The following is a 115,343-nucleotide window of genomic DNA, read 5'->3' as shown; positions in this document are numbered from 1 at the left end:
TACTCGAAGCGAAGCAGTGAGCAGTATTACAATATCGCTTCATATATCCACAATATTATTGAGGCGAGAGGGGGCAATTATCTCATATTCTTTCCGTCTCACAGCTTTTTGGACGAAGTTTATGACATTTATGAAAGAGAATTCTGTAATCCGGCAACGACGGAACTTCTTGTGCAAAAGAGCTTTATGACTGAGGAAGCCAGAGAGTCGTTTCTTGACAGATTCTCGGAAGGAAACAATGTGGATTTATCGGAATTTATCCACATGGACATAGAAGTCGAGGAAGACAGGAATATTCTCGGCTTTTGTGTCATGGGCGGAATATTCAGTGAGGGGATAGATCTTAAGAATGACAGCCTTATAGGGGTTATAGTTGTCGGAACGGGAATACCGCTTGTGTGCAATGAACGTGAGATACTGCGGAACTATTTCGAGGAACGCGGCGTTGACGGATTTGATTATGCGTATAGATATCCCGGAATGAACAAAGTTCTTCAGGCAGCCGGAAGAGTTATAAGAACCGAGGAAGATAAGGGAGTAGTGGCTCTTCTCGATGACAGATTCACGCAAGCCGGATATAGAGCGCTTTTTCCAAGAGAGTGGATAAAAACGGAGACTGTTTTGACTACTTCGGTCAGAAATGTATTATCTCAGTTCTGGAGCCGATTTAGCGATTAAAAAGTGGTGATTCTGACGTTAAGGTGGTAAAAAGTGAAGCACTTAGGTTACATAAACTTATAAAATAATGATTTATGTAAACCTGACATTATACTGAATTGTGTGAGTATTACATACAATTTCGTATAATGCCCGAAAAATCATACAAAAGTCATAATCAAATGACGTTAATGTCATGTGGATAACTCTGTGGAAATGGGGGATTAATCAAAAATGAATTATCAGAAACCGCTAAACGGTGGGGGTTAAATGGAATGACAAATCCGAGCGTAAAAAAGTGTAAAAGTATTCTTATGACCGAATAGGTCAAAAGGTATATGTAAACTATATTTTTTACCTGTCACTTGTGTCAGGTGCATTCATTTTTCTTGCGGTACTGAAAAGTATGATGTAAAATTAAGAAAAATTCAAAATAGCGTTATTATGCTGTTTTCATTTAATAGGTTTGACCTATTGTTTCGGCAGGGCAGGTTCATGAATATTCAAAACTATGATAGTGAAGTTCAAACATTAAATCTGGAAGTGATGACCGCTAGGACGAATATGTCCGAGGATTTGGTTGCGGTTTGTGATAAGTTGCTGACAAAGGCCAAGGAGGTTGATGATATTAATCTTCTTGGATATGCGTATTACTATCTTGCGGATGCTTATTATAAGATCAGCACGGAGTATAGCAAGTTCAATGAGAATCTTTTGAAAGCAATTGAGTATTTACAGATGTGTGGGGACAAAGAGCACATAATAAGATGTTACAATCTCTTGGGAATAGATGCTCTTAATCATGGTAATGTCGAACTTGCATTGGATTTCTTTATGACGGGAATCAGGGATTGCAATGAACAGGATAAGAATACCGCTGTCGGATTTATTGAGTGTAATATCGGACTTATCTATTATACGGTTGGTGAGATCAAGACTGCGCTTTCATATATACAGTCGGGTTATAAGCATATCAGAAGAGATAAAGAAGATAGTCTGTATTATCTGAATATTCTTTTATGTTATTGTAATGAAGCGGAATGTTATCTGCTTTTGGATAAGCTTGCCTCTGTAAAGAATTGTCTTCTTGCCATTAAGAGACTTGAGGCAGATCCCAGAGTTAAGAGTGAGTACTTTCATGATATCCTGGTTCTTGATGTCAGGATGAGAGGAAATTACGTCCTCGGAAACATGGAAGAATATGAGAAATATTCGGATATGCTCTTAAAGACAATCCAGACTGAATTTTTCTCTGTGGATAACATTGATGATATTTACGGAGCTTGTCGTTTTCTTATGAAGATAGGCAGGGTTGATGAAGTTGCGGATATAGTTAAGAATGTTGAGAGAACCATAAATGACATCAACATTGCATATTTGAGAAAGCAGTATGCAAAGATCAAATGTGAATTATATACCCTTCTTAATGATGATGAGAAGAAGAATAAGGCTTATGAAGAGTTTTACAAGTTCTCCATGATTCAGGAAAAAGAGGGTATTGCGAACTATAAGTTCTTTACTGATATAAGAACCAAGTTAAGTGATATGGAACGTGAGAATATGGCTCTTCTTAAGAAGGCGGAGACTGACTCGCTTACGGGACTTGGAAACAGATACGGTCTTAATGAATATGCGGATAAGGCTTTTGATGAAGCTTATAAGAATCAGAAGTCACTTGCGGTCGAAATTCTCGATGTGGATAATTTCAAGCAGTACAATGATACATTTGGACATCAGGCCGGAGATATCTGTCTTAAGACTATTGCAGAGGTAATTGTTGAAAACTGCAAGGGTAACAACAGAATCCATCCGTTCAGATACGGTGGAGACGAATTTGTTATAATATATGAAGATATGACTGATGAAGAAGTTATGGGGTATGCTTCGAACATCAGACAGGGGATAAAAGATCACAATCTTGAAGCTCCTTCATCTGAGAAGGGGAAGCTTGTGACCATTTCACAGGGAATATGCAATTCTGTTCCTGTGTCTACAAACAAATTATGGGATTACATGTATGCTGCGGATAATGCTCTTTATGAGGTAAAAGAGCACAGGAAGGGCGAAATAGTAATGCTGCACAAGGCACTTATTTCGCAGGAATCGCTTGATGAAGCAAAATACAGTTGATTATTTCTTTTATGGTATTAGTGTAGGGCATATGCTCCGAACATGTTTTACTGTTCGGAGCATTAGTTTAAGCAAGAAATTATAGGGTATTTTATCCTTATTGGGGAATAAGGACGGGGTATGAGAAAGATCAAATGGACAATGCGTCGTGCAATTCTCGGTATGGTCATAGGATGCACACTTTTTGCAGTCATCGCGCAGACGGTTGCATTTGAAGTGACATCCAGACAGCAGATCAGACGAGAGAGTCTTTTGAATAACGATGAGACGCTTCAGCGAATAGAAAACGAGCTCAATTCGTATATTCACGGACTGATTGTTAAGATGCAGACCATCTATACAGAAACTGAAATGATCTCAGCCATGGGAAGGGAGCATTCTGCACAAGGAGAGCTTCTGAATTATTACTGGACGGCGTGGCACCTTTCTGAGGCGCGCTTTGATTCTGCCGACCAGCTTCTTGCCATGTACATTTACAATAATGATGATAATCTTATAAGCTCTTGGAGAAAGCAACCGTATGCTTATCCGTACGATCTTTACAATGAGGAGCAGTATGTAAACGAATCGCATCTTCGAAGATATCTGGAATCTGATGACTATGCGGTCATGATCTCGGGGTATCATAATGAAGTTGCGAACAGTGATATTCTGCGGTTTTGTCTTAAACTTCACACATATGATGATAAGCGTGTGCAGTATGGCTATCTTGTCTGCGATTTCAATGCACTGAATATTTCCGATCTTATGAGCAAATATATTTCTTCAAGAGATGTGTATGTGTGGCTGCAACCGATGGGGGATCTGGCTATTGCGCAGGTTGGCAATATCACTAAGGAAGAAAGCAGGATTTTTTCCGATCTCACACAAAAGATTGCGACCACTTACAGTAAATTCCCCGAATTTGAAGACGAGTACGGCTCGTTTTATCTAAACAGCATAGCTTTGAGGAAGTATAACCTTCATATCGTTATGTTGACGCCGCAGTCACTGCTTCTTGAGACGCAGAGTGCGCTTGTGCGGACTCTTTTGGTGATAGCGGGAATTATAATATTGCTTATGCTTTTCCTTGGAACGTTTATTTCGGGATTTATATACAGGCCGGTGGAAGCGCTGAGCAGTACGATGATCAAGATCAAAAACGGTGATAAGGAGCTGAGAGTTAAGACAGACGGATGGAGCGACGAGCTCAAGGTCATGGGCGAAGAGTTCAACGAGATGCTTGACCGGATCCAGAAGATGGTCGAGGAAGAGTATGAGGCCAAAGTGCTTATGGAGCGCACGCAGTACAAAGTGCTTCAGGCGCAGATCAATCCGCACTTCCTTTATAATACGCTTGATACGATGAGCGGGATAGCGGCATCGCAGGATTGTATGCTTGTAAGTGGAATCTGTCAGTCACTGTCGGCTATATTCAGGTACAGTCTTGATATTTCCGATACACAGTCGACATTGCAGCAGGAGATGGCGCACGTTCGCAATTATCTGTATGTTATGGATGTTCGAAACGGAAATTCCGTGAAATACACTTATCATATTGATTCGGATACATTGCAGGACAGCATTCCGAGAATAACGCTGCAGCCGATTGTTGAGAATGCGTTGCAGCACGGTCTTAGGATGACCAGGAGAAAAGACAAAGAGCTTATCATAACGGCAAAGCATAATGACGGAAGGCTTTTTATCACGATAGAAGATAACGGCGCGGGGATGGATGCCGATGAAATGAATGAACAGCTTGAAAAGGCGGATATCAGCCGTATTGAGATGGGGCGGTCCATAGGTATAATGAATGTAAATGCCCGTATAAAGAATGTTTACGGAAATACATACGGTATACATTATGAGAGTGATCATGATACGGGAACGAGGGCAATTATAATTTTGCCTATTGTGAAACTTGTGGATATTGAGAATGAATGAAGAAAGAGTATTTCAGAGATTGTGTATTATGTAGCAGGAGGGAATGAGTGAAGGCAAAATATAGGGTATTGGCGGCGGACGATGAGCTTTGGAGCCGTGAGAATATAAGATGTATGTTACCGTGGGAAGATTATTCCATTGAATTTCTTGAGCCTGCATGCGATGGGGAAGAAGTGCTTGAGAGGATACCGAAAGAGAAGCCGGATATTTTGATCACAGATATCAACATGCCGTTTTTGAGCGGTCTTGAGCTTCTTAACAGGATAAAAGATGAATATCCCGACATTATAACGCTTGCTGTCAGTGGATATGACGATTTTAAAAAGGTAAAAGGCGTATTTATGTCAGGCGGTATCGACTATCTCCTTAAGCCTGTGAGCAGGGAACAACTTGTTGACTCGCTTAGAAAGGCACTTAAGACGCTTGAAGAAAGAGAAGCGGAGAAAGCGGTAAAAGAGGACAGTCGCCTACGGGAGAATTATGTTTCTTCTTTTCTTGAGGATGATGAATTTTCATCGCTTCTTAACGGCAAGCTTTTCAGACCGGGAAAAGAATTCCATGTGCCAAGCACAAAGGTCTTTTCCGAGATGTCAACGATACTTGTGAAGTTTCATGATGTTGAGATCCTTAAGCAGAGCTATGACAAAGATGTACTGAGGATGTCCTACAGTTTAAAAGAAAAGCTGCGTGAGATCGTTGGAAATGAAAGGACGATCGTTTTTAACTATACCGATAAGGTAAATGAATTCGTGATAGAGCTTAATGCGACACCGACGAGACTTCATTTTATTGCGGACAGAATCCTGGAAGCTTTTCCGATAGAACAGCAGGGACCGATAACTATCGTGATACATGATAAAGCAACATCTCTTGATGACATTGCGTCGGTTTACAGGGAAATGATCGCAAACCTCGTGACCAGGCCGTTCGGACGTGTGCACAGCACTGTTGTATGTACGGGAAGCAGGAAAGTGTCTGCGTTTAATGACAGGTATACAAATCGAATAGAATCGCTCCTTGTCGAAAGCCTGGGCAAAGGAGACATTGAGCGAGCTAAGACGATAATAATGGACACTGCGGGATTAAAGAAATGCTCAAGCCAGAAGTGGAGTCTTTTTGAAGTTACGCAGTTTACTACGGGAGCGCTCAATACTATAGCAGATTTTGACAAAAACAGTGACAATCTCGCTTATGAAGAAGTGCAGGATGCGATAAATTACGGGCTTAGATCTCTTAATAAGGACATAATCATCAGCAATATGGAACTTGCACTTTGCATAGCGGAGGGAGAGTCTGCAGGTGAGAATACTTCTATAAGCAGTCAGGTTGAGAATGTAAGGGATTATATTGAAAATCATTATATGGAGCACCTGTCACTGTCGGGCCTTGCGGAACAGTTTTTTGTGGAACCCAGTTATCTCTCGCGCAAGTTTTCGCAGAAATACAATGAGACCATTACGACTTATATTACGAGATGCCGTATGGACAGGGCAAAAAAGCTGATGGAGGATGAGAAGAATAAGCTTGAAGCAATCTCGTTTGAAGTCGGATATGATGATTATAACTATTTTAGCAGGGTATTTAGAAGGCTCGAGGGAATAAGCCCCAGTGAATACAGAAAAAATCATATTGAATAGTGAGGAGAAGATACGTATGAGGAGAGACGAAAGTAGTAAGTTCGGAACAAAACAGATTACGATAACAGCGGTTCTTTTGGCAATCTGTATCGTGAGCCAGGTGTTTAAGAACATTCACGTGCTTATAACAGGACCTATTGTGAATCTGTGCATATTACTGGCAGTGCTGATGGTCAATTTACCATGTGGGATTATTTTGAGCATTATAACTCCGGTGACGGCTTATATAATCGCTGCAAGTCCCGTTATGACGGCTGTTCCGGCTGTAATCGTATTCATAATGCTGGGAAATATAGTGCTTGCTGTTTCAGTGCAAGTTTTTTTCAAGAAGCCGTTTGTGAAGTCAAAATCAAGCGAGATCAAGGTTACTTATGTGGTAAGAGCAGTTTTTTGTGCTTTGGCAAAAAGCGTATTCATGGGAGTTACAATTTCGATGTGGCTATTACCCACGTTTATTCCTGAGGGCAGTCCGCTCAGAGGCAAAATGAAGACGTTTCAGATGATGTTTTCTGTTACACAATTTGCTACAGCGTGTATTGGATTCGTATATGTATTTGTTGTATATTTTGTGCTAAAGCAAGCATTTAAGCGGGATTTGGCACTTTTTCAAAAAAGTGATAGTTAGATTTTCTAAATTGTGCTAATGAAATAAAAATTAAATTGATAGAATAGCTTTGTAAACAGGAAATATTATTTCATTTTCGAGTTGCAAAGCTTTTTTATTTGTTTAAAAAAGTAATGAATAAAAATCTTTCGGGAGGGGATAATCGGTGTTTAGAGGAAATAGAGTTACAGCACTTGCGGCGGTAGGAATGAGCATAGTTATCGCATTGACCGGTTGCGGTGCGGATAAAAAAACACAGATAGATACAACCGACGGGATCACAAATATTCTTGATTATGTGACGGTTGACTTCGACGGCAAGAACGGAGAAGGAACGGCATTTGTGAATGTGGATTATGACGGAATGGAAACAGAGATGGTCGGAGGAAAAGAGAAGATAGAAGCTCTTGATGAATTCGGAGATCTTACGGAACTCACCAAATATATAAATGCTGTTTCATCCATTTCGGTAAGCATAGACAAGAATAAAGATCTTTCAAACGGGGATGAAGTGGTTGTTTCTGTTACATACGACGAGATGGCGGCGGAGTCCGCAGGCGTTGTGTTCGGAGATGAGAAGAGCAAGACTTTCGAAGTCAAAGGGCTCAAAAAGTAATTTGGTTCCAGATCGGATTCGTGGAGGCGCGAACCGATTGATATATTCATTTTTAATCTTCAAAAAGGAGGTAAATCTATGAAAAAGAAATTTAAAAGGTTGGGTGCGTTACTTCTTGCGGGAACAATGACAGCATCTATGTTGGTTGGATGCGGAGCGGGAGCTGCATCGGGGGCAGCACCTGCAGATGGCAGTTCGGCAGGAGGAGCAGCAGCTGCTGACGGAAATATCAAGATTGGTGTATCCATCTGGAGTTCTACCGACGTTCTCGGAAGCCAGTGTAAGAAGATCGTTGATAAAGCTGCAAAGGCTAACGGAGTAGAAGTACAGTACGTTGACCAGGGACACGTTTCAGAGCAGGTTACAGCATCGGTTGAGCAGCTTTGTGCAGCAGGATGTAAGGGAATCATCATTTGTAACTCAGCTGATTCAGAGATGACATCTGCGATCAATACATGTACAGAGCAGGGCGTTTACATCGCACAGTTCTTCCGTATCATTTCAAAGGAGAACAGCCCTGAAGTTTATCAGACAGCTTGCAATTCAAAGTATTATGTTGGTGCAGTTCATGAAGATGAGGAAACAAACGGATATACACTTGTAAATCTCCTTCTTAAGAAAGGTGACAGAAAAATCGGTCTTGAGGCATGGACAGTTGGTGATGCTACATTCCAGCTTAGATGGAAGGGATACCAGAGAGCAATTGAAGAGTGGAACGCAGCTAATCCTAACGATCAGGCAACTCTTACAGAGCCCGTATATGCTAATACTTCTTCAGAAGAAGGCGCTTCGGCAGCTTTGTCACTTTACAATTCAAATCCCGGAATGGATGCTCTTATCGTAGCAGGTGGCGGCGGAGATCCTCTTGTAGGTTCTATCGGTGCATATGCTAACGAAGGTCTCACAGGAAAGATCGATGTTGTATCAACAGACTTCCTTGATGACCTTGCTGATCAGCTCAAGTCAGGCGGTATGTTTGCAGAGTCAGGCGGACACTTCTGCGATCCTCTGTTCGCATTCTTCCTTGTACTTAATGCAGTTAAGGGCAACTATGTAAAAGAAGAAGGAACATTCGGTTACGAGATCCTCTTCCCTTACCTCTATGTATCATCACCTGATGATTACGCAAACTACGAGAAGTATTTCGTAAATGACGATCCTTACACAGAAGAAGAGATGGTTGAGATGGCAAGCTACAGCTTCGAAGACCTCAGCAAGGCTGCTTCAAATCTTTCAATCGACGATGTTATTTCTCGTCACAGCAACTAATGACTAATGATTATATACGCTTATAAAAGAATTACAGTATAAAGGGAAAACTAGGATATGCCGTATTTTCCGAAGTCTGGGAAATACGGCATATATCAAAAAGAACAGTATTTAATCCAACAACTCTTGCGGGAGGATTATATGAGTAAGTTTCAAAAATTTAAAGAGAGTCAGATATTCGGGCTTTTACTTTTAGTCTTTATCGCGTTTGTCTTTTGGGGAATCTTTAAGATACTTGCACCTCAGACATTCGGTGATTTTAACAGATTACAGACATATTTAAAAACAGCACTTATCTATGCGGTCGGAGGTTGTGGACTCTATTTTATCTGTGTAATGGGACCGTTTGATATGAGTGTGGGCGCAAACATCGTTCTTTCATCGGTGATTGCCGTAAAAGTGAGTGAGCAACTCGGATATGTGGGACTTATCGTTGCTCCGCTGATCAGCGGCGTGCTTATAGGTCTCCTTAACGGATTTGTATATATTAAACTTAGAATTTCGTCACTTATCGTTACTGCAGGATTATCTCTTGTGTATGAAGCTCTTTCCATTTTTGCTACCAATGAGAAAAATGTAATACTTTCTTCAGCTTACAGAGCTTTCGGTGATTATCCATGGAACCTTATCTTGGCACTTGCGGCATTTATGTTATGCGGATTTATCCTTAAGTATACCAAGATCGGAACTTATACCTATGCGATCGGATCCAATGAAGTCGTTGCAAAGAACATGGGTGTGAATATAGATAAATACAAGATTGTAGCATTTGTGCTCTGCGGATTTTTTGTAGGAGTTGAGGCAATCCTGACAATTTCATACGGAACCTCCATGACAAGTGAATCCAATCTTGCTTCTATGAGCCGTAACTTCCCACCTCTTATGGGAACGTTCTTCGGACTTGCATTTAAAAAGTATGGACATCCGGTAGTAGCCATTGTGATCGGCGAATTTATCATTCAGTTGTTGTTCCAGGGATTCGTTGCTCTCGGAGCACCTACAACAGTTCAGAACATCGTAACCGGCGTTGTTCTTCTTGCAATAGTAACTATGACCGTTAAGCCCGTTAAGGGTGCAGTTGTTAAGTAAAGGGGGCAGACATGAGCGAAGTATTATTACATGCCGAGCAGATCGACAAAAACTTTGGTGTTACACATGCCGTAGATCATGTCACTCTTGATTTCTTCAAAGGAGAGATCCATGCACTGATCGGCGAGAATGGTTCCGGTAAATCAACATTTACATCCTGTCTTACAGGAATTTATCATAAGGATTCCGGTACTTTTACATTAAACGGGAAAGAGGTTAATGCCAAAAATCAGGTAGACGGAAATTATCAGGGCGTTGCGGTTATCGTACAGGAAATCGGAACATTGTCAGGCCTTACCGTTGCTGAGAATATTTTTCTCGGAAAAGAAGATGAATTTACAAAATTTGGCGTAAAGAACACAAGCGCCATGAACAGGAAGGCACAGGAACTTCTTGATTCATACGGATTTAACTATATCAAAGCGACTGACCTTATCGATAATTACAATTTTGAGGACAGAAAGCTTATAGAGATCGTTAAGGCGACACATTTTAAACCACAGATTCTTGTTGTTGATGAGACTACAACGGCTCTGGGTGAAAAAGGAAGAATCGAACTTTTCAAGGTTATGAAGCAGACACGTGATGACGGAAGATGCGTTATCTTTATCTCGCACGATCTTGATGAAGTAATAGAACAGTCCGACAACATAAGCGTTCTTCGAGACGGTGTTTATATTGATACGGTTAAGAGCGCGGATGTTAATACAGACGATCTTAAGAGACTTATGGTAGGCCGTGAGATGAGTAATAACTACTATCGTACGGACTACAACGAAAAGGTATCGGATGAGGTTGTATTAAAAGGTGAACACCTCTCAGTGCCTGATGAGATTGAGGATTTTAGTATAGAACTTCATAAAGGTGAGATTATCGGTATAGGTGGTCTTTCTGAGTGTGGAATGCATGAAGTTGGAAAAGCTCTTTTCGGTGCATCTTATGAAAGGTCCGGAAGTGTGACACTTGCTGACGGAACTCAGATAAATGATATAACTACAGCAATCAAGCACAGTATTGCATATGCATCCAAGGACAGAGACAATGAATCTCTTGTTATAAATGACACTATTCAGGATAATATTTGTCTTCCTTCACTTGAAGAGATCAAGAGAAATCATATATTACATGCAAAGGATCAGAAGGATTTTGCAGAAAAGTTTGCTAAGCAGATGAGTACCAAGATGGAAGGCGTGCATCAGTTCATGTCGGCACTGTCTGGTGGTAACAAGCAGAAGGTTGTTCTTGCAAGATGGATCGGCAAAGACTCCGATATTATCATACTTGATTCACCTACACGTGGTATCGACGTAAAGGTTAAGGCAGATATCTATCAGATGATGGATACAATGAGAAAGAACGGTAAGTCGATCATCATGATCTCTGAGGAGATTTCAGAGCTGCTTGGTATGGCAGACCGCATCATTATTATGAAAGACGGTCGCCGGAACGGTGAATTTAAACGTTCAGAAGATCTGAAAGATACAGATCTTATTGCAAACATGGTATAAGGGAGGCCGATTATGGAAAATTTGAAAAAAATGAAAGCACCTTTCATGGAGCGGCCAATCGTACGAAACATAATACCTTTTTCGGGATTCATATTTATTGTGGTTTTATTTGCTGTACTTACGGGAGGCAGGCTTTATACTACAGGAAATCTTAAACTTCTTTTGTCACAGTCATATGTACTTTTGATCTCATGTGTCGGCGTATTTATGATAATGACAATGGGCGGACTGGATTTCTCCCAGGGCTCTATGCTGGGTATCTGTTCGGTAGTGGTATGTTTTTTGTCCAGATATAATATAGTTCTTGCGATTTTGTGTGGGGTACTTACGGGTGGATTTATCGGTCTTGTAAACGGATTCTTTAACGTAAAGCGCAAGATCACATCCTTCATCGTTACTATATGTAACATGTACCTTATAAGAGGTATCGTTAAGTATGCTACGACCAAAAAACCTGTAAACGGTGCTACAAATATTACTTCATACAATACACTTGGATTTAACCTGACATTTACGATAGTAATCCTTTTAATAGCATTTGTTGTATTCCAGTACACAGGTCTTGGAAACAGATTGAAAGCTATCGGCGCAGGTGAGACTGCTGCAAGATTTGCAGGTATAAGAGTTGAGAAGACCAAGATGCTTGTATATGCGGCAGCAGGAATGATAACAGGACTCGCAGCATTTATCAACAGTATCAAGGTTGGATCTGTTACAGCAACAGCCGGCGATCAGCTTGAGACACAGATAATGATCGCACTTGTTCTTGGCGGAATGCCCGTTAACGGCGGTGCTAAGGTTAAGTTCTACAACATCATCCTTGGCGCAATGACATACAAGATCCTCACAGCGGGACTTGTAATGCTCGGCATCGAGCCCAAGACACAGCAGCTCATCATGGGTATCGTTTTCCTTGTAATGGTAGCAGTATTTGCCGACAGAGAGACAGGTATGATCGTTAAGTAAGAAGTATGAGTCAGGTGCAGTATAGAAGCCTTTTGCGAATGGAAGGCTTTAGCGAATAGAAGCTTATGACAGATGAATAAAGAATCTTAAGATGATTATGCTTGTCAGATGAATTAGTTAAATGCTTTTATTTGGAATACAAATTATTCCAAATAATATAAAGATAACAGCCGGGGCCCGCGGGGGGCTTCGGCTGTTCTTAGTATTATATGAATTGAGTGAGGTGAAATTTGTATGCACAGCTTTGCAAAGAATTGCGTGTGTTTCTTTGTTCTGGCAGGAGATATTGCTTTGTAGTGGGGCAAAAACAAGCAAGCAGCACCGTATAGATAGAGTGTGAGGAACCTGTACGGTGCTAAAATGGCAAGCAGCACCGCATAGGCAGAGTATGAGGAGTCTGTACGGTGTGAAATTGGCAAGTGGCACCGCATAGGCAGAGTATGAGGAGCCTGTACGGTGCAAAATTATCAAGCAGCACGGCACAGATAGAGTGTGAGGAGGCTGTACGGTGTGAAAATGGCAAGCGGCACCGCATAGGCAGTGTATGAGGAGCCTGTACGGTGTGAAATTGGCAAGTGGCACCGCATAGGCAGAGTATGAGGAGGCTGTACGGTGCAAAAATATCAAGTAGCACCGCATAGGCAGAGTATGAGGAGGCTGTACGGTGCAAAAATATCAAGTGGCACCGCACAGACAGAGTATCAGGAGACTGTACGGTGCAAAATTATCAAGTAGCACCGCATAGACAGAGTATGAGGAATCTATATGGTGCCCAAAAAGCTGTGAACACAGTATTTCTCATGTGAAGCAGATATACAGAGATCTTATATTAACGAAGATCTATTCCCCTAATAGACAATGACTTAAATATCGTTTATGCTGAAATATATTTTGATCATGAGAATAATGCAGTTCGCTGAATCAATAGCGAATTGTACAACAATATCGAAAAAGCTAAAAAAGCAGCACTCGTTTTGTATAACGGCGACATAATAATAAAAAACATCAGAAAGGAAAAAGACAAAATGGAACTATTTAGCGGAAGACCTGAAAATACAGACGGAAGACTTCTGAGAGAAGTTCGTACATATGACTTTTTGGATGAGCTCGGAATTGAATATAAGAGGACGGATCACGAGCCGGCAAATACGATGGAGGCATGCAACGAGATCGATAAGGTGCTTGAAGTTCTGATATGTAAGAATCTTTTTCTTTGTAACAGACAGAAAACTCAGTATTATCTGTTGATGATGCCTGGAGATAAGAAGTTCAAGACAAAAGAGCTTTCGGCGCAGATCAATTCTGCAAGACTTTCTTTTGCGGACGCAGATGACATGCTCAAATTCCTTGATATCGAGCCCGGAGCGGTGAGTATAATGGGACTTATGAATGATAAGGAACATGCCGTACAGCTGCTTGTCGATGAGGATGTAAAGAAAGGCGAATATATCGGATGCCATCCCTGCGTTTGCACATCGAGCCTTAAGATAAAGACGGAGGATATATTCAATAAATTTCTTCCGAAAGTCGGACATGAGCCCGTGGTAGTGCATCTTGTCGGGGAAGACTGAAGCAGAAGGACTTACTAATTAGCTTTTTACATGATTTTGGGTGAAAAAATGTTTAATTACCGCGAGATAAAAGCAAAAGATAATAAAGATATAGCTTTGCTTATAAGAAAAAGCCTTAAGAACTTTGACCTGGATATACCGGGGACAGCGTACTTTGATGAAGGTCTGGATCATTTCAGCGATCTGTACGGAACAAAGAGTAGCAGATATTTTGTTGTGGTAGATGATTCCGACAATGTCTTGGGTGGTGTGGGATTCTCGGTGTTTGCTCCGATGGAAGATACGGCAGAGCTTCAGAAACTCTATCTTGATGATTCTGCAAAAGGTAACGGCCTTGGATATGAGATGATGGCACTTGCCGAAGAAAAAATGCGTGAAGCAGGTTACAAATGGTCGTATCTTGAAACACACAGTAATCTTAAGGCTGCAATCCATATCTATGAGAAGTGCGGCTATACAGAGATTGAGCGCCCTAAGGAAGTCGGACATAGCACAATGGATAGATTTTTTAGAAAGAGATTGGATTGATCATGTGGATAATAAAACAGATTTTTGACGGAGATTACGGCTGCGAGGAACTTCAGCCGGGGCAAAAGCCGAAAGTCTCGGTGACGCTTGAGAACGAGGCTGGTGAGGTGAGATATGTCACGGCTGAAGATGAGTGGCTTATAGAGAACGGGCTTGAAAAGGGCGAAGTTTGGCCGCTTGAAGTATAATCAAAAAGAATGTTACTAGTATGGCATAATATCTATTCTGCCCAATTGACGATATCGAGATTGGTTACTCTTGAGAATTCCTTTACGTTGTTTGTTACAACGGTATAGCTAAGTGATTGTGCGTGACCTGCAATCATCATATCAAGCGGACCTATTGGAGTGCCTTTTTTTTCAAGGCTGGCTCTGATTTTTCCGTAACAGTTTGCTGCGTTTACGTCAAAATTCATTATTTCAATGTTTGCAAGTAATAAAGCGAGCGCCAGTCTGTTTTTTTCTATAGCGGCGCTTTTTTCTACACCATGAATAAGCTCTGCATAGGTAACTGATGAAATGCAAACTTCGGAAGGATCGTGCTTTTGAAGCTCTTTAAAAACTTTCTCGGGTTTGTGCTTTATTATATAAATACAGATATTGGTGTCGAGCATATACCTCATAATTCTTCACGCTCCTGTAGAGTGTCGGATCTTCCGTCTGACATGAAATCATCTGAAAACATGTCTATTGCATGCATAAAAGAATCCCATTTATTATCTAAAGGAAGAAGTAGAACAATATCACCAATTTTATTTATCATTACTTCGTCAGAAGAGAAGCGGCAATCTTTGGGCAACCTTACAGCTTGACTTCTTCCGTTTTCAAAAACTTTTGCTGTCATCATAGAATAATCCTCCTTCTATAAATAATATATACCAAGATATATACCGTGTCAATTTAATACTCTCTGATTGATTGAATCCCCAGCGTTTACAGTATATTTTGAATGTCTCATAAGCATAGAGGGGATATTAAAGAGGCTTGTCTTTTGTGATTTCTATAGCACAGTCCAGTTTTCCGAGTGACTCTTCTGCATTTCGGATGGCTTCTTCGGGTGTCATTCCTGCAATGGTTGTGTCTGTGCTTAGAATTTGAATGTTTTTATAGCCTTGCATATACATAAGGTCCGTATATGTCTTCACATCAATAGAACTCATCGGTTCATGCAGATAGATGAGTGCTTTGCTCGAACGCTTAAAGATTCTCCTTTTTCCATTTTTTAAAATTTTAGCTGTCTTCATAGAATAAAACTCCTTTTATAATATATAACAAGATATATATTGTGTGAATGCAATGACATCTATCGATGGAAAAGATGATGTTATAAAATACATATAAAGAAAAAATATATGTGAGAGATAAAATGTTGTAATAAGGAAAAGGAAAATGGTAGCAAAATATAAGGATAATTACTATTCTTGTGTATTAAATTCTAAAGAGCAGATCTTATTAACCGGTATAAAAAGCAAAGCAGTTTTTGGGTTTGAAGAAGACGGTGATATTTTCTATAAGAATATTACTCAAGAAGAACTGTGCGATATTTTTGAGGTTCATTATTACGTTGAATATGATTCTAAGCTTGAACACACACCTCTTTGGTGGGAAGTGAATCAAGAAGATTTTTCAACAGAAGGGGTATATTTGTATTTTACAGAGGGCTTTCTTCCGGATTGGGAAATATGGGATAAAGGAATTTGCAGAAAATATATTACTTATGCAGATATACGTAATTGCAGGGTTTGTATTGAGTATAAAAGAAAAAACTTCGAAAGAACTAATTTTGTAGATGATAAAGGGATGATGGATACAGATAGTATGCTGAAATTGCTTGAAAAGTATTGCGAAAACAAGTTGTAGGCTTTTACAAATTGGGGTTGATATGAAATATGATATTGAAAAAGCTTTGAATATTAGTATTCCGGAAGAGATAAAGAAAATAATCGAAATAAAAAAAGAACTGAGTATCATGGTGGATGGCGAACTGAGCAAGTTTATCGTTCTTTCGCCGGATGAAGTAATGGAAGCTTACAAAGAACAGTGCGATTTGTTTGGATATGATTTTGTTCCATTTGCTTTTACTGATGATGATTATTTATGTTTGAACTATAAAAATTGTGATATCTCTGTTGTTTACTGGAGTACAGAAAGAGCGACAGAATCAAAAACGTTGGCAGTGTTCGAATTATATTCTTCTTATGAGGATTTTGCAAAAGACTGTTGATTTTAGCGATTGGCTAAGGCTGGTTGGAGATTGATGATGGGGTTGGAGTACTATTTTGAAAAAGCTGTAATAGGAATTAATGGAGGTTGGTTTTATTTTTCTTATTATGGTGGAGTGGGGCGGCAAAGTGTTTGGATGAGTGCCTTTATGATATGGCAGAGGGAATGACTACTGTCAGAGATATAGAAGAGATGATGGATTTATTGATTTATGAGATTGAGAAAGAAAAGGATCAAAGCGCAGAATTTGAGATGAATTCGCGTGAGATTTCCGCTGCTATGAGAAGAAATACGCAAGATAATGTGGAAAGTTATTTGCCACAAGTTTCAGATTTTTATGGATTCCAATGGGAGTTAAAGGAGAGAGCTAAAAGAATATGCGGGGATAGAATTTTGTGATTCTTTTCTGGAGATGGTGTTTTTTGATTGAATTTGAATAGAATGCAACAACACCAATCCCCCATCTCTCAAGTATGTTGACAAAGCCTAGTGTGATTTGATAAGCTAAGACACAAATAATACTTAAAGGTTATGAGAAAGAGGAGTACACGCAACTTGCGGTCTAAAGAGAATGCGTCTGCGATATTGTCGCGCTGAGAGGATGCAGGCTTGCAATGTGTGGAAGGTAGCTTTTGAACCGGGCACCCAGAAAGGAAACAGATTATATTCGGATGGTTTCCAATAAGTGTCCCCGTGTTGTCTACGTTATAAGACGAGCGCATTGAATGATGCGAAATGAGGCAGAAGAGTCTTTATGATCTTCTGTGAATTAAGGTGGTACCACGTTATTAACGTCCTTAACAGATTAATTCTGTTAGAGGGCGTTTATTTTTTGAAGAAGGAGAAGACTATGAACAAAGAACTTGCCAAGACCTATGATCCCAAGGGAATCGAAGGTCGACTCTACTCCAAATGGGAGGAAAAGAAATATTTCCATGCTGAGGTGGATAAAAGCAAAAAACCTTTTACCATCGTGATTCCGCCCCCAAATATCACAGGTAAGCTCCATATGGGACATGCCCTTGATAATACAATGCAGGATATCCTTATTCGTTATAAGAGAATGCAGGGATATAATGCACTTTGGCAGCCGGGAACCGACCATGCGAGTATTGCGACAGAGGTTAAGATCATCGATGCGCTCAAAGCTGAGGGAATCGACAAGAGAGATCTTGGCAGAGAGAAGTTCCTTGAGAGAGCTTGGCAGTGGAAAAAAGAGTACGGCGGAACCATCATTTCCCAGCTCAAAAAGCTCGGTTCTTCATGTGACTGGGACAGAGAGCGTTTCACAATGGATGATGGTTGTAATGAAGCTGTCAACGAAGTCTTCGTTAAGATGTACAACAAGGGCTACATTTATAAAGGAAGCCGTATCGTAAACTGGTGTCCTATCTGTAAGACATCTATTTCTGATGCAGAGGTAGAGTACGAGGAGCAGGCCGGACATCTTTGGCACATCAAATATCCTGTTATCGATGTTGACGGAACTGTTTCAAAGACAGAGTTTATCGAGTTTGCAACAACACGTCCCGAGACAATGCTCGGAGATACAGCTGTTGCAGTTAACCCTGATGATGACAGATACAAGAGCTTCAAGGGCAAGAAGGTACTTCTTCCTATCGTGAACAGAGAGCTTCCTATCGTAGAAGACTCTTATGTTGATATGGAATTCGGTACAGGTGTAGTTAAGATCACACCCGCACATGACCCTAACGACTTCGAAGTTGGAAAGCGTCATAACCTTGAAGTTATCAATATATTAAACGACGATGCCACAATCAATGCCAACGGCGGTAAGTTTGCCGGAATGGACAGATATGAGGCAAGAGAAGCTATTGTAAAAGAGCTTGATGAGATGGGACTTCTTGTTAAGATCGAGGAGTATTCTCACAACGTTGGAACACACGATCGTTGCCATACAACAGTTGAGCCTATGGTTAAGGCACAGTGGTTCGTTAAGATGGATGAGCTCATTAAGCCCGCTGTTAAGGCTGTAAAAGACGGCGATATCAAGCTTATTCCTCCGAGAATGGAGAAGACATATTTCAACTGGACAGACAATATCCGTGACTGGTGTATCTCAAGACAGCTCTGGTGGGGACACAGAATCCCTGCATACTACTGCGATGAGTGCGGAGAAGTTGTTGTATCAAAAGAGGCTCCTACAGTATGTCCTAAGTGCGGCAAGACTCACTTTACACAGGATCCCGACACTCTTGATACATGGTTCTCATCAGCTCTTTGGCCTTTTGAAACACTCGGATGGCCTAATGAGACTGAAGACCTTAAGTATTTCTTCCCTACAGACGTACTTGTAACAGGTTATGACATTATCTTTTTCTGGGTAATCAGAATGATCTTCTCAAGTTATGAGAATATGGGAACATTCCCGTTCAAGACAGTTCTTTTCCACGGTCTTGTAAGAGATTCTCAGGGAAGAAAGATGAGTAAATCACTTGGAAACGGTATCGATCCTCTTGATATTATCGAGAACTACGGTGCCGATGCGCTCAGACTCACACTTATCACAGGTAACGCACCAGGTAACGACATGCGTTTCTATAATGAGAGAGTTGAGAATAGCCGTAACTTTGCAAATAAGGTTTGGAATGCGTCAAGATTTATCATGATGAACATGGAGGATGGCGAAAAGAGTGCTATCCATCAGCCTGCACCTGCGGGACTTGAGCCTGTTGATAAGTGGATCATTTCAAAGCTCAACAATACTATTAAAGAAGTTACAGATAACATGGATCACTTCGAACTCGGAATCGCGGTTCAGAAGGTTTATGACTTCATCTGGGATGAATTCTGTGACTGGTATATCGAGATGGTTAAGCCCCGTCTCTACAATTCGGATGACAAGGAGTCACACAAGGCAGCACTTTGGACACTTCAGACAGTGCTTATAAATGCGCTCAAACTCCTTCATCCTTATATGCCTTTCATTACAGAAGAAATTTTCTGTACACTTCAGGACGAGGAAGAGTCAATCATGATCTCTGACTGGCCGGTTTACAAGGATGAGTGGAACTTTGCATCAGATGAGAAGGCTATCGAGACAATTAAGGAAGCTGTAAGAGGAATCCGTAACGTTCGTACACAGATGAACGTTGCTCCTTCAAGAAAGGCCAAAGTATTTGTTGTAAGCGACAATGACGAAGTGCTTGATATTTTCTCAACAGGTAAGCTTTTCTTTGAATCACTTGCGTATGCATCAGAGTCTGTATGCCAGAAGAATAAGGACGGCATTGCGGATGATGCTGTTTCCGTAGTACTTGCGGAAGCAACAGTATATATTCCTTTCTCTGACCTTGTTGACATCTCAGCAGAGATAGAGCGTCTTACCAAGGAGCAGAAGAAGCTTGAGGGCGAGCTTAAGCGTTCACAGAACATGCTCAGCAATGAGAAGTTCCTTGCGAAGGCTCCTGCAGATAAGATTGCAGAGGAAAAAGAAAAACAGCAGAAATATCAGCAGACTTACGACCAGATTACAGAAAGACTTAAACAGCTGACAAAATGATGACTTAAGGAAATACCGGCAGGATCGGTGTTTCATCGGCACTGTTTACATTCGGGGGGATGTAGACAGTGCCTGTCATTGATTTTTTTTGAATTTAATTGAGTACAGGCTTAGTGGTGTGATTATGCATGAAGAAATTATGAAAAAAGTGGAGGAGTTTATCAGACGCTCTGACAACGAAGAGAAACTTAGTGTCAGTGAGTGTGAGGAATTTCTTAATACCATTCCAAGTTTTACAGACAAACATACGATTGAAGATACAAAGGATTTCCTGGCTTTTTTGGGCAACCCCGAAAAGAACATGAAGATAATTCATGTGGCCGGTACAAACGGAAAAGGTTCTGTTTGCTGTTATCTGTCCAATATCCTTGTTAAAGCGGGATATAAAGTCGGAATGTTTACATCTCCCCATCTTATGAAGATCAACGAGAGATTTTGTATCGACGGTAAGATGGTAACCGACGGCATTTTTGCCGAAGTTTTTGTTGAATTGTTAAAGAGAATAATGGAATACAAAAAAGGTGAGTATTTCCCTACGTATTTCGAATTCCTGTTTTTTGAAGCAATGCTTCTTTATTATGTATATCCGGTAGATTATCTTATATTGGAGACGGGACTCGGAGGAAGGCTTGATGCGACTAATTCCGTGCAGTCACCGCTTCTTTGTGTTATTACCGAGATAGGTTACGATCATATGCAGTATCTGGGAGAAAGCCTTCCGGAGATTGCGGGAGAAAAGGCCGGTATCATCAAGAAAGGCGTGCCGGTAGTGTTTTTTGACAAAAGAAAAGAGTGCAGCGAGGTCATCAAGAGCAAGGCGCTCGAGATGGATTCCAGAGTCGTGTCCGTTGACGGAAAAAGCGTCACTGACGTGAAATCCGTTAAGGATGATGCAGGGAACAAATACGTTGCTTTTTCATATAATTCCTTATATGATAATTATGTTGAGTTAAAGGTAACTACCGAAGCCGTGTATCAGGCGGAAAATGCCGCATTGGCGATTGCTTCGGCTGAGATTTTGCGCGATAAAGGCGCTGAGATATCTGAACTTGACATAAGAGAAGGTCTTATGAGTGCCAAATGGGAAGCCAGAATGGAAGAAGTAAGACCGGGCATCTATGTGGATGGCGCTCACAATATGGATGGAATTGAAGCATTCATACAATGTGCGACAGCGATTCAGTCAGAAGGAAGAAAGATGCTGTTGTTTGGCATGGTTGCCGACAAACAGTATCAGGATATCATAGACAGGGTACTTACAAGCGGAACATTCGATGCGATATTCGTTACGGTGCTTGGAACAGAGCGATCGGTTTCCGTATCTGACCTTAAGAGTGCTTTCGAGGACAGCAAGGAAAAGCACGGAATAATCGGAGTTCCCATCAAATACTACAGTAATGTAAGAGACGCTGTGACAGATATAATAACTGTCCGTAAGTCAAAAGATCTTGTTTTTGCGGCAGGTTCTTTATATCTTGCGGGACAGCTTAAAGTAATGTTGTAAACGAGGAATATTAAATGATAAATTTTGAAGAAGAACTCAAAAAGTTCAAGCCAAGTTTAGAGATTGAAGATGCTGAGGATATTATCTATAATCAGGATCTTGATGATATGTCAGATGTGCTTATAAAGCTTCTTAAGGATGCTAAGCAAGAAACTGAGAGTACAAAAAGGAGTAAGTAATGGCTATCGCTACCAGCAAGAAGCTTGAGAGCTTTTCTAACTTTTTTTATAACGATGGTCTTGAAAAGGCGGGAGTCAGAGATTTAACGGGGGCAATAGAATCTTTGCAGCAGAGTCTTCGCATGGATAAGAACAATATAGATGCGAGGAATCTTTTGGGACTTGTTTATTATGAGACCGGTGAAGTTGTCGCAGCCCTTTCGGAATGGGTTATAAGTAAGAACTTAAGACCTGAAGATAATATTGCCGATGACTATATGGATATGGTCAGAAACAGTCCGTCAAAGCTTGAGGACATTAATCAGACTATTAAAAAGTTTAATATTGCATTTAACTACTGCCGTCAGGGCAGTCTGGACCTTGCGGTTATACAGTTAAAAAAGGTTCTTTCTTTGAACCCGAGTTTTATCAAGGCACATCTTCTTTTGGCGCTTCTTTATTTGAAAGCAGGTAATTTTGACAGAGCAAAGACGGAAGCTCAGAAGGTGTTAAAGCTTGATACCGGAAACCTTATGGCCAAGAGATATCTGAAGGAAGCAGACAACATGCTTCTTCCGGGTGATGGCGGAAAACTGGTATCTGATGTGGCTTCTTCGGGAAATGATGAGATCATCAGATATAACAGCGGAAACGAGATGATTATTCAGCCTCGTAAGCAGTCGGTTCTTACAAAGTCAGGATCGATTTGGGGAATCGTACTTGGTATGGTTCTCGGAATTGCCGCATCATGTTTTCTTATCCTGCCTCAGAGAATTGCAAGTATTACATCAAACAACGATCAGAAGATTGCTGATATAAGTGAAATATCTGATTCAAAGACCGCGCAGATCGGAGAAAATGAGCAGAAGATCAAGACTCTTGAGAAACAGGTAGATAATCTTAAGAAAGAAGCCGAAGGCTACAGCGGAAGCAAATCTGCTGCAGTTAACAGCCTTATGAAGGCCAGCAGCATCTACATGAACGATCCTTCCAATATAGAAGATATGAAGAATGCGCTTGAGGCAGTTGATCTAGATACTTTTGAGAACGGTTCTCCCGAGGTGGAACTTCGTGATTCACTTATGGAGAAAATAGGTCCTCAGCTTGCACAGCCTTATTACAAAAAAGGTGCTGAGGAGTACAAGAAGAAGGATTACGAGAATGCTGTAAAAGACCTTGCAAAGGCTTATCAATACAACAAAAAGGATGTAACAATTCTTTTTAACCTTGCAAATTCTTATAAAGAATTCGGTGATGTTGATAAGGCTAAGGAGAAATACGACATTATTATCAGAGAGTTCCCTACATCACAGAGTGCTGCATCTGCAAAGACAAAACTGGCGGAGATCAATAACACCGGCGGTTCGGATAATGCAGGAGACACCAATAATGCAGATATCGAAAGCAATGTCAACAATGCGGATAATACCAATAATGCAGGCAATACCGGTAATACCAAAAAGAAGAAAAACACGGAAAATACAAGTAATGCCAATAATGCAAGCAATAATGACAATGCAGAGAATGCAAATAATACCGATAACAATGCAGATAACGGTGAGAACGCTGATAATGCTGATAATGGCGGTAATCCTGAAGGCGATGATAACGCCAACAACGATGATAATAATGACAATGCCGACAATTAAATATTTTTGGGAAATGTGTTAAATGATAAGTTTTTCGGATCTGACTTTTATTTTTAGGTTTTTACCTGTTTTTTTAATAGTGTTTTATGTGACTCCCATTAAATACAGAACATGGACACTGCTCTTGGGCAGCCTGATCTTTTATGCTGTGGGAGATATCAAGATGTTTCCTGCTCTTTTGGGAGCTGTTGTTGTCAATTATCTGTTTGCTAAAGCAGTCAGAGGAGAAGAGGGCAAGAAAAAGAAAGCTCTCTTTGCATTCATTGTAGTTATTGATGCCCTGATGCTTGTCGAATTCAAACTTTTGGGACAGTTTGTTGATAATAGTCTCATGCCTATCGGAATCAGTTTCTATACTTTCAAGATGATTTCTTTTCAGGCAGACACATATAACGGAAAGCTTGATTCAAAGCCGCTCTTTAAAGATGTTGCGGCTTATTTTTGCATGTTTCCGCAGGTTGTATCGGGACCTATCATGCGTTTTACCGATTACAGCGACAATATTGAACTTATATCCGGAGCGACAAAGAGCTCCAAAGAAGAAGTCTTTGCCAATATCGAGGATGGACTTAGATATTTTGTTGTGGGACTTGCAATGAAGGTTATTATTGCAGACCATTTGGCTATGCTCTGGAAAGAGATTGCAACAATAGGATATGAGAGTATTTCTACTCCGTTTGCCTGGATAGGCGCGGTGGCTTATTCTCTCGAGCTTTTCTATGATTTCTGGGGATATTCACTTATGTCATCGGGAATTGCGGTAATGCTTGGATTTCCTTTTATTGTCAACTTCGATCATCCTTACGGAGCAGCCAGTGTTTCGGAGTTTTACAGAAGATGGCATGCAACACTTGGTTCATGGTTCAGAGATTATATTTATATTCCTCTTGGCGGAAGCAGAGTCGGCGCAATAAGGATTATTTTCAATCTTCTTGTTGTATGGCTCGTTACAGGTTTTTGGCACGGAGTAACGCTTAACTTTATTTTGTGGGGGCTTATACTTTTTGTGATAATAGTATGTGAGCGTTTTATTGTATTTAAACTTCCGGGAGTGCTTAAGAATATTTTTGGAAGATTTAACGTACTTGTTCTCATACCACTTACATGGGTTATCTTTGCTATATCTGACGTAGAAGGTCTTATAAATTACTTTAAGAGACTCTTCCCGTTCTTCGGCGCGGGCGTTGCGGTAAACAGCAATGATTATATTAAAAATCTCGGAATATACGGAGGTCTTTTGGTTGCGGGACTGGTTTTGCTTGTTCCTCATGTGTTTAAGTTCTTTGAAAAGCACAGAAAGAATTTTGTATTTACGATATTTTTATTTGTGTTGTTTTGGTTTTCGGTTTACAGTCTGTCAAATTCGGCAGGTAATCCGTTTATGTATTTCAAATTCTGAAGAAAGTGTTATGTAATGAACTGTTTTAAGACTTGTCCGTTGCTTGCGGGCGTCGTGATGTTTTCAATAATAGTATCCACCCTGTCCTTTATTTTGAAGGGCACTCTTTATAGTGAGTATGCGACGGATTTCGATCCTGCCGAATTGCCCTTTTTTGTCCTGATGGCCAAGGGAGTTTCAGATGGTGTTATGCCATGGGAAGCTCTTGATAAAGAGAAAATGGCTGCCAGGAACAAAGCAAATGAGGAAGCTGCAAATGCACTGCTTACAGATGTTTCGGGAAACGATGTGTCTGCAAATGATGTTCCGGAAGAGGAAGAAGAGGCTGAGAAGTATGAGCTTGTGGAAGTTACAGATGATTATTTTACAGATGCTCTTTTTATCGGAGATTCCAGAACCGTAGGTCTTTCGGAGTACTGCGAAGGGCTTGATGATAAAGCGAAGTTCTATGCAAAGGTGTCTCTCAGTATACATAAAGTGCTTGAAGAGGATTTCCTTAAGGATGAGGAAGGCAATAAGATGACCGTTGATGAGGCTCTTCAGAACGATGAGCCATACGGTAAGATATATATCATGCTGGGACTCAATGAGATCGGAACCGGCACGACAGAGACATTTGTTGCGAAGTATGCCGAAGTTGTTGCGAGAATAAGAGAGCTTCAGCCTGATGCTATCATTTATATTCAGGGTATCATGCATGTTACGCAGAATAAGAGTGATAATGACAAGATCTTTAATAATCCGACGATAAACGAGCGAAATGAGGCTCTTTCACATCTTGCCAATAATGTGGATATTTTTTATATAGACATGAATGAAGCTGTTGATGATGAGAACGGAAATCTTCTTGAGGAACTTTCTACGGATGATATACACTTGAAGGCTTCGGCTTATGAGAGGTGGCATCAGTACCTGCTTCATCATGCGATTGTAAAAGATTGATCAGGAGTGTTAAAATGTCTAGAGAAATGTCATTTAAAATGGAACGACCGGGACTTCTGAAAGAGGGAGATCATGTTACGGTTACGGAGGGAGTTCTTCCAAGTAACTATTATTATACGATTGATCCGTCTCTTGCGATGTCGGGAAATTTTCCTTTCCGCGAGCGCATGCTTGAGCGAGAGGGAGTTGTTACAAAAGTTGAAGAGAATGCAAGAGGATTCTATGTTACCGCGGTATTTGGTGATGAGAACTCTTAAATAAATAATATCAATATATGAGGAGGATTTATAAAGTGGAATATATTAAGACAGATAAGGCGCCGGCAGCTATCGGACCATATTCACAGGCAATAAAGGCAGGAGATTTTCTTTTTGCATCGGGACAGATTCCGATCAATCCCGAGAACGGTGAGATTGATACAACAACCATCACAGATCAGGCAGACAGAGTTTGCCGGAATATCGGTGAGATCTTAAAAGCTGCGGGAACAGATTATGAGCACGTTGTAAAGACAACATGCTTCCTTGCGGAGATGAGTGATTTTGCGGCATTCAATGCTGTTTATGAGAAGTACTTTACCGGAAAGCCCGCAAGAAGTTGTGTGGCTGTTAAGCAGCTTCCCAAAGATGTTCTTTGTGAAGTAGAGGTTACTGCATATTTGGGATAATAGGGGGTTCAATGTGAAGTACAGGATTATTGCAGCTGCAATATGTATTTCTGTTACGCTTGGCGGATGCGGATCTTTTGCCGGCAGAAGCGGAATAGACTCCGGTTTTGCCTTTATAGACAGTCACGAGTACACCAAGGCATTGGAAAGCTTTGCAAAGGCAGAAGAGAATGGCGAGGATCCTTGTCTCATCCACAGGGGAAAAGGAATTGTATATTTAAATATAACTGAATATGAGCAGGCGGCTCAGGAGCTGCTTGCTTCTCTTGCTGCGGATGACGGTGTCGTTGATGACATGGACTTTGACACAAACTATTATCTTGCAGAGACATATATGAAGCTCGGTGATTTTGACAGAGCAAAGGGAATCTATGATGCTATCCTGAGCCTTAGAGACAAAGATCCCAATGCTTACTTCTTAAGAGGTGTTTGTGAACTTGCTGCGGGGCCTGACAGCCAAGACGCGGCAGATGCGGATTTTACCAGTGCGATCCGCCTTAATCCCAAAGATTATTCTATGAGAATAATGATATTTAAGGCACTTTCTGATAATAACCTCCCCGACAAGGCCAATGCGATTCTTCAGTATGCACTTGATAACGATGAGGATTCTATGTCCAATTATGAAAAGGGACAGATTTATTTTTATCTCGGAAATGATACTGAAGCGCAGGATTATCTCAACAAGGCTAACGGCGAGGGCGGTCATGAGAAAGAGCCTGTTGTGCTTCTTTTGGGACAGTCATATGAGAGACAGCAGCAGTATGGCGCTGCGATTAAGGTTTATAAAGCTTATTTGACCAATAATCCGGGCAGTGCAAGAATATGCAATCAGCTCGGAATGTGCCAGATAAGCATGGGTAACTATGAAAAGGCTGCAGGAAACAATGATGAGGCAGATGCGGCTTATGAAGGTGCGAGATTGTCATTGGAGTCGGGAATTGCTCTTAATGACAAGTCGATGAATCAGGCACTTTTGTTTAATCAGGCATGTTTGTATGAGTATTGGGGCGATTTTGCTACCGCTTCAAAGCTTATGGCAGAGTATCTTGAAATCTATCCGGAAGACGGAACTGCGCAGAAAGAAGGCATATTCCTCTCAACGAGATAATATATGGAGAGTGGTGAAATTCATTGACACTCTATCGTTAATTCTGTAAAATGATAACGCATGCTTTTATATGAATCTATGCAGAATTATGTTGGGAGGGGATAGTATGTCCAGGAAAGCGACAATTACGCAAAAAGAGATTGTAAATGCAGCATTTAAGATTACCAAGAGAGAAGGTTTCGAGCAGATAACATCCAGAAAACTCGCAGCGGCGGCGGGATGCTCAACACAGCCGATTTTCCGTATTTATGATAGTATGGACGCGCTTAAGAAAGATGTCTACGATAAAGCAGCAGCATACTACGAAGATTATTATAACGATTGTTCCAAAAATCATGAGGTTCCTTTTGTGGACCTCGGTCTTGCCTATATTGGGTTCGCCCAGAAATTCCCCTATTTATTTAAACTTCTTTTTGTATCCGAGCAGGGTGATGAGAAGAAGAGTATGTATGATCTTGTAAACGGTTCAAAAGAGAATGTTGTAAAAGAGATTAAAAGAGCGTCTGATGATGGTATATCTAACGCACAGCAGCTGTTTATGAAGATGTGGATATATATCCACGGAGCAGGCTGCATGGCGGTGACGGGTGATTACGATCTTGATGAAGCAACTTCGGTTTCTATGCTTGAATCGGCGTATAAGGCATTCAGTCTATGAAATTTGAAAATGATGTTGATGTTATAACAAGAATAAATGAGTGTTACTCCAAGATGAGTAAGGGCAAAAAGTCTATTGCCACCTATATCTGCGATCATTATGAGCAGGCGGTTTTCATGACAGCCGCAGAGCTTGGTAAGATTGTAGGTATGAGCGAATCTACGGTTGTGAGATTTGCCATGAGTCTTGGATATGACGGATATCCTGATTTTCAGAAGGCACTTTCCGTGTGGGTCAGCGATAAGTTTGGTTCCGTTGATAAGGTCGGAAGAAAGTTTGGTAAGAGTACTGAGGGAGAGATACTATCAACTATCCTGATGTCCGACATGGCCAATATTGAGAGCACCATCAACAATATAGATGTCGCAGCTTTTAAGACGGCGGTTGATATAATCTTAAAGGCCAGGACGGTTTATATTGTCGGAATAAGAAGCTGTGAACCCTTAGCAGATTTTTTACATTTTTATCTCAACATGATCAGAGGTAATAATGTTATAATCAAAACTACAAGTGTCACGGAAATGTTCGAGCAGATGATCAGAATCGGAGACAAAGATGCCATCATAGGCATAAGTTTCCCAAGATATTCTATGAGAACGCTTAAATGTATGGAGTTTGCCAATGACAGAAATGCCAAGGTAATAACCATAACGGATTCTGTTCATTCACCGATGAATCTCTATTCTTCCTGCAATCTTCTTGCAAGAAGCGAGATGGCATCTATTGTAGATTCTCTTGTTGCGCCGCTTAGCGTAATAAATGCTCTTGTGGTTGCTCTATGTATGAGAAAGCCCAATGAGGTCAAGGCGGATCTTAAGATGCTTGAAGAGGCGTGGAATAACTATCAGGTTTATCTTAATGATGAAATTGATTTTGCTTCCGACGATCCTATGATGCTTGGACCGATCAAGTCCCTTATGGGAAAAGAGGAAAATTAGGAATTTATAGGTAATATGAAGAAAATAGCAGTGATCGGCTGCGGGGCAGCCGGAATGATGGCGGCGCTCGCTGCTGCACAGAGCAGCGCGAGCGTCACTGTTTTTGAAAAGAATGAGAAACCCGGAAAAAAGATATACATAACGGGAAAAGGGCGTTGTAACGTAACTAACGCCTGTGATGTCACGGATTTTTTTGGACATGTCAAAAGAAATCCCAGATTTTTGTACAGCGCGGTTTATGGATATGATAACAGCGCGGTTATGGACTTTTTTGAAAATAACGGATGTAAGCTGAAGGTTGAGCGCGGGGACAGAGTATTTCCCGTTTCGGACCATTCATCCGATATAATAAGGACTCTTTACAATGCCGTGAAAAAGGCGGGAGTAAAGGTCGTATTTGATACAGAGGTATTGTCGGTAGAAAGCTGCGAGGGTGTGGTATCGGCTATCACTTATGCAAAAAGCGGCGATCCGATCACAAGAGAAGAGTTTGACGGCGTTATAGTTTGCACGGGAGGTGTGTCTTATCCTTCGACGGGATCAACCGGAGACGGATATAAGTTTGCCAAGGAGCTCGGACATTCTCTTGTAAAGCCTGTGCCTTCACTTGTTCCTTTTGTAATAGAAGAAGAGTGGTGCAAAGATCTGCAGGGGCTTTCTCTTAAGAATGTCGGCCTCAAGCTCTTTTTATCAAAAGACGAGAATGACAAACCCTCTGTGAAAAAGAAAAAGGCGGATAAGCCGGTATATGACGGCTTTGGAGAGATGCTCTTTACTCACTTCGGAGTCAGCGGTCCTCTTGTTCTTACGGCAAGTTGCCATTATGAAGAAAATGCAAAGGGAAAGCTTCTTCTTGATCTAAAACCCGCTCTTACCGAAGAACAGCTTGATAAGAGGATATTGCGCGATTTTGAAGGGGCGATAAATAAGCAATTTAAAAATGCTTTGGGCGGACTGTTTCCAACAAAGCTTATTCCTGTTATGATAAAACTCTCAGGTATCGATCCTGAAAAAGCTGTTCATGATATTACCAAAGAGGAAAGGCAGGGGCTTGTTAAGCTCATAAAGAGTGTTCCGATGACAGTTGTGGGAACCCGCAACTTTAATGAAGCGATCATCACACGTGGAGGTATAAATGTAAAAGAAATAGATCCTTCCACGATGGAATCCAAGATGGTCAAGGGACTTTTCTTTGCGGGTGAGGTTCTGGACATCGATGCTGAGACCGGAGGATTTAATCTTCAGGTGGCGTGGTCTACCGGGTATCTGGCCGGAGAAAGCGCCGGAACGATCAGTTAATATATGGAGGAAACTAATACAATGGCTAAAAGTATTGCTATAGACGGACCTGCGGGAGCCGGAAAGAGTACGATTGCAAGACAGGTCGCACAGGAACTTGGCTTTATCTACGTTGATACAGGCGCTATGTACAGAGCTATGGCTCTTTATATGTTAAAAGAAGGAATTGGTGCAGATGAAAGTGAGAAAATCGTAAGCTCATGTAAAAAAGCCGATATTACCATCAGACATGAGAACAATGAGCAGGTTGTATATTTAAACGGTGACAATGTAAACGGGCTTATAAGAACAGAGGAAGTCGGAAACATGACTTCCGCGATCAGTGTAAATAAAGAAGTCAGAGAAAAACTCGTGGAACTTCAGCAAAAGCTCGCAGAGGCTACAGATGTTGTAATGGACGGAAGGGATATCGGAACGGTGGTACTTCCGAATGCAGACCTTAAAGTTTATCTTACCGCAAGCTCACGTGTGCGTGCGGAGAGAAGATACAAGGAGCTTGTAGCAAAAAAAGTTGAGTGTAATCTTGAAGAGATCGAGAAAGACATAATTGACAGAGATTACAGAGATATGAACAGGGATATATCACCTCTTAAGCAGGCTGATGATGCGATATTGCTGGATTCGTCCGACATGACGATCTTAGAAGTAAAAGATAAGATAATTGAGCTCTATAAGGGCATTTGAAAGGAAACAGTATGGAAGTAATCCTTGCTGAACATGCGGGTTTTTGCTTTGGAGTTACCAAGGCGGTAGATACCGTCTATGAACAGATAAAGAATAATCCCGGAATGAATATATATACATACGGTCCCATAATCCACAACGAGATAGTTGTAAAGGATATGGAAGAAAAGGGTGTAAAAGTTATAGAATCGGTTGATGAACTTGAGGGAATAAAGAGTGGTATAATAGTAATCAGATCCCACGGAGTTACCAGAGAAGTTCATGAAAAAATAGCTGCTACAGGCCTTGAGATAATCGATGCTACCTGTCCTTTTGTTAAGAGGATTCATAAGATAGTATCCGAAGAGAGCGCAAAGGGAAAATCAATAATCGTAGTCGGAAGTGCAAATCATCCCGAGGTTGAAGGAATAGTGAGTTATGCAGATGGTGAAGTTTTTGTTATCGATTCGCCCGAAAGTGCCGAAAACTTCCGCGGTGACCGAGATAAAGAGTATACCATTGTATCTCAGACAACATTTAACAAGAATAAATTTCAAGAAACCGTTGAAATCTTTGGGAATAACGGTTACAATATTAATATTGTGAATACTATATGTAACGCTACTGACGAGCGACAGTCCGAAGCTGAGAATATTGCATCACGAGCAGACGTGATGATAGTGATCGGAGGGGCACACAGTTCCAATTCAAGAAAACTGTACGAAATTTGCAATCAAAAATGTGCCAAAACATATTTTATTCAGACACTGGATGACTTACATCTGGAGAGAAATGAAGCGGTTAAACTAGTGGGGATTACCGCTGGGGCATCAACCCCAAAGAACATTATTGAGGAGGTTCAGAATTATGTCAGAAGAAACTTTTGAACAGTTGCTTAACGCATCTTTCAAAACAATTCACACGGGGGAGGTTGTTGAGGGAACTGTTATTGACGTTAAGCCTGACGAGATAATTCTTAACATTGGTTACAAGTCCGATGGTATCTTGACTAAGAACGAATATAGCAATGATAACAGTATTGACCTTACAACTGTAGTCAAAGTTGGGGACACAATGGATGTCAAAGTCCTTAAGACAAACGACGCAGACGGACAGGTTATTCTTTCATACAAGAGACTCGCTATCGACAGAGGAAACAAGAGAATCGAGGAGGCTTTCAACAACAAGGAAGTTCTCACAGCAAAAGTTGTACAGGTTCTCGAAGGTGGACTTACAGTCGTTGTAGACGAAGTAAGAATATTTATTCCTGCAAGCCTTGTTTCCGATAGTTATGAGAAAGATCTCTCTAAGTATCAGGATCAGGAGATTCAGTTTGTTGTTACTGAGTACAACCCTAAGAGGAGAAGATACATCGGTAACAGAAGAATGCTCGTTACAGCCGAGAAGGCAGAGCAGGCTAAGAAGCTCTTTGATTCTATTAAGGTTGGCGATGTTGTAGAAGGCGTTGTAAAGAACGTTACAGATTTCGGTGCATTTATCGATCTTGGCGGAGCAGACGGTCTTCTTCATATTTCAGAGATGAGCTGGGGACGTGTTGAGAGCCCTAAGAAAGCATTTAAGATCGGCGATACTGTTAAAGTTCTTGTTAAGAGCATTGACGGCAGTAAGATCGCGCTTTCAAGAAAGTTCGACAACGAGAATCCTTGGAAGGATGCTACAGTTAAGTATGCTGTTGGCAACGTTGTAAAGGGTAAAGTGGCAAGAATGACTGATTTCGGTGCATTCGTAGAGCTTGAGCCCGGTATCGACGCACTTCTTCATGTTTCACAGATTGCAAAAGAGCATGTAGAGAAGCCTGCTGATGTACTTAAGGTTGGACAGGAAGTTGAAGCTAAGATTGTTGACTTCAACGAGGAAGAGAAGAAGATCAGCCTTTCAATCAAGGCTATGTTCGCTCCTGAGAAGGAAGAAGATACAGAGAGCGGAGATGTTGTTTCTGTTGATATTGATAAGGTTATTGCCGAGCAGGAACAGGAAGAAAACTGATATTTCTAATCAACATATAAAAATAAAAATCGGCAGTGATGCCGGTTTTTATTTTTTTTTAATTTTACATACAATTCGCACTAATATAGAATGGTATTATAGTTAATGACCGATAAATCAGCTGTCTTTTATTGGAACATAGTTATTTATCATAAAATTTAATAATATATCAGGAGGAATTTCCATGGCATATGATTATGAGTGGTTTAAAAAAGCAGTCTATGATCTGACTAAGATTGACCTCAATTCATACAAAGAGAAACAGATGAAGAGGAGAATCGATACCCTCATAGGGAAGTATGATGTAAAAGGATATGACGGATTTGCCGAACTTATCAAAAAGGACAGGGAGGCACTTGATTCTTTTGTATCTTACCTTACCATCAATGTTTCTGAGTTTTTCAGAAATGCTGACCAATGGAATTTGATGGATAAAGAAATGGTTCCCGAACTTATGAGTAAGTTTGGGAAAAACCTTAAAATCTGGAGTGCTGCCTGTTCTACAGGTGATGAACCATATACTATTGTTATGATGCTTTCTAAGCATATGCCTTTGAATCAGATCAATGTTCTTGCAACAGACCTTGATGCTGTTGTACTTGCAAAGGCTAAAGCGGGAATCTATGACAAGAAAGAAGTTGCCGGTGTTCCTGCTGAATTTAAGAGCAAATATTTTGAAGAGACTCCTGATGGCAAGATGAAGGTATCGGAAGAAATAAAGTCTAGAGTTACCTTCAAACAGGCTGATCTTTTGCGTGATCCTTATCCGAAAGATTGCCACCTGCTTGTATGCAGAAACGTGCTTATCTATTTCACAGAGGAAGCAAAGGATGAAATATTCAGAAAATACTTTGATTCTCTTGCACCCGGTGGAATACTCTTTATCGGAAGCACGGAGCAGATAATAAATTATAAAGAAATGGGTTATGTAAGAAAGAATTCCTTCTATTACGAAAAACCTATGTGATAAGTGATATTACAAAAGGCTGTCGCTATTGATGCGGCAGCCTTTTATATTTCAAGAATGTGTGCGATTATGTGTGATGCATATACACTAAGAGCAAAGCGGCTCTGCTTGAGATTGGCATTGAGATCAAAGAATATTCTGTCATCCTTGTAATCTGATTTGAAGAACGGTGCAAAAACAAGATCCCATTCTCGTAGGTACTGGCCTGCTTTCTTGGTGTAGCAGGTCTCGGGTTTGGCTTTTACTCTGTAATTCCTGTCGACAAATGATGCGATTGATTTGTGAATCGCTGTATCTTCTTTGGGAAGATAGTAGTAGTCGTTGTAGTTTGAATAGAAATACTTGAGCTCTGCTTCAAATATGGGAACTCTGAGTATAGCTTCGTCTTTTTCTATTTTGAAATAGCAGTCATCCAAATGCCCTGTTAATGAAGATGGAAGAGCAAAAGGGAGTGACAGTCTCATAAATATCTCTTTTTTCTGATTTCCTTCGTAGTCATTGTAGCAATTGACCTGGACCTTTCTGGCTCTGACAGGAAGGAGTATATCATCTTCGGCGGCATTTGGATCCATATAGTCATCTTGCGAAACAGGCTCATCCGTCTTGATGGATATCTTGGGCATATTTATGAATAATGAGAAGAATTTCAGAAATTGCAGCATCGGTAAAAGAGAAAACATCCCTTTTACATCTTCATAATTATGCAAAAATAGTATTTCGAGCGGCTTTCTTGCCACGGCTTTTTTGTAGGAATTATAAATCGGTATAAGAGTTTTGCTGTCGTAATTACTCTTTCTTTCTATTCCGAGATACATCTCGATTGTTTTTTGCTTGCAATCTATAAGTCCCAATTGATCCTGATATGGACGCAATACTTTGTGAAGATCTATGGAAGTTGCGTTTTCAAGAGGATCGGATATGTTGTGCTTTGCAAGCTTATTTTTTAAAAAAGGAAGATCGAATTTATCTCCGTTGAAACTTAAAACTTTTGAATGATCGGAAAAATTCTGAGAGTAAATTTTCAGAATTTTGGATTCTTCAGAAGCATTTTCTGCAAAAAGTTGCAAAATATGCCAGAATCCGTCGTCATAATAACCCAGACCTATCATATAAATATCCGAGGTTCTTGGGGACAAGCCGGTGGTTTCTATATCTATAAATAATATGTCGTTATTACTGCAACCAAGCATTTTCGGCAACTTATGTATTATGTGATCTGCTGAAAATGTGATGCTCTTGACACTTTTCTTCATGTTGCGTTATACCTACTTTCAAAAATCACCTTATAAATAATTGTACCACAAAAACTAAAGCTTTTTTTTGCTAAAATAATATACTCATTTTTTTAGATTAATCATTAATTTTGATTAAAAATTTGATACAATTAAAGCAGTTGAAATATTTTCTAAAATATCGAAAGAAGGGTAGGAAATGGCAAGAGGTACTTTTAAGGGCGGTATACATCCTTACGAAGGCAAAGAATTATCTAAGGATAAGCCCATAAAATCAGTGCTACCAAAAGGAGATTTGGTATATCCTTTGTCACAGCACATAGGTGCACCGGCAAAGGCTATAGTTGCCGTAGGGGATCATGTTTTGACGGGACAGAAGATTGCGGAGGCGAATGGATTTGTTTCGGCTCCGATTTATTCGACTGTTTCCGGAACTGTTGTTGCGATTGAACCAAGACGACTTGCTACGGGAGCTATGTGTGAGAGCATCATCGTTGAGAACGATGAGCTTTATGATGAGGTGAGATTCAGACCACGTAAGCGTTACGAGGACATGACTGCTGAAGACAAGATCGAGGCTGTCAGAGAGGCCGGCGTTGTTGGTATGGGAGGAGCAGGATTTCCTACTGCTGTAAAATTTTCACCAAAGGAGCCGGATAAGATTGACTATGTAATCGCAAACTGTTCAGAGTGTGAACCGTATCTGACATCCGATTACAGACGTATGATCGAGGAGCCTGAACTGCTTTTGGAAGGACTGAAGATTGCCGTTAGCATTTTCCCTAATGCAAGAGGAATACTTGCGATTGAAGATAATAAGCCTGACGCGATCAAGAAGTTCAAGGAACTTACAAAAGACGAAGAAAAAATAAGCGTAAAGGCTGTTAAAACAAAATATCCCGAGGGTGCTGAGCGTATGCTCATTTATGCCGTTACGGGAAGAGAGATCAACTCATCTATGCTCCCTGCAGATGCAGGATGTATCGTAGATAATGTTGATACTCTTTGTGCTGTCTGCAGAGCCGTAAAAGAGGGCAGACCGTTGATGGAGCGAATTGTGACCATTACGGGCGATGCCGTTGCGGATCCCAGAAACTATAAAGTCAGAATCGGAACAAGCTATACAGAGCTTCTTGAAGATGCGGGCGGATTCCGTAAAGAGCCTGCAAAGATAATATCAGGTGGTCCCATGATGGGATTTGCCATATTCGATCTTGATGTTCCCACCACTAAGACTGCATCGGCTTTAACATGTCTTACAAAGGACGCTGTTTCGCAGTTTGAACCATCGGCATGTATCAACTGTGCAAGATGTGTCGAGGTGTGTCCTGAGAGACTTATTCCCAAGAATCTTGCTGATGCCGTAGAACATAATGATGAGAAGAAATTCCTTCATTTGTATGGAATGGAATGCTGCGAGTGCGGATGTTGCAGTTATATCTGCCCTGCGAGGAGACAGCTTACCCAGCTTATCAAGGGTATGAGAAAGATTCAGCTTGCAAATAGGAAAAAGTGAGGGGGCCATTTTAATGGGTAAATTAAGAAAAGTGTCATCCAATCCGCATGTCAGATCGAGCGTGACCACATCAAATATTATGATATGGGTACTTATTGCGCTTCTTCCGGCTACCGGATACGGAATATATAATTTTGGTATTTATACCATGTTTGTTATCGGAGTTTCTGTAGCAGCATGTGTTGTTTCAGAACTCGTATATGAGATATTGCTTCGTAAGCGCGTGACTATAGGCGATTTTACCGCGGTAGTTACAGGTTTATTGCTTGCACTTAACATGCCGCCTGAAGTACCGCTTTGGGTACCTGCTCTTGGCGGAGTATTCGCGATCATTATGGTTAAGCAGCTTTTTGGAGGTCTGGGACAGAATTTCATGAATCCCGCTCTTGGAGCAAGGTGCTTTCTTATGATCTCTTTTCCTGCGATAATGACTAATTTTACTACTGATACATATTCGGGAGCTACACCTCTTTTCAATCTGAAAAATGGTATCCAGGTCAACATAATGGATATGCTGATTGGAAGAACCGGCGGTACGATCGGAGAAACATCAACGATCGCCATTATTGCAGGTGCGATAATCCTTATCGCTGTTGGTGTAATTGATTATGCAATCCCGTTTAGCTATATCGTTTCATTTGTGGTTTTTGTAGGTCTGTTTGGAAAATACGGATTTAACTGGGGTTATATATCGGCGCAGCTTGCAGGTGGTGGACTTATGCTCGGTGCTTTTTTCATGGCAACCGATTATGTAACTTGCCCGATAACTCCGAAGGGAAGATATATATACGGAATCATACTCGGACTTTTGACGGGACTGTTCCGTACTTTCGGTGCAAATGCTGAGGGTGTTTCATATGCCATCATTATTGGAAATCTTCTGGTTCCTCTTATTGAAAAAGTGACTATTCCCAAGGCTTTCGGAATCAGGAAAAAAGCGAAAAAAGGAGGCGAATAAAGCATGAGCAATGTATTTCACATGATAAAAAACGCCTTTATCCTTTTCTTTATCACTTTGATAGCAGGAGCGCTTTTGGGACTTGTTTATCAGGTTACCAAGGATCCTATAGCTTATCAGGATAGTCAGGCACAGAATAAAGCAAATCAGGCGGTGTTCAGTGATGCCGTGACATTTAATGAGCTGGGAGTTAATCTCGATGCTTTTGAAGAAGCGCTCGGAGATAAAAAAGGTATCATGATCCTTAGCGTAAAGCAGGCTATAGACATGAACGGAACAGCAATAGGATATGTTATCCAGGTGAGATCCAAAGGCTATGGAGACAATATAGTCTTTACCGTGGGAATTAGTAATGATTCCAAAATTAATGGAATATCCATTATTTCAATAGCTGAGACACCGGGACTTGGCATGAATGCAGAGAAGGTCATTGTTCCTCAATTTGCAGGAAAAAATGCATTGCAGTTTACGGTTGTAAAAGAAGGTCAGCTTACAGATTCCGGTTCTCAGATTGAAGCGATATCCGGAGCAACAATAACATCCAGGGCAATTACAGATGGAGTAAGTGTTGCAAATGCATATTTTGATTATGCTTTGAAAGGAGCAAGGTGATGAGTGAAGAAGTAAAAAAAGGCGCGCTTGGATTGGTACAAGATTCTCCCGCCGAAAGATTTTTTAACGGTCTCATTGCCGAGAATCCTACACTGGTATTGATGATCGGCATGTGTCCCACACTTGCGGTTACATCATCCGCTATGAACGGACTTGGAATGGGACTTGCAACTACATTTGTTTTGGCGCTAAGTAATGCGGTAATTGCGGCGCTGAGAAAGATTATTCCTGCTACAGTCAGGATTCCTTCGTTTATAGTTGTAATAGCATCTTTTGTTACAATTGTTCAGCTTTTGATGCAGGCATATTTTCCTGCACTTAATAAAGCACTTGGAGTGTATATTCCGCTTATCGTTGTTAACTGTATTATCTTTGGAAGAGCGGAAGCATATGCAAGTAAGCATGGAATAGTTCCTTCATTCTACGATGGTGTGGGAATGGGAATAGGATTTACATGCGCGATAACCGTGATAGGTCTTTTCAGAGAGCTTATCGGTGCAGGTACGGCATTTAATATACAGATTCTTGGAATTGGTTCTGTTATTCCGGGAACAATAGGAGCATATCTTGCCAAATATCAGCCGGTCAGCATTTTTGTTCAGCAGGCAGGAGCTTTCTTTGTTCTTGCATTTCTTATTGCATTTATGAACAAGGTTAAAGCCAATTCGGCAAAAAAGAAGAAGGAGGCTAAATAATGATGACAGAGACAGTACTTGAATTTTTAGCACTTATGCTTTCTGCTTCGCTTATCAATAACGTTGTTTTGAGCCAGTTCCTCGGACTTTGCCCTTTCCTTGGAGTTTCCAAGAGGATAGATACCGCACTTGGTATGGGCGGCGCATGTATTTTTGTCATGACGCTTTCATCGCTCGTATGTAGCACGATCTACTGGTTTGTTTTAAAACCGTTCGATCTCGGATATTTGCAGACAATCGTATTTATCCTTGTTGTAGCGATGCTTGTTCAGTTTGTTGAGATGATATTAAAAAAATATATTGTTTCACTGTATAAAGCTCTTGGTGTTTACCTTCCGCTTATTACAACAAACTGTGCGGTTCTTGGTGTTGCGCTTACCAACGTTACAAACAATTACACCATAGAGGGTAGTACGGTCTGTGGCTTCTCCACAGCGGCCGGTTTTACAATCGCGATAGTTATTCTGGCAGGACTTCGCGAAAAGATGGAGTACAACGACATACCGGAGTCATTTAAGGGAATGCCTATTGTACTTCTTACTTCGGGGCTTATGGCAATCGCGTTTACGGGATTTTCGGCTTTGAAATAAACACAGCGCAGGAGTACGCTGTAAAAAGGAGAAAGACTTATGATCAGTGGAATAATCGTTGCAACGATTGTTGTTGCGGGCATTGGAATTGCCATAGGATTAATTCTGGGATTGGCTGATATGAAGCTTCATGTAGATGTCGATGAAAAAGAAGCGGCAATTCTTGAGGCGCTTCCCGGAAGTAACTGCGGAGGTTGCGGATACCCCGGATGTTCGGGCTGTGCGACGGCTATTGCAAAAGGTGAAGCGGCTGTAAATCAGTGTCCTGTAGGAGGTGCACCGGTTGCAGAAGTAATCTCGGGAATAATGGGAGTAAAAGCCGGAAAAACAAGGCGAATGGTCGCATTTGTGCATTGTAGCGGAGATTGCGAACAGGCTACCCAGAAGTATGAGTATAAAGGAGCAGATGATTGCAGATTCCAGGCACAGGCACCGGGCGGCGGTTCAAAGACCTGCGGATACGGATGCCTCGGAGGAGGAAGTTGCGTATCTGTATGTCAGTTTGATGCGATACACGTGCATAACGGCGTGGCGATGGTAGACATGGAGAAATGTAAAGCGTGTGGCAAGTGCGTGGATATATGTCCCAGAAATCTCATCAATCTTATACCTTATGAGTCAAGAGAGGTTGTTGCTTGCAAGTCACAGGACATGGGCAAATATGTCAATAAATACTGCAAGGTCGGATGTATCGGATGCCACATATGTGAGAGAGATTGTCCTACCGGAGCGATAGTGGTGGAAAACAATGTTGCAAGTATCGATCAGGATAAATGTGTACATTGTGACACTTGCGTTTCAAAGTGCCCGAAGAAGGCTATTGCTGCGATCTGAGGCTGGTATAAAGATTTAGTAAAAAAATAATTCATTTTTTGGTTGAATTACCTATTGCGAAAAACTCTGAAAAACTATACTATTGTACACGCTATCGTTGTTTGTCAAATGGAGGTACATTAGTATGGGCGAATGGAGACAAGCTTTTGATAGAATTATGGATCAATTATATAATCATCCTGAGGAGATGAGGGAACGTCTTCTTAAGAAGTACGATTATTCCGCTCAGGAATCAGGGCGACATAATACGACCGCTATCGAAATGCTAAAAAGTAGGAATTAATAATTGATTATCAGATCCCGGGGGTTATTGATACGGAATCGTCCGGCAAAACGATTGGGATTAAAGTTTTTGAAAAATTTGAAATTTATAATAGGACGTAAGGTCCAAAAGGACTGTACACTAAGCGATTAGTGCACAGTCCTTTTTTGTATCATAGGAAATTGCTTTCCTATGATACAAAAACGCTCCGCAGGGATGCGCAATTATGATTGACAAACGATCTCGGACTGATTAAAATGCGTTCAAATTTTAGAAAAAACAAAATGATTAACCAAACAGTTAATCAAAAGGAGCGCAGATGGATTTGAAAGTTTTGAGGGCGACGATCAAAAAAGAGTTTCAGATACGGCTACGGGCCTATCCGGTCGATTTTATGTTGGGATGCATTCTGACATCTTTTTATACTGTATTTGGTGCATGGATGATGTATCATTACTTTTTCGGAAAAAGACTGGCGACAGATTTTTCCAATCTTACAGGAACAAGCGATTACATGAGTTATGCGATAGTCGGAAGCCTGGTATACATGTTTGTGGTCCGGACATGTCTCAACGTTAGCAGAAGGCTTATTACAGAACTACGGGAAGGAACGCTTGAGAGCCTTATGCTTGCGCCGTTTAAGAGAACATCCTATTTTGTCGGGAATATGATATTGCAGACAATCATGACATTGGGAGAAACGGCCATAGCAATGGTAATTGGAGTGTTCTTTGGCCTTAAGATACATGATTTTTGTTTTTGGAAATTTGTGATCGCATTGATCCTGTCTATATACGGATTCTTTGGACTGTCACTTATTCTTGGCTGCGTGATGATCTATACAAGAGATACCTATATATCACAAAATACTTTGTTTACCGCGATATTTTTGGTATGTGGAATAACTTTTCCGAAAGAATATCTGCCTGGGATTCTTCAATTTGTGGGAAACATCATACCCGTTACCGATTGCCTGACACTTATGCGTGCGGATTTTCTGGGCGGACTTACAAACGGGCGGTTTATCTATATCGCAATGAGGATATTTCTGGTGGGGAGTGTGTACGTTTTTACAGGATTTCCGCTTTTGAAACAGCTTGAAAAGATAGCACTTGAAAAAATGGAGGGATAAGATCGACATGATAGAAGTTAATGGATTAAAGAAGATATATGAAGTAAAGAGAAGACAAAACTTTTTTTGCTCAGAAAAAGAAAAAATCGAGGCGGTTAAGGATATATCCATGAAGCTTGAGAAAGGACAGATCGTAGGGCTCTTGGGAATAAACGGAGCGGGAAAGACCACAACGATCAAGATGCTCACAACACTCATAGAGCCTACTGCAGGAACTTATTCTTTTGACGGTATCGATGCGATCGCACATCCTGACAAGGTAAAAAGACAGATCAATATGATCGCGGGCGGTGAGAGGATGATCTATTGGAAACTGACCGCGTATGAAAATCTCTGGTACTACGGCCAGCTGTACGGGATAGAGAATTCTCTTTTGAAAAAAAGAATTGAAGAGCTTCTTAAAATCGTAGGACTCGAGGAAAAGGCAAATCTTCCCGTTGAAACTTTTTCGAAGGGAATGAAACAGCGATTGCAGATAGCAAGAGGCATGATAAACGATCCTAAATATATATTCCTGGACGAACCCACGATAGGCTTAGATGCTATTGTTACGCAGGAACTCCATAAGGAGATAATAAGGCTTGCAAAAGAGGAAGAGAAAGGAATTTTGCTGACGTCACATTATCTATCGGAGGTAGAAGAACTCTGCGATTATATTTATCTGGTAAACGCAGGTGAATTGGTATTTGAGGGAACCAAGAAAAATCTGACTGATTATGTCTTTTCCAAGAACCGATATGTCTTTTCCGTAAAGGGGATGGACGAAGCGATAATTATAAAGCTGAGAGACCATCTAAGGAGCATCGACTTAGAATCTGAGGTTATGCATGAAAACGGAAATGCCGTGATAACTTCCAAAGCGGAGTTGTCGGCGAATATAGCGGAGTTTGCAGTAAATGAGAGTCTTATAATAAATGAGCTTCATAAACTGGAGCCGTCCCTTGAACAGGCGGTGATAAAGCTTTCCAAAAACATTGAAAGTAAGGGGGTTGATATTGCATGAAATATTTTTTTAAGGTAATGCTGGCAGAAAGCTGGAAGCAGCACAGGAATTATTTTAGCAACAAACTTATATATGTGTCTTTGTTTCTTTGGCCGTTTTTGAGCTTTATGGCAAGTTACTACAGCTACAAGGTTTTTGATATTGAAGGAAGCGTTGTTTCATATATAAGCGGCGGAAATATAATGGTATTTTTGCTCATCGGATATATGGGCATGAGCTTTTTTAGGTCGGTTGTCCAGTCTGCATGGCATTTTTCGTTTGAAAGGCAGAGCGGGACACTTGAGTATATCTATCTTTCTCCCGCAAGCCGAATGGCGGTGATCCTTGGAAATGCGCTGTCGTCAGTATTTGAGGGATCTGTGGCGATGGCGGTATTTGGGGCTCTTATAATCTTATACAATAAAGAGTCTTTGAGCATAAATGTGATCGGGCTTGTGACGGTAATACCGATCTTTTTATGTGTGGCTTTGCTCTGGGGAGCGTTTCTTAATGCCTGCTTTTTATATTCAAGAGACACGGATTTTTTGTTTACTGTTTTGGAGGAACCTATGGAGATTTTCTCGGGAGTAAAAGTTCCCGTAAGCATTTTTCCGGGGTGGGCAAGGGTAATAAGCTGCATTTTCCCTCTTACATACGCTCTTGAGGCTCTTAGGCAGGTGATGCTTAATTCGGCGGATATCAGTTCCGTGAAAAATGTTGTTATTATCAGTCTTGTAATAATTTTGGTGCTTTTGTCGGCTACATTGATTACAATACATATAGTTGAAAAACATATGAGAAAGACGGGAAATGTTATTCTTTTCTGATTAAGGTAATCAAATGAAGATTGGCGTATATACTGACAGAATTGAAAAGTCGTGGACATATGGTAAAAGTGGGGAGATATTTTTTTCTCCGCTCTTTGAGATGTTTGCTGCAATGCATGTTGTATGTAATCCTGAGCATCATACCGGCAGGCCCGGCTGGTTTGAAAGAGTCAGCAACATTGTCTGCAAGGAGCTGATCGACGATATAAGAGCGTTGTCTGATTGTACAAATGCATGGCTTGCTCCTCCCGATTTTGTCTATTACGACACCTGCACCGATCTGAGAGACATGGATATTGATGAGGCGCTTTGTGTACTGGATGGATTCGATATAAGGCGCTGGAAAAAGATATTTGAATTAAACGGCTGTGATGTGACTTTGTCTCAGAAGAAAAAGATAATTGAAGTCTCACGAAAGTTTTATGAAGAGTATTTCAGGAATGAAATCATCATTATCGAACCTCTTATGACCACAGCACTCAGGAAAGTTTTCAGAGAGTGGGAAAAAGAGGGAATAGCAAAGTCATTATTCTCTGTTCATGAAAGGCTGCAGCTTACGGAAAACGAAGTTATTTTTTATAAAAACAAAGAGTTCCGTTATGACTATGATGATATTGATAAAATATATCTGACAGGCAGTACTTTCTTAAGTCCGCATCTTATCATGGGATATTACAAGAAAGAACTTTTGACGGTCAAATATTTTAATAATAAAAATACTCAGATTTCTCCGCCAAAAGAACTGGTGGGCCTCTATAACGGACTGGCGGATGCGACAAGACTCAGCATCCTAAAGAGCCTTAAGCATATGCCGGATTCAACCCAGCATCTTGCTAAGAAGCTTAAAATATCCGAGGCCGCAGTATCAAAGCAGCTGAAGATACTTAGCGAAGGAGGGCTGGTTACCAAGACGAGAAAAGGAAATTATATGATATATTCCGTTGATGAGAAGGCACTGGATTTTTTGACCTATCGAATATATGAGTTCCTTATGTGAATATCTTTGTGGATAAAAAAGTACCCGCAGGCTATAATTGATAGCCTTAGCGGGTTCATTTTTTCTGGCTTTTTATCTGTCCATGAATGTTCTTACATTGATTCCGTTTACTTCAATGTGGTCATCAACAGCGATAACAAGGCATTGTCTGCCGTCGACAATCTTGGATTCAACAAGATCTGTTCTGTCGGGCTTAACCTTGATGACTACGTTAGGAGTTTCGATATCGAACTTCTTGGTATTTGCGATGTTGCTTGCAAGGAGAGGGTAGTCCTCGTCACCTGCACATTTTGAGTAGGTCTCATCGAAATAATCAAGACGCTCGTCAGATACTCCGCTGTCGTGAAGAAGCTGCTTAACGTCATCTTTCTTGAGCTCAAGAGGCTCGTAGTCGTCAGCGTGATCTTCAATCATGTCATTTAAGTTGTCATGAATGTTCTTCATGATGTCGTAGTCGGCGTTTTCTCCGATGGTATTCTGAACTACCGTATCAAAGATACCTTTCTGCTCCGGAGCAGCCAAAGGAGCTCTTCCGCCGAACATTGCCTCGATAAATTCAGGCTGAAGGTCGTCGGGCTTCTTGGTGAAGTAGAGCATGTTGTGGATATCGGTATCTCTTTCGATGAAAGCGGGGAAGAGGAAGCCTTTTGTAGGTCCGTCAACGATCCAGTCTCTGAATCTTTCCTCGATTACATTTGTTTTCTCATTGTAGCCGAGTCCTGCCTTTGAGAGCTTAACGGGACAGATGCTGCAAAGGATATAGTCATATACGTTCTCTGACGCATCCTCCATCTCGATTCCGTCGCTTGTAACACCAGGGATATCGTATGCTGCGTGAACTATGATGATGTAGTAATTTTCACCGTTAACGTAGTTGGCGATTATCTTGTCATAGAACTCATCAACAAGCTCGTCATCCTGCAACTGGGAATTTCTCAAGGTCAAAAGAAAGTCCTGAGTACCTCCCGGCTGTTCCTGGTCAAGAGGAAACTCAAGACTGATCAGATTCTTGCCAAATGTTCCTGCAAGAGTATGCTGGAAAATATCGAGATATTTGAACATCTCTTCCTCCGGTATCTGACCGAAGGCTTTTCTGAAAGTGAATAGTTTGTTTTTGTCGTGATCCACATAGCATCCGCAGATGTGGTCGATTGTACACCTGTCAGGTGTGAATTGTTTTTTGATCTCTAATGTTTCTGCTTTATTCATTGTTAGCTGCGTTTTCCTTTGTATAAAATTTGTTGCACATATCTTTTGCGAATCGTATCGGATATAATTGTACCATAACGGAATCAATTAAATCACCGATTGTCATCCTAAAAGCTATTTTAACAAATTTATCGTATGTAGTATCAAACATTTTCTCAAAAACTTTGATACTTTCAACATCAATTCTGTTTACGATCGGAGTGCTTATGTCAGTTGCAACGCCGAGCATGGATGATAAAGAAGTGGCGCTTGTACCCATCATCTGGTTCATTGCTTCGGATGCAGCCGAAAGATGAAGGTCTGAGATCTCACCTTCTGTATTGGTTCCGTCGCCGCCCATCATAAGATCTGTCATAACTTTTACATCGTGCTCTTTGAGAATAAGGACATTGTTGCCTTCAAGGCCTTTTACGTAATGTATCTGTACAAAAATGCAGGTTTTTTCATAATCATCCAATGCTTCGCTTCTTTTTATGACTTTTACATTGGGAGTAGTTATGTCAACTTTTCTATTTACCATTAAGCTGAGAGTTGTAGCAGAATTACCCATGCTGATATTGGCGATTTCACCGATTGTATCTATCTGTTCACCGGTCAAAATGATTTCTTCCAATGTTATTGCCTCCTTCGCATTTTTGGTGTAATAATCATATGCTTATTATTCTTAGATATAAAATCTGAGAATAGATTTAAATGTCGAACTATACTAATATTTTAGTTTATATTCTGCAAACTTGTAAAGATTGATTTACGTTATCTTCTTAAAGGTTTATCCTTTTTTTAGAATAGAGACAAATTTATAAAATATTATTTGTTAAAAAAACAGCGCATAAGATAAAAATATGGTAACATATATATGTATGATTTGACGGAGGAATTTTTGAGCAAATGACAATTGATAGATATATTAACCCGGATTTCGACAACATGAAGAAGCTTATATTCTTGGGTATGGCTTTTGCCGGAATATTTCTGATTATATTGATTATTATGTTTGGAACAAGGATGTCGGTATGTCTGGTCGACAGTAGCGAAAGACACGATGAATTCAAAAGGCGCAATATAGATAATATACAGCTATTTTTTGAGATGATCATTTCGGGTACTTCGGTACTTCTTTTTGCGTGCTCATATGTAGTCTGCAATCATATTTTTGAATTGTTGACACCTATTGTTAAGTCGGGAAATGCCAAAAAACTATCGGATGGAATAAGGCAGTTTTATTATATCTGGGATACAAGCAAAGATTTTGTGCTTTTATTTCTTATTTCGATGTCATGTCTTATAAATACAATTCTTGACAAGATAATCATTCCGCTCAGGAGAATCTCCAAAGATGACAAGGCATCTGTCAGAATGCTCGGAATGTTTTATGCGATTATTATTCTATTGAGCTTTAACAGCTTTAATGCTATTGGTGATAAATCTTTTGATACGGATATTTATAGCCCTATTATGATGTATTATTTTGGTCTTATGATCGGTAGATTCGTGTATTTCGATGCATCGTTCATGGACTTTATCTGTGCGATACTGGGCGCGATAAGGCACGGACTCCTTCTTGTTTTTGCTGTTGTTTTGTCGGGATTGCTCAGTTTTATCGGATTCAAACTGGGATATCTCATTGAACAGAATTTCTACATAGTAGGAGTTTTATATACAGATATATTCTTGATTGTGGCGATATTTATAATTCATCATTTTAGGGCTCTTTTGCTGTTTATCAGGAATGAAAGCGATGCGGAATACGAAGAGTATGATGATTACGACGATGAATACGAGGAAGAAGACGAGGAAGAAGTTCGCAGAATAAAGCGCAAGAAAAAGGCCAAAAAAGAGAAGGCTGCCAAAAAATCCCAGCAGGAGCAGGAGAAGAGAAAAGAATACGCAAGTTACGGCGGATATGACAACAGCGATTATGATGATTTTGATGTGTGAGAAATAGCTGATTTTTCAAATCCGGGAAAGTATCATAGAGACTGGCTCTTTTTGCGTAAAACAGGTGAGGTCTTAAACAATTCTTAAAGGTTTACCCCATAGAAACTTAAAAATTTTTCCAATACAATGCTATGTATGAACACAGAAAAAAAGTTTTGGTAAAAAATGGGAGAAGATTTCTATGAAAAGGAGTAAAAAAATCGCTTCACTTGCAATGTGCGCTTTTATGGTGATTTCGGCTGTTGCCTGCGGCAAGGATAATGGTGCGGATGATTCTTCTTTTGCAGTTTCTTTTGAAGATGTTGCAAGTAACAATACCGATACTGCAGCAGATGCATCGGGAGAAGCGGTAAACTTTGAAATTCCGGAAGGAATGTACCTCAGCGAGATCACAGGTGAGCCGATAAGTGAAGATATTAAGGATCAGAGACCAATCGCCGTAATGGTCGATAATGAGAAGATGGCGCTTCCACATTTTGGAACTTCGGAAGCGGATGTTGTTTATGAACTGATGAACAGTACAAAGAATGACAGAATTACAAGACTTATGTGTATTGTGAAAGACTGGGGCAAGATTGAACAGATGGGCAGTATCAGAAGTACGCGTCCTACAAATATTCTTCTTGCATCAGAGTGGGATGCGGTGCTTTGCCATGACGGAGGGCCTCCGGTTCATATCAATGCATATTTGGAGAAGCCTTGGGCACAGCATTTTTCCGGAACATTTTCAAGAGTTAATAACGGAAAGCGCAAAGAATTTACCGAGTATATCTGTTCGGGAGATCTGGATAAGAACTTCTCAAGTATGAAGAGCGATTCCTCATATTCAACAACTTATACTGAGTATAGAAATGAGGGAAGTCATTTTAACTTTGCTCCTTACGGCAAAGAAGTCGACCTTACAAAGGTTTATGACAAGACGTATCCGGTAACGGAAATCGCGCTTCCTTTCTGGCACAACACTTCTACTCTAAAGTATAACGAAGAGACTAAAGAATATGAGTATTACGAGTACGGCTCGCGCCATGAGGATGCGGAGGATGGAGAGCCTCTGAGCTTTAAAAATGTATTTATTCAGAAATGTGATTTCAACCAGCTTGATGACGGAGGTTATCTGATTTATAACTGTATCGATGCGGGTAAGGCCGGATGGTACATAACAAATGGCGTCGGAAAGCCTGTTACATGGGTTAAAGATGATGCAACTCACCTTACCAAGTTTTATGACGATAACGGTAAAGAGATTGAGATCAATACAGGTAAGACATATATTACACTTGTTCCCTCCGACACATGGGATTCGGTTACTATGAAATAAAAAGATATACGCGGTAGAAAAAGAAGTTGTCAAATTTCGGAAGCCTTTCAGATCAAGGTTCAGATTAACAAACAAAACCTCTATCTCATCATGGGATAGAGGTTATTTGTGCAAAAATTAATTCCATTTTTTGTAATCCAGCTTTTGCATTTTGGGTTCTTGTAGGTTCAAAATTATACTTTTCCATACGATTACAAACATCTTTGCATATTTTGATACCTTCTAGCATGGCTTCTTTTCCTTCTTCAACAAGTTTTGTATCATTGCTGAAAACATTATTCTTATATTTATTTGATGCTTCAACGATCTCCATAATATTTTTACCGCAGCACTTAAGTCTGTCGTTACCTGTTTCTGGATTAAGTCCCAAAAAGTTGGAAAAACCATTTGCAAAAATAGCATTAGCCATGACATCTTCAATATCTAAAGTCAAAGGATGGTTTTGACCTAATACTTTTTTACGTGCTTTTGTGGCTCTTTTAGCGTAGCGAGCTGCTTTGGCGTATTGTTCAAGATGCATATAATAATATGAAATATCAGCTTCGAGATTTGCTGCGAATTCGCTTTCCCTTCCAAACTCAGTTTTTATCTCTGATAATAAAGGCTTACCTTCATTGATGGCGCGTTCATAGTCACCGTTATTTGCTATAAAATTTATTCTATTTATTTTGGCGCGGAACAATGTACTGGTGTTGTATTTATCATCTAATTCGGTAATCTGCTTGATTAAATCTTCAATATTTGTTATTGCCATTTTATAATTTCCATTATCAGCAAGATATGTGAAATAGTTTAATTTCGCAGTTAAAGTATTTGGATGGGAATTACCATATAACTGTTTCATCACATTTAATAATTCTTTTTGTGTGACTATGTGGTCGGTAGTGCCTGGAATCTTGCTGTTATATATTGTCGCGTTGCTTAAAGCTGCGAGGTAGTTGTCTCTATATATTGGATTTTGGTTTGCTTCATAGAGATCTCTACGGAGATTCAAGTTTTCATTGGCGACAGATGCGGCTTCTTTAAAGTTTCTTAGATCAAACAAGTATTTTGAATAGACTTCACTTGCCATAGATGATAACGTAGAATCTTTGGGGTATTTGCTTTTTATTTCGAGGAAAAGCTTTTTGCACTCAACCATGTTTTCGGATACTTTGTGCCTTCCTAAGCAGTCATGAAGTAAGCATAGTTTGATGGCATATTTCTCTGTTTCATCTAATGCTTTCATGGATAAAGCTGTATCTATTTCGAATGCTTTATCCCATTCGCCTAAAATTCTTGATGCATCTGCTTCTAATAAGAACATAGCATTAAAGAGAACATCGTTTGATGTTTTAAGGTTTTCTGTGTATAAATCTGTATATTTGAATATTTCGTAGTAAGCACTAATGGACTTGAGGTAATATATTAGCGTATATATCAGATCGATGAAATCAGTATTACATATCGTGGAAGCGTTTTTTTGCCAAACAGAATACAACATTTCCAATACAAATGGAATATTGTAATCAAGAGGAGAACAGCTTTTATCTGCAAATATACTATTCCAATATTTGGCTGAGTGCTTAACATATGTACCAATTTGATACGCATCCATGTTTTCAAAAATGAGTGTTCTAATAGATGCGTCCATTATGATGTAGTTATCTATTGTAGGTCTTACAATTGATGTCTGTTTTATCGCTGAATAACCTTCAAAATCAATTTTATTGTCATTCCAGCATCCCAGGAATGCAAGCTTGAATAGACATTCTTTTTGAGATTCATTGAATGTATTTAAGACATAATTGAAAAAGTCGTTTGAAGTATTTTCTAAATCGGTTTCCTTAAGGTGACTGTTTCTTTTATAACTTTCGGCCAAAATAGCTGCGTAATATGGAATTCCCTTGGACGTAATAGCAAGTTTTTTTGCATATTCTTCAGGAATGCCATATTGAGAGCAGAAATATTCTGCGATTTCTTCTTGGGAAATGTTTTCCAGCGCAAATACTTTATTTTGCTGAATGCTGGCAATTCTGGATTCGATATCGTCGATGAGTGAAACGTTTTTGACATCTCTTCCAGTTATTATCCAGTGGATTCCTGCAAAGCTGTTTACTAGTCTTTTAATAAATTCAGGAATTTTATTTTTTATGCAGGATTCTTTTTCACCTTCAATATCAAGGATGATAGTGATTGGTGATTCTAAAGTGTTTTCAGCTAAAAAAGTATTAAAATCTTGTATGAAAGCATCAAGTATGCTGTTGAAAAAAGCGCGCCTGTCAAGCAGACTAATAGCATTATTGCTTATCTTGGCAAGATGATTCTGGAGGGTTCCGGCTCCGGTTGATACAGATTGTAAAATAGTTGCTGGAATAGCAAGATTTGGACAGGCTGCACCAAGAACAGCCATGCTGGAATTAATAAGGTATTCTGGTATAGAATCTTTCCATCTGAAATCTGCTTTGAAGTTGTAGTAGATATCATAGTCTTTAGCTATGGCTGTCATTTTTTTCCACTTAAGAGAAGAAAAAGCCTTATTTTGTATAATCGCATATGCAAACCCTTCTAAAAAGGTAATGTCGTCTGAACCATAATACTTATAGTAAATGGAACTTGTGTATAACTCTTTATGAACAGCCTGAACAAGGTATGATTTTCCTAATCCGCTATATCCATAAATATATGATAAAAGAGATAGAGTTGGATTTTTGCTTACGAAAGAAGTCCTAGACAACAGTTCTTCTATTACTTCCTTACGAGATGTAAATAATTCTTCAGATTTTTTTGTATTTTGTGCCCCCATATTATAATCCTTTTTCAATGAATAGAATGTTTACTGTAATTATGCAGTCTTGTTTATCGTAATAGCTTTATTATACTGATAAAATTGCAAAATATACAGATAATTTGTTGCGTTTTTATTCAACTGTTCCTCTCGAAAGAGGGAATAAAATCCGCTATGTCGAACATTTTTACAAAATTGCCCTGACATGGTAATATATATTCTGCCATGTTAGGGCTTTTTGTGTAATAGGAAAATTGTATTAAGATTTTTTTATAAAAGGAGATAAAACGAGATGCGTCTTGGAATCGAAGTTCGATAGCGGTTTCATAAAAATCGATGTATTTGATATGAAAGTCGATAAAACCCTATGTTTACAGGACTTCGAGAATGCTTAACTTCATGTATCTTGATGAAACTAATATAAAAGCCGATGTTAAAATGGCGTAAAAATGGTGTAAAGTGTAACTACCACTGAGCTCAATACAACGAAAATAATGCCTGTTGGAGATTTAATCTTCAGCAGGCTTTTGTATAATTAGAGCTAGTTGTTTGTTAGTTATAATATTGTATTTAAAGGAGCTCTAAACGTGGAGTATACAAAATTATCTTCATACAGATTCACGAAAGGAAAGTTCATATCGCCTTGGAATGAGTTTATGAGTCCTGTTGATGATAACAAATCATGGACTTATGGAAGATTACCCGAGTATATATGGATAGCTTTGATATTTCATAAATATGGTAGACAAGAGGGATTTAGAAGATTAAGTCCTATTTTACGTGCCATAAAGGAAAAAACTTCATTAACACATATTAGAATGTCCGATATTTTGTTGGCTAGTGAAGCCGAAAAAGAATGTGTTTTTACTGCTTTGCTTGACTATGTAGGCATAGATTGTATGGCACCGTTGACAGTAGTTATATCGGGTGAAATTGATTCTATGTTTGCTTTAAAATTTAGTAATAGCATGCTGATTGATGAAAGAGTAAAGATAATTCAAGATTGTATGAAAAAAGTAATGGGACATAATTCAAAAGGTGCTACGGATATACGATATGTTCCACTGGTCTATAGTCTTATTTGTGGAAAATTGCATATGAAAAAAGAGCAGGGGGATTTATTGTTTAAATATCAGTTTGAGCATAATTCTGCTGAAGAGATGGAGCTGATAGGAGCTTTGATTCGTTCATGTGAATTAGTTCTTTTATCAAATGAAAAAGCAAATGATGATTATATAAATGTGTTTTGGAATGCGATTAGTGAATTGACGGAGTGTGATTTATATATTATGGGGTTTGATAAAGAAAAAGAAGATACAAAAAAGTATTATGAACTAGTAAAAGATATATTTTATTATTTTCAGCAATTATATGAGGCATGTGACCCACTGGACAAAAGAATGAAAGTCCTTCTTGGCATAGCAACTTATTCATTTAAACGACTTGAAGAAGCGGAAATGCATAACCTTTATAATGCCATATCTGGAAGGTCAATCATTCGAAGCATGATTGAAAACTATATCATGATGAAGTATATGGTGATGCTTGAAAAGGATAATTCATCCATTTGGGATGAATTTGAAACATATGGTATAGGGCAATATAAGTTAGTGTTGGCTAGACATAGAGAATGCGAAAATAAGCGTGAAGCTCATGTGGATACGCATATTTTGGAGGCTATTGTTAATGAGTATAAATTTGAAGAATTTCAAGATATGGATACTAGATATTTTAAAAACGATAATATCAGAGAGAAAGCTAGCAAGGTCGATGAAAAGGATTTGTTTGGTTTATATTATGATTATGATTCAGCTTTTGAACATGGTTTATGGGGGGCGATTAGAGAAAGCTCAATGTTAAAGTGTGACAATCCAGCACATCAATATCATTGCGTTCCTAATGTTAATGAGGAAGTGACATTAAAAAGTATTTTTAATGATTGTGTTTACGTAATGAATAAAACAATTCATTTTTTGGATTCGGTATATGGCGTTCCTGAATCGAAGATTGGAGAAATAGACAACTATGAGCACACACTTGTTGGAGAAACAAATTAAAGAAATACAATCACAGTACTTGGATTTGCTGAAATATACATTACCAATGTTAGAGGATGAAAAGTATGTTACAGTGGCACTAGATTCGATCTCCTTATTTTGGCATAAAAAGAAACCAGTAATAGATATGTACTTGCAATATGTTGTTAAGGAAAGGAATGCAGTATTTTACACTGCAGCAACCTATTTTGATGTTGAAAACGGGGAACAATATCCATTTATCTTAATGGGGGATGTTCATATATTTGATGATCCATTGGGAAAGTATTGTGAGATTTGTCATAGATGGAGCGAGATGCCTAAGGCTTTTACAGAAAAAGTTCCTGTATGTGCAAAAGACAATATTGATATATTAGAAAAATGTGAAGGGCTAGTAACGGTACTGCCTTTACGTAGTATGGGAAATACAATCGAAGAAGCTGAACTTATTAAGATAGGAGAGAAGGCATTTATTGAATTTTTCGATAATATAACTAATTTGGATGATTATTTTAAGACGTGTATTACGGTAGAAGATGTAAATAATCATTTTAAAGATGAATATAAAGATGTTGTATGCCTTTATGAAAATGATGACATTAGCGTAAATTTCAAGGCGAGAGTGGAACAAGCCATTGATATAACAAGAACACTTATGGGAGAGGGGTACACGCAAGGAGAATATTTTTATTTTTCCTTTTTCGGACCTTTGCAACAGGCAATTGACGTATTGTTGGTGTCTGCTACATATCAGGCGACACCATTAATTCGATATCCAGTTGCTTTACATAATGCGTTTTTACTTTTGCCCAATTTTTATGATGGTAATTGTAAAGATGTAATGGCTAAAATATACACATTTAATTACTTATATAAGATGTTTGATCAGTCTATTTATTATAGTGAGCCTTTAAGTGCATTTTATGATAGTGTAAAGGGGTTTTCGCTTGAAACAAAGGCACTTTCTTGCTATAAAGATGACAATCCTAAACAGACGTTGGAAAGCTTACATACTTTGTTAGAGGACTTTAAAAAGTATAAAATATGATATTCTTGGGGGGATTATGGTTCAAAGAATTATTGATGATATAAGGTGCATTAGACCATGACTTATACTATGTGGCATTAAATTCTGCATTAACTCTTCCAGATATATGTGGTAAGGCGGAGTTCCCAAATGAACCAAGTGTAGGAAAAAGGTATATCGATTGGTATAACAAAGAAATGGGATATGCTGAGAAAAATCCGCATCAGACTGCAGACGAAGCGATGCCGTATTTGTCTGGAGAAGTAATGTATAGTTTACGGTGCTCTCTTTTGCACTCGGGGATTCCGAATGTTGATAATGAGCAGCTTAAGAAAAAAGGTGAGTTACCCATAGATCATTTCACTTTGAAAATAGAGAAAAAGAAAGATTATGACATCTATAGCGATTCTAGTGAAATAAGGTAAGCGCGCAATAATCCGGTGGGTTGTAAAACAACCTTCTCTCTTTTATCTTTAGATTATATGTGATGTAGCTAATTTAGTCAGCAACGCTGGCAAAACATTTTTTTATTCGTATCATGGTTTCCCAATATAAGGTGAATCTCACCGTTTAAGCCGTTTATTGTATCAAGTATGAATTCTTCGTCCGTTCCCAAAAAGAAATCACCCAGGAAATATACTTGATCGTTGCAGCTTATAGCATTGTTCCAGTTATTTATTATTGCGGTATTCATTTCTTGGATGTTATTAAATCCGCGTACTCTGTAAATGAATTCGCGGTCGTGGTTAAAATGTGTATCAGCTATGAAAAAAGTCTCCATATAGCGTAAATTCTCCTTAGTTGCTATCTGAGTTGAAAAAATGTAACATTATGATTAACGGCATATCATGCGAGGTAATGATTTTCAACGAGAAGAGAGTATTGAAAAAACGGATTAAATGTATGCGTGCAAAGTGGAGAAAGTACGATGAATTTTTTTACAAGTGTTTCGATGCGATTGGGAGATTGAATGGCATGACGAGGAAATTGCTATTTTGTCGCATTGGGATTGCACTGTGGGAAATCTCGAGAATCTGCTAAACAGCAAAGCTGAAGTGAGAATGCCGATTGACAGTTTTTTGCGTGAATGGAAGAAATTGCTGGGTATTGTAATTGACGGACTAAAGTGTAACGGCTATGAGGTCAAAGAGTTAAAGGGCATGGAAGAACTGGTCTTCGTATATGAAAAGATAACTGATGTGGGAGCTCTTTATCGTAAGGGATAAGAGCACATATTATGGGAAAAGAAGAATTCTCCAAATGGAAGATTAAGTGCGCTTATATTTATATAAAGTGTGGAAGGATGAAATTATTTAATAATGGTTTATCAGTACAGGGTACATAAGAAGGTTAAATTTAGCAGGGAGGATCGGATAAATGCGGGGAAAAATCCTGTGTGGGAAAAAATAGCAGGTGCGATGTATTGGTATTCAATAATTGTTTCTGCTATATTATTTGCGTTTCTGGCTATATATCCTATTACTGTAGCATTGATAGCAGAAGAGTATTGTTTGTTTGCTTTTTACTGTGTGGTTATTCTACTGCTCACAGGATTGATTGTGCTGGTTTGTTTGTCTACTTCGGAAAGAAATGCAACACTTACTTTGAGCGAGACGGAAGCTCATTTTGAGGAAGATCCCGTTAGAGGGAAATGTTTTTGTAAGTATACTGTTAGCTATGATAGGGTTTGCAAAGTTTATCATACTGATATATGTCCGCTTGAGCTGACACCTATGGTAAAGAATCGTAAGAATCCCGTCTATGATAGAGAATTATGGCAGTTTTATAACGGAAGCTATATAGTTGCGGAAGGTAGTTGCGATAATCCGTTATTTGGCGCGGTGTACAATGAAGAAATGTGGAATGTTCTTAAGAAATACTGCAAAAATGCAACATTTTATACCAAAGAAGAATATCTGGCATACATAGATAAAAAACGCGAATTGGATCGCAAGCATGACGAGTATAGCAAAAAATATGATGGATTTGTAAATTGAAGGGGAAACTGTTGAATGCATAAAAATTCTTGACACATACATGTTATTGGTATAACATCTTTTTTAATATAATAATTAAACCGTTGAAGCGGAGATAACGGCAATGATGCCAACACAGAGAGTCTGAGATGCTGAGAATCAGACATGAAACAAGTTGTCAAATGGACCGCTGAGGGCGTAGTGAAAAGTGAAAAGTGAGATAGAAAATCTTTGATTTTCGTCATAGAACTTTGTTCCGTCGAACGGAGTGAGGGCGGAACTTCCAATGAAAATGATTTTCGTCATCGAACTTTGTTCTGGCGAGTGCGAAGCACGAGAGCAGAACTTCCGATGAGTTTTTAGCATAAATATTCACCCAGTATTCTACGACGTAAGGCATGCGTAATTTGCCGGAGATATGTTGGTATCTCGCTAAGTTGCATGGTAACACATGAATTCAAGGTGGCACCGCGGATAAAGTTTAAGTATTCGTCCTTGATAGAGTATAGGCTCTATCAAGGACTTTTTTGTTTGATAGGAAATTCCTATCAAACAAAAAAAGTCCAAATGATTAATAGATCACATGTCCACAGATAAGAATTATATAAGTGATACCGATTATCTGTGATTTTAGGGAATATCTAAGAGTGAATTAGAGAAAAACACAGATAGAAAATGTAAATCGAATATCAATTATCTGGAAAATTCATTGAATATCCGAAGAAGATAGCTGAAAAATACAGATAAGAAATGCATAATCTATGCTATTTATCTGTGTTTCTAAGATGAATCTTGGAGAAAAGCACAGAAAATTCCAGATAATAAATGCATAAAGTTAGCTATTTATCTGGAATTATATGGATTATCTCGGAAAAGATTGCGGAAAATCCCAGATAAAAATAACAAAAGCTAAGTTTTTATCTGGGGATGATTGAGCTTTGTTTATATGCCGGCATTACCAGAGTAAAGCGTAGTAATCCATATATAACTAAGCCACTATATAACGCAAAACATAGAGATATGTAAATTATGAGAAAAGGTTTGCACGTGTTTGGCACAATCTGAGCAAAAATTGTACATATATGCCTTTTGCAGCCACAGCGCAGACCGCATGCACATATACATAGGAGGAAGCAAGATGCAAATTTTACCAGAGTTTGAGGAAGTGAAGAAGATAGCGTCAGCAGGTGATTACGATGTGATTCCTGTAAGCTGCGAACTTTTGTCGGACTTCATTACTCCGATCGAAGCTATGAGAAAACTTAAGAACGTATCGACTCACTGCTATATGCTTGAGTCGGCGCAGGCTGATGAGACCTGGGGAAGATATACATTTATGGGATATGATCCCAAGATGGAGATAACATGCAAAGACAATGAGCTTGTTGCAGGAAACCTCAAGGTAACAACGGATAAGCCTGATGCATACCTTCGGGATATCCTCTCAAAGTATAAGAGCCCGAGATTTGATTACCTTCCTTCTTTTACAGGCGGACTTGTCGGATATTTCTCTTATGACTACTTTGGATACTGCGAGCCGACTGCCAGATGCAATGTAGAGGACACCGACGCATTCAAGGATCTGGATCTTATGCTCTTTGATAAAGTTATCGCCTTCGACAACGTAAGACAGAAGATAATTCTTATCATAAATATCAAGACAGAAGGCAACATTGAAGAGAATTATAACAATGCCAAAGAAGAACTTGGAAAGATAAAAGATCTTTTGTACAAGGGAGAAAAGAGTACCGAAAAGCCCGGAAAGCTTCTTGGCGAAGTGACACCTCTTTTTACCAAAGAAAAATACTGTGACATGGTTGAGAGAGCTAAGGATCATATCAAAGAAGGCGACATCTTCCAGATAGTCCTTTCAAACAGGCTCTCGGCCGACTACGAAGGAAGCCTTCTAAATACATACAGAATGCTCAGAACGATCAATCCCTCGCCCTATATGTTCTATTTTTCCGGAACAGATGTGGAAGTTGCGGGAGCATCACCTGAGACATTGGTAAAACTTGAAAACGGCGTGCTTCATACATTCCCTCTTGCGGGAACAAGGAAAAGAGGCGAGACCGAGGAAGAGGACAAGGCCCTTGAAAAAGAGCTTCTTGCGGATAAAAAAGAACTTGCAGAGCACAACATGCTTGTTGACCTTGGAAGAAACGATCTTGGCAAGATAAGCGAGTTTGGAAGCGTAGAAGTTGAAAAGCTCCACGAGATCACAAGATACTCACACGTAATGCACATCGGTTCAACGGTGCGCGGAGTTATAAGAAAAGAGTTCGATGCCATAGATGCGGTAAATGCGGTACTTCCCGCAGGCACACTTTCTGGAGCACCCAAGATCAAGGCATGCAAGCTTATCGGAGAACTTGAGAACAACAAGCGCGGAATTTACGGCGGAGCTGTTGGATATATAGATTTTACTGGCAACATGGACACATGTATCGCCATAAGGATAGTTTACAAGAAGAATGGCAAAGTGTTCGTTCGAAGCGGAGCCGGCATCGTAGCCGATTCCAATCCGGAGAAAGAGTTTGAGGAGTGCCTCAACAAGGCAAAGGCTTCACTCAGAGCACTTGAGCTTTCGCAGGAGGTGGAATAATGGTCTTACTGATAGATAACTACGACAGCTTTTCATATAACCTGTATCAGATGATCGGTGAGATAGAGCCTGACATCAAAGTAATCAGAAACGATGAACTTACAATTGATGAGATAAGGGCGCTTAAGCCTGACAGACTTATCATTTCACCAGGTCCCGGAAGACCTGAAGATGCGGGAATAATCGTAGAAGCTGCAAAAGAACTTGGAAGAGAAATCCCTACACTTGGCGTGTGTCTCGGCCATCAGGCCATCTGCATGGCGTTCGGAGCTACGATAACATATGCAAAAGAGCTGATGCACGGCAAAGAATCGACAATATCTTTTTATGCGGAATGTCCTTTGTTCAAAGGGCTTCCCGAAAAGGTGAGCGTGGCAAGATATCACTCACTTGCAGCAGATGAAAAGACAATGCCTGAGTGCCTTGAAGTTGTCGCAAAGACAGACGACGGCGAGATCATGGCAGTTCAGCACAAAGAGTATCCCATATACGGAGTGCAGTTTCATCCCGAGTCGATAATGACTCCCGAGGGAAAAGAGATGCTTAAGAACTTTATAAGTACATAATTCGTCGATCATATGTCATTTACAGCAAGATATGACATCTTAAATGAAATTACAGAAATCCGCACTAGCTGCGGATTTCGTGAGAACATAGATTATCTAAAAAACTATGTAATGGAAAATATAAAAGATATAACAGGAGGCAACAGCAATGATTAAAGAAGCAATAGTAAAGATCGTAAACAAAGAAGACCTTACATATGATGAGGCTTATGCAGTAATGAATGAGATCATGGGAGGAGAGACAACACCTACACAGAATGCAGCTTTTTTGTCAGCTCTTTCCACAAAGTCAGCAAAGGCTGAGACAACAGATGAGATCGCAGGTTGTGCAGCAGCTATGAGAGACCATGCGACCAAAGTTGACACCGGAATGGATATCTTCGAGATCGTAGGAACAGGCGGAGACAACGCTCAGAGCTTTAATATTTCAACTACATCTGCACTTGTTGCGGCAGCAGGCGGAATGAAAGTTGCAAAGCACGGAAACAGGGCGGCTTCTTCAAAGTGCGGAACAGCTGACTGTCTTGAGGCACTTGGCGTAAACATTCAGCAGGATCCCGAGAAATGTATCGAACTTTTAAAGGAAGCAGGAATGTGCTTCTTCTTTGCCCAGAAATATCACACGTCAATGAAGTATGTAGGCGCAATCAGAAAAGAACTCGGATTCAGAACGGTGTTCAACATCCTCGGCCCCCTTACAAATCCCGGATCACCCAAGATGCAGCTTCTTGGTGTTTACGATGAGTATCTCGTTGAACCCCTTGCAAGAGTTCTTGTAAGCCTCGGAGTTGAGAGAGGTATGGTAGTTTACGGACAGGACAAGCTCGATGAAATCTCACTCAGCGCTCCAACAGCAATCTGCGAGATCAGAGACGGATGGTACAAATCATATGTTATAAAGCCTGAGGATTTTGGCCTTACAACATGCAAGAAAGAGGAACTTGTAGGCGGAACACCTGAAGAAAATGCCGAGATCACAAGAAAAATCTTAAAAGGCGAAAAAGGCCCCAAGCGCGATGCGGTTCTTTTAAATGCGGGAGCATCTCTTTACATCGGCGGAAAAGCAGATAGCTTCGAAGCGGGAGTAAAGCTTGCGGCGGAGCTAATTGATTCAGGCAAAGCTTATGAGACACTTGAGAAACTTATTGAAGTAAGTAACAGGTAAATGACTATGACTATTTTGGATGAACTCGCGGCATATGCGAGAAAAAGAGTTGATATAGCCAAAGAGACGGTTTCTTTGGAAGAAGTAAAGCAGAAGGCACTTGCGATGCCCAAGGGAGATTTTCTTTTTGAAAAGAATCTTAGAAGGGATGATATTTCTTTTATCTGCGAGTGTAAAAAAGCTTCTCCTTCAAAAGGAATAATTGCTGAGGATTTTCCTTATCTGGAGATTGCAAAAGAGTACGAGAAGGCCGGCGCTGACTGCATTTCCGTATTAACAGAGCCAAAGTGGTTCCTGGGAAAAGATGAGTATCTTAAGGAAATTACAGATACTGTAAAGATTCCCTGCATCAGAAAAGATTTTACGGTAGATGAGTACATGATCTACGAAGCTAAAGTACTCGGCGCTTCGGCGGTGCTTCTCATCTGCTCGATCCTTGATGATGCGGCTATAGAGAAGTATCTTGGAATATGTAACGACCTTGGACTTTCTGCTCTTGTCGAGACTCATGATGAGGAAGAGGTCAAAAGAGCCGTCGCGCTCGGAACTTCCATAATTGGAGTAAACAACCGCAATCTTAAGGACTTTAGCGTTGATACTTCAAACAGCGAGAGGCTCAGAAAGATAATCCCTTCAAGTTCGGTCTTTGTTTCCGAAAGCGGTGTAAAGACGGCGGAAGATGTAGCAAAGCTTAGAAAAATCGGCGCGGATGCGGTACTTATAGGCGAAACGCTGATGAGAGCAGCAGATAAGAAGGCTAAGCTTGATGAATTAAAGGGAATTCTATGATAACTCATGGAAGTTTGGCTCAAGAAGGAAGATTTCATGGCGGTAAATAAAATATATAAGCGCCCCAAGATAAAACTTTGCGGGCTTTCATCGGTTTCGGATATAGAAGCCGCGAATGCTTTAAAGCCCGAGTTCATTGGCTTTGTCATATGGGAAAAGAGTAAGAGAAATGTAAGTAAAGATAAGGCAGCAGAGTTAAAAGAGCTTCTGGATCCGGACATAAAGGCTGTCGGTGTTTTTGTCGATGAAGATGCGAAAGTTGTCGCAGATCTTCTAAATAATGGTATTATAGATATCGCACAGCTCCACGGAAGTGAAGATAACAGCTATATTGCAAAGCTTAGGAAATTGACGGATAAGCCCGTTATCAAGGCGTTTCAGGTTAAGAGTAGCGGCGATATTGCGGATATCGAGAAATCGGATGCCGACTATGTGCTTATCGATTCCGGTCAGGGAACCGGAAAAGCGTTCGACTGGAAGATACTTGAAGGGATAAAAAGAGATTTTTTCCTCGCCGGAGGGCTTGATCCCGATAATGTTGCGGAAGCTGTGAGGGCTGTGGCGCCCTATGCGGTTGATGTTAGTTCAGGTATAGAGACGGATGGCAAAAAAGACAGAATCAAGATGGAGAGATTTGTCGGGAACGCAAGAAATTAGTATGAAGACACGATGACAATCAGATAAATAAATTGCGAAAGATCTATCGTATCAGCACGCTAATGCGCAGGAATCTGCGATTATATGAATAAAAAACATTTTTTGTGAAAGGATGTACCATGACCAATAAAAATGGACGTTTCGGTATACACGGCGGACAGTATATACCCGAGACACTTATGAATGCAGTAATAGAGCTTGAAGAAGCTTACAATCATTACAAGAACGATCCTGAGTTCAACGCAGAGCTCACAGAGCTTTTAAATGAATATGCGGGAAGACCTTCACGCCTTTACTACGCTGAGAAGATGACAAAGGACCTTGGCGGAGCAAAGATCTATCTTAAGAGAGAGGATCTCAATCATACCGGCTCTCACAAGATAAATAACGTTCTCGGACAGGCTCTTTTGGCCAAAAAAATGGGAAAAACAAGGCTCATAGCTGAGACAGGCGCCGGACAGCACGGTGTTGCGACAGCTACGGCTGCAGCTCTTATGGGAATGGAATGTGTTGTATTCATGGGCGAAGAGGATACGAAGAGACAGGCTCTTAACGTGTACAGAATGAGACTTCTCGGCGCAGAAGTTATCCCTGTTAAGTCAGGAACTGCAACACTTAAGGACGCCGTTTCAGAGGCAATGAGAGAGTGGACTTCAAGAATTGACGATACGCACTACTGCCTCGGATCTGTCATGGGACCTCATCCGTTCCCAACAATAGTAAGAGATTTTCAGTCTGTTATCTCTAAGGAGACTAAACAGCAGATTCTTGAAAAAGAGGGAAGACTTCCCGATGCTGTTATTGCCTGTGTCGGCGGCGGATCAAACGCTATCGGAAGTTTCTATAACTTTATAGAAGATAAGGAAGTCAGGCTTATCGGCTGCGAGGCAGCAGGACGCGGAATCGATACTTTCGAGACTGCAGCGACCGTCAATACAGGAAGAGTGGGAATTTTCCACGGAATGAAGTCATACTTCTGCCAGGATGAGTACGGCCAGATTGCGCCTGTTTACTCGATATCCGCAGGACTTGATTATCCCGGTGTCGGACCTGAGCACGCATACCTTCATGATATCAAGAGAGCTGAGTATGTGCCTGTGACTGACGACGAGGCTGTTAATGCTTTTGAATATCTTTCACGCACAGAGGGAATCATCCCCGCAATTGAGTCTGCTCATGCGGTTGCCTATGCTATGAAGGTCGCAAAAGAGTATGACAAAGACAAGATCATCGTTGTAACAATCTCGGGAAGAGGAGATAAGGACTGCGCAGCAATCGCTCGCTACAGAGGGGAGGATATCCATGAGTAACATTAAGAAAGCATTTGAAAACGGCAAGGCATTCATCGCCTTCATCACATGTGGAGATCCCGACCTTGAGACCACCAAAAAAGTTGTTCTTGAAGCATGCAAAAACGGTGCAGATCTTATAGAGCTCGGAATACCTTTTTCCGATCCCACAGCCGAGGGACCTGTAATTCAGGGTGCAAATATCCGCGCGCTGGCAGGAGGAGTTACTACCGATAAGGTTTTTGATCTTGTAAGGGAACTCAGAAAAGAAACAGATGCACCTTTTGTGTTTATGACATATGCAAACGTAGTATTTTCATATGGTTCTGAGAAATTCATCTCGCTCTGCAAAGAGACGGGCGTAGACGGAATAATACTTCCCGATCTTCCGTTTGAGGAAAAAGAGGAGTTTTCTCCTGTCTGCGATAAATACGGAGTGGACCTTATTTCGCTTATCGCGCCTACATCAGAGAACAGAATTTCAATGATCGCTAAAGAGGCACAGGGCTTTATCTACATCGTATCAAGTCTTGGCGTAACGGGAACCAGATCTGAGATTAAGACAGACCTTGATTCTATCGTAAAAGTAATTCGTGAGAATACCGATATTCCATGTGCTATAGGCTTTGGAATATCAACACCTGAGCAGGCAGCAAAGATGGCGGCGATATCTGACGGCGCTATTGTTGGTTCTGCGATAATCAAGATTCTTGAGAAGTATGGAAAAGAAGCTCCGAAGTATGTCGGGGAGTACGTAAAATCTATGAAAGAAGCGCTGTGAATAAGCTTTGCATAGTTGACGCAAATTATTTTAATACTTTGATAAGTGCTCTGCACGAAAAAAGAGGACTTGCACTAATTTAATCACTTAGTGCGAATCCTCTTTTTGTTAATGGAAAAACTATATTGTTTACTGCCCAATCATGCTTATTACAAGACCTACGAGTATGATAGCCGCACAAAAGATCTTGTAGCCGATATTTTTTTCCTTGAAGATAAACTTTCCGCATATGATAGAGACGATGCAGGCGGATTGTTTAAGTAAAGTCATTATTATGACCTTCGAATCAGCGTAAGAATTGGCGATAAACAGCGCTTTGTCCGCAATAAAGAACAGGAAACTGAGTATCCAGATCCAGCCGTTCTTCCACACGGAAGAACTTATCTTGATGCGTCTTACGACAAAATACATGCCGTAGAAGATCACAAGATAAAACATGTACCAAAACTGAAGCTGAGAAGAATTGATATCCTTCATGTATATTTTATCGAGGCATCCGGATATCGCATTGCAAATACAGGAAGCAAGTACCATCCATACATATATGGGTGGTATTTTTTCTGCCTTGTATGTTCCGAGGGTGTCGGAACGCTTTTTCATTTCGGGATAGATCTTTAAGAACAAGAGCCCGAAGAGTATGAGTAGAAGGCCGACAGTTGAATAAATTGAGCCTTTTTCTTTTAACACAAATATTCCGAACGCAGTTGAAAAGAGAATCCTTGAGAGGTCAAGAACTCCGTATAAGCTGATGGGGATATTGTCAAGTGCCTTAAACGAGCATATCCACGCTATGAATATTACAAAACTCTTTATCGCGATCAGGAAAAAATATTTCGGAGGAAATCCTTTAAATGCCGCGGGCGCCTCCGGTATGCAGAATAAAAAAGTAAGGAAGGTATATACAAAAAGCACTTCCATTACGGTATTTTTTGTCAGCGCTTTCTTTTTTACAACATCACGGAATCCCTTTACTATTCCGTAGAATAAGACAAGTCCTATCCAGAGCATTTCTTTGATATCTCCTTTATTAACTGAGTGAATCGATAGTGCAGACGCACCGATTTTTGATTATAGCACTTTTGGGATTTTATGGAAAAAATTTATAATAGGAAACTTGTTTTTTGATTTATAACATTATATTGTTATAATATAACAGAATAATGTTATATAAGGAGCGGGCGTTATGAATGAAAATTTTATTGAGGCAGTAAAAAAGTCAAATAAATCACAGTACAAAATAGCGAAAGAGAGCGGAGTTCCGTTCTCGACGATAAATGCATTGTTTAATGGCAAGCAGAGTGTAAATAATTGCGCGACGGTTACTATTCTTAGGTTATCTGCGGTGATTGGAGAGGATTTCTTTTGCCTGCTTGATCCATATCCGCTTCTTGATAATACTTGCGGTGAATATAAGGGAATTAAATACATGTGGAAGAACTGCAACGGTTCCATGCAGCTTAATTTTGATTACAATGGTGAGCATGTTGTTATTGATACGGGACTTAAGCTTAATTTACCAAGTAAACAAACTGAGTATCCGACCATCGCTGAGTGGAATATAGACAGATTTCTTCAGGGAAAAAGATTTGAAGCATATGCAAAGGAGCTTTCCAATGTTCGAAAATAATATGATCTATGAACTTATGCATAAGGACAAAAAAGTTGGACTTGTTGAAATTGATGTTGCGGGAAATCTGACTAATTTTGCGACATATATTTCTGAAGCGGTACCTTTTTTGGGGACCGCCGATCTAAATAAGATGAAGATATGGTGGAAGCAAAGAGCTATTCCGGGTTCCAGAAAGCTTATGGATGAAGTGATTAAGAATTCAGGTTGTGCCAGCTCTTCCGAATATCTGGCTAAAAATCTCGGATTATCAATGACAGATTCGTATTGGGTATGTCCTGTGGATATGAGCTTATCTTGGGACAAGGTAAAACTACGAAATCAACTTGGCATAAATGAAGGATTGCTTCCTTATCATGATGAGGTTTCATATGATCCGAATGCCTCACTTGGTGGGCAGATGGAAAAATACTGGGATCTTAATGCAGAGGCACCTAAACTTGTTAAAACATCACTGACGCATAAGGGACAGCAGGGCGTAAATGAGGCGTTTGCTACGCTCGTACATGAAAGGCAGAATAGCAAAATGCCTTTTGTGAGATATGAAGTTTTACGTTTAAATGATGAACAAACGCAGAGTACCTGCGACTCTTTTACCTCGGATAGCTTAGAATTTATTCCTGCATATGAAGTTGTGGAGTCGCAGAGTATTTCTAATGAAACGGCTTTGTATGATGGATATATAAACATTTGTGCAAGTAACGGAATTGACAGAGATGTTATGCAAGAGTTTATGGATTATCAGACTTTGACTGATTTTGTAATCAGCAATACAGATGAACATCTTTATAATTTTGGTGTATTAAGAGATGCGGAGTCATTAAAGCTTATAGATCCTGCGCCGATATTTGATTCCGGAAACAGTATGTTTTTCTCGGAAGAGAGAAAAAAGCCGTTCTCAAGGATAGAGCTTCTTCAAAGAAACATAACAGGATTCTATAAGTCTGAAGAGAAGGTTCTTCTAAAGGTAAAAAACAAAAAAATTGTAAAAGAGGATTTTCTTCCCGATAAGAGAGAAGTGCTTGAATTTTATATAGATAACGGAATTCCGGAGGAAAAATCTGAATTTATATCTGAATGTTATGGCGTGAAGGTTGAACTTCTACATGAGTTCCAGTGTGGGAAAAAGATATCACTTTATAATGAAAAGAATAAAGTGAAGTAATGACTATATGCAAGCATTTATTTATGCTTTTAGAAGAGGCGGAAATTTGAAAAACGGACCATATCAATGTACGGATTGTGGAGAAACGGTTAAATTTACAATTGAAAATAATATCTAAAATTGAAATGTGGTTTTAAATGATATGTTTTGATAATTTTATAAGGCATATGCGGATGAAAATCTCATGCAAGGACATTACAATATTATTAACAAAAAGATTGGGGATATTTTTGCATGAGAGATTTTTTTATTAAGTTTAAATACGCGTTGATCACAGCATTTTGCTTATGTTTATTTATTAAGTTTGATTGCTGTGCTTATGCGGCAGACTGGTACGTTTCTCCGTCGGGAAATGATTCAAATGCCGGTACATCTACGTCTTCGCCTTTTAAGAGTTTGATGAGAGCGCAGGATGCGGCTTCTTCGGGAGATACCGTTTATATTATGGGCGGTACGTACAATGACTTTGCTATTGCGGCTAGGGACAACAATTATAACTATGTAAATGAGTTTACGAAGAGCAATATTACTTACAGAGCTTATACTTCCAAGGATGTACCTGTCTTTGATTTTTCGAGAGTGCCCACGGATAAGAGAGTAGCGGCATTTCATATAAAGAGCGGAGTAAAAGGAGTATATTTTCTTTGCTTTAAAGTTACGGGAGTTCCTGTAGGAAATCAGAAGCAGTCCGAGTGCTTTAGGGTTGAGGGAAATGCAACATTCAATCAGATAACATGTTTCGATGCACAGGCAAACGGTTTTTATTTCTGCAATAACGGAAGCGGAGAGTGCATAAAGTGTGACGCCTATAATCTCAATACTCCAAATCGCACATCCAATTCAAATACCGATGGATTCGGAGCGCATGGACAGAGTGTTGCTTTCAGGCAGTGCAGGGCATGGGCTTGCGGCGATGATGGATTTGACTGTATTACATCAAAAGGTGCAAATACTTTTGAATACTGCTGGGCTTTTGATATGAGAAAAGGCGGAGATTCAAATGGATTTAAGATTGGCGGCTACGGAACGGGAAAAGTCCCGAATACAGTTCCTGTACATACAGTAACTCACTGCATCGCAGTAAATAATGCTTCCAATGGATTCTATGCAAATCATCAGCCCGGACAGTCGGCAAACTGGACCAATAACGTTGCATACGGTAATTCAGGAAGCAATTACAATATGCTTGAGAGAGTCAGCCCGAGTGATTCGAAAGATATCCCGGGAACAAGAGAGTTCCTCAGATGCAATATTTCTTTAAACGGTAAAGTTTCCAATGTCGGAAAGGGAACAAAGGTTGGAAGCTGCTCATGGAACAGTGCTTATACTTGCACCAATGATGATTTTGAAAGCCTTGATGCTTCTCAGCTTTCTGCACCCAGAGGCGCAAATGGAGTGCTTCCCAATATCAACTTCATGAAGCCTGCCAGAGGAAGTGACCTTGAAGGTATTGGGTATTACGTAAATTGATATAGAAATTTTGCTCAAATTTTCTTTGATTTCCGGTTATCGGTTTAGCGTTTTGACAGTCTTAAATTTTTCATGAATAATTACGTGATTTAGTATGGACTTTAGATATACCATGGGTTATAATTACTCTGCTTTCACGAAAAAAGAACTATATATAGATAAATATGTGAATATTTGTAGGCAAAGTTAGAGAAATCTAATGACGCAAAGCTATAGGGTCCGAAAGGATAGCCAGTTGCAATTGAACTGATAGCGATGCGTAAGCATCGCTTTTTTATTTGATAGGAAAATCCTATCAAATAAAAAACGCTCCGCTATGGATGCGACCGATGCGCAGAAGTATTATGCAAGCTAAAGCTTGCGCACATCGACGCGCAAAGAGTTGCAAAGCAACTCTTCGTTTTCAAACAACAGCGATCCTGGTGAGAACCCCATATTTACTTAGACTAATGAAAAAGGAATTAAGATTGACATGAAAAAGAAAAGACTTGCTATGGCAATCGTATTGCCAATGATCTGCGTATCAATCACCGGAAATGGTAATGTAAAAACATCTGAAGAAGTTTCTGTACATATGGAAGAGACATTTACTGAATGTGAGCAGGAAGTTATTACAGAGACAATTGAAGCTCCCGCAGTAACAGAGAATACTGCCGAGGCTACTGCTGAAACTACTGTAGCTCCCGAGCAACCTGCAATTGAAGCACCTGCTCCCGCACCTGAAGCTATAGCATGGGCAAGCATCGGTCATGAAGATATTGTTTTGTACCCTGCTAATGAGGATTCCAACAACGTAAATGCAAGAGTTGCATGCGGCTATATCAACGGACGCATCGTAAAGCCCGGAGAAACTTTTTCATATGCAAATACTATCGGAAGAGGAACACCTCCTGAAAAAGGATATGTTATAGCTCATGTTGTAGGTGGATATGACTACGGCGGAGGCGTATGCAAGATAAGCAGCGCTCTTTACCATGCGGCAAAGAATGCAGGCTGCAAGATTGTTGAAAGACATAATCATTCACAGCCTGTAGACTACTATGCACAGGGAGATGATGCAGCTATTGCATACAGAACAAGAAAAGATTTCAGATTCAGAAATGTATTTGATCATGATGTTATGATACAGGCAGCTTATGATGAAACAGGATATCATCTTGATATTCTTGCTCCTCAGCCTGCAGCACCTGTTGCTCCGGAGCCCCAGCCCGAAGCAGTACCGGAAGCTCCCGCACCTGCGCCTGAAGCTGTTCCGGCACCTCAGCCTGAAGAAGCACCTGTAGCTTAATTAGTATGATAGGTTAATTAAAAGCACCGTCTTTCCCAGATATGGAAGATGGTGCGTTTTTATTTGATAGGAAATTCCTATCAAATAAAAAACGCTCCGCAGTGATGCGCAGCTCGCGGTAAGGAATATATTGCTTACGCAATCCGCTCGCGCGCTAGCATTTCGCGAGCGAAATGCTCTTTTTAGTCTATTAAATAACTATAAAATCGATTGAACACAATTTATTTTGGTTATATAATACTTGATTGGAGATTACTATAGGAGAGAGGCTATGATAAAGACACTAGGTAAAGAACTAAAAGAATATAAGCTCGTATCTATTTTGACGCCGATATGTATGATCGGTGAAGTTGCGGCGGAGATGATAATACCCAGACTTATGGGCGATATTGTTGATAATGGAGTAAACGGTGGAAATATGGCATATATTTTCAGAGTGGGTATCATGATGCTGGTGATCGCTCTGTTTGGACTTGCTGCCGGAATTGGAGGAGCATATTACGGATCAAAGGCTTCCACGGGACTTGCAAAGAACCTTAGAAAAGCCATGTTTGATAATATTCAGACTTTTTCTTTTTCCAATATAGACAAATTCTCGACATCAGGCCTTGTAACAAGGCTGACTACCGATGTCACCAATATTCAGAATGCATATATGATGCTTCTTAGAATGGCTATGAGAGCACCTGCGACAGTTGTATTTGCTATGGTAATGTCATTTGTGATAAATCCAAGACTTGCGACGATATACCTTGTTGCTGTAGGTATTCTTGCTGCGTTCATGGTTTTGATCATGAGTAAGGCAACAGTTTATTTCAAAGAAGTTTTTGAAAAATATGACGGACTTAATGAGAGCGTTCAGGAGAACGTGTCTGCTATCAGGGTTGTAAAGGCTTATGTTCGTGAAGACTATGAGAATGATAAGTTCAAAAAAGCTGCGGGCAATATCTACAACATGTTTGTAAGGGCCGAGATGAACGTTATTAAGATGGGGCCTATGATGACAGCAACCGTTTATGCATGTATACTTCTTATCAGCTGGGTGGGGGCACATATGATCGTTGCGGGAAGCCTTACAACAGGTGAGCTTATGGGACTTCTTGCATATTGCATGAATATTCTTATGAGCATGATGTTCCTTGCTATTATCTTTGTAATGCTCACAATGGCGCAGGCAAGCGGAAAGCGTATTGCGGAAGTTTTGGAAGAGACACCCGATATCACAAATGCGTATAAGCCCGTTATGTTTGTGGCTGATGGAAGCATCAGCTTTGAGCATGTTAATTTTGCATATAATACGACTTCGGAAGAGCCTGTGCTAAAAGATATAAATATTGATATCAAACCCGGTGAAACAATCGGAATTATCGGAGGAACAGGTTCCGCTAAGTCTTCTTTGGTCAATCTTATCAGCAGACTTTACGATGTAACGGATGGTGTCGTTAAAGTTGGCGGAGTTGATGTAAAAGAGTATGATATGACGGCGCTTAGAGATCAGGTGTCCGTTGTGCTTCAGAAGAATGTTCTTTTCTCCGGAACCATATTGGATAACCTCAGATGGGGCGATAAGAATGCGACAAAAGAGGATTGCATAAGAGCCTGCAAGATGGCTTGCGCAGATGAATTTATAGAGAGAATGCCTGATGGCTATGAAACATTTATAGAGCAGGGCGGATCGAATGTTTCAGGTGGTCAGAGGCAGAGACTTTGTATTGCCAGAGCACTGCTTAAAAAGCCCAAGATTCTCATACTTGATGATTCAACCAGTGCTGTTGACACTGCTACGGATGCCAAGATCAGAAAGGCATTTGCAGAGGAGATTCCCGGGACGACCAAGCTTATCATTGCACAGAGAATTGCTTCGGTTCAGGATTGCGACAGAATAATTGTTATGGATGACGGTCAGGTCAGCGGATTTGGGACACATGAGGAACTTCTTAAAAATAACACTATTTACAGAGAAGTATACGAATCGCAGACCGGTGGTGCGAATGCGGATTTCGATAAGCAGGCTTAAGGAGGATTCAAGATGGCAGAAGAAACAAAAGAGATAAAAGTCGGACCGGGCGGTGGTAACAGACGCGGTATGCCCAGACCAAAGATTGAGAATCCCGGAGCTCTTTTTTTGAGATTGATGGGATATGTGTTTAAATATTATCCCGTTCACATGGTTACTGTTTTTGTGTGCATACTTATAACGGTTGCGGCAAATATACAGGGAACTTTTTTTACAAAAAATCTTATTGACTTATATATACAGCCAATGCTTGATGGTAAAATCGATGGTTTCGGACCTCTTCTTGGGGCGATAGGAAAAGTTGCGGTATTTTATGCTCTTGGCGCGTTGGCAGCATATATTCAGGCAAGAGTAATGGTATATATCAACCAGGGAACGCTCAGAAGACTTCGTGAGGAGCTTTTTACACACATGGAGAGCCTTCCCATAAAGTATTTTGATACACACGCGCACGGTGATATCATGTCAATCTACACAAATGACATTGATACACTCAGACAGATGATCAGTCAGAGTATTCCTCAGCTGATCAGCAGTGTGATCACAATTTTTAGTGTGCTCATATCAATGTTTATTTTAAGCGTACCGCTTACTTTTGTGACGCTGTTCATGGTCGGAGTTATGCTTTTTTGCTCAGCTATGGCGACCAAGGCTTCCGGAAAGAACTTTGTGGAGCAGCAAAAGAATCTCGGTGCACTTAACGGCTACATTGAAGAGATGATGACGGGACAGAAGGTTATTAAGGTATTTAATCACGAGGATGAGAGCATCGCGAAATTTGATGAGCTTAATGAAGCTCTTTGCAACAGCGCATTTAAAGCTAACGCATTTTCGGGATCGCTTGGTCCCATCAATGCGCAGCTCGGAAATACAAGTTATGTTATCTGTGCTATGGTCGGCGGTGCGATAGCTCTTTCTGATAGTATTGCCGTAGGCTTCACGGTTGGTGCGCTTGCATCGTTCCTTACATTTAACAGAAACTTCAGTATGCCGATTAACCAGGTCAGCATGCAGCTTAATTCAATAGTAATGGCTCTTGCGGGTGCGGATCGTATCTTTAAGCTTCTCGATGCTGAGCCTGAGACAGATGAAGGCTATGTAATGCTTGTCGATGCGATTGAAGAAAACGGTGAGATAAAAGAGGCCGATCATCATACGGGACGCTGGGCTTGGAAGCACTATCACAAGGCTACAGATACGACAACATACCAGCCGATGGAGGGTGATGTAACTTTCAACGGTGTGGATTTTGGTTATACAGATGAAAAGATGGTCCTTCATGATATCGTTCTTCATGCCACACCCGGACAGAAGATTGCTTTTGTAGGTTCTACAGGTGCGGGAAAGACCACGATAACAAATCTGATCAACAGATTCTATGATATTCAGGATGGTAAGATCAGATATGATAATATCAATATAAATAAGATAAAAAAAGCGGATCTTCGCCGTTCACTCGGAATAGTGCTTCAGGATACGCACTTGTTTACGGGTACGGTTAAAGACAATATCAGATACGGCAAGCTCAATGCAACTGACGAAGAAGTAATCGCAGCAGCTAAGCTTGCAAACGCGCACAGCTTTATTAAGAGGCTTCCTGAAGGGTACGATACAATGCTCACGGGCGATGGAGCAAACCTTTCACAGGGACAGCGCCAGCTCCTTGCAATTGCGAGAGCAGCGATTGCAGATCCGCCGGTACTTATTCTCGATGAAGCTACATCGTCTATCGATACAAGAACAGAGAAGATTGTTCAGGACGGTATGGACAGGCTTATGAAGGGGAGAACTACCTTTGTTATTGCTCACAGGCTCTCTACCGTTAAGAACAGTGATTGCATAATAGTCCTTGAGCAGGGACGAATAGTAGAGCAGGGTACGCATGATGAGCTCATTGCCAAGAAGCAGAGATATTACCAGCTCTACACCGGAATGAAGTCGGAAACTGCGTAAGTTTTTTACAATATGCCTTTCTTGACGCCCGGCCGCAAAGGTATCCACTTGGAAATGCGCTGTGTACGGCTGCGTCGTGATTTCCATAAATTCAAAAACAGATAAATGCCTCATTTCATGTTATTCAGAACAATCGGCATTTATCTGTTTTTTCATTTTGGAAATCATCGACTCGTCCGAAGACAGCGCATTTCTAAGTTGATACCTTTGCGGCCGGGCTGTCTGTGAAAAGGATTATATTTGTGATGAAAAAAGAACGTAGTTTGGTAATTCAGCTTTTTAATACTCTTAAATATAGCAATTCTATGAAAGTAGTTTTAATAATTTGTTCTATTATTTTGCTTGACATGTAGTCATTGCGTGTATTATGATTTGTTGGTGCACGCAATGACTACAAAATATGTGAGGGGCTTATGAGAACTGAGAAATATAACATAGAAGGTATTGAGGTTGAGATTGAATTCAATGACAGGAGCGAGGCAGATGCGGAGCGTATGAGGATTGCGTATGTTTTTAGAGCAATTAGGGAGTTCTCGGGGATGAACAGGAAGGAATTTTCGGAGTGGCTTGAAATTCCTTATAGGACTATGCAGGAGTGGGAACTTGGGCGAAGGGTCATGCCGGAATATGTACTTAAGCTGATCGCATATAAGGTTGCAAATGAAAAGAGGAGAGAGTGTTGAAGTTATAAGTTATGGGGAAAAAGGATATATTAACTAAGCAATATCTTGCACAGGATGATGTTTTTGCCGATGCATTTAATTACTATTTTTTTGACGGGGAAGAGGTAATTAAACCGGAAGAGTTAAAAGAGCAGGATGCTACGGAATTAGCGGTAATAGATAAGATGAACAAAGTATTTACCAGCCAGAAGATGAGGGATGTGTTGAAACTTTGTAATATCAAGCGCAGTAAATATGCAACGATGGTTCTTTTGGGAATAGAAGGACAGACCAATATTCATTATGCTATGCCTGTAAGGGATTATCTATATGATGCTCTTAATTATGCTTCGCAGGTTGAGAATATCAGAAAGCAACATGAAGATAGAAGGGACTTATCAGGAGATGAGAAACTATCCGGTTTTTCGAAATATGATCGCATAATTCCGGTTATAACACTTTGCATTTGTTTTGATAAAAAGAAGTGGGATGCGCCTCGGTCACTTTTTGATATGTTTGGTGATATTGATCCGAGGATTGCTAAGTATGTTGATGATTATAGACTTAATCTGATAACGCCGGATGAGATAGAGGATTTTAATAAGTTTTCATCGGAGCTTGGCAAGGTTATGGAGCTCATACATGTTTCGGATGACAGAGAGAAGATGCATGATATAATAGAGGCAGGAAGTGATGAATTAAAGGTGAAAACTGTTGAAATGATAAATATGTTTGCCGGTACAAGGATTTCTACGGATAATGCGAAAGGAGGGCAAGTGATGGTTAGTAAGGCATGGCAGGAATTGGTAGATGCGGAAAGAGAAATTGGCCGCGAGGAAGGCCGTAGAGAAGCATGTGAAGAAGCACGTACGGAAGGTGCTGATATGCTTGCGAAACTTCTTAAGGTTTTGATTCCTGGTAGTAAAGAGTTTGATGAGGCACTGAACGCTACAGGTAAAGAGAGAATGAAACTTTATAAGAAGTATGGCATTTTAGATTAGTTTAATTATTAAGGTGTTTTCGCCGGATAGACAAGCTTCTGTCCGGCTTTTTATTTGATAGAAATTTTATCAGAAAAAAGAAATATTATGATAATAAAAGTTGGCATGGTAAATTTATGAGTGATGCATTAAATAAAAATGAATTATATAAAAACCCCGAAGAAGTACTAAAAGTCCTGTTTGGATACGATTCTTTCAGGTCGGGGCAGAAAGATATAGTTGATGCGATCTTAGACGGAAGAGATGTCTTTGGCGTTATGCCTACGGGTGCGGGAAAGTCTTTGTGTTATCAGATTCCGGCAATGATGCTTGAAGGCATAACATTGGTGATTTCTCCGCTTATTTCCTTGATGCAGGATCAGGTTAATTCTCTGAATGAAGCGGGAGTTGCGGCGGCGTATATCAATAGCTCTCTTTCTGAGAAGGATTTTTTTGAAACGGTAAAAAAGACCGGGAATGGTGAATATAAAATCTTATATGTTGCTCCTGAGCGGCTTATGACGGAAGGATTTATTGAACTTGCAAAGTCTATAAATATATCAATGATCACAGTTGATGAGGCTCATTGCATATCTCAGTGGGGACAGGATTTCAGGCCGAGCTATATGAAGATTGTCGAGTTCGTGAAATTATTGGATAAGAGACCTGTCATTAGCGCATTTACCGCTACAGCGACTGAGAATGTAAGGGAAGATATTGTTTGCACGCTTGGTCTTGATAAGCCTTTTGTTTTAATCGGCGGATTTGACAGGGAGAATCTGTTTTTTCAAGTTGATAAACCAAAGAATAAAGAACAGTATATTCTGGATTTTATTGCCGGACATCCGAATGAAAGCGGAATAATCTATTGTGCTACCAGAAAGAATGTAGACAGTCTGTATGAGATGTTGACAGAAAAAGGAATCTCGGCGGCAAAATATCACGCAGGAATGAGCGCTTCCGAAAGAAAGCAGATGCAGGATGATTTCGTTTTTGATTACAAAAGCATAGTTGTGGCTACCAATGCTTTTGGTATGGGTATTGATAAGTCGAATGTCAGATTTGTCATTCATTACAATATGCCTCAGAGTATGGAGAATTATTACCAGGAGGCGGGACGAGCAGGAAGAGACGGACTCGGTTCAAAGTGTATTCTTTTGTTTTCACCGCAGGATATTGTTATAAACAGATTTCTCTTAGAACACAAAGAAGCGGCAGATATTGACCCGGCAGACCTTGATATTATTAAAGAGCGTGATAATCAAAGACTTCAGGCTATGGAAAGATATTGCTATACAACAGAGTGTCTTCGTAATCATATCTTGAAATATTTTGGTGAGAAACCTGACAAACCATGCGAGGATTGCGGCAATTGCCGCAGAGAATTTGAAACGGTTGATATGACTGATGCGGCAAAGAAGATAATCAACTGTGTTTATGAAGCTAAAGGAAGATACGGCAGGGGAATTATCATAGATACTTTGCTCGGAGCCAAGACAGCAAGGCTAAAAGAAGTAGGTGCTGTGAATTATAGGTCGTACGGAGTACTTAATTCGGTAAAAAGAAGCATGTTGATGCGTGTTGTCGATCAGCTTGTTTATGATAAATACCTTGTTGTGGGTGACTATCAGGTTCTGAAGATGGGTGACATCAGCAGGCTGAAGAATCCGGGAGCTTCAGTAATGGTGAAGATAACGGATGAGGATAAGCGTCCTGAAAAAGCGCCCAAAGTAATCAAAAAAGCAGCCGAAAAGAGCTCGCTTACATCCTCAGGATATAAATTGTTTGAAAGACTCAGGGAGCTTAGGCTTGAAATTGCTCGTGAGGAAAACATGCCTCCATACATTGTCTTTAATGATAAAACTTTGATAGACATGTCAGCCAAAGTTCCGACAACAAAGGAAGAAATGCTGGAAATTTCCGGTGTCGGAGAGAATAAATTTAAGAAGTACGGTGATAGATTTTTGAAAGCGATTTCTGAGTGCTGTAAAGAGCTTCCGGAGCTTATCACGAAAAAATAAATTATTGGGATATGAAAGGCTTGAGCTTTTCATATCCTTTTTTGTTTGAGGAAATTCCTCAAACAAAAAACGCTCCGCTATGGATGCGACCGATGCGCAGAAGTATATTGACAGCACGGTCTAATGATAGTAGACTACAGTTAAAGGTTTACAATCAGTAGACTAAAGAAAAGGAAGGAAAGGAGGTAATGGATGGAGCAATTATTCATAGGTGTTTTGAATAATGCAATTACCGTAAGTGCGTTGATCGTTGCAGTCGTCGTGGTCAGAGCATTTGGGAAGAAGATGCCTAAATGGATTTCATGCTTGCTATGGATGATAGTTGCGGTAAAACTGGTTGTTCCCATACAGTTTGAATGTGTGCTTAGTTTGATACCTTCGGGAAAACCGATTCCGGCAAACATTGTTTTGGAAGCAAATCCGCAGATAAGTTCCGGTATAAACGGCTTGGACAGTTTTGTTAATCCAATGATCAGGCAGAATTTTGCACCGGATAAGTCGGTAAGTATCAATCCGTTGCAGATTTTTTTCCATATAGGTGCGATCGGGTGGCTTACAGGAATGGCAGTAATGCTGACTTACGCTCTTATAACATACATATTGATAAGGAAAAGAGTCAGTACTTCGGTGAAGATTGATTCAATGGTTTATGAGTGTGATGATATTTCAGATTCATTTATTCTTGGGACAATATCGCCGAAAGTTTATATACCTTCAACGCTGTCTGATGAAGCAAGAAAGTACATATTAAAACATGAATTTGCACATCTGAGCAGGCGAGATTATGTATGGAAACCGCTTGGCTTCTTGATCTTATCGGTATATTGGTTTAACCCGCTATGCTGGATAGCCTATATTCTTCTTTGTGAGGATATAGAATATGCATGCGATGAAAAAGTAACTAAAAACATTGAAAAGGGTGAGAAAGCTGAATATTGCAGAATACTATTGGAAAACAGTATGCCAAGAACTATGATTTCAGCTTGTCCGGTGACATTTGGAGGAACAGACGTGAAAAAAAGAATTAAGAATGTTGTAAATTATAAGAGACCTGCTTTTTGGATCACAACCGCATCTATTATGGTGTGCGTTGCAGTAGGAGTGTGTTTTGCAACCGGCAGAGATGTGAAGGTTGAAAGTAATGAGCAGAAGTTGCAGAAGGCTGAACTTGAGAATAATATTATAGCTTCAGATGGAGTAATCGAGCCTGAGAAAGAAGTAAATGAAAATGCTGTAGCAGAGGTTGTACCTGTATCTGCCGACGCAGAAAATACAAATACAAGTAACCCTAAGGATGCTGAGTTTACGTATAACGGAAATTCTGTATCTATAATGGATAGTTTTGAAGCAATAGATAAAGCTTTGGGAGGACATGATCCTTCATATTCAATTAAAAAGAGTGAGCAGTCACTTTACTCATATGGTAAAAATCAAGAAATCGGCATGATCTTGCGAAATGATTCAGGAACTGAATTTCCTGTTACAATCAGCACACGCGAGCCGGTTATGACTACTTCACGTGGCATCGCAGTCGGAAGTTCCAAAGATGAACTTATAGATGCATACGGCACTCCGAACGGTAAGCACCCTACCGCATATGATGGAACAACAGGAAGAGAGCTGACTGAAGAAGAATATATCCAGCTTTTTGGTGAATCTTTCATCTACGATCTGGGTGATTATACTATCAGTTTTTATGTTGATAATGACAAGGTAGTTTCAATCGAATATAGAAACAATGTAAATTACAATAAGTTCCAGTGGTCATAACATGATTGGTTAAAAGATAATAGGAGAAGACCGAAATGAAAAATAAAACGACAGCAATTCTTTTGGCAACACTTATGATTTCCACACTTGTTGGGTGTGGCGCAGTTTCATCAAATGCATCTGAAGCAGGCGCAAGTATTTTGGATAGTATAAGTAGTGATAATGATGCTTTGGCAGAAAACGGGGAAGTAGAAGATGCAGCTTCTTCAGATACAGATGACGTCAATACAGATTCCGGATCATCTGAAGCGGCTTCGGGAGATGTTAAGGATGCTGAGTTTACATATAACGGAAATTCTGTATCGGTAATGGATAGTTTTGAAGCAGTAGATAAAGCTTTGGGAGGATATAATGCTTCAAATTCAAATATAAAGAGTGAGCAGTCATTTTACTCATATGGAAAAGATGATGATGTCGTCGTGATCACGCGAAATGATTCAGGAACTAAATCAGTAATCACTATCGGCACACGTAAACCGGGCATTACTACTTCACGAAAAATTCAAGTCGGAAGTACAAAAGATGAACTCGCAGCTGCTTATGGAACACCAACTGAAACAAAGCCATATTCGTATACCGAATATGTTTTTGAAGAAGGCACAAATGAAGAAAAAGCTGTAGATCATACCGTCGAAGAAAGTACATATGACTTTGGCGATTACAAGATTGCTTTTACTGTTGAGAATGATAAGGTAATGACAGTTGAATATAGAAATACTGTAAATTACAATAAATTCGATTGGGATTAAATTTTTTTAAGTTACGGAGGTAACAATGGAAGAACTGAGATTAGGCGCTGTGGAAGGACAGTTTGCAGATATTATATGGCAAAATGAGCCTATCCCTTCAGGGGAGCTTGTAAAAGTATGCGAGCAAAAACTGGAGTGGAAAAAGTCTACCACTTACACAATGTTGAAGCGTTTGTGTGAGCGTGGGATATTTAAAAATGAAAACGGTGTTGTATCATCTGTTCTTACTAAAGAGGAGTTTGGCGCGGCACAGAGCGAAAAGATAATTGAGAATACTTTTAAGGGTTCACTTCCTGCATTTATCGCTGCATTTACTTCACGCAAGAAGCTTTCGGCCAAGGATGTCGAAGAGATACAGAAGATGATTGATGCGATAAAGGGGGAATAGCTTATGGAACAGATATTTTTGTTCGTGTTAAATAATGCTATCACCGTAAGTGCTCTTATCATTGCAATCATTATGGTAAGAGCACTTGGAAAAAAGATGCCTAAATGGATCACATGCATGTTATGGATAATTGTGGCATTCAGGCTGATCGTGCCGATACAGATTGAAAGCGCATTAAGCCTTATTCCTACAAGAGAGCCGATTCCTGTAAATATTGCAATGGAAAATAATCCGCAGATAAGCTCAGGGATAAGCAGCGTTGACAATTATTTGAACCCGGTGATCGGTCAAAGTTTTGCACCGAATCCGGAAGCAAGTATGAATCCGCTTCAGATATGCATCAATTTTGCGGGATTTGTGTGGCTTGCAGGTGTGATCATGATGCTTTCGTATTTTTTAACGACATATATGTTGTTAAAGAAAAAAGTCAGTGCTTCAGTAAAGATATCCAATAAAGTATATGAGTGCGATGATATTTCCGACTCTTTTATCCTGGGAAGCATATCTCCCAAAGTTTATATTCCTTCAGGTTTATCGGAAAAAGCAAAGGCATACATATTAAAACATGAATTTGCGCATCTGAGCAGATATGACCATATGTGGAAACCGCTGGGATTTGCGATTCTATCGGTATACTGGTTCAATCCTTTGTGCTGGATAGCTTATATACTTCTTTGTAAGGATATAGAGTATGCCTGCGATGAAAAAGTTACTAAGAATATTGAAAAGGGCGAGAAGGCTGAATATTGCAGGATACTGCTGGAAAACAGTATGCCGAGAAAGATGATAGCCGCATGCCCTGTGGCATTTGGAGAAACAGACGTGAAGAATAGGATAAAAAATATTGCAAATTATAAGAAACCGGCTTTCTGGATCACAATTGCATCCATTATAGTGTGCGCTGTAGTGGGAGTGTGCTTTGCTACAAATAAAGGTTCAGAACCTGTAAAGGAGCAGGAAACAAAGGGACTACAGCAAATCGCTATGTTTGATGCACCTAATGAAACTGTTCTTAGTGTTCGCAAAGGACCGGGCGCGGACTATGAAGCTATTGGATATATTATGCAAGACGATCCATACGAAATAATTGAAGAAGTTGATGGCTGGTACAAGATTAAATTGGATAATGGCGATGGTTATATAAACAGTGATTATGTAAAAATGATTTGGGCAAATGCTGAAATATCCGGTGAACAGGCGAGTGGCACCGAAAAATGGTTCAGCATTGCAGCTGCGGGAGACTGTGTTCTTTTGGAAAAAAAGTTACCGAAGCCGGAAAATTTCGGAAAAATTGTTTATGACAGTCCGGAAGCAGCACTTAAAGCTTGTGAGAGTGATGGTGAGGATTGGGGCATGATTGCTACAGATGAAAATTATGTTGTTTTGGCGAGACGCGAACAGGCTACAGACACCGGTCTATTTTCCAAAATCGATTCAAAGTGGGATGAGAAACTAAGGGAAACCAATAACAGTATTCTTAAAGAATATCTTGCAAAGGACATTAAAGATTATCATGAGATGCTCATAAAGATGAGGGGAGAATACTTGCAGAACTGAAACACCGAATGAGAGAGGAGTCATCAGTATGTTAGCATTATTTTCAGTAATAGTGCCCGGAGAAAGTATAGGCATACATAATATACTATTTATTGTGGCAACATTGTTGTTTTGGTTATTTATAGTACTAATATCAGGTGATATCTACGATATGAGAAGTGATATCCTTGCAAGTATTGGGACATCTGATGAAGTGCATATTCAGTGAATTTACAGCCTCTTTCTAGGAAGCCAGCAAAATGTAGTATTTTGCTGGTTTCAATAAACAGCCCGGCCACAAAGGAATACGTTCGGAAATTCGCTGTATTCGTACGAGGACGATGAATTCCCAAAATTCTAAAACAGATAAATGCCGATTGTTCTGAATAACATGAAATGAGGCATTTATCTGTTTTAGAATTTATGGAATTCACGCCGCAGACGTACACAGCGAATTTCCGAACGTATTCCTTTGTGACCGGGCGTTAAGAAAGGCTGCCACATTCATGAGTGACAGCCTTGGTTATACGTTTTGGCATTATATAAATATTATCCGATAGCTTTTTTAACAGCTTCAAGAACACGATCAGCCTGGAAAGGCTTAACGATAAAGTCTTTTGCACCCGCCTGAATTGATTCGATAACCATCGCCTGCTGACCCATTGCGGAACACATGATACATACAGCGTTAGGATCTGCAGCCTTAATTCCCTTAAGTGCACCAATTCCATCAAGCTCAGGCATTGTGATATCCAGAGTAACAAGGTCGGGTTTCAACTCATTATATTTCTCGATTGCGACTTTGCCGTTCTCAGCTTCACCCGCAATTTCATATCCATTCTTAGAAAGGATATCCTTAAGCATCATACGCATGAAAGCGGCATCATCAGTAATGAGTATTCTTTTTCCCATATTGAACCTCCAAAAAGTATTTTTAGTTGCTAAAAAAATTTAAGCAATTTTTTTCGAAATTAAGTAATTCGGTACATAATATATTGTAACACATGATTACGATAAAGCGAGTTAAAACGTTATTTAAAAAATAAAAATTTGATAAAATTTCGGTTTATAACAAGCTAAAGTTACCTTGTTCAATTATTTCAATACCGGCAGAGTATAGTCATACTCTGTGTTGTCGTGATTAACGACCTGCCACTGAATTATACTACAAGTATTGTTTGAATTGAAGGTTTTTTTTGCACTATTGGCAATTATCGCAATATCAAGTGATTGTTTATCGGTAATTGGTATGCTTTCCTTCATTATAGCACCTGTTTTTCCTTTGTCATAGCCTGAATTTACAGCGGCTACAAATGCATTTCCTTTGTGACAGGCTCTGTAGTAAGCAAGTTGTCTGTCAGAAAGATTTTTGCTTAGTGTGTAATCCGCTTTGGCGTTGACAAGAGTAAGCGTTGCAAATGATATCAGACATAAAACGGAAAAAACAAGAAGAATCGATGCTGTTCCGATATTTATACCATGTTTGCCTTTCTTTTTCACTTGGACTCCTTTTGGCTGATAAGCGTATCAACCGAATAATTTATAATAATGTGTTCGCTGTTAGCGGGGATGGTTGAGATAACATCCTTGATGTCGCGGATGTCAAAAACTGCTATATTCCCTCTCATGGCCGTTCCTGAATAATCGAAACCGTAATCGTTAACATCTGAGTATACTGATGTTGCAGCGGCTTTATCCGTGATCAGAAGTAACTCATAGGAAGCTTCCGAATGTGCATCCTGTACTATGTTCCATTCTTTGTCAAAAAATAAGATGACAGAATCGGGAGTGGTGTAAGCTGTGGGATACAGTTCCGCAATCTTTGAAACATCACCTTTACAACTGTAAAAAGCTTCTGACATGTTTTGTGACCAGATTGTTGCATTGCTGAGTGCTGTTGATTTCTCAGTGAGCTTGTGCGCTCCGACAAAAAGTCTTATCGAGACCGCAGCGGCAAGCGAAAAGAAAAAAACAGCTATTATAAGTTCCATAAGGAACAGACTTGTTCTCGAGTTGTTTTCAGGCATCATTTATTCCTCACTGACGCTTTTTGTTGTTACCAGAAATGATTCTTCCGTTCCGTCTTTTAAGATTACGTCAACGGAGAGAGTTGTGGGACCTACATATTTAACATCAAATTTGGTCAGTTCAAGTATCTTTTGCCCGGACTTTGGGTAAAGATCTTTCAGTTCGTCCATGGCAAAAAGTTCCATGAGATTTCCGTCATAATCGTAAATGTAGGTGTCATAGAGAATGCCGTTTTCTTCGCTTTGAAGAACCAGCGCATCCTGATCGAATATCTTTTTTACAAAGATTCCGCCGTTTACGTCGGATTGTCTGATTTTTTCCGTTATATATGCGCAGGCTGTTCGTTTGTAATAATTTTCGTCAACAGCCACGACATTTTTTTGATAAATATCCGCGCCTATCGTGATCACGGTGAGTGCGGAAAAGATAAAAAGAAACATCAGGCAGATAACAAAGACCATATCTATGATGTGACTTCTTGCTCCTTCAAGATCCATAAAAATTCCTCTATCGTATTTTGATAACCGTTACATCCGGGAACATATTTCCTGCAACGGGGCGGTAGTCCACAAAGAATGTGGATGAGTCGTATACAAGCCCGTAGTGTTCTTCGATATATGTAAGGCTCGGAGGATATCGGCCTTCAATGGAATAGCATTGTACAATATCCCTGTTTATGGCGTTTTCAAGTGAGGTTTGCTGCTTTTCAATCGTATTCCTGCCGGAAGCATCTATCGCAATGTAAAAAAGTACACATATCGCGATCAGGATGACGATTGATGCCCACCTGTAAACGGTATCCGAAATTTGTGAAAAAATGCCGCTTTTGGCTTCAAATCTGTTTGTCATATCCGTATCATCCAATATTTGTCATAATTCCCATAAGAGGCAGAATTACCGACATAAGAATCATTCCTACTATAACTGAAAGAATAATAACGAGTGTGGGCTCCAAAACGGAGATGAGAGTGTAAATTCTTCTTCCCGTGTCACGTTCATATCTTTCTGCGACCTGTTTCATGGCTTTGTCCATAGAACCTGACTTAAAGCCTACAGATACCATTTGTGAGTAAAAAGATGAGAAGATTGAGGATTTTTCGAGAGCTTCCGGGAAGCTGTCTCCGTCAATCAGGAAATTACGGCATTCTTCAATCTTATCTTTCATTTCCTTGCTTTCGACAAGTTTTTTTACAAGCAAAAGACCTTCAAAAGTATCGATACCGCTTGAAAGAGTAAGGACCATTCCGCTTGCGAAACGTTCGCTTTCAAGCTCCTGCATGAGCCTTCTTGTGGGCGGGAATTTTATCATGAACTTTTTAAAGTTCTTTTTTCCGCTGCTTGTAAGTGCAAAGTACAAAAAGATGATCGCAACTATCACAAGTACGATAACAAGGGCAAATGAGTATTTGTTCAGAAGGTTTCCGAGGTTCAAAAGGGACTGTGAGAAACCGCTCATGCCTGTTCCGAGCTGTGCAAAAACCTGTTCAAATATTGGGAGGACTTTGGCAACGAGGACTGCTACGATGACCATCATCATAAATATCATGATGAGAGGGTAGCTGATTGCATTTTTTACGCTTTCCTGAATGGAATCTTCTCTTTCATAGTAGTCGGCAAGAGAGTCCATAACTACGTCCATATTTCCGGAAGTTTCACCGATAGTGACCATATGTACCACATAATCGGGAAAAACTTTGCTCATCGCGAGAGCTATGTGGAATTTTTCACCGCTTCTGAGGGTCTGGCTGATGGTTCCCAAGATCTTCTTGGCCGAACCGTCCTTGGAATCTTCGTTTAGAATATCGATTCCGTCTGCAGGCGCGATGCCGGCTTTCATAAGAAGAGCCATCTGTCTGCAAAAGCTTGATATCTCATAGCTGCTTAGACTTTTTTGTTTATCTGTTTTTTTCATGGTGCCTCCGAAAAAATTAATATACATATTTTACGGAATAATTGGAACCGTCTCCGATGAAGCTTTCGAGTTTCTTTTCTTCCGTGTTGGATGCAAAAGTTGGATCGAGAAGTGACCAGTCTTTTCCGTCAAATTCGATCATTCCGTTTACCCAGCCGACGTCTTTTATGTAGGTACTGAGCCATGCGTGATAAGCGGTTCCTGCATATCCGACTTCCATCTTGGTCGGTATATTCTGACTTCGAAGCATTGCGGCCATAAGTGAAGCGTAGTCGAGACAAATACCTTTTTGTGTGATGAGAATCTCATCAAGATCGGGCAGATAACCACTTTGTACGGTTTCAGCTTCTTCATAGTCGTAAGTAATATTCTGTATCATGAAATTGTAAACTTCCGCAACGACTTCAATGTCGGAATCACATGGATAAGCAAGTGCCGCACCTTTCCTGACAGCGAGAGAGTCGGGAGCAAAGTTGATGAACTGATTTGGGTATAAAAAAGGTTTGTATCCGTTAGAAAGAGTGACTTCGAGCGGAAGTGAGAATACCATTGAATATTTGGTCTCTTCTATATTTTCGTAAAGATTGATCATGTATTCTCCGTTTCCGGCCTGAAGAGGGAATACTTCACCCGTTTTTGAAGAGTTCGAGATGTCATATGTATATGTGACTTCGTCGGGACCTGTGATCTGCAATTTGACCTTGGGACAGGTTCCTTTATAGGTCACAAAAACATAGCCCTCAGATTTATTCGAAAAGTCAATGTGGGCATATTCATTTTCAAACGCATCGGTTCCGGGGGCAGTGGGAACCAGGCAAAGCGGTGTGTTGTCACGGCTTCCCTTTGTGGTTTCGTCAATCTGAGCATTTTTTTTGTGCCCGGCTTTATCAAGGAGTGTAACACCCTGTTTGGAGCTGCATCCGGTAAGTGATAAAGCTAAGCAGGATAAAAGACAGATTGAAACAGCTATTCTTTTTTTGAAATAATCTTTATTGATCATATTTTTCATGAGAGTATCTGTGGTATATCCTTTAATTTCTTATAGGCCAAAGATATAAGTTCGGACATTGTTTTTTTCTTTTCCTCGGAATTGAGTACACCGGCATATGAGATCTCAAGAGGAGTTCCAACAGCCATTTCATTGTAGCCGCGGATTCTCTTTGTGAGGTCTGAAAGGAACAAGTCACAGTCGGTGTCCGAACAGTTTTCAATCATAATGATAAATTCATTTCCGCCGTTTCTTCCGACGTATCCGTACTTTTCACCGACATCTTCGAGAATGTAGCAGAATTCGTAGATGAGGTTATTTCCGTTGTCGTGACCTGTGCTCTGATTTACTGCCGGAAGATTATTTATTCTCATAACAATAAAGCCGACCCCGGGTAGTCTGTCTGTACCGTTGAAACTCTCGAACAAAAGATCGCAACTGAATCTGTTCGGAAGCCCCGTGAGTTTATCGAGGTAGGCAAGTCTATTTAGTTTAAAGCCTATATTTGTAGTCTTTTTTAGTATATAGAAATCAATAACAACTGAAATAAATACAATTAAAACAAAGATTAAGACAGATAGCAAGAGCCTTTGCGAAGTTTTATTGTGTGAAAAGTCAAATTTTATGAGGTCTGACCTGCAGTTAAATGTCAAAATAGCAGCAGTAATGCATAAAACACAAAGAGAAACAGACTTATACATGAATATAGAGTTGTATAAGTTGGTTCTCTTCCCTCTTGTATAAAATTCTTCCCTCATATTGCCTCCGCGCGGTTGCTACAACACACATCGCATATAAGGATTGATATATTGCGATGTCGTTTTCAAAATCTCAACAACATTTTACTATATTTCGTTTATCTTATAAAGCTATATGATAAACTTGCAAAACACCGATCAAAGCTTGTGGAAAATAGGGGAACATTTTTCGAAAGTGCAATACTCATCAAAACCGCATATTTGTGCGATGGTTTTTGCTTTTTCAAATGCGCCGGCCAGTGCTTTTGGGGTATGGGCATCGGAACCGAATGTGATTATTTTGCCTCCCAGTTCTTTGTATCTTTTTAAGATATCGGGATGAGGGTTTGTGGAAGCACCGCTTTTAAAAAGTGCGCTGGTATTGAAATCAAGTCCCTTATCTTTTTTTATCAAGTGGATCAAAATAGCATCTATAATATCTGAATAATCCTGCCAAAAATAAGGTTTGTATTCTTTGGGAACGTAGCGTGCCAGGTAATCAAGGTGCCCAAGAACACAGTAATCGTCGAAATGCATTATGTTATCGAGAGTGATCTCAAAGTAATGTTTGAAAGTGTCACTGCTTTCGCGACCTTCCCAGAAAACAGGGTAGTAGGGATCCTGACCGTCGATAAGATGGATTGATGCTATGACGAAGTCAAAAGACTCTGAATTGATATATTCGGAGTTTTTTGAAGCAATGTGTGTTTGCATACCTACTTCAACTCCGAACTTTATGGTTATCTCATCTTTATATAGTTCTTTATATTTGAGAAGTTCTTCTTTGTATGCGGCGGTGTTTAGAGTAAAGCAGTCTTTTGGAGTGTCTGACGTAATTGGGAAATCCATGTCCATGTGCTCTGTAAAACAGATTTCTTTGAGACCTCTGGAAATGGCACTTTTTATCATGTCCTCCATGGGAGCTTCGCTGTCGCCTGAGTTGTGTGTGTGTAAATGATAATCTGCCGGTAAGATCATAATATTCTCCGTGAAACCGCTGATTTGCAAAGCAAATCGCTAATTCCTCATGTTTGTTAGAGTCAAAAGGTCAAAAAGCTTAACATGCAAGCATGTACGCATTTTTGATTTTTTGACATCTATATCATAATATTCTTACTTGATTTATGCTACATTTTTTATTAGAATTAGAGTTGCTGATAAAAAATTATCAATTAGTGTGATATTAAGCAGCAATTAAATATTATATTCATTTTAGGAGGAACTTAAAATGGCAGTTAAAGTAGCAATCAATGGTTTTGGTCGTATCGGACGTCTTGCTTTCAGACAGATGTTTGAGCATGAAGGAACAGAGATCGTAGCAATCAACGATCTTACAGATCCTAAGATGCTTGCTCATCTTCTTAAGTATGATTCATCACAGGGCAAGTACAAGTATGCTGACAAGGTTTCTTACAGCGAGAATTCAATCACAGTTAATGGCAAGGAGATCACAATCTACAAAGAGGCAGATGCTAAGAACCTTCCTTGGGGCAAGATTGGTGTAGACGTTGTTCTTGAGTGTACAGGTTTCTACACATCAAAGGCTAAGGCACAGGCTCATATCGATGCCGGTGCTAAGAAGGTAGTTATTTCTGCTCCTGCAGGAAATGATCTTCCTACTATCGTATACAATGTTAACCACGAGACACTTACAGCAGAGGATAACATCATCTCAGCTGCATCATGTACAACAAACTGCCTTGCACCTATGGCTAAGGCTCTTAACGATTTCGCACCTATCCAGTCAGGTATCATGGCAACAATCCATGCTTACACAGGTGATCAGATGATCCTTGACGGACCTCAGAGAAAGGGTGACCTTAGAAGAGCACGTGCAGGCGCTGTTAACATCGTTCCTAACTCAACAGGTGCTGCAAAGGCTATCGGCCTTGTTATCCCTGAACTTAACGGAAAGCTCATCGGAGCTGCTCAGAGAGTTCCTGTTCCTACAGGTTCAACAACTCTTCTTTTCGCAGTTGTTAAGTCAAGCACAGAGGTAACTAAGGAAGCTATCAACGAGGCTATGAAGAAGGCTTCTGATCCTGAGACATTCGGATACAACGAGGATGAGATCGTATCATCAGATATCGTTGGAATGACATATGGTTCACTCTTCGATGCAACACAGACAATGGTTAACAAGATCGGTGATGACCTCTATGAAGTTCAGGTTGTTTCATGGTATGACAACGAGAACTCATACACATCACAGATGGTTCGTACAATCAAGTACTTCGAGAAATTCGTTAAGTAATCACCTAGCGATAAGTGAGAACCTGACGAGGTAGTTTCGAGTCGGCAGTTCGAACTTAGTTCTACTGAGCGAAGCGAATGTAGAACCTCCTTATACGAGAGTCGAACTTCCGTATGAACACAGTTTAACTATAAGGGTCCGGTCCGTTAGGACCAGGCCCTTTATTTATATCATAGGAAATTGCTTTCCTATGATATAAATAAAGCTCCGCTATGGATGCGCAACTCGCGGAAATGAAATTATTGCTTACGCAATCCGCTCGTGCGCGAAAGAGTCGCAAGCGACTCTTTATCATCAATTTTTATTACAAAGGAGAACAAAAATGAGTCTTAATAAGAAATCAGTAGACGATATCAACGTAAAGGGAAGACGCGTACTTGTTCGTTGCGACTTCAACGTTCCTCTCAAGAACGGAGAGATTACAGATGAGACAAGAGTAGTAGCAGCTCTTCCTACAATCAACAAGCTTATAAAGGATGGCGGCAAGGTTATTCTTTGCTCACACCTTGGTAAAGTAAAGAACGGCCCTAACGAGGGTGAGTCACTTGCACCTGTTGCAAAGAGACTTTCTGAGAAGCTCGGCAAAGAGGTTAAGTTCATTTCTGATTATAACGTAACAGGCGCTGATGCAACAGCAGCAGTAGCAGCTATGAATGAGGGAGATGTTGTTCTTCTTCAGAATACTCGTTTCAGAGGCAAGGAAGAGACAAAGCCCGAAGAAGCAGGCGATGCTTTTGCAAAAGAGCTCGCAGAGCTTGCTGATGACTATGTATGCGATGCTTTCGGATCAGCTCACAGAGCACACGCTTCTGTAGCAGGTGTTACAAAGTTCATCACAGAGAAGGGCGGAAACAACGCAGTTGGATACCTCATGCAGAAGGAAATCGATTTCCTCGGAAATGCAGTTGAGAATCCTGTAAGACCTTTCGTAGCTATCCTTGGTGGTGCTAAGGTTGCAGATAAGCTCAATGTTATCAATAACCTCATCGAGAAGTGCGATACACTTATCATCGGTGGTGGTATGGCATTCACATTCCTCAAGGCTCAGGGCTATGAGGTTGGTAAGTCTCTTGTAGACGACACAAAGCTTGATTATTGTAAGGAAATGCTTGAAAAGGCTAAGGCTAACGGCAAGCAGCTTCTTCTTCCCATCGATACTGTAGTTTCAGCAGGATTCCCTGATCCTATCGACAACCCCAGCATCGAGACAGAGATCGTTCCTTCAAATCAGATTCCTGCTGACAAGGAAGGTCTTGATATCGGTCTTAAGACACGTGATCTCTTCGCTGAGGCTGTTAAGTCAGCTAAGACAGTTGTTTGGAACGGACCTATGGGTGTATTCGAGAACCCTGTTCTTGCTGAAGGAACAAAGGCTGTAGCTAAGGCTCTTGCAGAGACAACAGCTACAACAATCATCGGTGGTGGTGATAGTGCAGCAGCTGTTAACCAGCTTGGATTTGCTGACAAGATGAGCCACATCTCAACAGGTGGCGGTGCATCTCTTGAGTTCCTCGAGGGTAAAGCACTTCCCGGAGTTGTAGCAGCTGATGATAAAAAGTAATCACTTAGCGAGGTCTTTTCGAGCTTAGTGTACTACTTTGTTCGATCGAGCGCGAAGCGCGAGAGTCGAACTTCCGCAAGACGAGGTTTTTTCGAGTCGGTAGTTCGGCTGTGAGAACCTGATGAGGTATTATCGAATCTGGTTCGAACGTGTTACACTGAGCAAAGCGAAGTGTAACTTCCTTGTGAAAATCAAGAAGTAAATATTACAAAAATATAGAGGTGGAAAACATGGCACGTAGAAGAATAATCGCCGGAAACTGGAAGATGAACAAGACTCCCAGTGAGGCAGTAGCTCTTTGTGAAGAGCTCAAGGATCTTGTAAAGAATGATGATGTAGACGTAGTTTACTGCGTACCTGCAATCGATATTGTACCCGTAGTTAACGCTGTTAAGGGCACAAACGTACACGTAGGTGCAGAGAACTTCTACATTGTAGACAGCGGAGCATTCACAGGAGAGATTTCAGCTCCTATGCTCAAGGATGCCGGTGTAGAGTACATCATCATCGGACATTCAGAGAGAAGAGATATCTTCGGAGAGAACGATATCCTTATCAACCAGAAAGTAAAGAAAGCATTTGCTTCAGGTCTTACACCTATCCTTTGCTGCGGTGAGTCTCTTGCACTTCGTAAGGCTGATACTTACAAAGAGTGGATCGAGAGACAGATCACATGGGATCTTGACGGCGTAACAGCTGATCAGGTTAAGAAGCTCGTTATCGCTTACGAGCCTATCTGGGCAATCGGAACAGGCGAGACAGCTACAGCAGATCAGGCTGAGGAAGTATGTAAGCTTATCCGTGAGCTTATTGCTAAGCTTTACGATCAGGCAACAGCTGATGAGGTTCGTATTCAGTACGGCGGATCTATGAATGCAGGAAATGCTGCAGAGCTTCTTTCAAAGCCCAACATTGACGGCGGACTTATCGGCGGAGCAAGCCTTAAGGCTGACTTCGGAAAAATCGTAAATGCATAAAAAGTAATCACCTAGCGAGGTATTTTCGAGCCTAGTGTACTACTTTGTTCTGGCGAGCACCTACGGTGCGAGAGCAGAACTTTCTAATTTACGGAACAAACTGCCATTATTGAAAATTTATAGGCGGCGCATTAGATGAATTCATCTTTTGCGTCGCTTTTTGTTTTATAGGAAATTCCTCCGGATTTCCTATAAAACAAAAAGCGCTCCGCTATGGATGCGCAGCTCGCGGACGAGAAATTTATTGCTTCGCAATACCGCTCGCGCGCTAGCATTTCGCGAGCGAAATGCTTTTTTAAATAGAAAATTTCTTCGAAAGGCCCTATTCACGCCTAAAAGCGCTCCGCCATGTGAGGAGGCGAAGTTCACGGAAATCTGCCTTTGATGGAGCACAAGTTTTTAGGGAAAAGTGACTAAGAGCGAGGAAAAGAGCAGATTTAGTCAACGCATCAAAGAAATCTGCCTTTGATGGAGCATAAGTTTTTAGGGAAAAGTGACTAAGAGCGAGGAAAAGAGCTGATTTAGTCAACGCATCAAATAAATCTGCCTTTGATGAAGCATAAGTTTTTAGGGAAAAGTGACTAAGAGTGAAGAAAAGAGCAGATTTAGTCAACGTAGCAAAGAATCAGGGAGCCAATGAAGTATACAGTTATCTTTCAACTCAGTCAGGTTGGATGCATGATAATGAGGCTAAAATTTCAATTTGCAGACTGGCTACTCTGGAGGGAAATTTCATCGAAAAAGGAAATAACGAATTTAAGTTTACGTTATAAACTGCCATTATGATAATAAATTGTTATAGCTTGAGATAAAAATAACTGAATAGCCAGCAGGATTTCTTTGTTGTATATTATGTCCAACAAAGAGATGAATTACTGACTGAAAAGCCAGAGGTATATAAAGGCCTCTGGCTTTTGTCGTATATAAAAAAGATTATTACCGGCAGCTTTGAGGGCCTAAGAAAGGAGAATGTTTTGGTTCAAGCAAAAGAATCGGTAAAAAACTAGCGGAGTATAAACCGGCAAGATGTTTAGCAACGACGATGAAGAAATCACGCTTACAGGAGGTGCCGGAATATGAGTAGTTTAGCGCAGGTTGCAACTATTGATCTTAATAAAGAAGAAGTTTGTAACGTGGGAATATTGAGCGAAGTGATAACCTCAGCTGATTGGCACTGATAAGTTTTCTCAAATTCTCACGAAAGACATACTATGATAAGATTTGAGCATCACAGAAATGCGATGCTGACCGGAGAGCCGGAGGTGTTATGATATACCTCCGGTTTTTCTATAAAATGTCGGCATCTTTCGGGAGAGGTGAAGAAATGCCAAACATACAGTATTCGGGAGTCAGGGAGAGCATCCCGGGAAGAATAAACGATCTTGGTACAACCGGAAAAGAAGTTGCGGAAAACTACAAAAAGGGATGTCTTAAAAGGGCAGACAGGAGCTTTGCACAGGGACTGCAGTGTCAGCAGATAAACAGTATGGCGGCGCTTATGTCTTTGGAGGATTCTGTCTTTATCTCACATTCTCCGCAGGGATGTGTCGGATGTGCGATCATGGCGGTAGATATGTACCGCGTCGGACAGATTCACAGAGGAATCAAGGTTGTCAAAAATCCCAGACTTATTGTTACAAATATAGATCAGAAGAGTGTAGTATTTGGCGGTGAGCAGAAGCTTAGAGAGGCTGTTCAGAAAGCGGTCGAGAGATACAATCCGAAGCTTGCGTTTATATATGCTTCCTGCGCATCAGGTATCATTGGAGATGATATTGACGCGATAGCACAGGATCTTCAGACTGATTATCCTGACACTATAATGGTTCCGATACACTGCGAAGGCTTCAAATCCAAAGTTTGTGCGTCCGGGTTTGATGCGGCATTTATTTCGATCAATAAATATATTTTGAAAAAAGAGAAAGTTGAAAAAGAAAAAGGACTCATAAATCTTTTTGCCCCTACGACAGTCAGTTTCGCCGATCAGAAAGAAATGGAGCGTATGATAAATCTATTGGGTGCAAAGGTCAACTATATTCCTTTTTACAGCTCTCTTGAAAAGATAAAAAGAATCCCTGCAGCGGAGGCTTCGACATCTATCTGTAAAGTATTTGCGGATGAGTTTATGAAGACTCTCTGGGAAGACTACGAGATACCTTATTCACACACAGTAATGCCTATCGGAATAAGAAATACCGACAAGTGGTACAGAGGCATCGCTAAGGTTATCGGCAAGGAAGAGGAAGTTGAGAAGATCATCGCTTCCGAACATAAGAGAATTGAACCGCTTGTGGCGGAACTTAGGGAAAGACTTAAGGGAAAAAGAGTATTCATATGCGGAGGAACAGGAAGGTCTTTTGCGGCAGCGGCTCTTATAGATGATTTTGGCATGGAACTTGTGGGACTCGAAACACCGACATATGACGCTGATGCGCAGGTTGACATAGAGTACCTCAACGATATTCACAAGAATTTTGTGGTTGATATTGCCAACATGCAGCCATTTGAGCAGGTTAATCTTTTAAACAAACTTAAACCCGATGCATTTATAGGAGTTCCCGAATGGGCGGCAAAGCTTGGAATTCCGACTACACACGTTCTTGACGGAAAAAGACCTACGATGGGATATGACGGACTTCTTTTTCTTGGAAACAAGATCGCGGATCAGCTTGAAAATCCGGGATTTAACAGGAAACTTGCAAAGCATGTAAAACTCCCTTACAAGGATTCATGGTACAAAGAAAATGCGTTCAAATATATTTTAGGGGGAGAAGATTAATGTCACATATTATGGAAAATCCTAAGGGCGGATGCGTTCTTGCAGGAATCAACGCCGTTCTTGGTGCGATAAACAGAGTCTGCCCGATATTACATTCAGGTCCAGGATGCTGTATGCAGACAACGGCAGCAGATCAGGGACAGTCGGGACATAAACACTCATGCTTTGTAAGCGGAGTGTCAATCCCGTCAAGCAATATGCTTGAAAAAGAAGTAGTATTCGGCGGAGTTAATAAATTAAGAACAACAATACAGGGCTCGATTGACATAATGGATGCCGATGCTTTTTTTGTCCTGACCGGATGTACCGCAGGTATTATCGGAGATGATATCGAGAGCGTCACAAGTAAATTCAGGGAAGAAGGGCATGAAGTCTATGCGATCGATACGCCCGGATTTGCGGGCGACAGTAACCTCGGATATGAGGTGATCTGGAACACATTTATCGACAAGGTTATTGAAAAAGATGTTCCAAAGGACGATAAGCTTGTGAATATATTTGGAATTGTGCCCTACCACGATCCGTTCTGGAGCGGCACGCTTGAAGAGATCGATAGGATTCTTTCGAAGCTCGGACTTAAGGTCAATACCTTTTTTACCAAACATCAGGGAATTGAAGATATTAAAAAGAGCTCCGGTGCGGCGCTCAATATCATTGTAAATCCGTGGATCTTCAACGGGCCAGCCAAGAAGTATGAGGAGAAATTCGGCGTTCCAAGTATCAGGATTCCGGGACTCTTTGTCGGCGCGACAGATACCACTAATTTTATCAGAGCAGTGCAGAAAGCACTTAATCTTGATGAAAAACTTGTAGAGGATGTGATCGAGGCGGAAGAGGACTACGTCTACAGCTATCTGGGACAGTCAATCGGTGTTGTGAGCTGGAAAAGATTTGCTGTTGTTGCAGATGCAAACAGTGCTGTCGGATACACAAGATATCTTGCGAATGATTACAGCTTCACACCTGTTCTGGTGATAGTATCCGAGCCAATCTTCAGACAGGAGGACAAGGACAGGATAGAAAAAGAAATTCGGGACCTTGAATATGCAAAGCCTCCGAAAGTTCTTTTCCTGACGGATCAGTACGAAATCAACAAGGCAATCCGTGAGGAGGAAAAAGAGATAACACTTCTTGTAGGAAGTAGCAACGAGAGAGAAATTGCGCTTGAAAAAGAGATTCAGTTCATCCTCGGAGCATTTCCCATAAATGAAAGGCTTATTTTTAACAGAACCTATGCGGGTTACAGAGGAAGCCTTACATTTACGGAAGATATTTATGATAACAACTGATCAAAAGAACCGTTCTGTTACCGAAGCTATCGGTGGCGGAGCGGTTTTTATTGAGGAAATTTCTTCGAACTTGTTGAATCCCTGTAAATAAGGTCAGTTTCGGTGTATGTGGTACGATAGTTCAGATTGGGCTGTTCTATTCGTGAAATAACAAGATTTGCTGCGGAATATCCGATTATCTGACTGTGAATATGGCTTGTGGATAATGACGGAGTCATTATCTTTGATTCCGGCGAATCATCAAAGCCAAACAACTTTATATCTTTGGGGCATTCTATGCCTATCTTATTAAGTCCATACAAAAGATCCAATGCAACAAAGTCATTTGCACAAATGAACATTTCAGGTAGTTCTTTCATTTTTTTAAGAGCTTTAAATAAGTAGTCCTTGTACTCAAGACCGTGAGGATGAACCTCAGAAAGGCAGTATTTATCTTCAAATGTAAGATTGTTGATGTACATGGCTTCTCTAAAAGCCATAAAACGCTCATAGAAAGAGCGGCAGTGTGTTACCTGTCCGACAAAACCTATTTTTGCTATACCTTTTTTGCTCATGTCGTTTACGACGCGGTATATATCGGAAAAATTATCCATCAGCAGAATGTCGGCATTAAGTGGGCGCCAGTAACTTGCGACCGGGGCGTCTATCATAAGAACGGGAAGGCCGAGATTACAGAGCATTTCGCAGTACTGCTGATCGAACATTTCTATACAAACAATAGCTTTTGTGTTTTCGGGCCTGAATGTAAGAGGAAGGCTTAAGTCCGTAAAGTTGTTTGCATCGACTCTGTGTATGGTGAGACTGTATCCGATAACGGAAATCTCGTGCTGAAACTTGTCGAGCATGGTTGATGCAAAATGCGAATTATTAAGAAAAATTCCGGTGAAAAGAGCTATTTCACCCGAAACTTTGGCCTTTGTAAAAGAAGGATTTTTTATATCCGCAACAGAATTGGCATATGAGAACTGCTTGTATCCCATTTCCAGCGCTTTTTCAAGAACTTTCTGCCTTGTGGATTCAGCCAGTACACCTGTATTGTTTATTGCTTTGGACACCGTATTTCTGGATAATCCCAGAGCATCGGCTATATCTTGAATAGTAACTTTTGTTGACATATTTTTTCTCCGTTGGTCAAAAAATATTGTGCATATTATTTTACATTTGCACACTATGCAAATAAATTATATGATGCAATGCGGGAAGTGTCAAATGTAAAACAAAATTGTTCAAATGTAAAAATTAATATGTTGACATATAAGTTCACATGTGATAATTTTTACATATACAAAATGAATGTTACAAATGTAAAAGTAATGGAGGAACTAATATGAATGCTAAAACGAAGGATAATACGCTGCATAACACACTCGTATATATCAGGCAGCACTGGCAGTTGTATGTATTCTTTTTAGGACCTGCACTTATACTCACCATTATTTTCAAATATATTCCTATGGGAGGAATCCTGATCGCGTTTCAGAAGTACAACCCGTTTAAAGGAATACTTGGAAGTGAGTGGGTTGGACTTAAATATTTTCAACAGTTTTTGTCTTCACCTGACTTTATGCAGTATCTGGTGAATACGTTAAAACTAAGTGTATACGGACTGTTGTGGGGATTCCCGATGCCTATCATCCTGGCGCTTCTTCTCAACAGAATAACCAGCAGCAAGATAAAGCAGAAGATTCAGTTGGTCCTGTATATGCCTAACTTCATTTCAGTAATCGTTCTTTGCGGTATGGTAAGGATTTTGCTTTCGGTAACAGGACCTTTCAACATGTTCTTGGGAACAAACATAAACTTCCTTACCATCCCTGCAGCATTCAGACCAATTTATATCATAAGCGGTATCTGGCAGGGAGCAGGATGGGCATCCATCATGTACACGGCGGCGCTTTCAAATGCAAGTGCAGAGTTAAAAGAGGCGGCGCAGATTGACGGAGCGAATATCTGGCAGCAGATCAAAGCGGTTGAATGGCCGGCTATAAAGGATATGGTAGTTATCCAGTTTATACTTCAGGCTGGAAACATCATGAGTATCGGATTTGAAAAAGCATATGCTCTTCAGTCGGATATGAATCTCGCCTCATCGGAGATCATTGCAACTTATGTTTATAAGAAAGGTCTTTTGAATGGCGATTACAGTTATTCAACGGCGGTAGGTCTTTTCAATACGATCATAAACGTAATACTTTTGATAGCAGTCAATAAGGTTGTTGAAAAGCTCAATGACGGTCAGGGATTATAAGGAGAAAGAAAGATGGAAAAAACACTTACAGTTAAGAAAAGTGAATTTGCAAGAGCTTCCGTGGGAGATAAAATCTTTCTTCTGATCGGATATATACTTTTGGGATTGTTTGTAGCAGCGATAATCGGACCGATAGTGTACATTATCATAGCTTCATTTATGGATCCCATAACACTTCAGAACAAGGGAATTGTCTTTGATATCAGCAAGTGGACCACTACGGCATATGAGAGAGTAATGTCCAATTCCCAGATATGGATCGGATTTGGCAATGCAGTTCTTTACTCGGTCTTATTCAGCGTCATATCGGTATTTATAACTCTTCTTTGTGCATATCCTATGTCCAGAGATGATTTTAAAGGGAAAAAGATATTCAACACAATTTTCATCATAACCATGTTTTTTGGCGGCGGACTTATCCCTACATACCTTCTTATAAGCAACATGGGACTTCTTGACAGCATGTGGGCGATAATACTTCCTAATGCTTTCAGTGTATGGAACATGATAATTGCAAGAACCTATTATAAGGGAGTTCCTAACGAACTTAGGGAGGCAGCCGATGTTGACGGAGCAAATGAACTTGTATTTTTCTTCAAAATCCTGCTTCCGGTATGCACGCCGCTTATTGCAGTTTTGATGCTTTGGCAGTTTGTCGGAATGTGGAACAGTTATTTTGACGCAATGATCTATCTTAATTCGGCTGAAAAACAACCGCTTCAGCTGGTGCTTAGGGCTATTCTCATACAGAACGAACCCGATCCCGGAATGATAGCAGATATGCAGAGTACAGCACAGAGGGCACAGCTGGCCGAACTTTTGAAATATGCAACGATAATAGTATCGAGTCTTCCGTTAATAGTGATGTATCCATTCTTCCAGAAATACTTTGATTCCGGAATTATGATCGGATCTGTAAAGGGATGAGAAGAATTGCAGTGGTTTTTTCAAGGATAGCTTAAATGTACTTTGGAGGGTAAAAAAGAGCATAACATCCTTGTGAAGGCATAAAGTATTAATAGTAAGGAGAGGGCTAATGAGAAAGGAAAAAACTAAGTTTATGGCGGCAGCGCTTGCTTTGACAGTATCTGCAGGCGCACTTATGGGATGCGGCAAAGCATCTTCGGGAAGTGATATTGCATCTGTTTCAACAGATAATCTGAGCTTTCCGCTTCAGGAAAAGGTTACGATCACCGGAACGATAAGTTATCCGTCCGGTACGGAATCGGAACCAAACAATAGGACAATCTTCAAGAGACTTGAGGAAGAAACAAACGTGCATGTTGATTGGACAGCCATTTCAAGCGATCAGTGGGGGGACAAAATCCAGCTGAATATGGCAAACAAGAATGCTCTTACTGATTTTGTGTTCAATGCAGGTTTTGGAAACTCAGATCTTATCAGATATGCTGACCAGGGGGTCATCATTTCTTTAGAAGATTATATCGACAATAACATGCCTAATCTAAAAGGCGTGTTCGATAAGTATCCGGAGTACCGCACGATGTGTACCGACTCGGAGGGACATATCTGGGCACTTCCATGGATAGAGCAGCTTGGTTCCAATAAGACTGCTATCCAGACAGTTGGAAACAACTTTACTTATATCAACAAGAAGTGGTTGGATTTCCTCGGACTTTCAACTCCTACAACAGTTGATGAATTTGAGCAGGTTTTGAAAGCATTTAAGGATCACGCTTCAGAGCTTCAGGCTGAGTTTGGTATTGAAGGTGACATCATTCCTATGTCATGCATAATGAACGATCAGGATCCCAGTCTTCTTATCAACGGATTTGGAGAGGGATACGGAGATAACGATATCGGACAGCATATTGCTGTGACAAATGACAAGAAGGTTATCTGCACAGCAACACAGGAAGGATTTAAGTCAGGCTTCCAGTGGCTCCACAAGCTTTACGAAGAAGGACTTATCGATCCTGAGTGCTTTACACAGGACTGGTCTACATATGTAGCAAAGGGTAAGTCTCACAGATATGGCGTTTGCTTCACATGGGACGTTGCAAATATTGATAATCTTCAGGACTTTGTTCCTCTTGCAGCGCTTCAGGCAGACACAAAAAATGTTACTCCTCTTAACAGCTCTTTTACTTCCGGATTTGATCGCGGAAGATGCGTTGTAACTGCAAAGTGCGAGAATCCTGCACTTGTATGCGCATGGCTCGATAAGATGTACGATCCGTTCCAGTCACCTCAGAATAACTGGGGAACATACGGAGAGGATGATGAGTTTGATATCTTTGAGTTGTCAACAAATGATCAGGGTGAAAAGATGCTTAAGCATGCGGCACTTGGCGATGCTTCTCCTGTAGAAGTACGTGAAGCAGAGTGTGTAGGCGGACCTCTTGCAATCCTTGATGAGTATTACGGCAAATATGTTACATGTCCTGATGATGCTCAGTATCGTCTTGACTGGATCAAGGAGTATTACACCAATGATATGCACAATGAGTATGTATATCCCAATGTATTCATGACAGCGGAGGATACAGAAAAGCTTACATCTATTCAGCAGGATCTTATTACATATATAAATTCAAGCAGAAGTAAGTTTGTAATGGATGGCCTCAGCGATGCTGATTGGGAGGCTTATCTTAATCAGGTTAATGCATACGGAATCGATGAATATCTTGCAATTTATCAGAAGTATTTTGACGAGTTTTACAAGTAATCGGAAGGTTAATGTTTGTTGGAGATGGGGAGGAGATGATCCTCCCCATTTAAAAAAGATGAAAAGAATAACAATTTGTTTGCTACTTATATCGTTAATGATGATACAAGGATGTGCCGGTAAAAAAATGAATGAATGTTTATTCCCAAGGGCTGAAGACAGTTACGTCGGAGATGTCATGGCGCTTTCGACAGAGAAAGGAGTATACCTCAATTATCTTTATGAAACGGATAATAACGGAGTGGGGTATCATCCGATACATCAGTTCTACACCCGTAACTTTGTAAGCTTTGAAGACAAGGGACAGGTACTTGCATATTCAGAGGAAATGGAAGCACCGGATCTTGCTGTGGGAACAGGATCATTTATTATTGATGATGCCGGAACATATCATTGTTTTTATACAGGACATAATGACTATCATGAGGAATACGGGCTGGATAAAGAGTGCCTGATGCATGCAACAAGTAAAGACAATAAGACTTATACCAAGGATGCTGAAAATATTATCCATGCTCCGGAAGGATACAGTACGGAAGATTTTCGCGATCCGCAGGTGCTGCGAACAGATGACGGCTATATGATGCTTGTGGGAGCGAGAAAAGAAAACGGGAATGAGAGCGCGATAATATGCTATCGTTCCGATGATCTTAAAAACTGGAAGTTTGAAGGCGACTTATATACAAACAAAGATTTATATTTTATGGAATGCCCGGATCTGTTTAAGATGGGCAATCGTTATTATCTGACATTCAGCTGGAACAATGTTGTATATTACAGAATGTCAGACAGTATCAACGGACCGTGGGAGACACCAAAGATAGATACATTTGACGGAAACGGTTTTTATGCGGCAAAGACCTGTGAATATAAAGGAAAAAGATATCTTATAGGTTTTTTGGATAGAAAGAAAAGAGAAAGTGACAGGCTTCCTTATACCTGGGCGGGAAATCTCCTTGTATATGAACTTAAGGAACTGGAAGATGGAACGCTTGGCGTAGCGATGCCTGAAGAATATATAAATTATTTTGACAAACAGATTTTTGAAGCAGAAAGTGTAAAAGACGAATCGGAACTTGGAAATGTTCCGGAAAGCTGCCGGCTTACATTTGAGCTTGAGATGGAAAACGAAGGCAAGTCGGAGATTATATTTAACAATGCCGAGAAGAATGAGGAATACAGAATAACCATCGACAATGGCGAAGATAAGATTACCTATGATGCTTATCTCAATGAACAAAGTATGAGCCTTAAGGCGGGAGTTAAGTATCAAGTTGATGTAGTTGTGGAAAAAGATATAACAGTGGTCTATGTTAACGGCGAAAAAGCATTGTCAAACCGCATTTATTCGGCGGTGGGCGCGGATTGGAAAGTGCGCCTTCATGGAGCAAGCATAGACAATTTAAAGATATATGGTAGGAAAGGAATACTATGAACGATAAGTTATTAAAAGCAAGAGAATATGAGTGCAAAAAGGAAAAGACAATCGCGGAGGAATTTCGCCCTCTTTTCCATCTTACTCCAAGATGCGGATGGATGAACGATCCGAACGGATTTAGCATATATAAGGGTAAATATCATCTTTTTTATCAATATAATCCCTATGAGACTGTTTGGGGACCTATGCACTGGGGACATGTAGAGAGTGACGATCTTATCGATTGGAAGTATCTTCCTGCCGCTATGGCACCGGAAACAGATTATGATAAGGACGGATGTTTTTCGGGAAGTGCGATTGAAACAGAGGATGGGAAACATCTGATACTATATACCGGTGTTCTCAGGAAACAGGATGAGAATGGCAACTTCTATGATGTCCAGACTCAGTGCGTTGCTGTAGGAGACGGAAGAGATTATGAGAAATATGAGATGAATCCGGTGATCACGGGCGATAAGCTTCCGGTGGGAGCGGGAAAAATAGATTTCAGAGATCCGAAGGTGTGGAAAGAAAACGGAAAGTACTATATTGTCGTAGGAAACAAGACTGTAGACGGGGATGGACAGCTTTTACAATATTCAAGTGATGACGGCTTTAACTGGAAATATGATAAAATACTTATAAAGAATAATAAAAGATTCGGAGTCATGTGGGAATGTCCGGACTACTTTGCGCTTGACGGAAAGCATGTACTTCTCACAAGTCCGCAGGACATGCTTCCCGAGGGGCTTGAATTTCATAACGGTAACGGCACATTATGCATAATCGGAAGTGTCAACGATGAAGGAGATTTCTGCGAGGAGAATTGTCAGGCGGTAGATTACGGAATAGATTTTTATGCGCCTCAGACTATCAGGACCAAAGACGGAAGACAGGTTATGATAGGCTGGCTCCAGAACTGGGATGCTTTGGCAATAAAACGTGAAGATTTTCCGTGGTTTGGACAGATGAGCCTTCCCAGGGAAATATCGATAAAGAACGGCAGGTTGATTCAAAAGCCGATTCGCGAAATAGAGAATTACTACGGTAAAAGAATAAGCAGACAAAATGTCACTGTTTCCGATAGCTGCACACTTTCAAGCGTAGAAGGCAGATGCATTGACATGACTGTAAATGTAAGGCCGGCAGGCTCAGATCTTTCCTACGGGAAATTTGAAATACGCTTTGCGGATAACGGTAAAGAATATTCAACCATAGAATTTGATCCTGTTGAATCTGTTGTGAAGATCGACCGCAAGCATTCGGGAAACAGAAGGGCAATCGTGCACCAGAGAAGGTGCAAAGTGGCTGATAATAACGGAGAGATTACACTGCGTGTGATACTTGACAGATACAGCATGGAGTTGTTTATTAATGACGGAGACCAGGTAATGTCAATGGGAATCTTTACAGATATAAAGGCTGAAGGAATCAGCTTCAGGGCTAACGGCGAATTGATCATGGATGTTGTGATGAATGAATTGGAGAAGAAAAATGAGCAAATTTAATGTTGTGGCACTTGGAGAATTACTGATCGATTTCACAAATAATGGAATGAGCGCTCAGGGGAATCCTTTATTTGAAGCTAATCCCGGGGGTGCACCGTGTAATGTCCTTTCCATGCTGCAGAATCTTGGAAACAGCACTGCATTTATCGGAAAGGTCGGAGATGACTTTTTTGGAAAAATGCTAAGGGAAAGAATTGAAAAGCAGGGAATAGAAGCTTCAGGTCTTGTGCAGGATGCGACAGTACCGACTACTTTGGCTTTTGTGAATAAGCTCGCAAACGGAGACAGGGATTTTTCTTTTTACAGAAAACCGGGAGCAGATATGATGCTGACTGCGGACGATGTCAGGGCAAACAGAAATCTTCTTGAAAATACCGAAGTCTTCCATTTGGGAACATTGTCTATGACAGATGAGCCGGCAAAAGAAGCAACAAAACTGGCTGTTAGTATTGCAAAGGAAAGCGGTGCCGTTATCTCTTTTGATCCGAACTACAGAGAGCCGTTGTGGGAATCTGTAGAGGATGCTCTTGAGGCAATGAAATACGGCTTTGAAAATTGTGATGTTTTAAAAATATCAGACAATGAAGTTGAACTGTTTACCGGAATGGCTGATATTGAAGCAGGTGCGAAGAAAATACAGAAAGAATTCGAAATACCAATTGTATTTGCAACACTCGGAGCAGAGGGAAGTATGGCTCTGTATAAGGACTTTGTTGTAAAAAAAGAAGGCTATAAGAATCCGGATACGATAGAAACTACCGGTGCAGGTGATACATTCTGTGCCTGTGCAATTGATTATATCCGTAGGAATGGCCTTAACGATCTTTCGGAGGCCGGTCTGTCAGAGTGCCTGTCATTTGCAAATGCAGCCGCATCGATCATCACTACAAGAAGAGGCGCACTATCTGTTATGCCGACTTTGGATGAGGTTAGATTGTTCATGAAATCACGTACATAAATAAAAACGCTCCGTGGATATGAAACAAATTCGCGGGGTGTTTTTTTATTTGATAGGAAATTCCTATCAAATAAAAAACGCTCCGCTATGGATGCGACCGATGCGCAGAAGTATTATGCAAGCTAAAGCTTGCGCGCATCGGCGCGCAAAGAGTTGCAAAGCAACTCTTTGTTCTTGAAATTTCTCTGAAATTCCTAAAATAAATAGGACAAAATATGATAGCGCAAAAGACAAAAAATAGTAAGCGAAGAGTAACTTATTATCCTATAATGTAAAATGGTGGTATCGTTTTTGCGTTACGGAAAGTACTGTTCTGTGATAAAAAGACCATAACCGGAAAGGAAGAATTACAATGATGGAATATAAGTTACTAAGCAATATAAAGGGACCCGATGATGTAAAAAAGCTGTCACAGGCTGAACTTAAGGAGCTTGCTGCAGAAGTAAGAGAAGCTCTTTTTAACAGAACAACCAAGATTGGTGGTCACTTCGGACCTAACTTCGGAGCGGTTGAACTTACTATAGCGCTTCACTATGTCTTTGATTCACCTAAGGATCAGTTCGTATTTGATGTTGCTCATCAGACATATACACACAAGATGCTTACAGGAAGAGCCATTGCATATACGGATGATGCGCACTTTGGTGATATATGCGGATTTACCAATCCCAAAGAGTCGGAGCATGATATGTTCTACATCGGCCATACATCTACTTCCGTGAGTCTTGCAACGGGACTTGCCAAGGGAAGAGATGTTACGGGCAAAAAAGGAAATGTCGTTGCGATAATAGGTGACGGCTCACTCAGCGGCGGCGAAGCGCTTGAAGGTATCGATTATGCAGGCGAGATGGATACTAACCTGATCATCATCGTAAATGACAATGAGCAGTCTATCGCCGAGAACCATGGCGGACTTTACAAGAACCTTGAGCAGCTTCGAAAGAGTGGCGGAGCATGCGAGATTAATCTCTTCAAGGCAATGGGACTTGATTATAAGTATGTTGAAGAGGGCAATGATATAGAGGCGCTTATCAAGGCTTTCAGCCAGGTAAAAGATATTGACCATCCGATAGTTGTTCATGTCCACACGCAGAAAGGAAAAGGCTATCCTCTTGCCGAGAAGAACAAGGAAGAGTGGCATTATGCGATTCCATTTAACAGAGAGACGGGTGAGAAAGTAAGTTACGGAAACGGAGAGTCTTATCAGGATATCTTTGGAAAATATATGCTTGATAAAATCGGAAATAATGACAAGGTGGTTTGTGTTACGGCAGCAGTTCCCGGCGCGGTCGGGCTTGAATGGGATGTAAGAAGCAAGATGGGCAAGAACTACATCGATGTGGGAATTGCCGAAGAGCAGGCGGTTGCTATGTGTTCAGGTATCGCAAAGAACGGCGGAAAGCCTGTTTTTGTTACCAATGCAACATTTGCACAGAGAGTCTACGATCAGATGACTCAGGATGTGAGCCTAAACAGTAGTGCTGTTACGACGGTTCTTTTCTCATCTTCCATATATGGAATGGGCGATGCAACGCACATTGGTATTTCGGCAATTGGTATGTTTGCGAATATCCCCGGAGTTGTATATCTTTCGCCTACAAGTCGTGAGGAGTTCCTTGCGATGCTTGAACACAGCGTTGAACAAAATGATCATCCCACTATAATCGCTGTTCCCTGTGATGGCGTCAACAACATGATCTATCCTGTGGACAGTAATTATGATAAGACAGATAAGTACCAGGTGTGCGAAGAGGGCGAGAAAGCAGCAATCATTGCGCTTGGTGATTTCTTTAATATAGGTGTTGAAACAGCTAAGCTTGTAGAGGCAAGAATGGGCAAAAAAGCTACTCTCATCAATCCGAGATTTGCATCGGGCGTTGACAGAGAGCTGTTAGACAGACTTTGCGAAGATCATGATGTTATCGTTACTCTTGAGGATGGCATTCTTGAAGGGGGCTTCGGCCAGAAAATCGCTTCCTATCTTGGAGGTAAGAACGTCAGAGTCCTTAACTATGGCTTTATCAAGAAGTTCTATGACGGAATGAGCGCAAAAGATGCACTTGAAGAGAGTAGAATTACTCCGGACTGCATAGCTCAAGATATTATCAACGGTATAAAAGCGTAATAGCAGAGAAATGCTGCGTTTTAAGGAAATGTAAGCCATCAATTCATTTGACCTGATATGAAAAAGGGCGTAAATTAAATGGGTGAAAAGAATTGATAGGAGAGACCGGATGACTGACAACAGAATAGGCAACAAGGTAGTGATATATTTAAAGAATAATAAATTTGCATTTATTATTTCTGCAATGTATTTTTTGATTTCCATTTTCTTGCGCAGCATTTTATTAAATGCTTTTAGATCGCTGTATGAGGGCGGATACTTTAATGATTCCGGCAGATATACATATCTGGCTGAGAATCTTTTGAAAAAATTCTCTTATTCACTTGATGGAGTTGAAGCGCATTGTACAACACCTCCTGGATATCCTTTTTTCTTAGCTTTTTGCTATGGCTTGGGCTTTAATGATAAGATGATTATGGCTCTTCAATATTTTTTTGGAGCGATAATTATTTTTCTTCTGTGCAGAACGTGCAAATTATATCGTTTATCCAAGAAAGCGTCGATAGTGGTGATGCTTTTTTCAATATTAAATTTGGAAGCATTTATTCATAACGGGGCAATCCTCACAGAGAACATTTATTGTTTATGTCTGGTGTCGGCACTGTATTTATGGGCGAAGTACTTTATTGTGACCAAAAAGAAAACTTACTTCTTATTGTTTAGTTTGTTTTTTGCTGCGGGAATGCTGGTAAAGCCGATCCTTGTTCCCTTTGCTTTGGTAGTGCTTGCTGTTTTTATCGTGCTTGCTGTATTGAAGATCATAGGGATAAAAGAAGTTATAATATACGCTCTGTGCATATTTACTGTTATTGGTGGTTGGAGTTATCGAAACTACACGATTACAGGCATGTTCGAGTATAATTACCGCTTTAAGCTGGATGCGTACAGAGTACTGGCCAGAAATGTCGAAGTAAATCGTACCGGTACTTATAAACCCAGTCCTTCGTTTGAAGAAGGTATTGAACAGATAGAACCGTATCTTGAGCGCTATATAACAGAGGAAGAATTAGCGGATAAGGAAGAATACGTTGTTGCCGAGTATTATGAAAAGGCAGCGAAAGATTATATAGGTGATCATATTTTTGATACAATAAAGTTATGCTTTAAAACCACAGCTACAATGCTTTTGGGACCGATGAGAGATTTTTGGGACGGGCTGTTTGGAAAGGGCACGCTTGTATCTAAGTTGACGGCCAATCTTTATACTGTATTTTTGGTGTGTGAATATTTGGTTTATCTGTATTGCCTGATAACAAATTTCAAGAAGCTTGGTCTCGTGGATCTTAGTGTATTCGGATATATCTTATATGCTGTTGTTGCAAGCAGTACTAATTTTGGTTCCAGGTATCGATTGGGCTTTATATATGTTATATACTTTGGTATAGCAATGGCATTAAGCAAATATCCTTATCGAAAAGCGGAATGTGCATAATTTTTTACAAGGAGAGAGAATATGGCAAAAATCTTAAATCCGGAACAGTACAAAGAGTCTATGAACTCCAAAGGGGAAGTTAGATACAAAGAGACGCAGAGACTGTTGTTTTTTGGGCTTCCCTGGACTTTTACGAAATATGAACTTAGAGATAATGACCTTACTATAATCAAAGGATTTTTTACAGTAAGAGAGAACGACTGCTACATGTACAAAGTTTCCGATGTTGAGATAACAAGGACACTCATGCAGAGAATTTTCGGACTGTCTACAATTACATGCTTTACATCTGACGTTACGGATAAAACGATCGTGATGAAGAATATTAAGCACGGACGTGAGATAAAAGATTTTCTGCTTCATGCTTCAGAGGCGGCAAGACTTCGCCGTAAGACTGTAAGTATGCAGAATATTGGCTTTGATGCAGATGATGCGCATGATATGGAAAATGATCTTGATGATTGACAATTTTATCATCCTGTCGGTGTGAGGTACGCCGGGGTTTATGATTTGACGGTTTTGTGATAAATTATATATAGTAACGAAATCTTGTTAATTCTTGCGCGTTGGATTCACATTCGCGCAAAAAAAATCAGAGGATGATATGGTAAATATAGTTGATGATCGCAAAGAAGTTTCTGGAGTAAAGTGGTATTACCTCGTATTACTGGTATGTGGCGGAATACTGATGAATATATTTGGAAGTAAGTTTGTTGGCCGCTATGAGATTCCACTTTATCTGGATTCTGTAGGTACCATGACTGTATCCATTCTGGGAGGCTTTCTTCCGGGAATATTTGTCGGTTTCTTCAGCTCGCTTCTAAACAGCATTTTTACCGATTCTGTAGCGATTTCCTACAGTATGATAAATGTGCTTATCGCAATACTTACCACTGTTTTTAATGAAAAGAACTGGTTCAAAGATTTATTTAAGGTCATGCTTTCGGCACTGATATATGGCTTTGTCGGAGGTGTTCTTGGTGCGATACTTACAGGTATCATCTATGGCTTTGGAGGCGAAACGGCCTCTTTGGGCTTTTTGAAGATAATTTATGAATCGGGCAAATTATCTGCTTTTCAGGCTGCGCTTTTAGCGGATTATATAATCGATGTGGCTGATAAGCTCATAAGCATAGTAATAGCTCTTGCGATTGTTTATGCCATTCCGGCCAAGTTTCGTGCCAGGATCAATATAAAGTACTGGAAACAGGCGCCGCTTACCCGCGATGCTATAGAGATCATGCGAAACAGAAAGAGCCGTTACATTTCGCTCAGAACAAAGGTTGTGATTCTTCTTACTCTTGCAACCGGACTTGTTGCTGTTTGCGCGCTTTTGATCAGTACCGTATTATTCAAAGATGCTATAGTTCAGACCGGAGAAGAGACTGTTCATATCGCACAGGAGATCGGCAATTATTCTGGTGTCGACCTGTCGGGAATATCCCCGTATTCCGAAAAAGAGACCGGAAGAGCGGTATTTAGATTTGCAACAAGGCAGATCTCTCTTTTCTGCGGATTATTTATCTTTATACTTGCTGTTGGTATATACTTATCAGAGTATCATCTTATACTTCCGATAAATACGATGGCATTGACGTCATCGAGTTTTTCCGGTGAAGAGGAAGATAAGCTCAAGGATGAGGCTAATCTGGAGAAAACAGCAAAAACATTTAAAGAACTTAAGATCGGAACCGGTGATGAGATTGAGAATCTTTATGACTCGTTCCAGATGATGATAGAAGCACATGTGGCTACAGTTCAGGCTCTTAAGAGCAGAAATGAGACTGTAACGGCGCTTCAGAATTCAATTATTATAGCTCTTGCAGATCTTGTTGAGAGCAGAGACCAGAGTACCGGCGAACATGTAAAAAATACAGCTGAATATACCAAGATCATTATGAATGAGATGATAAAAGAGGGTGTTTATAAGGATGTCCTTACACCTGAGTTTGTATCTGATGTTTATCATTCGGCACCTCTTCATGATGTCGGCAAGATCAGTATTTCGGATAATTTCCTTAATAAGCCGGGAAAGCTTACTCCCGAGGAGTTTTCTATTATGAAGACTCATTCCAAAGAGGGAGCGCTTATCATAGATAAGGTTATGAGTAACATTCCGGAGCAGGATGCCGGATATCTTAAGGAGGCCAGGAATCTTGCGATGTACCATCATGAGAGATGGGACGGAACCGGATATCCCATGGGACTTAAGGGTGAAGAGATTCCTCTGTCGGCAAGAATAATGGCCGTGGCAGATGTATTTGATGCTCTTATTTCAGAGAGAAGCTATAAAAAAGCTTTTCCTTTTGACAGAGCAATAGAAATAATTAAAGAAAGTTCCGGAACACATTTTGACCCCAAGGTTGCTGATGCCTTTTTGAATGCGCTTGAGGAGGTCAGAAAAGTTGCGGAGAATTGAAAGGATTTTATGAAAAAAGACAACATTATTTTGGTTGGAATGCCTACATCGGGTAAGAGCACGGTAGGCGTGATAGTTGCCAAAATATTAGGCTATAACTTCGTTGATGCGGATATAGTCATACAGAAAAAAGACGGAAGAAGGCTCTCAGAGATAATTGAACAGGAGGGCGTTGAAGGATTTATAGATATTGAGAACAAGATAAACTCAGGTATTGAAGTGGAAAAAACTGTTATTGCTACAGGCGGAAGCGTTATTTACGGAGCCGAAGCCATGGAGCATTATAAAAATATCGGAAGAGTTGTATATCTCAAGGTCGGAATGGAGGTTTTGACTAAGCGCTTAAAGAATGTAAAGCAACGCGGAGTTGTTATGAGACCCGGACAATCTCTTATTTCGCTTTACAATGAGCGTAGTGTTTTGTATGAGAAGTATGCCGATATTACAATAGATGAGAAAGACAATACAATGGAAGAGGTCGTAGCGGACTTAATTGCGGCACTGAAATAAGGCATGAACAATGGGGTGAACGAAACTAAAAACGGCGGATATATAACCGGCTCAGGGAGGCGGTTTGTTTCTGATACACCAAAAGAGTTTCATTATACTTCATTTGAGACAAAGAGGCTTTTGAGGGCGTATGCACCCGAGAGTGAGGTGCCTCTTTTATACAAAGATACATCTCTTGCGGTTTTGGAGCCGCATGCTGTGCTTAATAGAGAAAAGCTTGTGGTATCTTTTTGTATCAGATCCGAAAAGGGCGGACACAGCTATGTTCTTAAGGATATTTCGGAGCTCCTTGATGCTATAGAAAATCACAGTTTCTTAAGCTATGGCAAGCATCTTGAGTTTACTCACGATATGTCGGCTTTTTCTGCCGATTCTCAGAAAATCATAAATTTCCTTTTTGACTATTACAGAGGAAAAAAGGCAGGCGATCCGTATCAGATCTATTCACATTCAAGGGGACGCAGCAAAAGTATTGAGCTTTGCGGAAATGAGATTGATGAGTTTTTTAAAGCTGTAAGCGAGACTTATTTTCTCAATTCGGATTTTAGGGCAAAATATACAGAAGAGCGCCTTCTTGAGATTGTTCCCGTATTTCCCGATATCGATCTTCATATAGAAAAAAAGAATTTTGGAGTTGTCTTTGAATCCGGCTCATTTACTATGTTTGAGGGATATTCAAATATTTATTTTGAGCGAAAGAGAAAGCTTCACGTGATTCCAAGAAGCGACTGCGCGGAGATCATTCCCGTGCTAAAGTTTCTTGCAGCCAGAAGAACCGAAAATGAGCTGTTTATTGCAGAAAAAGATCTGCCTCTTTTTTCGGAAGGTCTTTTCCGTGTGATAGATGAGTTCTTTAATGTGAGCACAGACGGGTTTGAACCTTCAAAATACTCGCCTGATATTCCTAAATTTGAAATATATATCGATATGCCTAATGACATGACCATTACCTGCAAGGTGAAGGCGACGTATGAGAGCATAAACGGAATGAAGGAAAGCTTTGATATTTTTTCTTCCGACAATGAAAGATTTAATGATGAGCAGATGACCGAGGTAAAAAGAAATTTCTACCTTGAGAACAAGACAGCGAAACTGATAAGTCCTTTTTTCGACAGGCTCGATCCGCAGAGTAAAGAGCTGGTGCTTGTCGCGGATTCATATATGGACGATAAGCTATATGTCTTTATCGCGGAAAAGACGGAATATCTTTCAACTATAGGAGATGTCTTTGTTTCTGATGCGATAAAATCTGTAAATATCGAAAAGAGCCTGAAAGTAACTCTGGGAGTTTCTGTTGTTTCGGATCTTCTCGAACTTTCGATGGTGCCGGAGACGCTTTCACCGGGTGAACTTAATGAGATACTGAGCCAGTATGACAAAAAGAGAAAGTATTATAAGCTAAAGAGCGGTGAAGTAGTAAGCGTTGCAAGTGAAGATGCCAAGATGCTCTTTGCGCTTAAGGAGGGACTTGGTATCACGCCGGGGCAGATCGTCGAGGGACATGCTTCGGTTCCGAGGTACAGAGCTCTTTTCATAAATGATATTGCAGAGAAATACAGCGATGAGATTAGTCCTTCGCTTGGAATGAGCAAGAGTTTTAAAGATTTTGTATCGGGATTTGCAGATCCTTCTGATGAGCAGTTTGAGATTCCGGAGAGTCTTGACGGTATTTTAAGAGACTACCAGAAAACAGGATTTTTCTGGCTAAAAGCTCTTTCGCATAACGGATTTGGCGGCATACTTGCCGATGATATGGGACTTGGTAAGACTATTCAGGTTCTTGCATATCTTTTAAGTACCAAAGAATGTGCGATAAAAGAGGGCAGAAAGAACAGATGCAGTCTTATAGTGTGCCCGGCGTCACTTGTTTATAACTGGCAGCATGAAATAAAGAAATTTACGCCGGCCCTTAACTGTGAAGTTGCCGTTGGCATAAAGCCTGACAGAGTGAGGGTGACTTCCGAGATCGACAGCGAGAACACCGATGTCATCATAACGTCTTACGATCTTTTGCGAAGAGATATTGAACTTTATAAGTATCTGAATTTTGAGTGCTGCGTAATTGATGAAGCACAGTTTATAAAAAATCCCGGGACGCTGGTCGCCAAAGCTGTAAAGAGCATAAATGCGGCATTTAAGATGGCGCTTACGGGAACACCTATAGAGAACAGGCTTAGTGAACTTTGGAGCATATTTGATTTCTGTATGCCGGGGTATCTTTTTGGTTACAAGCAGTTCCGCAACAATATTGAAATTCCCGTTGTTTCTGAACAGGATGAAGTTTCGACTGAGATGCTCAGAAAGATGATCGCGCCTTTTGTGCTAAGAAGGCTTAAAAGCGATGTGTTAAAAGATCTTCCCGACAAGCTGGAGGAGAATATCTATGCTCCTATGAACAGCTCGCAGAGAGAACTTTATGATGCGCATCTGCAGAGAGTTAAGCTTATGGTCGAGGGAACCGATGAGGAGTCCTTCGGAAAAGACAGGATCGTAATCCTTTCGGAACTTACAAGATTAAGGCAGTTGTGCTGCGATCCCGGCCTTGTTTATGACAATTATACGGGCGGAAGTGCCAAGACAGAGCTTCTGATTGAGATGATAAAGAGTGCATCGGAAAGCGGGCATAAGATTCTTTTATTCTCACAGTTTACATCAATGCTCGACAGGATAACCAAAGAACTTACAGATGCCGGAATATCACATTATCTTCTTACGGGTGCGACCAGAAAGGAAGACAGGATAAAGCTTGTCGATGCCTTCCAGGAAGATGACACATCGGTATTTTGCATATCCTTAAAGGCGGGCGGAACGGGATTAAATCTTACCAGTGCCGATATCGTAATTCATTTCGACCACTGGTGGAACATAGCCGCCATGAATCAGGCGACCGACAGAGCTCACAGGATCGGGCAAAAAAATGT

The 115,343-nt window shown here is 40.4% G+C and carries 107 protein-coding genes, 1 pseudogene and 1 riboswitch (2 of these 109 cut by a window edge); of the genes and pseudogenes, 89 read left to right on the top strand and 19 right to left on the bottom strand.

From position 1 onward, the window contains the following. The 13 genes from T356_RS0114035 to T356_RS0113970 form a co-directional block, all read left to right on the top strand. A protein-coding gene (locus T356_RS0114035; protein WP_026515026.1) for an ATP-dependent DNA helicase crosses the window boundary here: on the top strand, positions 1 to 678 show its final stretch. It extends 1,788 nt beyond the left edge of the window; the window shows 678 of its 2,466 coding nt (coding positions 1,789-2,466); its start codon lies beyond the left edge, outside the window; the stop codon is at positions 676 to 678. 474 nt (positions 679 to 1,152) lie between these two features. Further along, positions 1,153 to 2,787 carry a GGDEF domain-containing protein gene (locus tag T356_RS0114030; protein WP_197020922.1) on the top strand — a complete coding sequence of 545 codons (1,635 nt, stop codon included), beginning with the start codon at positions 1,153 to 1,155 and terminating at the stop codon, positions 2,785 to 2,787. Between the two features lie 120 nt (positions 2,788 to 2,907). Continuing rightward, positions 2,908 to 4,710 carry a cache domain-containing sensor histidine kinase gene (locus T356_RS0114025; protein WP_026515024.1) on the top strand — a complete coding sequence of 601 codons (1,803 nt, stop codon included), beginning with the start codon at positions 2,908 to 2,910 and terminating at the stop codon, positions 4,708 to 4,710. Positions 4,711 to 4,757: 47 nt separating this feature from the next. Next, on the top strand, positions 4,758 to 6,347 hold the full coding sequence (locus tag T356_RS0114020; protein WP_026515023.1) for a response regulator transcription factor: 1,590 nt from the start codon (positions 4,758 to 4,760) through the stop codon (positions 6,345 to 6,347). Positions 6,348 to 6,363: 16 nt separating this feature from the next. Then, positions 6,364 to 6,972: an ECF transporter S component gene (locus T356_RS0114015; protein WP_026515022.1), complete on the top strand. Its 609-nt coding sequence runs from the start codon at positions 6,364 to 6,366 to the stop codon at positions 6,970 to 6,972. Positions 6,973 to 7,117: 145 nt separating this feature from the next. After that, positions 7,118 to 7,567 (top strand): hypothetical protein, encoded by a 450-nt coding sequence (locus tag T356_RS0114010; RefSeq protein WP_026515021.1) that lies wholly within the window; start codon positions 7,118 to 7,120, stop codon positions 7,565 to 7,567. Positions 7,568 to 7,645: 78 nt separating this feature from the next. Further along, positions 7,646 to 8,836 (top strand): sugar ABC transporter substrate-binding protein, encoded by a 1,191-nt coding sequence (locus T356_RS0114005; RefSeq protein ID WP_026515020.1) that lies wholly within the window; start codon positions 7,646 to 7,648, stop codon positions 8,834 to 8,836. Between the two features lie 141 nt (positions 8,837 to 8,977). After that, on the top strand, positions 8,978 to 9,925 hold the full coding sequence (locus T356_RS0114000) for an ABC transporter permease (protein WP_026515019.1): 948 nt from the start codon (positions 8,978 to 8,980) through the stop codon (positions 9,923 to 9,925). Positions 9,926 to 9,936: 11 nt separating this feature from the next. After that, positions 9,937 to 11,433 carry a sugar ABC transporter ATP-binding protein gene (locus tag T356_RS0113995; protein ID WP_026515018.1) on the top strand — a complete coding sequence of 499 codons (1,497 nt, stop codon included), beginning with the start codon at positions 9,937 to 9,939 and terminating at the stop codon, positions 11,431 to 11,433. 12 nt (positions 11,434 to 11,445) lie between these two features. Then, the gene (locus tag T356_RS0113990) at positions 11,446 to 12,399 is read left to right on the top strand and encodes an ABC transporter permease (RefSeq protein ID WP_026515017.1); all 954 of its coding nucleotides are present in this window, start codon (positions 11,446 to 11,448) and stop codon (positions 12,397 to 12,399) included. Positions 12,400 to 13,424: 1,025 nt separating this feature from the next. Beyond that, entirely contained in the window at positions 13,425 to 13,970 is a 546-nt protein-coding gene (locus tag T356_RS0113980) for a prolyl-tRNA synthetase associated domain-containing protein (protein WP_026515016.1), read from the top strand. 48 nt (positions 13,971 to 14,018) lie between these two features. Beyond that, the gene (locus T356_RS0113975; RefSeq protein WP_026515015.1) at positions 14,019 to 14,498 is read left to right on the top strand and encodes a GNAT family N-acetyltransferase; all 480 of its coding nucleotides are present in this window, start codon (positions 14,019 to 14,021) and stop codon (positions 14,496 to 14,498) included. A gap of 2 nt (positions 14,499 to 14,500) precedes the next feature. After that, on the top strand, positions 14,501 to 14,686 hold the full coding sequence (locus tag T356_RS0113970; RefSeq protein ID WP_026515014.1) for a hypothetical protein: 186 nt from the start codon (positions 14,501 to 14,503) through the stop codon (positions 14,684 to 14,686). 32 nt (positions 14,687 to 14,718) lie between these two features. Here T356_RS0113970 and vapC read toward each other — a convergent pair whose 3' ends face one another. The 3 genes from vapC to T356_RS0113955 form a co-directional block, all read right to left on the bottom strand. Beyond that, positions 14,719 to 15,120, bottom strand: a complete 402-nt coding sequence (gene vapC, locus T356_RS0113965) for a type II toxin-antitoxin system tRNA(fMet)-specific endonuclease VapC (RefSeq protein WP_026515013.1) — start codon at positions 15,118 to 15,120, stop codon at positions 14,719 to 14,721. Continuing rightward, positions 15,117 to 15,344, bottom strand: a complete 228-nt coding sequence (gene vapB, locus T356_RS0113960) for a type II toxin-antitoxin system antitoxin VapB (protein WP_026515012.1) — start codon at positions 15,342 to 15,344, stop codon at positions 15,117 to 15,119. Before vapB ends, vapC begins: the two co-directional genes overlap by 4 nt. A gap of 127 nt (positions 15,345 to 15,471) precedes the next feature. Continuing rightward, positions 15,472 to 15,741, bottom strand: coding sequence for a hypothetical protein (locus T356_RS0113955; RefSeq protein ID WP_026515011.1), 270 nt, complete (start codon positions 15,739 to 15,741; stop codon positions 15,472 to 15,474). Positions 15,742 to 15,886: 145 nt separating this feature from the next. Here T356_RS0113955 and T356_RS0113950 point away from each other — a divergent pair, with 145 nt between their 5' ends. The 19 genes from T356_RS0113950 to T356_RS0113855 all read left to right on the top strand — a co-directional run bounded on the left by T356_RS0113950 (position 15,887) and on the right by T356_RS0113855 (position 34,205). Beyond that, complete coding sequence (locus T356_RS0113950; protein ID WP_026515010.1) at positions 15,887 to 16,357, top strand: hypothetical protein; 471 nt, start codon at positions 15,887 to 15,889, stop codon at positions 16,355 to 16,357. A 22-nt stretch (positions 16,358 to 16,379) separates the two neighbouring features. Continuing rightward, entirely contained in the window at positions 16,380 to 16,721 is a 342-nt protein-coding gene (locus T356_RS0113945; protein ID WP_026515009.1) for an SMI1/KNR4 family protein, read from the top strand. 152 nt (positions 16,722 to 16,873) lie between these two features. Beyond that, a complete protein-coding gene (locus T356_RS0113935) occupies positions 16,874 to 17,119 on the top strand; it encodes a hypothetical protein (RefSeq protein WP_155839044.1) in 246 nt (81 codons plus the stop codon). 451 nt (positions 17,120 to 17,570) lie between these two features. Beyond that, entirely contained in the window at positions 17,571 to 20,243 is a 2,673-nt protein-coding gene (locus T356_RS0113930) for a valine--tRNA ligase (RefSeq protein WP_026515007.1), read from the top strand. Between the two features lie 139 nt (positions 20,244 to 20,382). Further along, on the top strand, positions 20,383 to 21,747 hold the full coding sequence (locus T356_RS0113925) for a bifunctional folylpolyglutamate synthase/dihydrofolate synthase (protein WP_197020921.1): 1,365 nt from the start codon (positions 20,383 to 20,385) through the stop codon (positions 21,745 to 21,747). A gap of 14 nt (positions 21,748 to 21,761) precedes the next feature. Next, positions 21,762 to 21,926: a hypothetical protein gene (locus T356_RS21330; RefSeq protein ID WP_035781180.1), complete on the top strand. Its 165-nt coding sequence runs from the start codon at positions 21,762 to 21,764 to the stop codon at positions 21,924 to 21,926. Then, on the top strand, positions 21,926 to 23,554 hold the full coding sequence (locus tag T356_RS19560) for a tetratricopeptide repeat protein (RefSeq protein WP_051563452.1): 1,629 nt from the start codon (positions 21,926 to 21,928) through the stop codon (positions 23,552 to 23,554). The genes T356_RS21330 and T356_RS19560 overlap by 1 nt, the downstream gene beginning before the upstream one ends. A 22-nt stretch (positions 23,555 to 23,576) precedes the next feature. Beyond that, positions 23,577 to 24,953: an MBOAT family O-acyltransferase gene (locus tag T356_RS0113910; RefSeq protein ID WP_051563451.1), complete on the top strand. Its 1,377-nt coding sequence runs from the start codon at positions 23,577 to 23,579 to the stop codon at positions 24,951 to 24,953. 15 nt (positions 24,954 to 24,968) lie between these two features. Continuing rightward, on the top strand, positions 24,969 to 25,895 hold the full coding sequence (locus T356_RS19555) for a GDSL-type esterase/lipase family protein (RefSeq protein ID WP_035781178.1): 927 nt from the start codon (positions 24,969 to 24,971) through the stop codon (positions 25,893 to 25,895). Between the two features lie 14 nt (positions 25,896 to 25,909). Continuing rightward, positions 25,910 to 26,152 (top strand): hypothetical protein, encoded by a 243-nt coding sequence (locus T356_RS0113900; protein ID WP_026515004.1) that lies wholly within the window; start codon positions 25,910 to 25,912, stop codon positions 26,150 to 26,152. Positions 26,153 to 26,169: 17 nt separating this feature from the next. Beyond that, positions 26,170 to 26,562 carry a RidA family protein gene (locus T356_RS0113895; protein WP_035781175.1) on the top strand — a complete coding sequence of 131 codons (393 nt, stop codon included), beginning with the start codon at positions 26,170 to 26,172 and terminating at the stop codon, positions 26,560 to 26,562. A 13-nt stretch (positions 26,563 to 26,575) separates the two neighbouring features. Further along, positions 26,576 to 27,673 carry a tetratricopeptide repeat protein gene (locus tag T356_RS0113890; protein ID WP_026515002.1) on the top strand — a complete coding sequence of 366 codons (1,098 nt, stop codon included), beginning with the start codon at positions 26,576 to 26,578 and terminating at the stop codon, positions 27,671 to 27,673. A 106-nt stretch (positions 27,674 to 27,779) separates the two neighbouring features. After that, complete coding sequence (locus tag T356_RS0113885; RefSeq protein WP_026515001.1) at positions 27,780 to 28,331, top strand: TetR/AcrR family transcriptional regulator; 552 nt, start codon at positions 27,780 to 27,782, stop codon at positions 28,329 to 28,331. Continuing rightward, complete coding sequence (locus T356_RS0113880; protein ID WP_026515000.1) at positions 28,328 to 29,269, top strand: MurR/RpiR family transcriptional regulator; 942 nt, start codon at positions 28,328 to 28,330, stop codon at positions 29,267 to 29,269. Before T356_RS0113885 ends, T356_RS0113880 begins: the two co-directional genes overlap by 4 nt. 15 nt (positions 29,270 to 29,284) lie before the next feature. Beyond that, positions 29,285 to 30,568, top strand: a complete 1,284-nt coding sequence (locus T356_RS0113875; RefSeq protein ID WP_026514999.1) for an NAD(P)/FAD-dependent oxidoreductase — start codon at positions 29,285 to 29,287, stop codon at positions 30,566 to 30,568. Positions 30,569 to 30,589: 21 nt separating this feature from the next. Next, a complete protein-coding gene (gene cmk, locus T356_RS0113870) occupies positions 30,590 to 31,252 on the top strand; it encodes a (d)CMP kinase (RefSeq protein ID WP_026514998.1) in 663 nt (220 codons plus the stop codon). Positions 31,253 to 31,263: 11 nt separating this feature from the next. Then, complete coding sequence (gene ispH, locus T356_RS0113865; RefSeq protein WP_026514997.1) at positions 31,264 to 32,118, top strand: 4-hydroxy-3-methylbut-2-enyl diphosphate reductase; 855 nt, start codon at positions 31,264 to 31,266, stop codon at positions 32,116 to 32,118. Next, on the top strand, positions 32,099 to 33,238 hold the full coding sequence (gene rpsA, locus T356_RS0113860) for a 30S ribosomal protein S1 (protein ID WP_026514996.1): 1,140 nt from the start codon (positions 32,099 to 32,101) through the stop codon (positions 33,236 to 33,238). Before ispH ends, rpsA begins: the two co-directional genes overlap by 20 nt. Before the next feature lie 184 nt (positions 33,239 to 33,422). Beyond that, positions 33,423 to 34,205, top strand: a complete 783-nt coding sequence (locus tag T356_RS0113855; RefSeq protein WP_026514995.1) for a CheR family methyltransferase — start codon at positions 33,423 to 33,425, stop codon at positions 34,203 to 34,205. Positions 34,206 to 34,249: 44 nt separating this feature from the next. On the opposite strand, the gene T356_RS0113850 is transcribed toward T356_RS0113855, so the two are convergent. After that, a complete protein-coding gene (locus tag T356_RS0113850) occupies positions 34,250 to 35,458 on the bottom strand; it encodes a ribonuclease H-like domain-containing protein (protein WP_026514994.1) in 1,209 nt (402 codons plus the stop codon). A gap of 178 nt (positions 35,459 to 35,636) precedes the next feature. On the opposite strand from T356_RS0113850, the gene rsxC reads away from it, so the two are divergent. From rsxC to T356_RS0113795, 11 genes are all read left to right on the top strand, one after another. Beyond that, positions 35,637 to 36,953, top strand: coding sequence for an electron transport complex subunit RsxC (rsxC, locus tag T356_RS0113845; RefSeq protein WP_026514993.1), 1,317 nt, complete (start codon positions 35,637 to 35,639; stop codon positions 36,951 to 36,953). A 13-nt stretch (positions 36,954 to 36,966) separates the two neighbouring features. After that, positions 36,967 to 37,911 carry an RnfABCDGE type electron transport complex subunit D gene (locus tag T356_RS0113840; protein ID WP_026514992.1) on the top strand — a complete coding sequence of 315 codons (945 nt, stop codon included), beginning with the start codon at positions 36,967 to 36,969 and terminating at the stop codon, positions 37,909 to 37,911. Positions 37,912 to 37,914: 3 nt separating this feature from the next. After that, positions 37,915 to 38,523, top strand: coding sequence for an RnfABCDGE type electron transport complex subunit G (locus T356_RS0113835; RefSeq protein ID WP_026514991.1), 609 nt, complete (start codon positions 37,915 to 37,917; stop codon positions 38,521 to 38,523). Then, positions 38,523 to 39,218 (top strand): electron transport complex subunit RsxE, encoded by a 696-nt coding sequence (gene rsxE, locus T356_RS19550; protein ID WP_081777859.1) that lies wholly within the window; start codon positions 38,523 to 38,525, stop codon positions 39,216 to 39,218. The genes T356_RS0113835 and rsxE overlap by 1 nt, the downstream gene beginning before the upstream one ends. A gap of 2 nt (positions 39,219 to 39,220) precedes the next feature. Further along, the gene (locus tag T356_RS0113825; RefSeq protein WP_026514990.1) at positions 39,221 to 39,808 is read left to right on the top strand and encodes an electron transport complex protein RnfA; all 588 of its coding nucleotides are present in this window, start codon (positions 39,221 to 39,223) and stop codon (positions 39,806 to 39,808) included. Between the two features lie 39 nt (positions 39,809 to 39,847). Beyond that, positions 39,848 to 40,642 (top strand): RnfABCDGE type electron transport complex subunit B, encoded by a 795-nt coding sequence (locus T356_RS0113820; protein ID WP_026514989.1) that lies wholly within the window; start codon positions 39,848 to 39,850, stop codon positions 40,640 to 40,642. Positions 40,643 to 40,766: 124 nt separating this feature from the next. Next, positions 40,767 to 40,925, top strand: coding sequence for a hypothetical protein (locus tag T356_RS21165; protein ID WP_155839043.1), 159 nt, complete (start codon positions 40,767 to 40,769; stop codon positions 40,923 to 40,925). Positions 40,926 to 41,223: 298 nt separating this feature from the next. After that, the gene (locus tag T356_RS0113810; protein ID WP_026514988.1) at positions 41,224 to 42,036 is read left to right on the top strand and encodes an ABC transporter permease; all 813 of its coding nucleotides are present in this window, start codon (positions 41,224 to 41,226) and stop codon (positions 42,034 to 42,036) included. Between the two features lie 7 nt (positions 42,037 to 42,043). After that, the gene (locus T356_RS0113805; RefSeq protein ID WP_026514987.1) at positions 42,044 to 43,039 is read left to right on the top strand and encodes an ABC transporter ATP-binding protein; all 996 of its coding nucleotides are present in this window, start codon (positions 42,044 to 42,046) and stop codon (positions 43,037 to 43,039) included. Further along, positions 43,036 to 43,845: an ABC transporter permease gene (locus tag T356_RS0113800; RefSeq protein ID WP_026514986.1), complete on the top strand. Its 810-nt coding sequence runs from the start codon at positions 43,036 to 43,038 to the stop codon at positions 43,843 to 43,845. The genes T356_RS0113805 and T356_RS0113800 overlap by 4 nt, the downstream gene beginning before the upstream one ends. Positions 43,846 to 43,858: 13 nt before the next feature. After that, entirely contained in the window at positions 43,859 to 44,842 is a 984-nt protein-coding gene (locus T356_RS0113795) for an ArsR/SmtB family transcription factor (RefSeq protein WP_026514985.1), read from the top strand. A gap of 72 nt (positions 44,843 to 44,914) precedes the next feature. Here the strand turns inward: T356_RS0113795 and T356_RS0113790 are convergent, their stop codons facing one another. Continuing rightward, a complete protein-coding gene (locus T356_RS0113790) occupies positions 44,915 to 46,051 on the bottom strand; it encodes a DUF4317 domain-containing protein (RefSeq protein ID WP_026514984.1) in 1,137 nt (378 codons plus the stop codon). A 34-nt stretch (positions 46,052 to 46,085) separates the two neighbouring features. Next, positions 46,086 to 46,646: pseudogene (gene fliY / locus T356_RS0113785) on the bottom strand (flagellar motor switch phosphatase FliY); the annotation flags it as partial. 293 nt (positions 46,647 to 46,939) lie between these two features. Between fliY and T356_RS0113780 the strand changes: the two are divergent. Then, positions 46,940 to 47,989 carry a hypothetical protein gene (locus T356_RS0113780; RefSeq protein WP_026514982.1) on the top strand — a complete coding sequence of 350 codons (1,050 nt, stop codon included), beginning with the start codon at positions 46,940 to 46,942 and terminating at the stop codon, positions 47,987 to 47,989. A 181-nt stretch (positions 47,990 to 48,170) separates the two neighbouring features. After that, positions 48,171 to 49,307, top strand: a complete 1,137-nt coding sequence (locus tag T356_RS0113775; protein ID WP_035781170.1) for a DUF3048 domain-containing protein — start codon at positions 48,171 to 48,173, stop codon at positions 49,305 to 49,307. Between the two features lie 88 nt (positions 49,308 to 49,395). Here the strand turns inward: T356_RS0113775 and T356_RS0113770 are convergent, their stop codons facing one another. Beyond that, the gene (locus tag T356_RS0113770) at positions 49,396 to 52,092 is read right to left on the bottom strand and encodes a tetratricopeptide repeat protein (RefSeq protein WP_026514980.1); all 2,697 of its coding nucleotides are present in this window, start codon (positions 52,090 to 52,092) and stop codon (positions 49,396 to 49,398) included. A gap of 638 nt (positions 52,093 to 52,730) precedes the next feature. Between T356_RS0113770 and T356_RS0113765 the strand changes: the two genes are divergently transcribed. The 3 genes from T356_RS0113765 to T356_RS19545 all read left to right on the top strand — a co-directional run bounded on the left by T356_RS0113765 (position 52,731) and on the right by T356_RS19545 (position 55,562). Beyond that, entirely contained in the window at positions 52,731 to 54,131 is a 1,401-nt protein-coding gene (locus T356_RS0113765; protein WP_155839042.1) for a DUF5677 domain-containing protein, read from the top strand. Further along, positions 54,100 to 55,158 (top strand): hypothetical protein, encoded by a 1,059-nt coding sequence (locus tag T356_RS0113760; RefSeq protein ID WP_026514978.1) that lies wholly within the window; start codon positions 54,100 to 54,102, stop codon positions 55,156 to 55,158. The genes T356_RS0113765 and T356_RS0113760 overlap by 32 nt, the downstream gene beginning before the upstream one ends. A gap of 71 nt (positions 55,159 to 55,229) precedes the next feature. Then, positions 55,230 to 55,562 carry a hypothetical protein gene (locus tag T356_RS19545; RefSeq protein ID WP_051563450.1) on the top strand — a complete coding sequence of 111 codons (333 nt, stop codon included), beginning with the start codon at positions 55,230 to 55,232 and terminating at the stop codon, positions 55,560 to 55,562. A gap of 77 nt (positions 55,563 to 55,639) precedes the next feature. Here T356_RS19545 and T356_RS19540 read toward each other — a convergent pair whose 3' ends face one another. After that, the gene (locus T356_RS19540) at positions 55,640 to 55,918 is read right to left on the bottom strand and encodes a metallophosphoesterase (protein WP_051563449.1); all 279 of its coding nucleotides are present in this window, start codon (positions 55,916 to 55,918) and stop codon (positions 55,640 to 55,642) included. A 235-nt stretch (positions 55,919 to 56,153) separates the two neighbouring features. Between T356_RS19540 and T356_RS19535 the strand changes: the two genes are divergently transcribed. The 9 genes from T356_RS19535 (at position 56,154) to trpA (ending at position 64,965) form a co-directional block, all read left to right on the top strand. After that, positions 56,154 to 56,363: a hypothetical protein gene (locus T356_RS19535; protein WP_197020920.1), complete on the top strand. Its 210-nt coding sequence runs from the start codon at positions 56,154 to 56,156 to the stop codon at positions 56,361 to 56,363. Between the two features lie 93 nt (positions 56,364 to 56,456). Beyond that, positions 56,457 to 57,134: a hypothetical protein gene (locus tag T356_RS0113740; protein ID WP_026514977.1), complete on the top strand. Its 678-nt coding sequence runs from the start codon at positions 56,457 to 56,459 to the stop codon at positions 57,132 to 57,134. Positions 57,135 to 58,251: 1,117 nt separating this feature from the next. After that, on the top strand, positions 58,252 to 59,718 hold the full coding sequence (trpE, locus tag T356_RS0113735) for an anthranilate synthase component I (protein ID WP_026514976.1): 1,467 nt from the start codon (positions 58,252 to 58,254) through the stop codon (positions 59,716 to 59,718). After that, positions 59,718 to 60,284 (top strand): anthranilate synthase component II, encoded by a 567-nt coding sequence (locus T356_RS0113730; protein ID WP_026514975.1) that lies wholly within the window; start codon positions 59,718 to 59,720, stop codon positions 60,282 to 60,284. The genes trpE and T356_RS0113730 overlap by 1 nt, the downstream gene beginning before the upstream one ends. 148 nt (positions 60,285 to 60,432) lie before the next feature. After that, positions 60,433 to 61,449: an anthranilate phosphoribosyltransferase gene (gene trpD, locus T356_RS0113720; protein WP_026514974.1), complete on the top strand. Its 1,017-nt coding sequence runs from the start codon at positions 60,433 to 60,435 to the stop codon at positions 61,447 to 61,449. A 6-nt stretch (positions 61,450 to 61,455) separates the two neighbouring features. After that, entirely contained in the window at positions 61,456 to 62,238 is a 783-nt protein-coding gene (gene trpC / locus T356_RS0113715) for an indole-3-glycerol phosphate synthase TrpC (protein WP_026514973.1), read from the top strand. Positions 62,239 to 62,274: 36 nt separating this feature from the next. Next, positions 62,275 to 62,895, top strand: a complete 621-nt coding sequence (locus T356_RS0113710; RefSeq protein ID WP_026514972.1) for a phosphoribosylanthranilate isomerase — start codon at positions 62,275 to 62,277, stop codon at positions 62,893 to 62,895. A gap of 119 nt (positions 62,896 to 63,014) precedes the next feature. Then, entirely contained in the window at positions 63,015 to 64,205 is a 1,191-nt protein-coding gene (gene trpB, locus T356_RS0113705; protein WP_026514971.1) for a tryptophan synthase subunit beta, read from the top strand. Beyond that, positions 64,198 to 64,965, top strand: a complete 768-nt coding sequence (gene trpA / locus T356_RS0113700) for a tryptophan synthase subunit alpha (RefSeq protein ID WP_026514970.1) — start codon at positions 64,198 to 64,200, stop codon at positions 64,963 to 64,965. Before trpB ends, trpA begins: the two co-directional genes overlap by 8 nt. 129 nt (positions 64,966 to 65,094) lie before the next feature. Here trpA and T356_RS0113695 read toward each other — a convergent pair whose 3' ends face one another. Continuing rightward, a complete protein-coding gene (locus T356_RS0113695) occupies positions 65,095 to 65,973 on the bottom strand; it encodes an EamA family transporter (protein WP_026514969.1) in 879 nt (292 codons plus the stop codon). Between the two features lie 175 nt (positions 65,974 to 66,148). On the opposite strand from T356_RS0113695, the gene T356_RS21325 reads away from it, so the two are divergent. From T356_RS21325 to T356_RS0113625, 14 genes are all read left to right on the top strand, one after another. Then, complete coding sequence (locus T356_RS21325; RefSeq protein ID WP_026514968.1) at positions 66,149 to 66,592, top strand: helix-turn-helix domain-containing protein; 444 nt, start codon at positions 66,149 to 66,151, stop codon at positions 66,590 to 66,592. Continuing rightward, positions 66,579 to 67,757 carry a hypothetical protein gene (locus T356_RS0113685; protein WP_026514967.1) on the top strand — a complete coding sequence of 393 codons (1,179 nt, stop codon included), beginning with the start codon at positions 66,579 to 66,581 and terminating at the stop codon, positions 67,755 to 67,757. Before T356_RS21325 ends, T356_RS0113685 begins: the two co-directional genes overlap by 14 nt. A gap of 234 nt (positions 67,758 to 67,991) precedes the next feature. Further along, a complete protein-coding gene (locus T356_RS0113680; protein WP_026514966.1) occupies positions 67,992 to 69,227 on the top strand; it encodes a right-handed parallel beta-helix repeat-containing protein in 1,236 nt (411 codons plus the stop codon). Positions 69,228 to 69,396: 169 nt separating this feature from the next. After that, positions 69,397 to 69,470: riboswitch (cyclic di-GMP riboswitch) on the top strand. A gap of 229 nt (positions 69,471 to 69,699) precedes the next feature. Then, a complete protein-coding gene (locus T356_RS20535; RefSeq protein WP_051563448.1) occupies positions 69,700 to 70,515 on the top strand; it encodes a VanW family protein in 816 nt (271 codons plus the stop codon). 271 nt (positions 70,516 to 70,786) lie between these two features. After that, entirely contained in the window at positions 70,787 to 72,532 is a 1,746-nt protein-coding gene (locus T356_RS0113670; RefSeq protein ID WP_026514965.1) for an ABC transporter ATP-binding protein, read from the top strand. A 12-nt stretch (positions 72,533 to 72,544) separates the two neighbouring features. Then, positions 72,545 to 74,485 (top strand): ABC transporter ATP-binding protein, encoded by a 1,941-nt coding sequence (locus T356_RS0113665; RefSeq protein WP_026514964.1) that lies wholly within the window; start codon positions 72,545 to 72,547, stop codon positions 74,483 to 74,485. Between the two features lie 413 nt (positions 74,486 to 74,898). Further along, positions 74,899 to 75,168, top strand: a complete 270-nt coding sequence (locus tag T356_RS0113660) for a helix-turn-helix domain-containing protein (RefSeq protein WP_242846614.1) — start codon at positions 74,899 to 74,901, stop codon at positions 75,166 to 75,168. Positions 75,169 to 75,179: 11 nt separating this feature from the next. After that, on the top strand, positions 75,180 to 76,148 hold the full coding sequence (locus T356_RS19525) for a hypothetical protein (RefSeq protein WP_051563447.1): 969 nt from the start codon (positions 75,180 to 75,182) through the stop codon (positions 76,146 to 76,148). A gap of 116 nt (positions 76,149 to 76,264) precedes the next feature. Then, positions 76,265 to 78,148, top strand: coding sequence for a DNA helicase RecQ (gene recQ / locus T356_RS0113650; RefSeq protein WP_035781165.1), 1,884 nt, complete (start codon positions 76,265 to 76,267; stop codon positions 78,146 to 78,148). Positions 78,149 to 78,340: 192 nt separating this feature from the next. Continuing rightward, a complete protein-coding gene (locus tag T356_RS20530) occupies positions 78,341 to 79,918 on the top strand; it encodes a M56 family metallopeptidase (RefSeq protein WP_051563446.1) in 1,578 nt (525 codons plus the stop codon). 35 nt (positions 79,919 to 79,953) lie between these two features. After that, positions 79,954 to 80,667: a hypothetical protein gene (locus T356_RS0113640; protein WP_026514961.1), complete on the top strand. Its 714-nt coding sequence runs from the start codon at positions 79,954 to 79,956 to the stop codon at positions 80,665 to 80,667. 25 nt (positions 80,668 to 80,692) lie between these two features. Then, a complete protein-coding gene (locus T356_RS0113635; protein ID WP_026514960.1) occupies positions 80,693 to 81,055 on the top strand; it encodes a BlaI/MecI/CopY family transcriptional regulator in 363 nt (120 codons plus the stop codon). Between the two features lie 3 nt (positions 81,056 to 81,058). Further along, the gene (locus T356_RS20525) at positions 81,059 to 82,612 is read left to right on the top strand and encodes a M56 family metallopeptidase (RefSeq protein ID WP_051563445.1); all 1,554 of its coding nucleotides are present in this window, start codon (positions 81,059 to 81,061) and stop codon (positions 82,610 to 82,612) included. Between the two features lie 28 nt (positions 82,613 to 82,640). Further along, positions 82,641 to 82,820 carry a hypothetical protein gene (locus T356_RS0113625; RefSeq protein ID WP_026514959.1) on the top strand — a complete coding sequence of 60 codons (180 nt, stop codon included), beginning with the start codon at positions 82,641 to 82,643 and terminating at the stop codon, positions 82,818 to 82,820. Positions 82,821 to 83,140: 320 nt separating this feature from the next. Here T356_RS0113625 and T356_RS0113620 read toward each other — a convergent pair whose 3' ends face one another. From T356_RS0113620 to T356_RS0113580, 9 genes are all read right to left on the bottom strand, one after another. Next, entirely contained in the window at positions 83,141 to 83,503 is a 363-nt protein-coding gene (locus T356_RS0113620; protein ID WP_022764589.1) for a response regulator, read from the bottom strand. A 183-nt stretch (positions 83,504 to 83,686) separates the two neighbouring features. Beyond that, on the bottom strand, positions 83,687 to 84,091 hold the full coding sequence (locus tag T356_RS19510) for a hypothetical protein (protein WP_035781163.1): 405 nt from the start codon (positions 84,089 to 84,091) through the stop codon (positions 83,687 to 83,689). Next, positions 84,088 to 84,621: a hypothetical protein gene (locus tag T356_RS0113610; RefSeq protein ID WP_026514958.1), complete on the bottom strand. Its 534-nt coding sequence runs from the start codon at positions 84,619 to 84,621 to the stop codon at positions 84,088 to 84,090. Before T356_RS0113610 ends, T356_RS19510 begins: the two co-directional genes overlap by 4 nt. After that, the gene (locus T356_RS0113605) at positions 84,622 to 85,116 is read right to left on the bottom strand and encodes a DUF4860 domain-containing protein (RefSeq protein WP_026514957.1); all 495 of its coding nucleotides are present in this window, start codon (positions 85,114 to 85,116) and stop codon (positions 84,622 to 84,624) included. A 10-nt stretch (positions 85,117 to 85,126) separates the two neighbouring features. Continuing rightward, positions 85,127 to 85,468, bottom strand: coding sequence for a hypothetical protein (locus tag T356_RS0113600; protein ID WP_026514956.1), 342 nt, complete (start codon positions 85,466 to 85,468; stop codon positions 85,127 to 85,129). Positions 85,469 to 85,475: 7 nt separating this feature from the next. Next, positions 85,476 to 86,531, bottom strand: coding sequence for a type II secretion system F family protein (locus tag T356_RS0113595; protein ID WP_026514955.1), 1,056 nt, complete (start codon positions 86,529 to 86,531; stop codon positions 85,476 to 85,478). A 16-nt stretch (positions 86,532 to 86,547) separates the two neighbouring features. Beyond that, a complete protein-coding gene (locus T356_RS0113590) occupies positions 86,548 to 87,540 on the bottom strand; it encodes a transglutaminase-like domain-containing protein (RefSeq protein WP_026514954.1) in 993 nt (330 codons plus the stop codon). Next, positions 87,537 to 88,277 carry a GGDEF domain-containing protein gene (locus tag T356_RS0113585; protein ID WP_026514953.1) on the bottom strand — a complete coding sequence of 247 codons (741 nt, stop codon included), beginning with the start codon at positions 88,275 to 88,277 and terminating at the stop codon, positions 87,537 to 87,539. The genes T356_RS0113590 and T356_RS0113585 overlap by 4 nt, the downstream gene beginning before the upstream one ends. A gap of 138 nt (positions 88,278 to 88,415) precedes the next feature. Next, complete coding sequence (locus tag T356_RS0113580) at positions 88,416 to 89,234, bottom strand: histidinol-phosphatase HisJ family protein (protein ID WP_026514952.1); 819 nt, start codon at positions 89,232 to 89,234, stop codon at positions 88,416 to 88,418. A 250-nt stretch (positions 89,235 to 89,484) separates the two neighbouring features. On the opposite strand from T356_RS0113580, the gene gap reads away from it, so the two are divergent. The 6 genes from gap to T356_RS0113545 all read left to right on the top strand — a co-directional run bounded on the left by gap (position 89,485) and on the right by T356_RS0113545 (position 97,116). After that, positions 89,485 to 90,510 (top strand): type I glyceraldehyde-3-phosphate dehydrogenase, encoded by a 1,026-nt coding sequence (gene gap, locus T356_RS0113575; RefSeq protein WP_026514951.1) that lies wholly within the window; start codon positions 89,485 to 89,487, stop codon positions 90,508 to 90,510. Positions 90,511 to 90,832: 322 nt separating this feature from the next. Further along, positions 90,833 to 92,071, top strand: coding sequence for a phosphoglycerate kinase (locus tag T356_RS0113570; RefSeq protein WP_026514950.1), 1,239 nt, complete (start codon positions 90,833 to 90,835; stop codon positions 92,069 to 92,071). A gap of 230 nt (positions 92,072 to 92,301) precedes the next feature. Further along, on the top strand, positions 92,302 to 93,048 hold the full coding sequence (gene tpiA, locus T356_RS0113565; protein ID WP_026514949.1) for a triose-phosphate isomerase: 747 nt from the start codon (positions 92,302 to 92,304) through the stop codon (positions 93,046 to 93,048). A 587-nt stretch (positions 93,049 to 93,635) separates the two neighbouring features. Further along, positions 93,636 to 93,821, top strand: coding sequence for a hypothetical protein (locus T356_RS0113560; protein WP_026514948.1), 186 nt, complete (start codon positions 93,636 to 93,638; stop codon positions 93,819 to 93,821). 551 nt (positions 93,822 to 94,372) lie between these two features. Continuing rightward, positions 94,373 to 95,827: a nitrogenase component 1 gene (locus T356_RS0113550; RefSeq protein ID WP_026514947.1), complete on the top strand. Its 1,455-nt coding sequence runs from the start codon at positions 94,373 to 94,375 to the stop codon at positions 95,825 to 95,827. Beyond that, positions 95,827 to 97,116, top strand: a complete 1,290-nt coding sequence (locus T356_RS0113545; RefSeq protein ID WP_026514946.1) for a nitrogenase component 1 — start codon at positions 95,827 to 95,829, stop codon at positions 97,114 to 97,116. Before T356_RS0113550 ends, T356_RS0113545 begins: the two co-directional genes overlap by 1 nt. Positions 97,117 to 97,163: 47 nt before the next feature. On the opposite strand, the gene T356_RS0113540 is transcribed toward T356_RS0113545, so the two are convergent. Further along, complete coding sequence (locus tag T356_RS0113540) at positions 97,164 to 98,231, bottom strand: LacI family DNA-binding transcriptional regulator (protein ID WP_026514945.1); 1,068 nt, start codon at positions 98,229 to 98,231, stop codon at positions 97,164 to 97,166. A 212-nt stretch (positions 98,232 to 98,443) separates the two neighbouring features. Between T356_RS0113540 and T356_RS0113535 the strand changes: the two genes are divergently transcribed. The 12 genes from T356_RS0113535 to T356_RS19500 form a co-directional block, all read left to right on the top strand. Further along, the gene (locus T356_RS0113535) at positions 98,444 to 99,364 is read left to right on the top strand and encodes an ABC transporter permease (protein ID WP_026514944.1); all 921 of its coding nucleotides are present in this window, start codon (positions 98,444 to 98,446) and stop codon (positions 99,362 to 99,364) included. A gap of 12 nt (positions 99,365 to 99,376) precedes the next feature. After that, the gene (locus T356_RS0113530; protein WP_026514943.1) at positions 99,377 to 100,291 is read left to right on the top strand and encodes a carbohydrate ABC transporter permease; all 915 of its coding nucleotides are present in this window, start codon (positions 99,377 to 99,379) and stop codon (positions 100,289 to 100,291) included. 109 nt (positions 100,292 to 100,400) lie between these two features. Further along, positions 100,401 to 102,053, top strand: coding sequence for an ABC transporter substrate-binding protein (locus T356_RS0113525; protein ID WP_026514942.1), 1,653 nt, complete (start codon positions 100,401 to 100,403; stop codon positions 102,051 to 102,053). A 127-nt stretch (positions 102,054 to 102,180) separates the two neighbouring features. Further along, positions 102,181 to 103,488: a family 43 glycosylhydrolase gene (locus T356_RS0113520; protein WP_197020919.1), complete on the top strand. Its 1,308-nt coding sequence runs from the start codon at positions 102,181 to 102,183 to the stop codon at positions 103,486 to 103,488. Beyond that, on the top strand, positions 103,485 to 104,978 hold the full coding sequence (locus T356_RS0113515; RefSeq protein ID WP_026514940.1) for a glycoside hydrolase family 32 protein: 1,494 nt from the start codon (positions 103,485 to 103,487) through the stop codon (positions 104,976 to 104,978). Before T356_RS0113520 ends, T356_RS0113515 begins: the two co-directional genes overlap by 4 nt. Next, positions 104,965 to 105,936, top strand: a complete 972-nt coding sequence (locus T356_RS0113510; RefSeq protein ID WP_026514939.1) for a carbohydrate kinase family protein — start codon at positions 104,965 to 104,967, stop codon at positions 105,934 to 105,936. Before T356_RS0113515 ends, T356_RS0113510 begins: the two co-directional genes overlap by 14 nt. Positions 105,937 to 106,288: 352 nt before the next feature. Further along, the gene (locus tag T356_RS0113505; protein WP_051563444.1) at positions 106,289 to 108,061 is read left to right on the top strand and encodes a 1-deoxy-D-xylulose-5-phosphate synthase; all 1,773 of its coding nucleotides are present in this window, start codon (positions 106,289 to 106,291) and stop codon (positions 108,059 to 108,061) included. Between the two features lie 109 nt (positions 108,062 to 108,170). Further along, positions 108,171 to 109,493 (top strand): glycosyltransferase family 39 protein, encoded by a 1,323-nt coding sequence (locus tag T356_RS0113500; protein WP_026514937.1) that lies wholly within the window; start codon positions 108,171 to 108,173, stop codon positions 109,491 to 109,493. Positions 109,494 to 109,514: 21 nt separating this feature from the next. Further along, entirely contained in the window at positions 109,515 to 109,958 is a 444-nt protein-coding gene (locus T356_RS0113495; RefSeq protein ID WP_051563443.1) for a PH domain-containing protein, read from the top strand. A gap of 139 nt (positions 109,959 to 110,097) precedes the next feature. Continuing rightward, the gene (locus T356_RS20520) at positions 110,098 to 111,912 is read left to right on the top strand and encodes an HD-GYP domain-containing protein (protein WP_051563442.1); all 1,815 of its coding nucleotides are present in this window, start codon (positions 110,098 to 110,100) and stop codon (positions 111,910 to 111,912) included. A gap of 9 nt (positions 111,913 to 111,921) precedes the next feature. Further along, positions 111,922 to 112,422 (top strand): shikimate kinase, encoded by a 501-nt coding sequence (locus T356_RS0113485; RefSeq protein WP_026514935.1) that lies wholly within the window; start codon positions 111,922 to 111,924, stop codon positions 112,420 to 112,422. Positions 112,423 to 112,425: 3 nt separating this feature from the next. Further along, positions 112,426 to 115,343, top strand: the 5' portion of a protein-coding gene (locus T356_RS19500; protein ID WP_051563441.1) for a DEAD/DEAH box helicase. It continues 157 nt past the right edge of the window; the window shows 2,918 of its 3,075 coding nt (coding positions 1-2,918); it begins with the start codon at positions 112,426 to 112,428; its stop codon lies beyond the right edge, outside the window.

It is taken from the genome of Butyrivibrio sp. LB2008 (assembly GCF_000621565.1).
Taxonomy (GTDB): domain Bacteria; phylum Bacillota; class Clostridia; order Lachnospirales; family Lachnospiraceae; genus Butyrivibrio.
Note: the sequence above shows the minus strand (reverse complement) of the source record. Positions and strands in the feature narration are given on the sequence as shown.

Bases quoted from the DNA above. Each gene is read 5' to 3' on its own strand.
- T356_RS0114030 (WP_197020922.1), top strand. From the start codon at position 1,153: ATGAATATTCAAAACTATGATAGTGAAGTTCAAACATTAAATCTGGAA.
- T356_RS0114025 (WP_026515024.1), top strand. From the start codon at position 2,908: ATGAGAAAGATCAAATGGACAATGCGTCGTGCAATTCTCGGTATGGTC.
- T356_RS0114015 (WP_026515022.1), top strand. From the start codon at position 6,364: ATGAGGAGAGACGAAAGTAGTAAGTTCGGAACAAAACAGATTACGATA.
- T356_RS0114005 (WP_026515020.1), top strand. From the start codon at position 7,646: ATGAAAAAGAAATTTAAAAGGTTGGGTGCGTTACTTCTTGCGGGAACA.
- T356_RS0114000 (WP_026515019.1), top strand. From the start codon at position 8,978: ATGAGTAAGTTTCAAAAATTTAAAGAGAGTCAGATATTCGGGCTTTTA.
- T356_RS0113995 (WP_026515018.1), top strand. From the start codon at position 9,937: ATGAGCGAAGTATTATTACATGCCGAGCAGATCGACAAAAACTTTGGT.
- T356_RS0113990 (WP_026515017.1), top strand. From the start codon at position 11,446: ATGGAAAATTTGAAAAAAATGAAAGCACCTTTCATGGAGCGGCCAATC.
- T356_RS0113980 (WP_026515016.1), top strand. From the start codon at position 13,425: ATGGAACTATTTAGCGGAAGACCTGAAAATACAGACGGAAGACTTCTG.
- T356_RS0113975 (WP_026515015.1), top strand. From the start codon at position 14,019: ATGTTTAATTACCGCGAGATAAAAGCAAAAGATAATAAAGATATAGCT.
- T356_RS0113970 (WP_026515014.1), top strand. From the start codon at position 14,501: ATGTGGATAATAAAACAGATTTTTGACGGAGATTACGGCTGCGAGGAA.
- vapC (WP_026515013.1), bottom strand. From the start codon at position 15,120: ATGAGGTATATGCTCGACACCAATATCTGTATTTATATAATAAAGCAC.
- vapB (WP_026515012.1), bottom strand. From the start codon at position 15,344: ATGATGACAGCAAAAGTTTTTGAAAACGGAAGAAGTCAAGCTGTAAGG.
- T356_RS0113955 (WP_026515011.1), bottom strand. From the start codon at position 15,741: ATGAAGACAGCTAAAATTTTAAAAAATGGAAAAAGGAGAATCTTTAAG.
- T356_RS0113950 (WP_026515010.1), top strand. From the start codon at position 15,887: ATGGTAGCAAAATATAAGGATAATTACTATTCTTGTGTATTAAATTCT.
- T356_RS0113945 (WP_026515009.1), top strand. From the start codon at position 16,380: ATGAAATATGATATTGAAAAAGCTTTGAATATTAGTATTCCGGAAGAG.
- T356_RS0113935 (WP_155839044.1), top strand. From the start codon at position 16,874: ATGGCAGAGGGAATGACTACTGTCAGAGATATAGAAGAGATGATGGAT.
- T356_RS0113930 (WP_026515007.1), top strand. From the start codon at position 17,571: ATGAACAAAGAACTTGCCAAGACCTATGATCCCAAGGGAATCGAAGGT.
- T356_RS0113925 (WP_197020921.1), top strand. From the start codon at position 20,383: ATGAAAAAAGTGGAGGAGTTTATCAGACGCTCTGACAACGAAGAGAAA.
- T356_RS21330 (WP_035781180.1), top strand. From the start codon at position 21,762: ATGATAAATTTTGAAGAAGAACTCAAAAAGTTCAAGCCAAGTTTAGAG.
- T356_RS19560 (WP_051563452.1), top strand. From the start codon at position 21,926: ATGGCTATCGCTACCAGCAAGAAGCTTGAGAGCTTTTCTAACTTTTTT.
- T356_RS0113910 (WP_051563451.1), top strand. From the start codon at position 23,577: ATGATAAGTTTTTCGGATCTGACTTTTATTTTTAGGTTTTTACCTGTT.
- T356_RS19555 (WP_035781178.1), top strand. From the start codon at position 24,969: ATGAACTGTTTTAAGACTTGTCCGTTGCTTGCGGGCGTCGTGATGTTT.
- T356_RS0113900 (WP_026515004.1), top strand. From the start codon at position 25,910: ATGTCTAGAGAAATGTCATTTAAAATGGAACGACCGGGACTTCTGAAA.
- T356_RS0113895 (WP_035781175.1), top strand. From the start codon at position 26,170: ATGAGGAGGATTTATAAAGTGGAATATATTAAGACAGATAAGGCGCCG.
- T356_RS0113885 (WP_026515001.1), top strand. From the start codon at position 27,780: ATGTCCAGGAAAGCGACAATTACGCAAAAAGAGATTGTAAATGCAGCA.
- T356_RS0113880 (WP_026515000.1), top strand. From the start codon at position 28,328: ATGAAATTTGAAAATGATGTTGATGTTATAACAAGAATAAATGAGTGT.
- T356_RS0113875 (WP_026514999.1), top strand. From the start codon at position 29,285: ATGAAGAAAATAGCAGTGATCGGCTGCGGGGCAGCCGGAATGATGGCG.
- cmk (WP_026514998.1), top strand. From the start codon at position 30,590: ATGGCTAAAAGTATTGCTATAGACGGACCTGCGGGAGCCGGAAAGAGT.
- ispH (WP_026514997.1), top strand. From the start codon at position 31,264: ATGGAAGTAATCCTTGCTGAACATGCGGGTTTTTGCTTTGGAGTTACC.
- rpsA (WP_026514996.1), top strand. From the start codon at position 32,099: ATGTCAGAAGAAACTTTTGAACAGTTGCTTAACGCATCTTTCAAAACA.
- T356_RS0113855 (WP_026514995.1), top strand. From the start codon at position 33,423: ATGGCATATGATTATGAGTGGTTTAAAAAAGCAGTCTATGATCTGACT.
- T356_RS0113850 (WP_026514994.1), bottom strand. From the start codon at position 35,458: ATGAAGAAAAGTGTCAAGAGCATCACATTTTCAGCAGATCACATAATA.
- rsxC (WP_026514993.1), top strand. From the start codon at position 35,637: ATGGCAAGAGGTACTTTTAAGGGCGGTATACATCCTTACGAAGGCAAA.
- T356_RS0113840 (WP_026514992.1), top strand. From the start codon at position 36,967: ATGGGTAAATTAAGAAAAGTGTCATCCAATCCGCATGTCAGATCGAGC.
- T356_RS0113835 (WP_026514991.1), top strand. From the start codon at position 37,915: ATGAGCAATGTATTTCACATGATAAAAAACGCCTTTATCCTTTTCTTT.
- rsxE (WP_081777859.1), top strand. From the start codon at position 38,523: ATGAGTGAAGAAGTAAAAAAAGGCGCGCTTGGATTGGTACAAGATTCT.
- T356_RS0113825 (WP_026514990.1), top strand. From the start codon at position 39,221: ATGACAGAGACAGTACTTGAATTTTTAGCACTTATGCTTTCTGCTTCG.
- T356_RS0113820 (WP_026514989.1), top strand. From the start codon at position 39,848: ATGATCAGTGGAATAATCGTTGCAACGATTGTTGTTGCGGGCATTGGA.
- T356_RS21165 (WP_155839043.1), top strand. From the start codon at position 40,767: ATGGGCGAATGGAGACAAGCTTTTGATAGAATTATGGATCAATTATAT.
- T356_RS0113810 (WP_026514988.1), top strand. From the start codon at position 41,224: ATGGATTTGAAAGTTTTGAGGGCGACGATCAAAAAAGAGTTTCAGATA.
- T356_RS0113805 (WP_026514987.1), top strand. From the start codon at position 42,044: ATGATAGAAGTTAATGGATTAAAGAAGATATATGAAGTAAAGAGAAGA.
- T356_RS0113800 (WP_026514986.1), top strand. From the start codon at position 43,036: ATGAAATATTTTTTTAAGGTAATGCTGGCAGAAAGCTGGAAGCAGCAC.
- T356_RS0113795 (WP_026514985.1), top strand. From the start codon at position 43,859: ATGAAGATTGGCGTATATACTGACAGAATTGAAAAGTCGTGGACATAT.
- T356_RS0113790 (WP_026514984.1), bottom strand. From the start codon at position 46,051: ATGAATAAAGCAGAAACATTAGAGATCAAAAAACAATTCACACCTGAC.
- T356_RS0113780 (WP_026514982.1), top strand. From the start codon at position 46,940: ATGACAATTGATAGATATATTAACCCGGATTTCGACAACATGAAGAAG.
- T356_RS0113775 (WP_035781170.1), top strand. From the start codon at position 48,171: ATGAAAAGGAGTAAAAAAATCGCTTCACTTGCAATGTGCGCTTTTATG.
- T356_RS0113770 (WP_026514980.1), bottom strand. From the start codon at position 52,092: ATGGGGGCACAAAATACAAAAAAATCTGAAGAATTATTTACATCTCGT.
- T356_RS0113765 (WP_155839042.1), top strand. From the start codon at position 52,731: ATGAGTCCTGTTGATGATAACAAATCATGGACTTATGGAAGATTACCC.
- T356_RS0113760 (WP_026514978.1), top strand. From the start codon at position 54,100: ATGAGCACACACTTGTTGGAGAAACAAATTAAAGAAATACAATCACAG.
- T356_RS19540 (WP_051563449.1), bottom strand. From the start codon at position 55,918: ATGGAGACTTTTTTCATAGCTGATACACATTTTAACCACGACCGCGAA.
- T356_RS0113740 (WP_026514977.1), top strand. From the start codon at position 56,457: ATGGTTTATCAGTACAGGGTACATAAGAAGGTTAAATTTAGCAGGGAG.
- trpE (WP_026514976.1), top strand. From the start codon at position 58,252: ATGCAAATTTTACCAGAGTTTGAGGAAGTGAAGAAGATAGCGTCAGCA.
- T356_RS0113730 (WP_026514975.1), top strand. From the start codon at position 59,718: ATGGTCTTACTGATAGATAACTACGACAGCTTTTCATATAACCTGTAT.
- trpD (WP_026514974.1), top strand. From the start codon at position 60,433: ATGATTAAAGAAGCAATAGTAAAGATCGTAAACAAAGAAGACCTTACA.
- trpC (WP_026514973.1), top strand. From the start codon at position 61,456: ATGACTATTTTGGATGAACTCGCGGCATATGCGAGAAAAAGAGTTGAT.
- T356_RS0113710 (WP_026514972.1), top strand. From the start codon at position 62,275: ATGGCGGTAAATAAAATATATAAGCGCCCCAAGATAAAACTTTGCGGG.
- trpB (WP_026514971.1), top strand. From the start codon at position 63,015: ATGACCAATAAAAATGGACGTTTCGGTATACACGGCGGACAGTATATA.
- trpA (WP_026514970.1), top strand. From the start codon at position 64,198: ATGAGTAACATTAAGAAAGCATTTGAAAACGGCAAGGCATTCATCGCC.
- T356_RS0113695 (WP_026514969.1), bottom strand. From the start codon at position 65,973: ATGCTCTGGATAGGACTTGTCTTATTCTACGGAATAGTAAAGGGATTC.
- T356_RS21325 (WP_026514968.1), top strand. From the start codon at position 66,149: ATGAATGAAAATTTTATTGAGGCAGTAAAAAAGTCAAATAAATCACAG.
- T356_RS0113685 (WP_026514967.1), top strand. From the start codon at position 66,579: ATGTTCGAAAATAATATGATCTATGAACTTATGCATAAGGACAAAAAA.
- T356_RS0113680 (WP_026514966.1), top strand. From the start codon at position 67,992: ATGAGAGATTTTTTTATTAAGTTTAAATACGCGTTGATCACAGCATTT.
- T356_RS20535 (WP_051563448.1), top strand. From the start codon at position 69,700: ATGAAAAAGAAAAGACTTGCTATGGCAATCGTATTGCCAATGATCTGC.
- T356_RS0113670 (WP_026514965.1), top strand. From the start codon at position 70,787: ATGATAAAGACACTAGGTAAAGAACTAAAAGAATATAAGCTCGTATCT.
- T356_RS0113665 (WP_026514964.1), top strand. From the start codon at position 72,545: ATGGCAGAAGAAACAAAAGAGATAAAAGTCGGACCGGGCGGTGGTAAC.
- T356_RS0113660 (WP_242846614.1), top strand. From the start codon at position 74,899: ATGAGAACTGAGAAATATAACATAGAAGGTATTGAGGTTGAGATTGAA.
- T356_RS19525 (WP_051563447.1), top strand. From the start codon at position 75,180: ATGGGGAAAAAGGATATATTAACTAAGCAATATCTTGCACAGGATGAT.
- recQ (WP_035781165.1), top strand. From the start codon at position 76,265: ATGAGTGATGCATTAAATAAAAATGAATTATATAAAAACCCCGAAGAA.
- T356_RS20530 (WP_051563446.1), top strand. From the start codon at position 78,341: ATGGAGCAATTATTCATAGGTGTTTTGAATAATGCAATTACCGTAAGT.
- T356_RS0113640 (WP_026514961.1), top strand. From the start codon at position 79,954: ATGAAAAATAAAACGACAGCAATTCTTTTGGCAACACTTATGATTTCC.
- T356_RS0113635 (WP_026514960.1), top strand. From the start codon at position 80,693: ATGGAAGAACTGAGATTAGGCGCTGTGGAAGGACAGTTTGCAGATATT.
- T356_RS20525 (WP_051563445.1), top strand. From the start codon at position 81,059: ATGGAACAGATATTTTTGTTCGTGTTAAATAATGCTATCACCGTAAGT.
- T356_RS0113625 (WP_026514959.1), top strand. From the start codon at position 82,641: ATGTTAGCATTATTTTCAGTAATAGTGCCCGGAGAAAGTATAGGCATA.
- T356_RS0113620 (WP_022764589.1), bottom strand. From the start codon at position 83,503: ATGGGAAAAAGAATACTCATTACTGATGATGCCGCTTTCATGCGTATG.
- T356_RS0113610 (WP_026514958.1), bottom strand. From the start codon at position 84,621: ATGATGCCTGAAAACAACTCGAGAACAAGTCTGTTCCTTATGGAACTT.
- T356_RS0113605 (WP_026514957.1), bottom strand. From the start codon at position 85,116: ATGGATCTTGAAGGAGCAAGAAGTCACATCATAGATATGGTCTTTGTT.
- T356_RS0113600 (WP_026514956.1), bottom strand. From the start codon at position 85,468: ATGACAAACAGATTTGAAGCCAAAAGCGGCATTTTTTCACAAATTTCG.
- T356_RS0113595 (WP_026514955.1), bottom strand. From the start codon at position 86,531: ATGAAAAAAACAGATAAACAAAAAAGTCTAAGCAGCTATGAGATATCA.
- T356_RS0113590 (WP_026514954.1), bottom strand. From the start codon at position 87,540: ATGAAAAATATGATCAATAAAGATTATTTCAAAAAAAGAATAGCTGTT.
- T356_RS0113585 (WP_026514953.1), bottom strand. From the start codon at position 88,277: ATGAGGGAAGAATTTTATACAAGAGGGAAGAGAACCAACTTATACAAC.
- T356_RS0113580 (WP_026514952.1), bottom strand. From the start codon at position 89,234: ATGATCTTACCGGCAGATTATCATTTACACACACACAACTCAGGCGAC.
- gap (WP_026514951.1), top strand. From the start codon at position 89,485: ATGGCAGTTAAAGTAGCAATCAATGGTTTTGGTCGTATCGGACGTCTT.
- T356_RS0113570 (WP_026514950.1), top strand. From the start codon at position 90,833: ATGAGTCTTAATAAGAAATCAGTAGACGATATCAACGTAAAGGGAAGA.
- tpiA (WP_026514949.1), top strand. From the start codon at position 92,302: ATGGCACGTAGAAGAATAATCGCCGGAAACTGGAAGATGAACAAGACT.
- T356_RS0113550 (WP_026514947.1), top strand. From the start codon at position 94,373: ATGCCAAACATACAGTATTCGGGAGTCAGGGAGAGCATCCCGGGAAGA.
- T356_RS0113545 (WP_026514946.1), top strand. From the start codon at position 95,827: ATGTCACATATTATGGAAAATCCTAAGGGCGGATGCGTTCTTGCAGGA.
- T356_RS0113540 (WP_026514945.1), bottom strand. From the start codon at position 98,231: ATGTCAACAAAAGTTACTATTCAAGATATAGCCGATGCTCTGGGATTA.
- T356_RS0113535 (WP_026514944.1), top strand. From the start codon at position 98,444: ATGAATGCTAAAACGAAGGATAATACGCTGCATAACACACTCGTATAT.
- T356_RS0113530 (WP_026514943.1), top strand. From the start codon at position 99,377: ATGGAAAAAACACTTACAGTTAAGAAAAGTGAATTTGCAAGAGCTTCC.
- T356_RS0113525 (WP_026514942.1), top strand. From the start codon at position 100,401: ATGAGAAAGGAAAAAACTAAGTTTATGGCGGCAGCGCTTGCTTTGACA.
- T356_RS0113520 (WP_197020919.1), top strand. From the start codon at position 102,181: ATGAATGAATGTTTATTCCCAAGGGCTGAAGACAGTTACGTCGGAGAT.
- T356_RS0113515 (WP_026514940.1), top strand. From the start codon at position 103,485: ATGAACGATAAGTTATTAAAAGCAAGAGAATATGAGTGCAAAAAGGAA.
- T356_RS0113510 (WP_026514939.1), top strand. From the start codon at position 104,965: ATGAGCAAATTTAATGTTGTGGCACTTGGAGAATTACTGATCGATTTC.
- T356_RS0113505 (WP_051563444.1), top strand. From the start codon at position 106,289: ATGATGGAATATAAGTTACTAAGCAATATAAAGGGACCCGATGATGTA.
- T356_RS0113500 (WP_026514937.1), top strand. From the start codon at position 108,171: ATGACTGACAACAGAATAGGCAACAAGGTAGTGATATATTTAAAGAAT.
- T356_RS0113495 (WP_051563443.1), top strand. From the start codon at position 109,515: ATGGCAAAAATCTTAAATCCGGAACAGTACAAAGAGTCTATGAACTCC.
- T356_RS20520 (WP_051563442.1), top strand. From the start codon at position 110,098: ATGGTAAATATAGTTGATGATCGCAAAGAAGTTTCTGGAGTAAAGTGG.
- T356_RS0113485 (WP_026514935.1), top strand. From the start codon at position 111,922: ATGAAAAAAGACAACATTATTTTGGTTGGAATGCCTACATCGGGTAAG.